Raw genomic sequence first — 115,343 nt, forward strand, 5'->3', positions numbered from 1 at the left:
GCAGGTGCTGTCTTGCCTCAGGACGCGGTGTTCGCGGTCACCCTGACACCTAGGCGATCGCGGCCTTGTACTGCATTTCCAGCAAGCTGTTGACTGTCTGCTCCAACAGCGGCAGGTCAAATGCGCGCGCAGGCAGGTGCATCGCCATCACCAGGCGTTCTTCCTGTATCCCGGTTTGCACCTGGCCATAGAAATTGGAGCGGCCGTTCGCAAGCCGCAATGCGGCTTCGAACTGGCGTAGCGGTTCAAACTGCAGGGGCGCGCTGGTGTAGACGAGCATTTCATACAACGGCAGGTCTGGGATATAACAAAATCCAAGCAGTTCCCCACTTTCCAGTTGCAGCTCCAGAATACTGTCGAACTCGAACGCCAGTTCGCCAAGACCCCTGGATACGCCAAACTCCCTGATCGTCTGCTGTATCCAATCCATTCCGGTTCAGCTCGTGGCTTCCTCTTCTCGAAGGATCGCAGCTTCCAGCACCGTCTGCGCCGCTTCCCGCAACTGGGTAAGGGCGCGCAGGCTCGGGTAAGCGCGGTCCGGCATGGTGCGCAGGATACCGATGACGCCTTGCAGCGTCACAATGGACGCCGATGCATTGTCCGCCAGCCCCAGGCGGTTCAGCATCTTTTCAAACTGCGCAGGCTGGCCGTTGCCGGATTCGATGATGTCCAGCAGCTCGTTGATCAATGCTTTTCCGTTGACACCGGGAACCGTGAAGCTTCCCGTCTTGGCAATGCCCTGCAGGTTTATCTCGAACTCTTCCACCATCATCAGAAAAGAGGAGGAAAGATGCATGCTCGACAGATTGTTCAGAATGTCGGCCCGGCGCGCCGTGTCTTCCGACCTTGCCTCAGCCCGCATCGCGGCGCCGAGGGAGCTCTTGGGAAGCGCGGCTCGTGATTACCGAGGTTGAATCGGAATTTCCGGAACTGGCCAAGGAGGTTCAGCGCGTGCTGCCGATTCACAAGATTGCCGAAATTTTTCAGCGGCTGGTCAGCGAGGAAATTTCGATACGCAATATTCGGGCTGTGATGGAAGCGCTGATCGAATGGGGCCAGAAGGAAAAGGATTCTGTCCTGCTGACCGAGTACGTGCGGGTTGCCTTGAAAAGGCACATCAGCCACAAGTATTCCAGTGGCCAGAATATTCTGCCGGCTTACCTGCTGGCGCCGTCCGTTGAGGACACGGTGCGCGGAGCGATCAGGCAGACGTCAGGGGGCTCGTATCTGGCGCTTGATCCGTCCGTATCACGCAGGCTCCTCGATAAAATCAAAGCCACGGTTGGCGATGTAACGATGGCAGCCTCGCGCCCGGTCTTGTTGACGTCCATGGATATAAGACGCTACATGCGCAAGATGATCGAGCAGGAGCTGTACGAGCTGCCGGTGCTCTCTTACCAGGAGCTAACGGCCGAGGTCAATATTCAGCCGCTGGCCAAGATCGAGCTATGACCGTGCAAGTCACTCCGCCTCGGCATGCTTCAATCATCATCGTCGTCGGAAGCATGCCAGTCCTCGTCATCATCGTCGCCCGGCAGGGAAGTGCTTTCATCATGCGCATGGTCGTCGTCAAACTCGGGGTGCCGGCCGGATTCGCTGTACCTGTCGCGTTTCAGCGCTTCGCGGGCTTCTTCGACGGTGGAATAGTCGCTGACAAGTGCGTGCGCGCCGCACAGTTGCATGAGGCTTTGGAATTGCTGGCTGGCTCCGACAACCATGACCTGCATCGGGGTGGGCCGGTTGACGAGGTCAAGTATGACTTTCAGCAGGCTGGCGCATGCATGCCCCGCTTGGCTCAGGTCGAGCACGAGGGCGTCGATCCTGGTATCTGACAGGATATTGATCCGCTCATGAATGTCGAGTGCAGCCGCATGATCGATCGCCTGGTGTGGACGCATCAGCAGAACGTCGTTGGATATTTCGGAGTAAATGGTCATGGCAGGGCGATGAATTGAGACGTTTCTATTGTAACTTGCGGTATCTGTTTGAAAGCATATCGTGAACGCTCTATTAGGTGATACAGACTTTGCGTTCGATGGCGAGCTCGAACAGGAAAGCGTGATCGAACTCAGGGTGCTGTACGGCGCCCAGATGGACAGCTGCCTCACGCTTGGGCCTGGCGAATATCTGCTTGGAAGCGGAGATGACTGCACGGTGATGCTGGCCGGGCAAAACGTAGCTGAGCGCCATGCCATCCTCCGCTTCGATGGCGCGACGGTACTGATCGCGCCTTGCGATGGCGTCGTGCGCAATGCATACGGCGATGAAATCGAGGCTGAGCAGGAGCTGGTATTGGGCCTTCCAGTCGAATTGGGCAGCGTAATCATTACGGTGGATCATGCGGATGCGCCCTGGCCTGATCCTGAGTCCGTCACGCCCGCGGGCCGCGCGCAGCGCGCCGTGACGGAAGGACAACCAGAGGAAGAAGAAGCCACAGATGCGTCGTCCGATCCGGAACCCGTCCATGTGGACTCTGAGGATGTCAAGGTAGCGGCGGAGATGCAAGCCTCCACGCACGAGGGCAGACAGTTCCGCAGGTGGATGCTCGCTGTCCTCCTTATCGCAGGCGTCGGCGGCCTTGGCGCTGTGGCCTGGCATAGCATTGGATCAAGGCAGGCGGTGAAGGCAATGCCGGCTGTGGTTGAGAACAAGGAACATGTCGAGCAGCCTCCCGCGGCAGCGGTGAAGACGCTTGCTGACTTCGGCGGTTCTGCAGTGACTCTGCAAAAGCTGGGATCTGGCTGGCAAGTGCTTGGCTATGTTGCGACCAATTCGGAGTACACGAGCCTGAGCAATGCCATGGCGGCCGCGGCGCCTGCCGTGGAAGTGAAAGTCGCTGTGGACGAGAATGTCCTGCGGGATGCCAGAGCGACGCTGGATGGAGAGGAGCTGAATGCCTATCTGAAGGTTGACAGTGCCAAGCATGGTGTTGTTGTTCTGTCAGGGGCTGCGAGCTCGGTCGAGGAAGTGGAACGAATCCGCGCCCTGGTCAAGGAAAGGGTGCCGGGGGTTCAGGAGGTGAAGGCAAATCTTCTGCTTCCGGAGCAATTGCGCGGCAAGCTCAAGGAACGGATTGCCGCGGCCGGCCTGTCCGAGCGTCTGCTTGTCAAACGCGAAGGCGATGAGCTCAGGCTGGCGGGAAAGTTGAGCATGGACGAGATACGGCGTTGGGAGGAAGTGATCCTGGCATTCAGCAAAGACTATGGCAACGTGTTGCCGGTGAGGGCGACGGTCGCCCGGTTCGTGCCCAAGCCGCCGGTAGGCGTGCAGATCATTGTGGGAGGTGCAATGCCTTACATCGTTACCGAGAATGGAGAACATGTGAATCAAGGGGGGAGTGTGGACGGACACACGCTGATGTCCATTAAGGAGGGTGAAGTCGTGTTCGAGGGTACGCAGCGCATCAGGATTGCGAGGTGAGCATGGGAGCGCCCGTCGTGATGCTGGATCTGGAGGAAAAGCTGTTGGCGGATCGCGATGGCAGGCTGCGTTCGACGCTGATTGCCGATCTGCTTGAGTTGCAACAGCGTTTGCATGGGGAGCTGAGGCAGATGAATAGCCGAAGCAGGTATCTGGAACTTCAGGGAGCGATACGGGCAGCGACAGCCGCAGTGCAGGTATTGCAGACCTTGAATGTGCCAGCGGTGAGCGGGCAGCCGGTTAAATCAAAAAACAGCAAGTAAGGAAGGATTGATATGGCACAACAGTATGTAACTCTGGGCGAAGTGGCGACAACGGCAAGGGAAGGAATTAGTTCTGCTGAGACCGTCTTGCGAACAGCGATGAATTCCATCAAGCAAGGCACTAGTATAGGCATCGGCGAGTTATTCGACCTGCAATATCAGATGTCTGCCTATACCATCAGCGCCAATACCTTCAGTTCGGTGCTGAAGGAATTTTCAGACACGATGAAAAGCGTGGTACAGAAGTCTACTTGATGGTTCGTTGCATGGATCGGCGGGACGCTGGGTAAGGGCGTCCCCGCTGGCCGCCGTTGTTGCGAATTCAGCAAAATTCCTCGGCCATCGCCTGTGCCACTGCCGTAATGACCGAGTCCCAGCAACCGCGGCTCGATTGACGATACAGGCGGGCACTGTCGTACCAGGGCGTATCCTGCCGGCCCGTCATCCAGCGCCATTCGGCTTGCCAGGGCAGCAGCAGCCAAAGTGGATGGCCGAGCGCGCCGGTCAGGTGCGCGATCGCGGTGTCTACCGATAGCACCAGATCGGTGTTGGCGATCAGGCCGGCGACGTCGGTGAAGTCGTTGATGTCGACTTCGGCCTTCATGACGCCTGGCATGCTCTGCAATGTGGTCCTGTCTTGCGGCAGCAATTCCGGCTGCAGGACGATGAGTTCAGCATGTGCTGTCAATGGCGCGAAGGCCGCCAGTGGCATGGAGCGCGTGGCGTTGCCGTTGTGCTGCGGCGAGCCGGAACAGACGATGCCGACACGCGGTCGCCTGCCTCGTGGTGCAAGGCGGGCTGCCCATTCCTGTACCCTTTCAGCGGGCGCCCGCAAATAAGCATGCGCAAGCGGGATGGCGGTGCGAGGGCCGAGAGCCAGCGGCATGCTCATCATCGAAATCTGGAAATCATGCGGGGGAAGCGGGTCGCCACGCACATGAATGCTTGCGATCGGTAATTGCCTGCACAAATTGAGCAGGAGAGCGGGCACCTCGAGCAAGACCTTGGCACCGCGTTCGGCGAGACAGGCGGCATAACGGCAGAACTGTATCGTGTCGCCGTAACCCTGCTCGCTCCAGAGCAGGATAATTTTTCCGGCAAGCGCTTCCTTGCCCGTCCAGCGCGGCGCCAGCAGATCGTGCGCTACGGGCAAGGTGTCACGTACCAGCCGGTGCTCATAGCCTTCCCATCCTTTCCAATCGCCCAGCATCAGCTTCAGCATGCCCTCCTTGGCGCGCAGTGTCGCCAGCTCGGATGGATACGCCTGTGCAAGCTTCATCGCTGCTTCTAAAAGTTCGAGCGCTTCCTGGTGCTTTCCCAGTGTTGCAAGTGTCGAGGCGCGATTGGCATGGGCAGGACGGTGCCCGGGGTCGATGTGGAGTGCTTGCTCAAAGCAGCGCATGGCTTGTTCGGGATCGTCCATCTGCACCAGCATGCATCCACGCGTCGTCCATGCGCCAGCATCGTTTGGCGCGATTTCCAATGCGCGCTTGCTCTCTGTAGACGCTTCCTCCAGTCGCCCGAGCCGATTCAGCGTGGTAGTGCGGTTGCAAATGACTTCCACGTTGTCGGGTTCCCTGGTGAGCGCTTCATCATGGCAGCGTAGTGCTTCAGCATAGTAGCCATGCTCGTGCAGCAGATTGGCCTTGCCGCTCCATGCATGCGTGAGGCCTGGATCCAATGAGAGCGCGGCTTCATAGGATTCCATCGCAAGCTTGAACTTTCCCAGCCGCCGCGCCAGGGTGCCACGGTCGAGCGCCATTGCAGCGCTCATATGGCCCGCTTCAGCCAGCCTGGAGAGAATGTCGAACGCTTCTTCAGCGCGCCCAAAGTCGGCATACATTCGCGCACGCAATGCTTGCATGTCGCGGCTTTCAGGGCGCAGACGGCATGCTTCTTCCAGCAATGCGCAGCCTTGCTGGCGGCAACCGGCGGCGGCCATCATCATGGCTCGCAGGTACAAGGCATAGGGATAAGCGGGATCGGTGTGGTGAACCCGGGCAAGCAAATCATGGCTTGCATCAAGCGCGCCTGCCGCGAACAGCTTTTCCGCCTCCTGTAGCGCCTCCATGGCGGGTGCGGCCGTCATGCGGCGCCCCGTTGCAGGTACAGCGTATCCGCTGAAAAACGCGCCAGTTCCTGATCCAGCCGGCAAAAGAGTTCTTCCCAGTTGCCCTGCCTGGCCTGGCGGAACAGGCGAGCAGTGGGATACCACGGGCTGCTGGTGCAGCTCCCGCTTTTCCAGCGCCATTCGCTGGCATAAGGCAGCAATATCCAGAGCGGCTTGCCCAGGGCGCCGGCCAGGTGCGCAATGGAGGTATCGACGCTGATCACCAGGTCCATGGCGCCCAGCAGGTCGGCGGTATCGGCGAAGTCGGTAAATCCGGCGGTGGGGTGCCGCACCGATGGATGGGACTGCAGCCAGGCCGCATCAGCCGGTTCCAGTGCATTCTGCAGGATGAACAGGTCGCCATGGCGTTGCATGCGTTCGAAGGCCGCCAGCGGCGCCGAGCGCTGCGGATTGCTGCTGTACGTGGGATTGCCTGAGCAGGCAATGCCTATCCTGAGGCCTGGGTAAGGCCTGTATGGCATCTCGAGCCTGGCCCGCAGGTAGGGCGTCTTGCCTGGTATGTCCTGCTCGCTCTGCAGCAAGAACTGCGGCAATGCCATCAGCGGTATCCGGTAGTCGCAGGCAGATAGTGGCTCGCCCTGTGTCAATACCCGGCAGCCGTCCAGGCAGGACAGCAACTGTTTCAGAGCGGGATACACCAGAAAGTGGACAACGCATCCCATGGAGGCCAGCCTGGGAATGAGCCGGCAGAATTGAATGACATCGCCGTAGCCTTGCTCCGCATGCACCAGCACATGTTTTCCCGCGAGGCTTTCCGCGCCCGACCAGAGGGGAATGCGTTCATCCGCCAGGCAGGGAGCCGGGTTGATGCTGCGATAGGCCTGGTAGTTGATCCAGCCGTTCGCATAGTCGCCGTTTTTCAACTGTGTCCATCCCAATGCGAATCGTAGCGTTTCATTACCAGGATGGTGCTGATAGACATGCGCCAGCCATGCAACGGCCTCCGCATCGCGGTCGAGCAGGCACAGGAGGTCAGCCTTCGTGTAGCTTGCTTCCAGGCATCCGATATCGAGAGCGCAGGCTTCCTCGGCGCTTTCCAGTGCGTCCTCGTAGCGACCCTGGGACTCGAGCGCGAGAGCGCGATGGCGCCAGGCTTCGGCGCTGTGGGCATCTAGCCTGATGGCGGCATTGCAGCTGGCCAGGGCTTCCGCCTGCCGCTGGGCGACCAGCAGCGCGGCTGCCCGTTGCAGCCAGATGGCGGCCGAGGAAGGCGCGAGGGAAACCGCCCTGTCGTGCGCGGCGATGGCGGCATCCAGCCGCTCGAGCTTGCACAAGCCGGCGCCAAGATTGCTCCAGGCCGTGGCATGGCACGGAGCCAATTCGGTTGCCCGCGCATGGCATGCGACGGCCTCCTCGAGGCGTCTCATTTTTCCCAGCGTGATGCCACGGTGGGTGAGCATGGAAGGGTCGTCCGGACACAAGGCCGCCGCCTGATCATGGCAGGCGAGGGCTTCCTCAAGCCGGCCCAGGGCATCGAGGGTCAGGGCTTTTCCTGACCATCCGGGCGCATCCGGCATCAGTTCGAGCGCCCGGTCGTGACAAGCCAGCGCCTCGTCCAGCCGCTTCATTGCATGCAGCAGGTTCGCCTGGGTTTGCCAGCCCCGTGCATGCGTGGGGGCCTGCGCCAGCGCATTCTGGCAAAAGTCGAGTGCCTGGGCATGCCGCTCCAGCTTTTCAAGGGCAATCGCGCAGTCGATCAGCATGTCAGGCGTAGCGCAACCCAGTGCGATGGCGCGCTGATAGGCAGCGGCAGCCTGTGCCGGCAGGCCAAGCTCCCATTCCACCCGTGCCAGGTGCACATGCAGGGGCCCATGGTCCGGTGCGGCTAGGCATGCCTGGCGCAATGTGCGGGCCGCGCCGCGCAGGTCGCCCTGTCTGGCCTGGACCAGGCCCAGCAGTTGCATTGCCGCCGCATTGCCCGGTTCGACAGTCAGCAGGGTGTGGAGCGTGGATGCGGCCGTATCGAATCGGCCATGTTCGGCATGGGTGCAGGCAGTGCGGAGAAGAGCGTCGATGTGGTTTGGCATGAGTGGATGGCGCAACGGCCTGGCTCGGTGGGATGTCTTGCAAGCCGCCGGGGATCGGCAGGCGGCAAGCATTAACTGACTGAGTTGGCCGGCTCGGCCATTTGTTCCAGGCCGTCGTCCATTTGCCGAAGCCAAAAAAAACGCCGCTGATTGCTGGCAGCGGCGTTTGATGCAGTTGCCAGCACCGGCTGGCGACACGGGAGGCGGGCAGCTTACTTGCCGGTGTCCTTCATGTTCTCGAACTTGTCGAATTCGACGTTATACAGTTCGCCATTGACCTTCTCCACCTTGCGGATATAAACGGTTTGCACGGCGTCCCGGGTTTGCGCGTCGATCGTCAGCGGACCGCGCGGGCTCGGAATCTTCATGCCCTTCAATACCGCCATGGCACGGTCGCCGTCGATCTTGCCGTTGAGCTTGCGCGCCACCTCGTAGATCGCATGCATGCCGTCATAAGCGGCAACCGCCATGAAGTTGGGGCGGCCGCCGTTGGGATTGGCTGCGGCGAAGTTTTTCAGGAAGGTCTTGTTCTCCGGGGAATCGTGGGCCGCCGAGTAGTGGAAGGACGTAATCACGCCCAGGGTGGCGTCGCCCATGGCCGGCAGCACATGGTCATCGGTCAGGTCGCCGGTGGCGATGACCCTGATGCCGGCTTCGGCCAGTCCGCGCTCGCGGTAGCTCTTCATGAAGGCCACGCCCTGTTCGCCCGCTGGAACGAAAACGAAGACCGCCTCCGGCTTGGCATCCTTGATGCGCTGGACGAAGGGCGCGAATTCCGGATTGCGCAGCGGTACGCGTATCGATTCGATCACCTGGCCGCCGCCGCCGAGCAGATTGGTCTTGAACGCGGTTTCGGCATCGATGCCGGGGCCGTAGTCGGCAACCAGCGTGACCACCCGCTTGATATTGTTCTTCACGGCCCAGGTCGCCATCGGGCCGGATATCTGCGGCAGCGTCATCGAGACGCGCGCGATGTAATTGGATTTGGTGGTGATGATGGAGGTGGCCGCATTCATCACGATCATCGGTTTCTTGGCCTGTTCTGCGATCGGTGCGACCGCCAGCGCTTCCGGTGTCAGACCAAAGCCGGCCAGTATGTCGACCTTGTCGCGCACCACCAGTTCCTGGGCCAGGCGCTTGGCGATTTCAGGCGAAGGGCCTGTCGTGTCCTTGATGACCAGTTCGATTTTCTTGCCGGCGACGGTATCGCCGTGCTGCTTCATGTAGGCCTTGATGCCGCCTTCCATCTGCTTGCCATAATCCGCGAACGGGCCGGAAAAGGCGGCGATCACGCCGACCTTGATGGTTTCCTGGGCCTGGGCGGCGAAGGCTGTCAGGCCGAACAGGCCCAGCGTCAGGGCGGATCGCACTACGGTACGCAATGTCATCTTGTCTCCTCAAAAAGTTTTTATGTTCTGCACGAAGCCTGTCTGCCAGCGCGCGGCGTGGTATCACGGCAGGCAATGCCGGTTCTGCCGGGCACATCAAGAATAACGGAAGGATTCTGGCTGTGAAGTTCGACCAGTAAACTTATGTGCGTTAAACGCACAATTTTCCCTTTCAAATGCGGACAACTGCATGCTGCTCATGATTTGACGGCGGCCGGAACTGCGTGATGAAGGGCGGCGCACGTCGCGGCAGCAGCCGTGTCATTCGATCGGCTCATAGGGCAAACCAACATAGTTTTCCGCAATCGTCGTGCGGCCTGCTTCGGAACCGGTGTAGTAGTCGAGTTCGGCGAGTTGCATGCGCTGGCTGAAGCCATCGTCGGAAAACCGATGCAGCACCGACGTCATCCACCAGGAAAACCGCTCGGCTTTCCAGATGCGACGCAGGCAGATCCCGGAATATTGCGCAACCAGATCGGTGCGTCCCTGCAGCAGCGTCTTGCGCAGGATGTGATAAAGCGCGTGGACATCGCTGGCAGCCAGGTTAAGACCCTTGGCCCCGGTTGGCGGCACGATGTGGGCGGCGTCGCCCACCAGGAACAGGCGGCCGAATTGCATCGGTTCGGCAACGAAGCTGCGCAGCGGGGCGATGCTTTTTTCAATCGACGGGCCGGTGACCAGGGCAGCCGCGGTTGCCTGCGGCAGGCGCGCCCTCAGTTCATCCCAGAAACGCTGGTCGGACCAGTCTTCGACCTTGTCGTCGAGGCTGCATTGCACGTAGTAACGGCTCAGCTGTTCGGAGCGCATGCTGCACAGTGCAAAGCCGCGTTCATGGTTGGCATAGATCAGTTCATGCGCCACCGGCGGCGTGCGTGACAGGACGCCCAGCCAGCCAAAGGGGTAGACACGTTCGAATGTGCGGATCCTGTCCGCAGGCGCGCTGCGGCGGGAAATGCCGTGGAAGCCGTCGCAGCCGGCGATGTAGTCGCAATGCAGTTCAATGGTCTGGCCGTCCCTGACGAAGGTGACGTACGGTTTGTCGGAATAAAAATCGTGCAGCGCAACGTCTTGCGCTTCATAGATCGATACGCCGCCGGCGGCGCGCCTGGCGTCCATCAGGTCGCGCGTCACCTCGGTCTGTCCGTAGACCGTTACAGTCTTGCCGCCGCTCAAGGCTTTCAGGTCGATTCTTTCCTGCCGCCCTGCAAAGGAAAACGCCACGCCTTCATGCACCTGTCCCTCGCGGTCCATGCGTGCGGCCACGCCGGCTTCGCGCAGCAGGTCGACGGTGCCCTGTTCCAGAACGCCGGCGCGTATCCGGCCGAGAACGTAGTCCGGCGACTTCGCTTCCAGGATCACGGTGTCAATCCCCTGCAGATGCAACAAGTGCCCGAGCAGCAGGCCGGACGGGCCGGCGCCGATGATGGCGACCTGCGTTTTCATGGTTGTCTCCTTCGGATGGCTGCTCAGGGCAGCATCTGCCATCATCGCTCCGCCAGGACAACGGTGGGAATGGACTTTTGCCGTTAAAATTTGCACTTTTCGCAGATTGCGGTTTCTTCCATGGCTCGTCCGCCTTCGCCTCCCGTGCCGCAACAAAGCGCGCCGGTGCCTGTGTTCAAGCTGTATGGCGAGCACGAGCACTGGCTGACGCCCGATATGGTGCACTGCGAAACCATCGCCGAGCGAAGCGTCTTGCACAATTGGCAGATTCGGCCGCACCAGCATCATGGGCTGTTCCAGATCGTGTACCTGAAAGCCGGGAAAGCGCGCATGCGGATCGACGATGATGAATTCGACATGCGCGCCGGCCATGTCGCGCTGGTGCCGCAGATGTGCATCCACGGCTTCCGGTTTGCGCCGAATGCGCAGGGCCACGTGCTGACCCTGGCGTATCCGCTGGTGGAGCGCCGCGGCGGCGACGCCGGCGCGGCGCTGCTGGCGCTGCGCCGGCCGCATCTGCACAGGCTGCCGGCCGCAGAGGAGGGCGCCGGCATGCATGCGCATTTCAGAGCGATCGACCGGGAGTACCGCAGCGTCGCGGTGCACCGCGAGTTGGTCCTGGAGTCACTGCTGGCGGTGCTGCTCGCCTGGCTGGCGCGGCAGATTGCGCCACCGGGCACGCAAGCCTTGCAGGCGACACGGGGCGTGCGCCATTTCTCCGGTTTTTGCCAACTCATCGAGACGGCGTATGCCGGGCAGCATCCGGTGGCCTGGTATGCCGGCCAGCTTGGCATCACGGCGGCGCACCTGAACGCCCTGTGCCGCAAGACGACCGGCCAGTCGGCGCTGGAACTGGTGCATGAACGCCTGGTGCTGGAAGCCAGGCGCAATCTGGTCTATACCTCGATGTCGGTAAGCCAGGTGTCCTACGCGCTCGGCTTTGCCGATCCGGCCTATTTCACCCGGTTCTTCAAGCGGCGCACCGGCTTGTCTCCCAAGGCATTTCGCGCCAGGGCGTCCGCTGCGCTTGCTACCTGACCGCGTCCTGGCTGCCGCTGTGGAGCGGATGCAACGAAATGACGCGCCGCTGCCCGGTCATCGTGCTTTCGTCATCTGGCAGGTGCAGTGTCCGCCCGCTTCCGGTCAAACTGATTGACCGTTCCTGGTTGCTTGCGCAGCATCCGGCAGTGGCGCCGCTGTCGGCGTCGCTTATCTGCCTGATGGGAGGAGCAATGCGATGACAGACAAGGAAATGGTGGCGGTCACGGGTATCGGCATCCTGTGTCCGATTGGCGTCACGGTGGCGGAAGTGGCCGCGTCCCTGAAAGGCCTGCGGTCGGGGATCCGGCGGATAGAGGCGCCGCCGCTGCAACGCGCCTATCCCGCAGGCGTGGTGGATCTTGAAACCGAGCCCTTCTTTTCGCGGCTCGACGCGGTTTATCTGGACCGCTGCCAGCAGCTCGCCGCCCTGGCCGGCCGGAATGCGCTGGCCGATGCCGGCCTGGAGCGGCTCGATGCCCTGGGTGCGCGGGCTGGCCTGTATTACGGCAACGTCAACGGCGGCAGCAGCCGGGCTCAGGCCGACTACCGGCAACTACTGTGCGACGGGCAGCAGGCAACCAACCCCTTTTCGATTATCGCCATCATGCACAACGGCGGCGCGGCTTACCTGTCGATTCGTCATGGCATTGCCGGGCCGGTGCATACCCATGGCGGCGCCTGCGCCGCATCCGGAGCGGCCATCGGCGAAGCGGCACGGGCGATCCGCGACGGCCATATCGATATCGCGCTGGCCGGCGGCGCCGAGGCACCATTGAGCGCTGCGATACTGGCTGGCTTCGAAGGCATGCGCGCACTGGCGCCAATGGATGCTGTCGACGTGGCGCAATCCTGCAAGCCGTTCAGCAGCGCGCGCAGCGGTCTGGTGCTCGGGGAGGGCGCCGCCTTTCTGGTGCTGGAATCGGCAACGCATGCCAGGCGGCGCGGAGCGCGCTGCCTGGCATGGCTGCAAGGCTATGGCATAGCGTCCGATTGCCACCACATGGCCGCGCCCCATGCGGCGGGCCAGGAGGCGGCCCTGCGCCAGGCGCTGTCGGATGCGGGTCTGGCGCCGTCGCAGGTGGATTACCTGAATGCGCATGCCACTGGCACCCGGGGAGGTGATGTTGTCGAGGCCAGCGCCATCCGGTCGGTATTCGGCGCGGGCAGTGCGTCGGTGCCCGTCAGTTCGACCAAGGCGCTGCATGGCCACCTGCTGGGTGCGGCCAGCGCGGTGGAAAGCGTGGTTGCCTTGCTGGCCATCACGGAGGGCATCCTGCCCGCAACCGCGTTTCTTGACCAGCCTGATCCGGCCTGCGCCTTGAACCATCTCACTAACAAATCTTTACACGGGCACGCCATCGATAGAGCAATGTCACTTTCATGCGGATTTGGCGGGACGAATGTCGCGCTGGTTTTTTCCAGGTACCCGGAAAAGCCCAATCAGTCCGCAAATGCGCCGGGTACTTAACATGACATAAAGGGAGTGAACAATATGGGTGCATTCGACTTCAAGTTTCCACCGCTGGATCAGCTTGCGCATCCGCATGTCGATTTTCGATTCGACACCAAAACAGCCAATACGCTGTGGGTCAGCATGAACAGCGAGCCGGAAGCCGGGCACCATTTTTCCTTGCCCCTGCTGCACGACTTGCGGGCGGTTGGCCAGGCCTTGCAGGCCGGCGCGTCGCACTGGGGCGGCGGCCATCTTGAAACGGTGAACTATGCCGTCATGCTGTCCGCGCATCCCGGGTATTTCAGCCTGGGCGGCGATTTGCGCCTGTTCCGGTCCTGCATCACGCGGGGCGACCGCGACGGGTTGCGCAACTATTCCCGGCTTTGCCTGGAAGTCATGCATGCATGGGGAGCGCGTGCCAATCCCGAACTGACCACGGTTTCCCTGGTTCAGGGGCGGGCGCTGGGCGGCGGCTTCGAGGCCGCGCTGGCAGCCGATTACCTGATCGCCGAAAAACAGAGCAGCTTTGGCTTTCCCGAAATTATGTTCGGACTCTTTCCCTGCACCGGGGCCATGAGCCTGCTGCTGCGCCGCGTTCCCGTCTGTCAGGCGCAGCGGATGATGACATCGGGGAAGGTGTACAGCGCGCAGGAGTTGCATCAGATGGGTCTGGTCGATGAGGTCTGTGCGCAGGGTGATGGCGTGGCCGCGGTGGAACGCTATATTGCCCGCCATGTCAGGCAGCGCGCCGCGCGGCTGTCGGTGCGGCGGGCGATGGAACGGATGTCGCCGCTCAACCTGGCGGAATTGCTGCAGGTGGTGGATGACTGGGTCGACCTTGCGCTGGCACTGACGCCTTCCGAACTGCGTGTGATGGATATGCTGATTCACATGCAGTACGGCGCCGCGGCGCCATGCCGGCAAGCCGCCGCGGGGCCGGGGCTTCAGTTGGCGGCGGACTGAACCACCCCGCGCAGCGCCTGCATGCTCTGCACGGTGACTTCGTCGATTTCGGTGATGAGCGCCATGCGGTCCCGTTCCAAGCCTGGCTGTTCCATCCGGCTCATGCGTGCGGCAAGCGCAGCCAGGCGCACCGCGCCGACGCTGACGGCAATGCCCTTGATCGCATGGGCCTTGTCGAGCATCGATGGCAAATCCTGCTCCTTCAGCGCGGCGGTCAGGTCATTCGACAGCGAGCGAATATCCATTAACGCGGTATTGACGACCCTGGCCACGAAATCGTCGTTGCTGTCCAGTTCCTTCAGATTGGCGATGACCGTATCGTCGAGCCAGTCCACCTGGCTTGTCTGCGCGCTGCTTGCGCCCGCGGCATCCGCGGAAAACTGCTGGCTGACAGCACGGCGGAGTGCCTCCAGGCTGATCGGCTTGTGCAGCACGCCCGCAGCGCCGCAATCGATCAGCCTGCGGGTAGTAGCACTGGTATTGTCAGCCGTCAGGATATAGGCGGGCGCCGGAGCCAGCTTGCCGAACCGATAGATCTGCAACGCAGTGGCGCCGTCGATATCGCCCATGTTGAAGTCCAGGAAGGCCAGATCGATTTTCGTGCTGCCTAAAAGGTGCACCGCCTCCTGCCCGCTCGACGCCGTGATCACATGATGGCCGTCACGCTCCAGGAGCGCGCAGGTCAGCATCAGGTTGGTGGCATTGTCATCGGCCAGCAGTATGCATTTGTTGTGGACGATGCTTTCCGGGCCGGGCCTGGGGATGCCGGTTTCGGCCGTGTCTGCCGTGTCCAGCCAGATAGCGAACTCGAACAGGCTGCCGCGGCCGGGCGTGCTGCTGACGTGGATATCGCCTCCCATGCGGCTGACGATATCGCGGGCGATGCTCATGCCCAGTCCGGTTCCGCCGTGTCTCCGGTTCACGCCACCGCAGGCCTGGAAAAAAGGTTCGAAAATCTTTTGATGCATGGCTGTATCGATACCTATGCCGGTGTCCTCACAACTGGACAGGATGTTGCAGGCGCCTGGGCGGCAGCCGAGGAGGGTGAACCTGATCTTCACCTCGCCCTCGTCGGTGAATTTGACGGCATTGCCGCCGATGTTCATCAGCGCCCGGCAGAGCATGGGCATATCGCCGATGAATAGCGCAGGCAGGTGTTGATCGACCGTAATATGCAGCGCAATCGATTTGGCAAGCGCAATCGGGCCCAGCGTGCAACGCAAGTGCGCCGCAACGTCGGCCATGGAAAATGGCTGATGCGCCAGCGGCAGGGCGTCTGCGCCGTATTTTGCCGAGTCGAGCAGATCGTTGATCTGGGCCAGCAGTTCGGCGGACAGGGCCAGCACGGTATCGGCCCGCCTGGCTACCTGCGGATCATCGCTTTCCTCCTGCATCAGCTGGGCGCACGAGACGATGCCGGTCAGCGGCGTGCGCAGCTCATGGCTGACCGTGGCCAGGAGCCGCGTCTTGGCCTGGCTTTCCGATTCCGCATGCTGGCGGGCGAAGTGCAGCCTGGTGATCAGGGCCTTGGCATACAGCGGGACGATCGCAAGAAACAGCAATACGGAAATGACGGCAACCGGATAGGAATGCCAGCTTGGATTGAGCCAGGCCATCACGCTGAACGCTCCGATCGAGGCCAGCTGACAGATATGCATCGCCGCTATGCCGATGCGAAAGCCGAAGCCCAGGATGGTGAACAGATAGAAGCAGGCAAAGATCTGGCCGATCTGATTCATCAGCATCAGGCCTGCCGACAGGAGAACCGGATCCATCACCGCCGTGAACGTGGCGACATGGCGTGGATCGCAGCGCGACGCCGATCGCGTTACATGAAGCAGGCCGAGGTTATACACCAGATGCAGGGCGAACACCGGAACGATCTGTGCTGGGCCGATACCGGGCGACGATGGTCCCCAGTGCCAGAGAAAGAGCAGCATCAGCAGGCAAACCGGCACGCCCAGCCGGGCACGCAGCCGGGCTTGGGTTCGAACATGTTCCGACAACTTGGTGTGCGATCTGGGCTGCATCTTTTCTCGACCTGATTCAACGGGCATCAACATTTGTGCAGTTCCGTGCGAAAGGTTCGCGCCTGCGTGGTGCAAGTCAGCGCCATTTCTTACTTATGCCGGCGGCCGCATTGCACTTGGCGACATTGCTTTCGGCCTCGGGTGAAATAGGTAGCCAAGTGCGGGTCATTAACGATGACAGCACAATCGACCGGTGTCGTTTCCACGCTGCTGTATCCACTGCCTTGCCTGATTGGAGAACTTTATAGTCATGAACGAACATATGATCGATGAAATTAAATCCATGCTGCAGGAACGCTTCGGCATTGATGTGAATGCGTCCGGCCCCGCATCGCGGATGCGCGACCTTGGCATCGATTCGCTGCACATGGTGGACCTGATGCTGGACATGGAGTCGGCGTTCGGCTTTCAATACGAAGCGCTGACGCTGCCCGCAAATCCCTCCCTCGAAGAAATCGCCGATGCGATTGCCGCCAACAGCGCCTCGGCACGCTAGCCTGACCGCGCTTTGCGGACCGTATTCTACGGTGGCCTGACCCCGGCAACGCATGCGGGGCGGGCCGCAAGTTTGTGCCCGCGCAGAGACCCTTCCTTTACCGTCGAAGCACAAAGGCCAACACCTTACGCATGTTCGTTTGTCGCATTCAATTGCTGTTGGAAGTACTGAAGTCCGGTGCAGGAACCGAGGTGACGACTGCGGGCACTTAGCTGCCTTCGTCAATCGTGGAGAGTGTTTTATGGATAAGAGTTCGCCTTCAAAGGAGATGTCGCTTGCTTCCCCGCTCAGCGCAGGGGCGCTGTATCAGTTCCTGTCATCGCAGCGCGCGGACCGGGGCCTGAAAATCAAGAATGCCTATACGGCGCCAGTGCTCAAGACCCGTGACAAGGCGGAGCCTCTCAGTGAAGAGCAACGCAAGGCATGGACCTTTTATTTGAAGGAAATACATCAGCGGCAGACAGGAACGGAAGAGGCCGAGAAGGCAAATGCGCAGATTGAAACTTTCTTGAAGTCGCATGCCGCCAGGGCGACTGCCGGAACGCTGCTGGGACCGGTAAAGGCGCTCATGGATGCCGAGCAGTCCTATATCCGGCAGGCGAGCAGCATCGTCAGGCGCTGGATGGCAAACGAGCACACGGTGCAGGAGATCGCCACCGCGACCGATGACAGGGAGGCGACCGCCGGGCAAATCACCCAGTATAAAAACGCCCTGACCTTTGCACGGCAGTTGCTGGCAAGATTTCCCGATTTTCAGCATGGGGAGATCGATGTTGAACTCGTCAGGGATAGAGCCTATTCCCTCGGGTCCGTGCTGAGCGACAACGATATGCAGCACCTGCAAAGGGCGCGCGTGGTCATCGCAAAACATGCCCAGCAGCTGGGCGACTACATCGGACCGGAAGTGGGGCTGCTGATCCAGTTGTGCATGAAGGCCAAAGGCGCTTCGGTCGAGCATTACAGGATGGATGCTGAAACGAAAACACTGTGTTCCAGCATCGCCACTGCCCTGCGCGCCCGCACGGACACGGATGAATATATTGTTCCGGTTTCTCCCAGGAATACAGCCAGGCGCACTGAACTGAAAGCGTCGGCGCCGTCCATCACGGGCTATTCAGCCGATACCTCTCACCTGGACAATGGCAGCCGCATGCCGGCGCCATCGTCGAGAACAGGTGGCGAAAAGTCTTTCAGGATGGCGGATGCGGACCCGGATTTGCCCACCAGCCCGGTTGCGACAAGCCGCTCGCTGCCACGCAGCCTTACCGATGGCGCGTCTGGCGCGGTGGTCATGGAGTTGAGGGGACAGCAAAGGGCGCAGCTGGGCCATTCGGCCACGGTGACCGAAGGCAGATCGCCGCCGCAAGTTGCTGACTTCAGCCCGTACCGGCAGCAGTCAAGGCAGCCATCGGGCCGCGGCAACGAGGAGGCTGTCTTGAAGGGAAAAACCGGCCATGCCAGAAATGCGAGCAATGCCGCGACGACCACGGACGAGCCGGAAAAAAAATCAAGGCAGGAAAAGCGCAAGCTGCGTCGCAGCATGCAATATGAGGCGCCGCAGCTTGAAGATGCTGGCCATGGTGGCAAGCACAGGTCTGCGGAGAAGGAAAAAACCAGTCAAGCCACGGAAAGGCTGGATCGGCCATTCAAGGAAAAAAGAAAGGCGCAGAAGGCGCAGCGCCTGTCGCAACCGGTGGGCATGGAAATGAAGGCACTGCAACAGCAATTGCCATTGAACCCGAAGACTCAGGAAAAGAAAGCTGCCGGCATGGACGTAACGCGCAACGCCATCTATGCCGCGCTACGCAACAATGCCTTCGACGAAAAATGGCACAAACTGCAGGGCAAACTGGGCGGCAAGCTGCAGGACGAGGGACGGGCGATAGTGAGGAAAATGCTGCCCTATTGGAACACTATCGACATGCAAAATCTTGATAAGCCCCTCTTCTCCAGCCTGGTGATTGCGAGCGGCATGTCGAGGAAAGACCGGGTTGCCCTGGTCGCCGTGCGGGATGCTCTGCTGGCCGATTCCCTGCAGGGCCCGCAGGCGCTTGCCGCTAACGTCTTTCCGGAGTTGCTGACGCTGTTGATCTATTCGGTCGATGCGCACCGCAACTTGCCCAAAGGGACAAGCTGATTGCGCATGCAGGCCACGTGACGCGGCCTGCATCGGCAACACCATTCTTCTAACCGCCCTTTGCCATAGGCACGGGAAGCACCCCGGGTGCATGCATCAGGCGCCCTTGCCGCCCCAGCTGTCCTTCAGGGTGGTGATCCGGTTGAACACCGGCTTGCCTGGCTGCGAGTCCACCCGGTCTGCCACGAAATAGCCGTGGCGTTCAAACTGGAAGCGCTGTTCCGGCAGCGCGCCTGCCAGGCCCGGTTCCAGATAGGCGCTGATCACGGACTTGGCCTGGGGATTGAGCGCCTGCTTGAAGTCCCTGCCGCCGGCGTCCGGCTGCGGCTCGGAGAACAGGCGGTCATAGAGCCGCACCTCGGCCTGCAGCGCATGTCCAACGCTGACCCAGTGGATATTGCCCTTGACCTTGTAGTTGGCCGAACCCTCGGTGCCGCTCTTGCTGTCCGGGTAGTAATTGCAATGCACCGCGATGACATTGCCTTCGGCATCCTTGTCGCAGCCAGTGCATTCGACCACATAGCCATAGCGCAGCCTGACCTTGTTGCCGGGGTAGAGGCGGAAGAAGCCCTTGCTGGGCGTTTCCATGAAGTCGTCGGCCTCGATCCACAGTTCCCTGCTGATCGGGAAGGTGCGCACGCCGCGCGACGGGTCGTGCGGATGCACCGGGGCGCTGCATTCCACGGTCTCGCTTTCCGGGAAGTTGTCGATGACCAGCCTGAGCGGATTGAGCACCGCTGTTGCGCGCGGCGCCTTGGGATCGAGGTCGTCGCGCAGCGCGCCTTCCAGGATGCTCATGTCGATCCAGCTGTCGGCCTTGGCCACGCCGATGCGCTCGCAGAACAGCTGCACCGCTTCCGGCGTATAGCCGCGGCGGCGGATGCCGACGATGGTGGGCATGCGCGGATCGTCCCAGCCGTCGACGATCTTTTCTTCCACCAGTTGCAGCAGCTTGCGCTTGCTGGTGATGGCATAAGTCAGGTTCAGTCGCGCGAATTCATACTGGTGCGGCAGCGGCCGCTGCAGGAAGCCGCCTTCGGCCAGGCGTTCCAGCACCCAGTCGTAGAACGGCCGGTGGTCCTGGAATTCCAGGGTGCACAGCGAATGGGTGATGTTTTCCAGCGCGTCCGAAATCGGGTGCGCGTAGTCGTACATCGGGTAGATGCACCAGGCGTCGCCGGTACGGTGATGATGGGCATAGCGGATGCGGTAGATCGCCGGATCGCGCATGTTCATGTTGGGCGAGGCCATGTCGATCTTGGCGCGCAGAATATGCTCGCCATCCTTGAACTCGCCGGCCTTCATGCGGCGGAACAGGTCCAGCGATTCCTCGGCCGGCCGGTTGCGGAACGGCGAATCCTTGCCCGGCTCGGAAAAGCTGCCGCGATTGGCGGCCATTTCCGCGGCGCTCTGGCTGTCGACGTAGGCATGGCCGGCGGTGATCAGGTATTCAGCCATCCGGTAGAGCATGGGGAAATAGTCGCTGGCGTAGTAGAGGTGCTCGCCGTCGTTCTGCTTCCAGTCGAAGCCCAGCCAGCGCACGCTGTCGATGATGGTGTCGACATATTCCTGTTCTTCCTTGGCCGGATTGGTGTCGTCGAAGCGCAGGTGGCAGCGGCCGGCATAGTCGCGCGCCAGGCCGAAGTTCAGGCAGATGGACTTTGCGTGGCCGATGTGCAGATAGCCGTTCGGCTCGGGCGGAAAGCGGGTGACGACCGCGGGCAGCGGCTGGCCCCGGACATCCGTGCGCCCGGCGTAGTGGCCGGCGGCATTGTCATTCTCGATGATGGCGCGCAGGAAGTTCGATGGCGCTGCGGCCGCGGTAGTGCTCTTTGGTTCGTTGCTCATGGAGTCGGATGAAAGACGTGCAAATTGTGGATGGCGGCATTTTACCGTAGCAACCCGTTCCGGCCCGGGCGGGAAGAGGGCGCTTCAGCGCGGCGCCGCAGCCTCGAAGCGCTGCCTGACGGCCTCCAGTCGCTGCCGGTTGGCGCCAAAATCCTTGCGACCCAGGCGGGAAGCGGACCGCATGTGGATCACCCCGGCCGGCGCGTCGAGCAGGAATTCGACATCGTCGACAAACTTGAGCATCCGGGTCTGGAACTGCGCATACAGGTAGCCTGGCTGCCGCTCCACCACGGTGACGCCCGGCATGGCGGCGACCACGTGTTCAAGGCGGGCAAACGCGGCATTGGCGTCGCCGCTGTAGCGCAGCGGCGCGATCAGGTGGTAGTCGGTGTGCTCATGGCGCCCGGCCTGGCTGGACACCGAATTCCAGGAGCGGGCCACCGGCGGCTTGAGCAGGCCGTCGCGTACGCCCAGGTCATCCGGGCGGCGGCCCGCCAGCAGATTCATCTGGCCGGCGACCAGGACGATCGCAGGCAGGCCGACCACGAAGACAGTGGCGATGACACCCAGGTTTTTCAGCATGCTGACTCCGGCGCAGGAAGGAGCGGTCGATCATAGCAGAGCAGGCCATGCGCTACATTTGCCGGAATAAATGGGCAAAGACCCGGCTGACCGCCAGGGTTTCGGACCGGCCGCGCAGCGACAGCCGCAGCCGGCCGGCCTCATCGCGCACCGCCGCCGTGACCTGGCCGATATTGACCACCGTGCCGCGATGGATCTGCCAGAACTGCGCCGGGTCGAGCTGGTCCAGCAGCTCGCGCAGCGACAGGCGGATCAGCGACTGGCTGTCGGCGGTGACCACGTTCACATACTTGTCGGTGGCCTCGAAATAGATCACGTCCGGCACCGGGATCATGCGAACCTGGTTGCCCACCGCGGCCCGGATCACGGTCAGCCGGGCGGCCGGCTGCGCGGCGACCGGCGGCGCCAGCGCGCGCAACTGCCGCAGCACCTGTTCCAGCGCCGCATCGCCCGTGGCTGGCGCGGCCAGGCGCGCCTGCAGCCGCGCCACGGTCCTGGCCAGGCGGGCGTCCGAGACCGGTTTCTGCACGTAGTCGGCGGCGGCCTGCTCGAAGGCCTGCAGCGCGTAGTCGTCATAGGCGGTAACGAATACGACCAGGGGGAAAGGGCGGCCATCGGGCCAGTCCTCGGCCAGCGCCTCGGCCGCCTGCAGGCCGGTCATGCCCGGCATGCGGATATCGAGAAACAGCAGGTCAGGCTGCAATGCCAGCGCCTTTTCCACCGCCTGCACGCCATTCTGCACGATGGCTTCGATGGCCAGTTCCGGCCACAGCCTCTGCAGGGTGTGGGCCAGGGCCTGGGCCAGCACGGGTTCGTCTTCTGCGATCAGGGCACGGAAAGCAGTCATCGTAGCGGCATCCTTATTTCGGCAATCGCGCCCTGCGGCAGGTTGGGCGTCAGGGTCAGGCTGGCGGCGTCGCCGTATAGCGCCGCCAGGCGTTCGCGCACATTGCGCAGCGCCAGGCCGTTGCCCGGCGCTGCTTGCGCTTCCAGGCCCATGCCGGTATCGCGCACGGTCAGCACCAGCAGATCGCCATGGCGGGCCGCGCCGACATCGATCCGGCCGCCTTCCATGCGCGGCTCCAGTCCGTGATGTATTGCATTTTCCACCAGCGGCTGCAGCAGCATCGGCGCGACATCGACGCCGGCCAGGTCGGCGGGCAGGTCCAGCGCATAAGCCAGGCGCTGGCCCATGCGCACCGACATCAGGCCCAGGTAGGCCTGCATCAGCCGGAATTCCTGGGCCAGCGTGGTGCTGGCGAGGCGGGAACTGCCCAGCGTGGCGCGCAGATATTCGATCAGCTGGTCCAGCAGCAGCTGGGCGCGCGGCGGATCGATGGCGATCAGGCCCTGCAGGTTGGCCAGGGTATTGAACAGCATATGCGGCTCGATCTGCGCCTGCAGCAGTTGCAGCTGCGCCTGCATGGCTTGCCGCTCGATGCCGGCCGCGCGCGCCTTCTCGGCTTCGGCCTGCGCCTCCAGGTAGGCAAGCCGGCCGCGATTCCAGAAGAACCAGGTGGCGGTCAGTCCGGCCAGCACCGAAAACAGCAGGATCTGCGCCGCGTGGCTGGAATGGATGGGCAGCACCGGATGATCGTGCATGCCCAGCAGCCAGGCCGCCAGCAGGCTGCCGCCCATCTGCGCCGCCGGCAGCGATACCAGGGTGAGTGCGGCAAACGGCAGGCCGGGCGGCTTGCCGTCGCCCCACAGCAGCAGCCGGCCGCCGTCGATGAACAGCCAGGCCAGCGTGCCGATGCAGAGCGAAAACACCAGGTTTTCCAGGAAGCTGCCGCCGCGGTGCAGCACATGGGTGATGACGACGGCGCACAGCAGATTGAATCCGATGACGATCAGCAGATGCAGCGGCAGGCGCTGGCGCCAGGTCTTCAGGGGCAGGGTCTGTTCCATGGTCTACACCAGATGAAAGGCATGCCACACCAGGTAGCCCAGGCGGCGCCCCGGCAGCAGCGTGAACAGGCCGGCAATCACCAGGCCGGCATAGGCGCCAGTGACGAAGCGGCGATGGCGGGCGACATCGCGGCCGCGGATCGACCGGACCGCCTGGAATAGCGAATAGAGCGTCATCAGCGAGAGCAGATGTATCCAGGAAAAGTGCCCATTGTGCCGGATGCCGAAGGATGCTAGTGCGGTAACCGCCATCAACAGCAGCCAAACCCTGCCGGAAACCCGGTGCAGCGGCGTGCCTTTCCTGAACAGGAACATTGCTGCGCCGACAATGACCGCGGCCAGCGCGGTAGCCAGATGGATCAGGATGACGGGCGTGAAGCTCATGGCAACTCTCCGTAAAAAGGGTATCGATGCACCCATTTTCCGGACGACGCCGGCGCCGGCACAGCGTCATGCGACGAAACGCCGCAGGCATGCCGCCAGTTGCCATGAGGAGCGACGAAGTGCGGCGAGATTCACCGCAGCGCGGTCAGACGACGCCCTTGTCCCGCAGCGCCGCGATGTCCGCCTCGCTGCGGCCCAGCAGCTGCGACAACACTTCGCCGGTATGCTGGCCCAATAGCGGCGGCGGCGCGTCATGCCGCGGCGGCGTGGCCGACATCTTCATCGGGCTCCTGACCAGGTTCACCTGGCCGGCGGTCGGATGCGGCAACGCCACCTTCATGCCGCGCGCCTGCACCTGCGGATTGTCGAACACTTCATCGAGCCGGTTGATCGGCCCGCACGGCACGCCGGCCTGTTCCAGCACGTCTATCCATTCCTGCTTGGTCTTTTGCCTGACCATGTCGGCCAGGAGCGGCACCAGCAGGTCGCGGTTGCGCACCCGTTCCGGGTTGGTGGAAAAGCGCGCATCCTCGGCCAAGTCGGGCCGGCCGCCGGCGGCGACGAACTTGCGGTACTGGCCGTCATTGCCCACCGCCACGATGATGTGGCCGTCGGCGGTGGCGAAGGTCTGATAAGGCACGATATTCGGATGGGCATTGCCCCAGCGCACCGGCGGATTGCCGCTGGACAGGAAATTGGTCGCCATGTTGGCCATCATCGCCACCTGCACATCCAGAAGCGCCATGTCGATCGCCTGGCCTTCGCCGGTGCGGTCGCGGTGGGTGAGGGCGGCCATCACCGCGATGGTGGCGTACATGCCGGTCATCAGGTCGGAGATCGCCACGCCGGCCTTTTGCGGACCGCCGCCGGGCAGGTCGTCGCGCTCGCCGGTGATGGACATGAAGCCGCCCATGCCCTGGATGATGAAGTCATAGCCCGGCCGGTGCGAATAAGGGCCGTCCTGGCCGAAGCCGGTCACGGAACAGAAGATCAGGTCGGGCTTGACGGCGCGCAGAGAGTCATAGTCCAGGCCGTATTTCTTCAGTTGCCCGACCTTGTAGTTTTCCAGCACTACGTCGCAGTGCCGCACCAGTTCGCGCACGATCTGCTGGCCTTCCGCGCTGGAAATATCCAGCGTGATGGAGCGCTTGCCGCGGTTGGCGGCGAGGTAATAAGCGGCTTCGGTGGTGTCGTTGCCTTCTTCATCTTTCAGGTAGGGCGGGCCCCAGGACCGGGTGTCGTCGCCGGCGCCGGGGCGTTCCACCTTGATCACGTCGGCGCCGAGGTCGGCCAGATTCTGGGCGCACCACGGACCGGCCAGCACGCGGGTCAGGTCCAGCACGCGGATATGGCCGAGCGCGGTCTTGTTGGGGGTTGGGGTCATGTTTTCTGTCTCCTGCGGGTTTCGGTGGTTGGGAGTGTAGGGCAAAGGGCGGGGAAGAGTCAGTAGCGCGTCCGGGCCAGGCCATTCCTGCCCACCCCGTATCCCGTATAATCAGCCGTTTGCAATATGCCGCCACTGCGCCCAGACCATGAACTCGTCCGATATACGCGATAAATTCCTCAAGTTTTTCGAATCCAAAGGCCACACCGTCGTCCGTTCGTCCAGCCTGGTTCCGGGCAACGACCCGACGCTCCTGTTCACCAACTCCGGCATGGTGCAGTTCAAGGATGTGTTCCTCGGCACCGACAAGCGCAATTACGTGCGGGCCGCCTCGGTGCAGCGCTGCCTGCGCGCCGGCGGCAAGCACAACGACCTGGAAAACGTCGGTTACACCGCGCGCCACCATACCTTCTTCGAGATGCTGGGCAACTGGTCCTTCGGCGACTACTTCAAGCGCGACGCGCTGGTCTGGGCCTGGGAACTGCTGACCACGGTCTACGGCCTGCCGCCGGAAAAGCTGTGGGCCACCGTCTATGAAACCGACGACGAAGCCTTCGACATCTGGGTCAATGTGATCGGCCTGCCGCCGGAGCGCGTGGTGCGCATCGGCGACAACAAGGGCGCGCCGTATGCGTCCGACAATTTCTGGCAGATGGCCGACACCGGCCCCTGCGGTCCGTGCTCGGAAATCTTCTACGACCACGGCCCGGACGTCTGGGGCGGCCCGCCGGGCAGCCCGGAGCAGGACGGCGACCGCTATATCGAGATCTGGAACAACGTGTTCATGCAGTTCGACCGCCAGATCGACGCCAACGGCGTGGCCACGCTGACGCCGCTGCCGGCGCCCTGCGTCGATACCGGCATGGGCCTGGAGCGCCTGGCCGCGGTGCTGCAGCATGTGCACAGCAACTACGAGATCGACCTGTTCTCCCGCCTGATCGCCGCCGCCGCCCGCGAAACCAATACCACTGATCTCGCCAACAACTCGCTGCGCGTGATCGCCGACCATATCCGCGCCTGCGCCTTCCTGATCGTCGACGGCGTGATCCCGTCCAGCGAAGGCCGCGGCTATGTGCTGCGCCGTATCATCCGCCGCGCGCTGCGCCATGGCCACAAGCTGGGCCAGACCAAGCCGTTCTTCCATCGTCTGGTGCCCGACCTGGTTCAGGAGATGGGCAATGCCTATCCGGAACTGAAGGAAGCCGCCGCCCGCGTCGAGCAGGCGCTGAAGGTCGAGGAAGAGCGTTTCGGCGAGACGCTGGAAAACGGCATGAAGATCCTGGAAGCGGCGCTGGCCAAAGACCCGGCCCACCTGGACGGCAAGACCGCCTTCACGCTGTACGACACCTACGGCTTCCCGCTGGACCTGACCGCCGACATCTGCCGCGAGCGCGACGTCACGCTCGACGAGGCAGGCTTCCAGGCCGCGATGGCGCACCAGAAGTCGACCGCGCGCGCGGCCGGCAAGTTCGAGATGGCGACCTCGGTCGAGTACAGCGGCCCGAAAACCCGCTTCGTCGGCTACGACACCCTGCAGCAGGAAGGCGAGGTGCTGGCGCTGTACGTCAATGGCGCGGCGGTCGACAAGGTCGAGGCTGGCCAGGAAGCCATCGTGGTGCTGGACAGCACGCCGTTCTACGCCGAATCCGGCGGCCAGGCCGGCGACATCGGCACCCTGGAATCCGAAGCCGGCGCGTTCCGGGTGCAGGACACGAAGAAGCTGCAGCCGGACGTGCACGGCCACCATGGCGTGCTGGAATCGGGCACGCTGGCGGTCGGCGATGTGCTCGACGCCAGGGTGGACGCGCGCCACCGCGCGCAGACCATGCGCAACCACTCGGCCACCCACCTGATGCACAAGGCGCTGCGCATGGTGCTGGGCGGCCATGTGTCGCAGAAGGGCTCGCTGGTCGACGCCGACAAGACCCGCTTCGACTTCAGCCACAATGCGCCGCTGACGCAGGACGAGATCCGCCGCGTCGAAGCCATCGTCAACCACGAGATCCTGGAAAACCACGCGACCGAAGCCAAGCACATGCCTTACGACGACGCCATTTCCCATGGCGCGATGGCGCTGTTCGGCGAAAAGTATGGCGACGAGGTGCGGGTGCTGGGCATAGGCTCGTCGCGCGAACTGTGCGGCGGCACCCACGTGACCCGCACCGGCGACATCGGCCTGTTCAAGATCGTCTCCGAAGGCGGCGTGGCCTCCGGCATCCGCCGCGTGGAAGCCGTCACCGGCGACAACGCGCTGGCGCTGGTGCAGAAGCTGTCGTCGCAGGTCAGCGAGGCGGCTGCCGCGCTGAAGGCGCAGCCGGACGAACTGGCAGCGCGCATCCAGCAGGTGCAGGACCAGGTGCGCACGCTGGAGCGCGAGCTCAATGCGATGAAGGCCAAGGCCGCGGCCAGCAAGGGCGACGAGCTGGTGGGCCAGGCGGTCGACATCAACGGCCTGAAGGTGCTGGCGGCCACGCTGGACGGCGCAGACGTCGCTGCGCTGCGCAGCACGATGGACAAATTGAAGGACAAGCTGAAGTCGGCCGCTATCGTGCTGGCGGCGGTCAATGACGGCAAGGTCAGCCTGATCGCCGGCGTGACGCCCGACGCCACCGGCAAGGTCAAGGCCGGCGAGCTGGTGAACTTCGTGGCCCAGCAGGTGGGTGGCAAGGGCGGCGGCCGGCCCGACATGGCGCAGGCCGGCGGCACCGACCCGAGCGGCCTGCCGCGCGCGCTGGAAGGCGTGGCCGGCTGGGTGCGCGAACGGGCATAAGCCTGTCACGCACAGGAAAAACGGGCGGCCTCGGCCGCCCGTTTTTTATTGCGAATGGCTTTTTGCAGGGCACACCGAGGGCTGGCTCCTGGCCGGCCCTCAGCTGAACGCTGCCACTTTCTCCTGGACAAACGGAATGTGGAGAGCGATGGCTTCGGGGTGCTCGAGAGCCGGCGCGAATTCTCCAACTTCGTAGATGCCATTCTTGAGGTGGGAGCGGCCTTCTGCGTCGTAATGCAGCCTGTCCTGTTCACACCAGTCCAGCACCTGCAGCAGCATCTTGCACTGGTGGACGAAGACATTGTGCCTGTTCTCGTGCATCGACTTGTGCGGGTTGTAGGGACAGGCCGACTGTATGATCGGGCAGCCGGTATCCAGTTCGCGGTCAACGTAATGTACGGTCGCGCCAATGAACCTGGAGCCCGAGCGCACCGTGTCGCCAAAGCCGTCGCGGCCCGGGCAGGCGGGCAGGATGGACGGATGCATATTGATCAGGCGCCCGCGGGCCTGCTCCAGAAAGGGGTCCCGGAAGAGGCGCTTGTAGAAGGAGACGAAGAGGTCGATGTCTTCATTCTCGAACTTGTCGGCCAATGCCTTGGAAAATTCCAGGCTGTCCTTGGTGGCGATCACGGATGACGGAATGCCGTACTGGCTCGCCACCTCCAACGCGCCGCATTCCCTGTCGGTGACGAGGCAGGCGATCCGTTGGCTGAAATAGGGAATCGGCAGCAGGCTGGACATCACGCTACCCATGGTGGACGAGATAATCGCGACACGAATCATGGCATCTTCTTCAGGAGGAGTGCATCGGGGATGCGCCTCATTCTTAAGGTAAAACGCCGTTGCCCTTCTGATATCGATCAGATGAAAGCCTTAATTTGCGCGGTGCGCCGAAACGTTGCGGTAGCCGGCTCCGTCGGCCCGGCCGCAACGCCAGGCATGAAGCGACAGGAACCGTTTCACATGGCGAACAAAGACCGGGCGCATGGCAGCTCACCGATATCCATGCCTGCCGGTCCCGCCCCGTTGAACAACGTTGTTCAACCCTTGAATGGCTGCGGCCTTCGCTGATATCTCACAGCGCCGCGATCAGTCCTTCCAGCTTCACGGCGTCGGCGCAGAACTGGCGTATGCCTTCGGCCAGCTTCTCGGTCGCCATCGCGTCCTCATTGAGCTGGAAGCGGAAGGATTTCTCATCCAGGCTGAGCTTTTGCAGGTCGCTGTCGCGGGCGGCGTCCGGGCTGAGCTTTCTGGCTACCGGCGCGGTGCCGTCGGCCAGCTTCTGCAGCAGTTCAGGGCTGATGGTCAGCAGGTCGCAGCCGGCCAGCTCGACGATCTGGGAGGTGTTGCGAAAGCTCGCGCCCATGACTTCGGTCTTGTGGCCGAACTTGCGGTAGTAGTTGTAGATGCGCTGCACCGACTGCACGCCGGGATCGTCGGCGCCGCCGTATTCCTGGCCGGTGGACTTCTTGTACCAGTCGTAGATGCGGCCGACGAAAGGCGAGATCAGCTGGGCGCCGGCATCGGCGCAGGCCACGGCCTGCGGCAGCGAGAACAGCAGCGTCATGTTGCAGCGGATGCCGTCGCGCTCCAGCGCCTCGGCGGCGCGGATGCCTTCCCAGGTCGAGGCAATCTTGATCAGCACCCGTTCGCGCGACACGCCGGCGGCTTCGTACAGCGCGATCAGCTCGCGGCCCTTGGCGATGGTGGCTTCGGTGTCGAACGAGAGGCGGGCGTCGACCTCGGTGGAGACGCGGCCCGGGATGATGTCGAGGATGCGCCGGCCGAACACCACGAGCAGCTGGTCGATGATATGGCCGGCTCCCTTGCCCTTGAAGTCGCGCGCGGCCTGTTCCAGCAGCGGACGGTATTCATCCTTCTGCACCGCCTTCAGGATCAGCGACGGGTTGGTGGTGGCGTCCTGCGGCGAATAGGCCTTGATGGACTGGAAGTCGCCCGTGTCGGCAACGATGGTGGTGTATTGCTTGAGCTGTTCGAGTTGGTTCATGGTTGGGTTCGCGGTGAAAAGGTAATCGTTTGTCCGGCCAGGAGGCACTAGTGTAATCCGAGGGCGGTCAGGGCGGTTCCGGCGCCTCGGTGTAGGAGTCGAACTGTATGTCGATGCGCTGCAGCGCCTTTTGCGCCGCCTCCATCCTGCGCCGGAAATCCGGCCCGCGGCGCAGCGCCAGGCCCACGGCGAGGATGTCGATCACCACCAGGTGCGCCAGGCGCGCCGTGATGGGGCGGTAGGGGTCGGTATCCACCGGCAGGTCGACCGGCAGCAGCACGGTGGCCAGTGTCGCCAGCGGCGTGCCGGACGGCGCGATCACGATCACGTCGGCGCCGGCTCGGCGCGCCAGCTGCACGCTGTGCAGGAGCGCCGTGCTGCCGCCGCGCTGCGAGATCGCCACCACCGCGTCGCCGGCTTCCAGGAGCGCCGCCGAGATCGCATGGATATGCGGATCGGAATAGGCGACCGTGGGCACGCCGGAACGGAAGAACTTGTGCTGGGCGTCGGCCGCCACCAGGCCGGAACTGCCCTGGCCGTAGAACTCGATCTTGGCCGCCGCCGCCAGAATGTCGATCGCGCGCTGCACCGCCTGCGGGTCCAGCGTGTTGCGCAGGTCGAGCAGGGTATTGACCGAGCGGCCGCAGATCTTGCTGACCAGGTCTTCGGCCAGGTCGTCCTGCAGCGGCGTCTCGTCGCGGCCGCTGGGCGCCAGCGCCAGGCCCTGGGCCAGCTTGAGCTTGAATTCATGCCAGCCGTCGCAGCCGACGGCGCGGCAGAAGCGCACCACGGTGGGCTCCGACACCTGGGCGGTGCGCGCCAGCGCGGTGATGTTTTCCGAGATGGTCAGCTGCGGATTGTCCAGCACCGCCATCGCCACCTTGCGCTCGGACTTCGACAACGCATCCATCTGGTTGCGGATGGCATCCAGCAGCATGGCCGCTCAGTCCTCCGGCAGCGCTTCTTCGCGCCACTGCAGGCCGTCGCGGCCAATCAGCGCGCTGGCCGCGCCCGGCCCCCAGGAGCCGGCGGTGTAGAACACCGGGTCGTTGTCTTCCTGGTCCCAGAAATGCAGGATGGGCTCGACCCATTCCCAGGCCGCTTCCAGCTCGTCGCTGCGCATGAAGAGCGTGAGCTGGCCGCGCAGCACGTCCATCAGCAGCCGCTCGTAGGCTTCCATGCGCGGCTTCTTGAAGGTTTCGCGGAAGTCCAGTTCCAGGTCGACCAGCTTTAAGCGCATGCCGTCGCCGGGCGTCTTGGCCATCAGGTTCAGGTTCAGGCCTTCGTCCGGCTGGAGACGGATCACCAGCGAGTTCGGCTGGAAGCTGCTGATGGGCTGGTTGAAGATGGAGTGCGGGATGGACTTGAAGCGCACCACGATCTCGGCCAGCGAGTCGGCCATGCGCTTGCCAGTGCGCAGGTAGAAGGGCACGCCGGACCAGCGCCAGGTGTCGATCTCGGCCTTGACCGCGACGAAGGTCTCGGTGCGGGAACCGGGATTGGCGTCCTGCTCCTTGCGGTAGCCGGGCACCGCCTCGCCCTGCACATGGCCGCTCTTGTACTGGCCGCGCACCACGTTCTGCACCAGGGTGTTGGGCGTGAAGCGGCGCAGCGCCCGCAGCACCTTGAGCTTTTCGTCGCGCACCGCGTCGGGCGTGCTGTCGACCGGCGGCTCCATCGCAACGATGCACAGCAGCTGCAGGAGGTGGTTCTGCAGCATGTCGCGCAGCGCGCCCGAGGTTTCGTAATAGCCCATGCGGTTGCCCACGCCGAGTTCCTCGGCGATGGTGATCTGCACGTCGGAAATCCATTCGCGCCGCCACAGCGGCTCGAACAGGATGTTGCCGAAGCGCAGCGCCAGCAGGTTCTGCACCGCTTCCTTGCCCAGGTAATGGTCGATGCGGAAGATCTGCGATTCGGCGAATACGCGGCCGACATCGGCATTGATCTGGCGCGCGCTTTCCAGGTCGCGGCCGAGCGGCTTTTCCAGCACCACGCGGGCATTCGGCGTGGCCAGGCCGGCGTCAGCCAGGTTCTCGCAGATGGCGGCGAACAGGCTGGGCGGCGTTGCCAGGTAATAGACGCGGGTCAGCTTCTCGTCGTCGCGCAGCGCTTCCTTCAGCGGGGCGTAGGTGCCGGCGTCGGTGGCGTCGAGGGAGACGTAATCGACCCGCTCGCAGAAGGCTTTCCAGGCGGCTTCGTCCAGCCGCTCCTTTTCGATGTGCGGCTTGGCCTGGCGCGTGATCTCCTCGAGGTATTGCTCGCGGCGCCATTCGTGGCGGCCAACCGCGATCACGCGGCCCGACGGCGGAAATCCCTTGCCGCGGCTTAAGGCGTAGAGGGCAGGGATCAGCTTGCGCATGGCGAGGTCGCCGCCGCCGCCGAACAGGACAAAATCGAAATCGCTCATTGCCATGGATCAGGCATCCGTAAGAGGTTGGGCCAGCAGCGCCTGGCGGGCGCGTGCGATCAGGCCGTTGGTGGAGGCGTCGTGCGCCCCGGCGTTGGGGGCGCCGCTCAGTTCATGCTGGATCGCCTTGGCCAGCACCTTGCCCAGTTCCACGCCCCACTGGTCGAAGCTGTTGACGCCCCAGATCACGCCCTGCACGAATACCTTGTGCTCGTACAGCGCGATCAGCGCGCCCAGGCTGGCCGGGGTCAGCGCGTCCAGCAGCAGGGTGTTGCTGGGCCGGTTGCCGGGGAAGGTGCGATGCGCCACCAGCGCCTCGATCCGGTCCGGGGCCATGCCCTGCGCCTGCAGTTCGGCGCGCACCTCGTCGCCGGTCTTGCCGCGCATCAGCGCCTCGCTCTGGGCGAAGCAGTTGGCCAGCAGCGCTTCCTGGTGGCCGGGCAGGGCATGCGACGGCTGCAGCGCGGCGATGAAGTCGACCGGCACCGGGTCGGTGCCCTGGTGCAGCATCTGGAAGTAGGCATGCTGGCCATTGGTGCCGGTGTCGCCCCAGATCACCGGGCAGGTGGCGACCGTCACCGGCGCGCCGTCCAGGTCCACGCCCTTGCCGTTGCTTTCCATTTCCAGCTGCTCCAGGTAGCCGGGGAAGCTGGCCAGGTCCTGGTGATAGGGCGCGACCGAGATCGAGGTGCTGCCCAGAAAGTTGCGGTTCCAGATGCCCACCAGCGCCAGGATGGCCGGCAGGTTGCGCTCCAGCGGGGCGCTGCGGAAGTGCTGGTCCATGCCGTGGGCGCCGGACAGGAATTCGCGGAAGCCATCGGCGCCAATGGCGATGGCCAGCGGCAGGCCGATCGCCGACCAGACCGAGTAGCGGCCGCCGACCCAGTCCCAGAAGCCGAACATGTTGGCCGGATCGATGCCGAATTCGGTAACCGCCTTGGTGTTCGTGGACACCGCGACGAAATGCTGCGCCAGGTGCTTTTCCTCGCCGTGCGTCAGGAACCAGGCGCGCGCCGACTGCGCATTCATCATGGTTTCCTGGGTGGTGAAGGTCTTGGAGGCGACGATGAACAGCGTGGTCTCGGGCTTGACGCGCGCCAGCAGCGCATCCAGGTCATGGCCGTCGACATTCGAGACGAAATGCATCGCAATGCGCGGGTGGCTGACGCTGCGCAGCGCCTGGCACGCCATTTTCGGGCCGAGATAGGAGCCGCCGATGCCGATATTGACGACATCCGTGATCTGCTCGCCGGTGTAGCCGGTCCAGGCGCCGGAACGCACCCGCTCGGCAAAATGTCCAAGCCGGTCCAGCACCTGGTGAACCTCGGCGGCCAGGTCCTGTCCATCGATCATCAGCTGTTCGCCACGCGGCGCGCGCAGCAGGGTATGCAGCACGGCGCGCTGTTCGGTGTGGTTGATCTTCTCGCCGCTGAACATTGCCTCCCGCCGAGCCTCGACGCCGCGCTCCCGCGCCAGGGTACACAGCAGGTCCATGGTGTCGCGCGACACCAGGTTCTTGGAATAGTCGAGAAAGATGCCGGCCGCCTGTTCCGAAAAGGACTGGAAACGGTGGCTGTCGGCGTTGAACAGGTCGCGCAGCCGCCAGTCGCGGGCGTCGGAAAAATGGCGCTGCAGGGCGGTCCAGGCGGGAGAGGAGCGCAGGTCGTTAGCGGACATGGGAAGGGATGAAAGATGAAATTCAGTCAAGTATATAGGAACTTTAGGTAATTTCACTACATGTTATCGCCCTGGCTGCGCAGGGTTCGAACAGGAGCATACCTTACGCTATGAGTCGCAGGAGCGCAAGCAGGAAAAACCATCGTTTTCATTGCGCCCGATCAAGCATGAGACCGGCTTGCCGGGGAAATTCCGGGCCCATACTTTGTAGTATAATTTCACGATTATTTTTAGCGAGGAACTTCCATGACGCTCAATCCTGTCGTCGCGTCCGTCACCGAACGCATCATCCTGCGCAGCCGGCCGTACCGCAGCGCCTACCTGACCCGGCTGGAGCTGGCGCGGCGCCAGGGCGTGCAGCGTGGCGCGCTCGGCTGTACCAATCTCGCCCACGGTTTCGCCGCCTTCCCGGCCAATGACAAGCTGGTGCTGAAGGAGCAGAAGAAGCCGTCGGTAGCCATCGTTTCCTCCTACAACGACATGCTCTCGGCGCACCAGCCTTTCGAGCATTTTCCGGCCAGGATCAAGGAAGCCGTGCGCCAGGTCGGCGGCGTGGCCCAGTTCGCCGGCGGCACGCCCGCCATGTGCGACGGCGTCACCCAGGGCCAGCCGGGCATGGAGCTGTCGCTGTTTTCCCGCGACACCATCGCCATGGCGACCGCAGTGGCGCTGTCGCACAACATGTTCGACGCCGCCGTCTACCTCGGCATCTGCGACAAGATCGTTCCGGGCCTGTTGATCGGCGCGCTGCATTATTCCCATCTGCCGGCGGTGTTCATCCCCGGCGGGCCGATGACCACCGGCATGGCCAATTCGGAAAAGGCGCGCATCCGCCAGCTGTATGCCCAGGGCAAGCTGTCGCGCGAGGAACTGCTGGAAGCCGAATCGCGCTCCTACCATTCGGCCGGCACCTGCACCTTCTACGGCACCGCCAACAGCAACCAGATGCTGATGGAAGTGATGGGCCTGCATCTGCCGGGCGCGGCCTTCATCACCCCCGGCACGCCGCTGCGCGACGCGCTGACCGCGGCCGCGGCCCAGCGCGCGGTGCAGATCACCGACCAGTCGGGCGAATATCTGCCGGTCGGCCATGTGGTCGACGAGAAGGCCATCGTCAATGCCATCGTCGCGCTGCTGACCACCGGCGGCTCGACCAATCACACCATGCACCTGGTGGCGATTGCCCGCGCGGCCGGCATCGTCATCGACTGGAACGACTTCAGCGAACTGTCGGGCGTGGTGCCGCTCCTGGCGCGCATCTATCCGAACGGCGAAGCCGACGTGAACCATTTCCACGCCGCCGGCGGCACCGGCTTCGTGATCCGCGAACTGCTGGACGCCGGCCTGCTGCACGAGGACGTGAAGACCATCCTCGGCCAGGGCCTGCGCAAGCATGCGGCCGAGCCGCTCCTGATCGACGGCAAGCTGACCTGGCGCGACGCGCCGGCGACAAGCGGCGACGAGAATGTGGTGCGGCCGGCCAGCGCGCCGTTCTCGGCCGATGGCGGCCTGCGCCTGATGTCGGGCAACCTGGGCCGCTCGGTGATCAAGGTGTCGGCGGTCAAGCCGCAGTACCGGGTGGTGAAGGCACCGGCCATCGTGTTCGATTCTCAGGAGCAGTTCCTGCATGACTTCAACGAGGGCAAGCTCGACCGCGACTTCGTGGCCGTGGTGCGCTTCCAGGGCCCACGCGCCAACGGCATGCCGGAACTGCATTCGTTGACGCCGGCGCTGGGCGTGCTGCAGGACGCCGGCCGCCATGTGGCGCTGGTCACCGACGGCCGCATGTCGGGCGCATCGGGCAAGGTGCCGGCCGCGATCCACGTGTCGCCGGAAGTGCTGGCCGGCGGTCCGCTGGGCAAGGTGCGCACCGGCGACATGATTCTGCTCGACGCGGAGCAGGGCGTGCTGCAGGCGCTGGTGCCGGAGGACGAATGGAAAGCGCGCATACGCGAATCAACCGACCTGGCCTCGAACGAGGTCGGCCATGGCCGCGAACTGTTTGCGATGTTCCGCAACGCCGTCACCACCGCCGAGGAAGGCGCGGCCACCTTTGGCCTGCCGCCCTTGATCAAGCAGGTGAACCCGGAAATCAACCAGCCGGGCGGCGAGAAGGAATCCAAGGAATTCAGCGACGAAGACACGCTGATCCGCTCGAGCGGCGGCGACGCGACAACCCAGAAGGAGATCGGCTAATGGCCAACCTGTCCGTGCTTGACATCATGCGCACCTCGGCGGTGATTCCCGTCATCGCCATCGACGACATCAACCATGCGGTGCCGCTGGCGCGCGCGCTCGTGGCCGGCGGCATCCGGGTGCTGGAAGTGACCCTGCGCACCGCCCATGGCCTGCCAGCCATCAGGGCGATGGCCGAGCAGGTGCCCGATGCCATCGTCGGCGTCGGCACGCTGACCCAGCCACGTGAATTCGCGGCGGCGCGCGACGCCGGCGCCGTGTTCGGCGTGTCGCCCGGCCTGACGCCGGCGCTGATCGAGGCTGCAAAATCCAGCGGTTTGCCGCTGTTGCCGGGCGTGATGACGCCATCCGAGGTGATGGCCGCACGCGAGGCCGGCTTTCGCCAACTGAAGCTGTTCCCGGCCATGCAGGCGGGCGGCGTCGGCATGCTCAATGCGCTGGCCGGACCGCTGGGCGACGTGATGTTCTGTCCCACCGGCGGCGTGTCGCAGGAGAATGCGCCGCAATTCCTGGCCTGCCGCAATGTCGCCTGCGTGGGCGGCTCCTGGCTCACGCCCAAGGAGGCGCTGGTCGCCGGCGACTGGGACCGCATCACCGCGCTGGCGCGGGCGGCCTCGGCGCTGCGCGGCTGAGCATTTCCCGGCGTGGCCGCTGCGGGCCGCGCCGGCCTCACCGCCTTGTCCGCAAAGGCGGTGATCGTCCTTTTGATTCTCCACCGATTCCGGTTTCATGCCGGACCGCTGAAAGCGGCGATTCGCTCGACAATTCTGTTGAGGCAGCCTCCGGGCTGAAATAGAATCCCCCTCGGCCGGCGCCTGCCGCTCCCGCCGTCTGCCTGCTTTGTGACCCAATTGCCCCGATTCCGTACGAAGCACCCTTGCGCCAGCCGGGAGGCCCATGCCGCTATCGCGTCGCACGTCCGCTTTGCCGCCGGTATCGGCGCGCATGGCATTGCTGTCGGTATTCCTGGCCGGCCTGTGCGCCACCGGAGCGCTTTTTTTCCTGGTAAGCCGGCTGGAAACGCGTCAGGAAGAGCTTCACTTTCGCGACCTTGCACAGCGTCGCTTCACCGCAATCCGCATCGGGACGGAAGGGGCGATGGCGGCCCTGCATGGTGTGAATCATCTGTTTGCCGCAGTGGATATGGTCAGCGCCGAACAGTTCAGGACCTATGCCCGGCCCCTGCTGAAGGCATATCCCTACCTCGTCGCGCTGGGGTTCCAGCGGATTATCCCGGCCCAGGAGCGGGCGGCGTATGAAGCGCGCATGCGTCTGCGCTTTCCCGGATTCGACATTACCGAACTGGCGCCGGATGGCAGCCTGGTTCGTGCCGGCGACCGCCCGACATACCGGGTCGTCGAATACATCGAGCCGCTGGCCGGGAATGAAGTGGTGCTTGGCATGGATTCGAGCTTCCTGGAAGTGCATAACCTAGCGGCGCGACGGGCTGCGCAGCTTGGCCTGCCGGCGGCGACGGCCCTGTTCGGACTGCCGCAGTACAAGGGAATGAGAAAAGGCTTCCTGGTGCTGTTGCCCGTCCATGCCGGGAAAGACGGCGGGGACGGCACTGCGCCGGTGCGCGTGGTCGGATACAACGCCGCCGTCTTTATCGCCGATGAACTGTTTGCGCGGATACTGGCCTCGACCACGGTGGCGGGCCGTTCAAGATTGACGGTGAGCGTGCATTCACTGGTTGCGGGACAGATGCAGGAGGAAGTTTTCCGCAGCGACCAACCGGCGTCGGATGTGTTCTGGCTTGAAGAGCATGTGGCCAGGCTGTTCGGCGCCCGGCCTCTGTTGCTGCATGAGGATATCGACATCGCCGGCAGCGCCTGGCGCCTCACGGCCATCGCTGCAGGAAAATTCCTGCCAGAGCATCATGCGGGTTCCCTCCTGGTGCTGTTGCTGGGCCTGGCCTCGACCCTGTCGGCCGCAGCCTATCTGCGGAAATTGAACCGGCGCACGCTGGACCTGGCGCATGCCAATGCGATGCTGAACCGGGACATCGTCGAGCGCCGCGACATCGCGCTGGCCCTGAGCCGCAGCGAGGATCGTTTCCGGCGCCTGGTGGAACTCTCGTCCGACTGGTACTGGGAACAGGACATCGCTTACCGTTTCCGCCTGCTGGCGGGGCGCAAGGTGAAGGAAACCCCGGCCATGCTGGCCAGGGTGATCGGCCGCACGCGCTGGGACGTGGCGCTGTCGGTTGATCCCGAGGAACTGGCCGCGCACCGGGCGCTGGTGGAGGCGCACCAGCCGTTCCAGAATTTCGAATACCTGCTGACGCTGACGCCCAATGAACAAGTCTGGCTGAGCGTCAATGGTGAGCCGGTGTTCGATGAGGATGGGCAGTTTGCCGGCTACCGCGGCACAGGCCGGGACATCAGCCAGCGCAAGCGCTCCGAGCAAGCCTTGCGCGAACTGACGGCGCACCGGGAGTCGATCAAGGAACAGGAGCGCAAGCGTATTGCCTTGGAAATCCATGATGAGCTGGGACAGACACTAATGGCCCTGCGGCTCGATGTTGCCAGCCTCTATGCTCGCGTCTGTGGGCATGCCCGGCTGGGCGAGCGTGTCGGGCTGGCGCTGTCGCATATCGATAGCAGCATCAGGGCGGTGCGCAACATCATCAATGACCTGCGTCCGCCGGTGCTGGACCTGGGCCTGGACGCGGCAATCGAATGGCTGGTCGGCCAGTTCCAGCGCCGCAGCGGCATCCATTGCCACCTGGCCTGGAACAGCGGCGCCGCCATCCTCGAAGAGCGCGTGGCGACTGCGCTGTTTCGCATTGTCCAGGAAGCCCTGGCCAATGTCGTGCGGCATGCAGATGCCAGCGAGGTCACGATTACCCTGGGCAGCAATGCCGGCGCGGTCAACATGACCATCGCCGACAACGGCAGGGGCGCGCAGCCGGAAGACTGTCGCCGCGCAGGCAACTTCGGCCTGGCTGGCATCAGCGAGCGGGTCGTGGCGCTGGGCGGCAAGTTCGATATCGTCAGCGCGCCGGGAATCGGCCTGACCCTGGTCATCTGCCTGCCGTTGTGAAGGGCTGCCTGGCGTGCTCGCCCCGTCCGCGTGTTATTAGCACAAGTGGCCAATCTCGCTGATAATGCCTGTTCGCCAACAACAACTTTTGTATGAACAACTTTTTGCTGGTCGTTCTTGCCCTGTTCCTGGTCGCATTGAACGGATTTTTCGTGGCCGCCGAATTCGGCCTGGTCAAGTTGCGGCAGACCCGCATCCGCGCCATCGCCAGGACCCATGGCTTGCGCGGCCGCATGCTGGCCAAGGTGCACGGCCAGCTCGATGCTTATCTTTCGGCCTGCCAGCTCGGCATCACGCTGGCTTCGCTGGGCCTGGGCTGGGTCGGCGAACCCGCCTTTGCCCGCCTGCTGGAGCCGCTGTTCGCGATGGCGGGCGTGACGTCGCCCGAAATCATCCATGGCGTGTCCTTCTTCTTCGCGTTCTTCCTGATTTCCTTCCTGCATATCGTGGTCGGCGAGCTGGCGCCCAAGTCGATGGCAATCCGTTACCCCGAGCGCATCGGCCTCTGGGCCGCAACGCCCCTGTACAGCTTCTACTGGACGATGTATCCGATCATCTGGGTGTTAAATGCCAGCGCGAACGGCGTGCTGCGCCTGGCTGGCCTGAATGCCTCCGGCGGCCACGATACGCATTATTCGGCGGAGGAGCTGAAGCTGATCCTGCGCAGCAGCCGCAACAGCAGCAAGTTCAGCGCCGACGAATGGAATGTGCTGGCGCAGACGCTGGACTTCGGCGACCTCGACGTGGCCGACCTGATGCGCCCCATCCATGAAATTGCCGCCTTGCACCGCGGCCTCTCGCTGGCGGAAAACCTGGCCACTGTTTATCGCACGCGCTATAGCCGCTATCCCTATTTTGCCGAGGACGGCATCGAAGTCCTGGGCGTGATTCATCTGAAGGACCTGTTCCTGGCGGAGCAGGACGGCCGCAAGATCACCGACCTGACGCCCTTCCTGCGGCCGGTGTCGCATGTGACGCCGCGCATGCCGGCGGTGGAACTGATGCGCCGCTTCCGCACCGGGGCGCCGCATTTCGCCGTGGTGGGCAAGAAGGGGCACAAGCCGCTCGGCTTCCTGACCCTGGACAACCTGCTGGGTGCGCTCGTGGGTGAAATCCGCGATGAGTTCCGCCAGAGCGACAACGACTGGACCCGGCTGGACGACGGCACCCTGATGGGCAAGGGCAGCCTGCCGATTTTCACGCTGGAGCGGGCGCTGGGTATCGACGTGGAAAACGAGGAGGTCGACCTGGAAGAGGCCGACTCGGTCGGCGGCCTGGTAATGGAAAAGCTGGGCGACATTCCGCGCGAGGGACAGAAGATCGCGTTCGCCCAGTTCGACGTGGTGGTGAAGAAAATGAACGGGCCGCGCATCGTGCTGCTGCGCATCTACCCGCGAAAAAACAGCGGGGAAGAGACCGGCGTCTGAAGGACGGCTGAAGGCCAAGCGCGTAAAATGCCGCTTTTCCCTTTTTGCCTTCACCATCATGACCCAGGACGAACAAAAGCAGGCGGTTGCCCGCGCAGCCATCGATTACGTGGAAGACGGCGCCATCATCGGCGTCGGCACCGGCTCCACCGCCAATTTCTTCATCGACGAACTGGGCAAGGTGCGTGACCGCATCCAGGGCGCGGTCGCGTCCTCGGAAGCCACGGCGGCCCGGCTGCGTTCGCATGGCATCCGCGTGTTCGATTTGAATGAGGTGGATTCCCTGCCGGTCTATATCGATGGCGCGGACGAGATCAACGCCCAGGGCGCGATGATCAAGGGCGGCGGCGCGGCATTGACGCGGGAGAAGATCGTTACCTCGGCGGCGGACAAGTTCATCTGCATCGCCGACGGCTCCAAGCTGGTCGACACCCTGGGCAAGTTCCCGCTGCCGGTGGAAGTGATCCCGATGTCGCATCGCGTCGTCAGCCGCAAGCTGGCAGCGCTGGGCGGCCAGCCGACGTTGCGCATGAAGGATGGCCAGCCGCTCGTCACCGACAACGGCTGCTACATCCTGGACGTGGCAGGCTTGCAGATCGGCAATCCGGCCCAGTTCGAAGCGACTGTCAACAATATCGTCGGCGTGGTGACGGTAGGCCTGTTTGCGCAGCGCTGCGCCGACGTTGCGCTGCTGGGCACCAGCGAAGGCGTCAAGAAGCTGGTGTTTTAAAAATGTTCCCACTGGCAAGCCGTGACTGTCCACAGGCCGTCACTGCTTGCGGAACTTACGCGGACGGCCGACCACGCATGTTTTGATTTGGAACACGCGTTTTGTTTGAAGGAAAAGCTAAGGTTGCATCTGGATCGGCTTGAATTTGTTTTTAATTTCATAACGAAAAGCCGGCGAGTATGATGAATGGCGTCTTTCCTTCAATCACTCTATGGCAGAGGCCGTGCGTAAAACCACCAAGCTGGTCATTTTCGGCGTTGAAGATTTTGCCGATATCGCCTACGAATATTTCACCTGGGATTCCGACTATGAAGTCGTGGCGTTCGCCGTCGACCGCGCCTACCTGGAACCGGGGGAATGCCGCAAGTTTGGCCTGCCAGTGGTCGCGTTCGAGGACCTCCGCGCTGCTTTTCCACCGGAGGACCATGCCTTCTTTGCCGCGGTCGTCTATGCCGATCTGAACCGGCTGCGGGAACGGATCTGTCAGCGGGCCAGGCAGCAGGGATACCGACTGGCCCGCTACGTCAGTTCGCGCGCCTTTGTATGGCGCAATGCGACGCTGGGAGAGCATTGCTTCATTTTCGAGAACAATTGCGTCCAGCCTTATGCCAGCATCGGCGATAACGTCGTGCTCTGGTGCGGCAACCAGATCAGTCACCATGCCCGCATCGGTCATCACTGCTTTCTGAGCGGCAGCGTCGCCGTGGGCGGATGGGCGAACGTTGGCGACCACTGCTTTGTCGGGCTCAATGCCACGCTGGCCAACAATACCGACCTGGGCGCACGCAGCTGGGTGTCGCATGGCGCGGTGCTTTCCGGCACGGTGCCGCCGGCTTCCTTCGTCAGCGCGGGCTCATCAGACATTGCCGCGCTGGACGATGCCAGGCTGGCGCTTGCACTGCAGCGGGCGAGCCAGGCCAGGAAGCGCCATGGCGCAGCAGCGATGGCGCCGGCAGTCGACGGGCTGGATCTACCGTGCGATTAAGCCCGGTTTCCCTGGAACGGCGCTTCCTTCCCCATGGCCCAGGCCGCCTATCCCGTCCTCTTTACGACGCTTTCACAGCAATACCGCGATGAAATCCCTTCTTGTCTACGGCTCCACATGGGGCAACACGAAAAAGGTGGTGCAGCGACTGCCGGAATGGCTTTCCTTCCCGATCGATATCGTCAATGTCAGCACCCTTACCGACGACAGGTTATTTGCCGATTATGATTTGCTGGTCTTTTTCACGTCGACCTCGGGAGACCAGGAATTGCAGGCGGATATGGAGTCTTTCTTTGTCGGATGCAGGCCTGATCTGAATGGCAAGTTCTACGCGGTATGTGAACTGGGCAATTATTTCGGCTATGACGATTTTGATTTTGGCGCGGAACGTATCCTGAGCCATTTATTGCGCCAGGCAGGCGGACAGGAACTGATTCCGCCTTTTTCGATGGATACCTTTCCTGGCAGAGACTGGAATAGCCTGGGTCGATGGTGCGGCCTGCTCAACGATGCGGTGCAAAAGCGCGATGCACGATATTGATGTCATTCGGGAACTGCGTCGTCGTATTGGACGCGATTTCAGTCATGAAATGGAAGGCGAGTCGGTTGTCGGTCTTTCGCTGGCATCGGACGATTGTATTTTCAGCGGCCTGATCCGCCACCACTCGGCGCAGGAAAAGAATGACATCCTGTTGCTGATAGCACGCCTCAAACAGCTGCGGACATTGAATCTGCGGCGGTGCATGCTGGGCACTATGCCGGATGAAATGGGTGAACTGGCATTGCTGAAGCATCTCGATCTGGGCTCCAACAGCCTGGGCGCCGTACCGGGCTGGATTGCGCGTATCGACGATCTGGAATACCTCAATCTCGGCGTGAACCGGCTTGCTGCCCTGCCGCCATTCTTGGGGAAATTCGACAATATCAGCACATTGCTGCTGCATAAGAACAGCCTGCCTGAATTTCCCGATGTATTCGCGGGGAAAAAGCATATCGGTTACCTGAATCTGTATTTCAACCGGATGCGTTTCATTCCCGACTTCATCTGGGATTTTTCAAGCATGCATACCTTCACCTGGGGCGTTTCCGCCATGAAGGAGTTGTCGCCCGACATCGCAAAATTACAGAACCTGCGCTACCTGACACTGGTGAACACCCGGATCAGCCATCTTCCCGACTGCTTCGGCGCGTTGGGGGCGCTGGAAGCCGTCCGGCTGCACAAAAACCAGCTAGGCGAATTGCCGGAGACGATAGGGAAGTTGCAGAACCTGCGGCAAATCACGCTATACATGAATCAGCTGACGCGCTTGCCGACCACGTTCGGCCGGCTGCACCAGCTGGAAAAATTAAATCTCGCCAATAACCGGTTCCAGACTTTTCCCGAACAACTGTCGAATCTACCCAGGCTTTCCTGGCTGGCCTATTTCGGTAATCCGGATCAGGCCGCGCAGCCGCCTTTTGCATTCCAGGGCACGTTTCTAGGGACGCGTCCGCTGAATACCCGCGACGGCGGCTGAACGCGCGATGTTTACGGCACCGTGATGGCCGCTTCCGGCGCCTCGGCGGAAATCAGGTCATAGGCATCCAGAAAGCGGCGGATATCGCTGACGGAATTGAACATCAATACATCCACGATGGAAAGCCAGGAAACGAATTCCGCGCCGAACTGGCGGTATCGGATCTCGTGGGATTTGATGAATTTGAGATCGATTCCCTGGCTGGCGAATTCCTCTTCCGAATAGAGATGCTGCCCGCCGATGGCATTGGTATAGCTGTCGGCGCCGAGCGCTTCGCAGATGGCCAGAATCTTTTCCTGTCCCTTCAGGGAATTGTCCTTTTTCACGCTGGAGGAAAGGATGAACCGCGTATGCAGGCCGAGATAGCGCGCAATGCTTTCCAGCTGATGCATCAGATAGAGATGGAGCCGCGGTTCGGGATAAGGCAACAGGGTTTCGAGCAGGGGCATTACCTGCTCGAAGTAAGGCGCCCGCGAATAGGCCTGGCGAAACGTTTTGAGCAGGGTCGGCTGGTTGTCGCCAATCACGATTTCATTGATGCGCTTGGAAGAACTGGCCTCGCTCAAATTCAGAGTGAACAGGTGGGCGTCATTGTTGAGCAGTATCCGGTTGCGATTGATCCAGCTGCGCTTGCGAAAGTTGACATCGTCAAAGACGACAAAAACATCGACATCCCGAATCATTTGAAAATACCCTATGTAAGGGAAAACATAGGGTTGCATGACGCTAACTCTCATTGGAGCAGGTTCCGCTGAAAAGGTGACAGGAATCGGAGCAACAGGAAAAGAACCTGGACAGGTTCTTTTGCCTTGAGTTTCTTGAATCAATTAAAAAACGCACAGGACGGCGTCGACCGTTACCGCTTCGCCCATTGCAGACTGGCACCTTCATTTGCGATGTTGAAATGCTGCCAGAAAGAAAATCGCTGATGTTGAGATAAATAAAGAAAAACCTGCAGGGTCATTAACCTTGATCAACCCGAGAATTCCATTCTGATGGAGGCGTGGCGATGACGGTTCGCGCGGCAAAAAAAAAGCCGCCCGGGCGGCGGCTCTGGATAAATACACGCGGCGCTTCAATCCGCGGGCGGCACATAACCCTGCGCCGCATCGGCGCCTTCGCCGAAGAAGTGCTTTTCCATCTGCGTGGCCAGGTATTTGCGGGCGCGGGTGTCGGCCAGGTTCAGGCGGTTTTCATTGACCAGCATGGTCTGGTGCTTGAGCCAGGCGGCCCAGGCTTCCTTGGATACGTTTTCCCAGAGCCGCTTGCCCAGTTCGCCGGGGTAGGGCGGGAAATCCAGGCCTTCGGCTTCCTTGTTGAGTTTGATGCAGTGGACCATGCGGGCCATAAGAATTCTCCAATTGGTTGATGCGGATAAGTGCGGCTGGATGCGCGCGTTTAAAGAGCATTAAAAAGTATAAGAGGGCATTCAAAGCGTCTTGATCAGCACGAGCGACTTGCGTTGCCAGTTGTACATGTGCTGCCGGTCTTCCGGCAAGTCGTCCACCGTGGCCGGCACGAAGCCGCGCTTGATGAACCAGTGAGCGGTGCGGGTGGTCAGCACGAACAGCTTCTTCACGCCAGCCGCCCGCGCCCGGTTCTCCATGTGCTTGAGCAGGCGTTCGCCATCGCCCTGTGCCTGCACTTCCGGGTTGACCGTCAGGCAAGCCATTTCGGCCATCTGTTCCTCGGGGAAAGGATAGAGCGCCGCGCAGCCGAAGATCACGCCGTCATGCTCGATCACCGAGAAATAATCGATCTCCCGCTCGATCAGCTCGCGTCCGCGCTTGACCAGGGTGCCGTCGGCTTCCAGCGGCTCGATCAGCTTCAGGATGCCGCCGACGTCGTCGATGCTGGCGTCGCGCAGGCTTTCCAGGTTTTGCGACGAGATCATGGTGCCGACGCCGTCGTGGGTGAACAGTTCCAGCAGCGCCGAGCCGTCGGTCGAGAACGAGACCACGTGGGCGCGGGGCACGCCGCCGGTGCAGGCCTGCATTGCGTGCTTCAGATAAAAGGCCGAATCCGGCGGCAGGGCGCCGCTGTCGATGATGGCGCGCGCCTGGTGGCTGGACAGTTCGTGGATCTCGGCCCCGGTCAGGTCGGTCATCATCGGGGTTTCGGTGATGAAGATGAGCTTGTCGGCGCGCAGCGCGATCGCCGCGGCGACCGCGACGTCTTCCATGGTCAGGTTGAAAATCTCGCCGGTCGGCGAAAAGCCCAGCGGCGACAGCAATACCAGGCCGCCGGCATTGAGAATCGGCTGGATGGTCTCATATGCGATCTTCCGGGACACGCCGGTCAGTTCGAGGTCGACGCCTTCGATGATGCCGATCGGGCGGGCGGTTACGAAGTTGCCGGAAATGATGCGGATGGCGGCATGCGCCATCGGCGTGTTGGGCAGGCCCTGGCTGAATGCGGCCTCGATGTCCAGCCGCAGTTCGCCGGCCGCCTCCTTGGCGCATTCCAGCGCCGCCGTGTCGGTGATGCGGATGCCCTTGTGGAAACGGGCCTCGACATTGCGCAAGGCCAGTTGCTCCTCGACCTGCGGCCGCGAGCCATGCACCACCACAATACGGATTCCAAGCGCATGCAGCAATGACAAGTCGTGGGCCAGCACCGGCAGCGCGCCGGCCTTGACCAGCTCGCCCGGAAAGGCAACCACGAATGTTTTACCGCGAAAGGCATGTATATATGGCGCGACTGAACGCAGCCAGGCAACGAACTGAACGGGATTTTCCATGAGCGGCATTATAATTCGGTCCGCTCAGTCTGCACCTGAACCTTTCCAAGAATCCATGCATAGAGAACCCCAGGCCCAGACGCCGCAAGCGCCGCAGCCGCTGCAGCCAAAGGAGAACGGCCGCCGGCAGCCACCCCTGCGCAATCCGCTTCCCGCGATTCATTTTCCCGAAGAACTGCCGGTCTCGGGCCGGCGCGACGAGATCACAGCCGCGCTGGCGGCGCACCAGGTCATCATCGTCAGCGGCGAAACCGGCTCCGGCAAGACCACCCAGTTGCCCAAGATCTGCCTGGCGCTCGGCCGCGGCGAGCGCGGCCTGATCGGCCACACCCAGCCGCGCCGCATCGCCGCTTCCTCGACCGCGCGCCGCATCGCGCAGGAACTGGGCTCGCCGCTGGGCGAGCATGTCGGCTTCAAGGTGCGCTTCAACGACAACCTGACCAAGGGCGCCTGGGTCAAGCTGATGACAGACGGCATCCTGCTGGCCGAAACCCAGACCGACCCGCTGCTGAAGCAGTACGACACCATCATCATCGACGAGGCGCACGAACGCAGCCTGAACATCGATTTCCTGCTGGGCTACCTGAAGCAGCTGCTGCCGCGCCGCCCGGACCTGAAGATCATCATCACCTCGGCCACCATCGATGCCGAGCGCTTCGCCCGCCATTTCGGCCGCAATGGCACGCCGGCGCCGGTGATCGAGGTGTCGGGCCGCATGTACCCGGTGGAGATCCGCTACCGGCCGGTGGAGCCGGGCGAGGGCGCGGCCAAGCCGGGCGCGGCGCCGACCGCGGCGCAGAAGGGCCGCGAGAAGCGCGACCTGATGGACGCGGTGGCCGATGCCGTCGATGAGCTGTGCGGCGTCGGTTCCGGCGACGTGCTGGTGTTCCTGCCGGGCGAGCGCGAGATCCGCGACGTGGCCGAGACCCTGCGCAAGCATCATCCGCCCCATGTCGAGATCCTGCCGCTGTTTGCGCGGCTGTCGGCGCAGGAGCAGGAGCGGGTGTTCAAGCCGACCAATGCGCGCCGCATCGTGCTGGCCACCAACGTCGCCGAAACCTCGCTGACGGTGCCGGGCATACGCTACGTGGTCGACGCCGGCACCGCGCGCGTGAAGCGCTACAGCTATCGCAACAAGGTCGAGCAGCTGCAGATCGAGCCGATCGCGCAGTCGGCCGCCAACCAGCGCGCCGGCCGCTGCGGCCGTGTCGCCGCGGGCGTGTGCATCCGGCTGTATGACGAGCAGGACTTCCTGCAGCGGCCGAAATTCACCGAGCCGGAAATCCTGCGTTCGTCGCTGGCCGCGGTCATCCTGCGCATGAAGTCGCTGAAGCTGGCCGACGTCGAAAGCTTCCCCTTCATCGAGCCGCCGCTGGGCCGCGCCATCGCCGACGGCTACCAGCTGCTGCAGGAACTGGGCGCGGTGGACGATGCGAATGTGCTGACGCCGCTGGGCCGGCAACTGGCCAAGCTGCCGCTGGACCCGCGGGTGGGCCGCATGATCCTGGCCAGCCGCGACCACGACTGCCTGAATGAGATGCTGATCATCGCTTCGGCGCTGTCGGTGCAGGACCCGCGCGACCGGCCGCTGGAAGCGCAGGCCGCGGCCGACCAGGCGCATCGCAAGTTTGCCGATGACAAGTCCGAGTTCCTGAGCTGGCTGAAGATCTGGAAGTGGTTCGAGGAAGCGATCGAGCACAAGAAGACCAACCGCCAGCTGCAGGACAACTGCCGCGCCAACTTCCTGTCGCAGATGCGCCTGCGTGAATGGCGCGATGTGCATACCCAGCTGCTGACCGTGGTGCGCGAGCAGGGCTGGCGCCTGAACGAGGCGCCGGCCACCTATGAGCAGCTGCATTCGGCGCTGCTGACGGGCCTGCTGGGCAATATCGGCTTCAAGTCGGAAGAGGACAACCTCTATCTCGGCGCGCGCGGCATCAAGTTCCATATCTGGCCCGGCTCCTACCTGCAGAAGAAGGCCGGGCGCTGGATGGTGGCGGCCGAACTGGTCGACACCACCCGGCTGTATGCCCGCACGATCGCGCAGATCCAGCCGGAATGGCTGGAGCGCATCGGCGGCCATCTGCTGAAGAAGTCATACGGCGAGCCGCGCTGGGAAAAGCGCGGCGCCCAGGTGGTGGCGTCCGAGCGCGCCACGCTGTACGGTCTGGTGGTCTACAGCCAGCGCCGCATCAGCTATGGCGCGATCAACCCGGCCGAGGCGCGCGAGATCTTCATCCGCGACGCGCTGGTGGGCGGCGACTTCGACACCCGCGCGCCCTTCCTGGCCCATAACCAGAAGCTGGTGCGGGAAATCGAGAACCTGGAACACAAGTCGCGCCGCCTCGACGTGCTGGTGGACGACGAACTGATCGCCGCGTTCTACGACGAGCTGGTCCCGGAAGACATCCATAACGGCGCCGCCTTCGAGAAGTGGTATCGCCAGGCCAGTGCCGATAATCCCAAGCTGCTCTACCTGAACCGCGAAGACCTGATGCGGCATGAAGCCGCCGGCGTCACCACCGAGCTGTTTCCGAAGGTAATGCGGGTGGCGGGCGTCGAGATGGGCTTGTCCTATCATTTCGAGCCGGGCGCCGCGCGCGATGGCGTGACGCTGACGGTGCCGCTGTTTGCGCTGAACCAGGTGTCGGCCGAGCGCGCGGAATGGCTGGTGCCGGGCATGCTGAAGGACAAGGCGCACCTGCTGCTGAAGTCGCTGCCGCAAAAGCTGCGCCGCCACTGCGTGCCGCTGCCCGACTATGCGGCAGGCTTCGTCGCCAGGGTGGAGGAGCGCAAGATCCATGGCCGCGGCAGCCTGCTGGATGCGCTGATTGCCGATGTGCGCGAGCAGACCGGCGTGATGATCCGGGTCGGCGACTTCAAGCTGGAAACCCTGCCGGCGCATCACTTCATGAATTTCAAGGTGATCGACGAGCATGGCCGCCAGCTCGACATGGGCCGCAACCTGGCAGCGCTGCAGGCCGAGTTCGGCGGCCAGGCGCGCGAGCAGTTCCAGAAGATCGCCGAGCAGACCGTGATCGCCGATGCGCCGGCGCCGGCGGCGGGCAAGGGCAGCGCCGGCAACAGCAAGGGCGGCAATGCGGAGGCTGCCGCCGCGCCGGGCGCCTATACCAACCTGACGACCTGGTCGTTCGGCGAATTGCCCGAGCTGCTGGAAATCCAGCAGGGCAGGCAGAAGCTGATCGGCTTCCCGGCGCTGGTGGACCGCGGCAGCCACTGCGACCTGGAAGTGTTCGACGACCCGGCGGAGGCGGCGCGCATCCACCGCAACGGCCTGCGCCGCCTGTTCGCCCTGCAGCTGAAGGAGCAGATCAAGTTCCTGGAAAAGAACATTCCCGGCCTGCAGCAGATGGGCATGCAGTACATGGCGCTGGGCTCGCAGGAGGAATTGCGCGACCAGATCATCGAGGCCGGCCTGGACCGCGCCTGCCTGCAGGAGCCGCTGCCGACGAATGCCGAGGAATTCAGCGCACGGCGCGACCAGGGCAAGGGCAGGCTCGGGCTCCTGGTCAACGAGATCGCCCGGCTGGCGGCGCAGGTGCTGGCGGAATTCCATGCGCTGCCCAAGAAGCTGCAGGGCGCGCGCGCGCATGCGCAGGCGGTGGCCGATATCCAGTCGCAGGTGCAGGCATTGGTCGGCAAGCGCTTCATCGTCGATACCGACTACGCGCAGCTGGCCCATTTCCCGCGCTACCTGAAGGCCATCGGCGTGCGGCTGGACAAGCTGCGCGCCGACCCGTCGCGCGATGCGAAACTGATGGCGGAATGGCAGCAGGCCGCCGCGCCGTGGCAGCGGACGCAGAAAGGGCAGGGCGCGCGCGACCCGAAAATGCAGGAATACCGCTGGCTGCTGGAAGAGCTGCGGGTGTCGCTGTTTGCGCAGGAACTGAAAACGCCGATGCCGGTGTCGGCCAAGCGGCTCCAGAAGGTATGGGAGGCGATGCAGCGCTAGTGCAGTGCCGGTTATCGACTGCTTGTGTCAGTTGTGCATTGCCTGCCAGCGGCATGCACGCCACACAGTGTCGTTTTATTGCTTACAGTTGCCCTTGTGCACGACTATTTTTGCGATAATCGCCGGCAACTATCTGGCCACTATCATGTTTATTCTTGCGAAAAACTTTCTCGCCCGCCTTTTCCTGATGCTCGTGGCGCCTTCCTACATTGCAAGCCAACCTGTTTCCGGCGCCGCCATGGTTTTTTCCCTCACCGATTATCTGATTGCCGCTCTGGTTCTGATCGCCCTGGCGGTCTGGTTCGAGCGCTGGTGGCGCAAGTAGGCCCGTTCCGCCGCGCTTGCGGGCCGCCTGCCTTCTGATGTAGCTCAATGAACAAGTTGTGCCTGATACTACATTTGAACGACATATTCAGAGTGTTGGTGGACGGAACATGAATGATTGCCTGAAACAGGTACTGCGCGCATCCCTCATCGTGCTTGGACTGGCCGTCATGGGCGGTTGCGGCACAAGCGGCATGCGGATGGCCGGCAATGCCGGCACGACGGACCAGACTGCCGGCGAAGCGGCCGCCCCCCCGGTCAACATGATCACGCCGCAGTTGCTGCGGGCTGAAAAGGACCGGCGCGACAAGGATGCAGGCGCCGACATCAGCCAGCTGCTTACCCCACCGGCGCCCTATACGATCGAAAGCGGCGACCAGATTTCCATCGTGGTCTGGGACCATCCCGAACTCGGCGGCGGCGCCCTGACCGCCAATGCCGCAAGCGTGGCAAGCGGCGGCTTCAATTCCACCATGCCGGTGACGCCGGCCAGCTTCGTGGTGAACCAGGAGGGGGCCATCCAGTATCCCCATGTCGGCATGTTGAAGATCGCCGGGCTGACCGAGCCGCAGGCGCGCGAACTGCTGACGACGCGCCTGGCCCATTACATCAACAAGCCGAGCGTCACGCTGACGGTGCAGTCCTACCGCAGCAAACGCATCTACGTGGACGGCGAGGTCAAGACGCCGGGCGTGCAGACGATCAATGACATACCGATGAGCCTGGTGGAGGCCATCAACCGGGCGGGCGGCTTCCAGCCCACCGCCGACCAGAGCCAGATTTCGCTGAACCGCAAGGGCGTGAGCTACCGCATCAATCTGCCGCAACTGGTCCAGCGCGGCGTCAATCCCGGCGACATCATGCTGGTCAACGGCGACGTGCTGCGGGTGCGGTCGCGCGACGAAAGCAAGGTCTTCGTATCGGGCGAAGTGGTCGGGCCGCGGGCGCTGCAAATGCATAACGGCCGGCTGTCATTGAGCGAAGCATTGGGCGAGTCGGGCGGCATCAACCCGCTGACCGGCGATGCCCGGCAGATCTATGTCGTGCGCAAGTCGACGGCCGAGGCCGTGGTCTACCAGCTCAGCGCCACCAGCTCCGGCGCGCTTGCGCTGGCGGAAGGCTTCGAGCTTGAGCCAAAAGACATCATCTACGTGGCCGCCACGCCATTGACAAACTGGTACCGCACGATCAGCCAGATATTCCCGGGAGGCATGCCGTCCGCGGCAGCCCTTATTCCGCCGAGATAAGCAATTGGCGTCCTGATTTCCCGAAATCATTTTTCGGGGTTATTGCAATGCCGCAGAAAATGAAATTTCTATTTATTGCGGTTGCCTGATTGTTTTTTCCGTCATTGTCGCTCGATGGCGTGGCTCTTCATGGCATCTGAAAACCAGCAGAACTGAAAAAGGATTCCTGCCGGTATTGCCGCCTCCCGTCGCTAGTTTCCCCTGATTAAAGCCGCAATACGATCTCGTTCAATTCGATGAGCAATGTCGCGGTTTTTTTCTTTCGTATTTCATTTTTCGCTCAAATATTTTTGTGCAGCGCAGCAAATTGAAAGTATCGCGGGGTTGATAATCGCCAAAATGTGGCCGAAATTTTGCGGGAAACTAGCTCTGCTGATAACTTTCTCGACCAGATTCAGCAAATTATTGCATTGCATAAATTTACGAGAAGAAATATGCATAACGAGAATCTTATTTGGTTAAGCAATGGGCGAGAAGTAGTCAGCCTTTATTCCGATTCGGATTCATTCCCTAAAAAGCTAATCGGATTGGGACTGTTTTACGGAATTATTTGCAAGAGCGCCGAGGCCTGGCCACGTCTTTCATACCGCGTCTTTCATTAGCAAGCAGTAAATCATGGATAACCAAGTCAATCTGCTTTTAGCGATGGCGATAGCGGCCGCGAGCAGCGTGTCAATCTGCGTTGCCGTGCTGCTTACCCAATCCTGGCATGCCCGGTTTTCGATGGATTCGGATTTGACCGGCATTCAGAAGTTCCATAAAAGGCCGGTGCCGCGTATCGGCGGCGTGGCCATGATCGCCGGCCTGCTGGCAGTACCCCTGTCGATCCATGTCTTCGGCAAGAACCTGGAGTTGCAGCAGTATGCTAGGCCGATGCTGTTCGCCATCCTGGCCGCAGCGCCGGCGTTCCTGGCCGGGCTTGCCGAGGATCTGACCAAGTCGGTGTCGGTGCGGGCGCGACTCATCGCCACGTTTTTCAGTGCGTTGCTGGGCGCCTGGCTGCTCGGCGCCGCGCTGAACCGGATGGACGTGGTCGGCCTCGATCTGCTGCTTCAATTCGCGCCGGTGTCGCTGGTGGTGACTGCCGTCGCCGTCGGCGGCCTGGCCAACTCGATCAACATCATCGATGGCTTCAACGGCGTTGCCAGCGGCGTCGGTACCGTGATCCTCGCCGGCATCGCCGTTCTGGCCTATGGCGCCGGCGATCAGGTCGTGATGCACCTGTGCCTGATCGGCGCCGGCGCCGCCATCGGACTGGCGCTGCTGAACTTCCCCACCGGGCGCCTGTTCATGGGAGACGGCGGCGCTTACCTGCTGGGCTTCTGGATTGGCGAGATGGCGGTATTGCTGGTGGTGCGCAATGCGCAGATCACGGCCTGGCAGTTGCTGGCCATCTGCGCCTATCCCGTCACCGAGGTCCTGTTCAGCATGTACCGGCGCCGGGTGATACGCAAGGTCGCGCCAGGCGCGCCGGACCGGCTGCATCTGCATACCCTGATCTACCGGCGCCTGATCTGCACCCGCCTGCCCGCATCGGCGCACCAACCATGGCGGCGCAATGCCGCCGTCGCCTGCCTGATCGTGCCCTGGTTGGTGCTGACCACCGCGGTCGCCGTGCGCTACGGACGCACCATCCCCGCGGCCTTCCTGATCACGCTGTTTCAGGTGTTCGTGTACCTCGCGGTCTATGGCCGGCTGGTGCGCGGGCATTGGTGCCTGCGGCCAATGGTGCTGCTCGGCTTCAGGCGGGTCAGCAAGGAAACGGTGGTCTGACCGGCGCCGGCCACGCGGGTCATGCAGGGAATGGGGCCATTCAACGTTGTCTGATGTGTAGCCAAAGTCTTTCGGGGGAGTCATGAGCAGTATCAAATCCATCGCACCAATTCACGCCGATCTCGAGTCGCCGATCTATGTCACGCAGCCCTACCTGCCGCCGCTGGCCGAGTTCATTCCCTATCTGACCAAGATCTGGAACAGCAGGGTGCTGACCAATGGCGGGCCGTTTCATCAGCAGCTGGAAAGCGCGCTGTGCGACTACCTCGGCGTGAAGCATGTCGCCCTGTTCTCCAACGGCACGCTGGGCCTGGTGACGGCGCTGCAGGCCCTGCGCATTACCGGCGAGGTGCTGACCACGCCGTACTCCTTCGTCGCGACCGCCCATTCGCTGCTGTGGAACGGCATCAAGCCGGTGTTCGTCGACATCGACCCCAACACCCTGAACATGGACCCGGCCCGGATCGAGGCGGCCATCACGCCGCATACCACGGCCATCATGCCGGTGCATTGCTACGGCCATCCCTGCAATGTCGAGGCGATCCAGAAGATCGCCGACAACTACAACCTCAAGGTGATCTACGATGCGGCCCACGCCTTCGGCGTCGAGGACGAAGGCGGCAGCATACTGCGGCATGGCGACCTGTCGGTGCTGAGCTTTCATGCCACCAAGGTCTTCAATACCTTCGAGGGCGGCGCCATCGTCTGCCCGGATGCCCGCACCAAGCAGCGCATCGACCATCTGAAGAACTTCGGCTTCGTCGACGAAGTCACGGTCGTGGCTTCCGGCATCAACGGCAAGATGAGCGAGATCAACGCCGCCTTCGGCATGCTGCAGCTGCAGCACATCGACGGCGCGATGGCGCGGCGCCGCCAGATCGACGCGCTGTATCGCGAGTACCTGGAAGGCGTCGAAGGCATACGCTGCGTGTGCGGCAGCGGCGAGGCGATGGCCAACTATTCCTACTTCCCGATACTGGTCGAGCCCGACTTTCCGCTCAGCCGCGACGGCCTCTACCAGCTGCTGCGCGAGAACAATATCTTCGCGCGACGCTACTTCTATCCGCTCATCAGCGAGTTCCCGATGTATCGCGGCCTGCCGTCGGCGCATCGGGACAACCTGCCGGTGGCAAGCGAGGCGGCGCGCAAGGTGCTGTGCCTGCCGATCTATCCGGCTCTGACCAATAACGAGGTGTTTGCCATCGTCGATGTCATTGCGCATGCCGGCCGCTGACGAGGCGCGGCCGCAGACGGCTGGCGGCCATCCGCCTGCAAGCGGAAGGCTGCAGCCGTCCATCGACACGCGGCTTTTGGCCAACACCAATCAATAACAGTGCAATGCATATGCATGAACTTTCCGAGAGCGCGAGCCAGACAGCCGAAGAAGTGGAGGCATTGCTGCGGCAGGAGTACGAAGAATCAGCGCCATCCTTCCTGTCTTCCATCGATCTTGCCGCCTATGCAAGAAAGATCACGGGCCATGCAAGAATCGCCGGGCTAAGGGCGGACGGCACCCTGATCGCCTTTCTCGCTTTCTATTGCAACGACCCGGAACGCCGGCTGGCCTACATGAGCATGCTGCTGGTGCGCAGCGACTATCGCGGCCGCGGCCTGGCCAGGCGGCTGGTGCAGCAGAGCCTGGACTACCTGACCCAGGCCGGCTTTCTTGTCTACCGGCTGGAGGTCGGCAAGGACAACCGGGAAGCGATCGCGCTCTACAGGGCGATGGGCTTCACCGAGAAGGGTGAAGTAGAGGGGGCCAGCCTGTACATGGAGCGCCGCCTGTCGCAGGACGACGCCGGACGCGAGGACGGGCTGGCGCAGCAGGCCGCATCGCTCAAGGCCAACGTGGTTGCCAACTACGGCGGGCAGATTTACATGACCGTGGCCAACCTTGCCATGGTGCCGCTCTACCTGCATTACATGGGCGCCGAAGCCTATGGGCTGGTCGGCTTCTTCGCGATGCTGCAGATGTGGTTCCAGTTGCTGGACCTGGGCCTGACGCCAACCATGTCGCGCGAGATGGCCCGCTTCCATGGCGGCGCCACCGACATCCTGAGCCTGCGCCGCCTGATGCGGGCCTTCGAGGGGATCTTCGTCGCCACCGCGCTGCTGGGTGCGGCAGCCATCATCATCGCGGCCGGCCCGATTTCGAGCCACTGGCTCAAGGCGCAGGACCTGCCGCTGTCCGAAGTGCGCCATGCCGTGATGCTCATGGCAATCATCATCGCGCTGCGCTGGATCAGCGGCCTGTACCGCAGCGCCATCATCGGGCTGGAACGGCAGATCTGGCTCAATGGCTTCAATGTCGCCATTGTCACCATGCGCGCCGTGCTGGTGCTGCCTGTCTTCCTCGTAGCGGGCAGCAGCCCGACGCACTTCTTCGGCTTCCAGCTTGCGGTGGCGATGTTCGAGACCGCCTGGCTGGTACGCCAAACCTACCGGCTGCTGCCCCTTGCGCGCCATGCCGGTGCGCTGCGCTGGGAGCTGGCGCCATTGCGCGGCGTGCTGGCCTTCTCGCTCAGCATCGCCTTCACTAGTTCGGTCTGGGTGCTCATCACCCAGACCGACAAGCTGGTGCTGTCGAGAATGCTGCCGCTGACCGAGTACGGCTACTTCACGCTGGCCGTGCTGGTCGCCGGCGGCGTCATGCTCATCAGCGGCCCGATCAGCACGGCGCTGCAGCCGAGGATGACCAGCATCCTGGCCACGGGCGACGCACGCGGCGTGGTTTTTCTCTATCGCAAGGCGACCCAGATCGTGGCGGTGCTGTGCATTCCGGCCGCGCTGCTGCTGGCCTTCTTCCCGCGGGAAGTGCTGTGGGCATGGACCGGGGACGCGACGGCCGCCGCGCATGCCGCGCCGGTCCTGTCGCTGTATGCGCTCGGCAACGGCGTGCTTGCGCTGAGCGCCATGCCTTACCTGCTGCAGTTTGCCGCCGGCAAGATGCGGCTGCATGTGATCGGCGGCGCCCTGATCACCGTGCTGCTGATCCCTGCGCTGATCTGGGGCACGAGCCGCTACGGCGCCACCGGCGCCGCCTATGCCTGGCTAGCCTCCAACCTGGCCTACCTGCTGCTGTGGGTGCCGCTGATACACCGGCGCTTCATGCCGGGCCAGCACATGCAATGGCTCTGCGCAGATATCTGCCTTATCGCCGCGCCGCCCATGCTTGCCGCTTACATGCTGCATGCGGCGGTGACGTTGCCGCAGGACCGGCTGATGCTGAGCCTGTCGCTGGCCGCGATCGGACTGCTGCTCATGGCGCTTGCGGCCGCCGCCTCGTCGTATGCCCGGGAAACCTGCGGCTTCCTGTGGCGGCGTCAATTGATGGGACTTGCCAGACAAGGATGAAGAGATGAACGGAACAGACATGACGCCCAAGGTTTCGGTATGCGTGGTGACCTACAACCAGGAGCGGTATATCGCGAAGTGCCTGCAGAGCATCGTGGACCAGGAGACCGACTTTCCCTTTGAAGTGATCGTCGGCGACGACGCCTCGACCGACGGCACCCGCGCCATCGTGCGCGACTTCGCCGAGCGCTATCCTGGCAAGGTCACCGCCGTCCTGCACGAGACCAACGTCGGCCCGACGCAGAACTACCTGAGCGTGCACAACCTGGCCAGGGGCGCCTATGTGGCCCACGTGGACGGCGACGACTATTGCCTGCCCGGCAAGCTCGCCAGGCTTGCTTCCCACCTGGACCAACAGCCGGATTGCCGCATTGCGTGGCACCGCATGATCATCCTGAACGAGCGCGGCCAGACCGCCGTCGGCATGCCGCTGGTGCCGGTCTCCAACTTCATCGCCTCGGAGCGGCTCACCGCGGCCGACCTGGCCAAGTATTACGGGCTGACCGGCTGCCATTCGGGCAGCATGTACCGCAGGGCGGCGCGCAAGATCTGGACGACGGACGACGAAATCCTCGACTACTTCCTCACGCTTTCCTTCTGCATCGACGGTGGCTACGCCTCGTATATCGACGAGCCCTATGGCGTCTACCGCTTCTTCTCCACCGATATCACGCTGACCAAGGTCAAGGGCGCGATGGCAGTGGGACTGGGCAAGCTGGGAATGATGAGGCAATTCCTTGCGTCGAACCCGGAACTGTCGAGGGCGTTCGCGGCGCAATGCCTGCTGGAGATCCTGATACGGGCCTATTTCGGCTATCCGCTCAAGCGCGAATACTGGAAGATGTTTCTCGCATGCCGCCGCATTCCCCTGCCTTCCGATCTCTGGCTGATCGGCCGCGTGTTCATGGCCAACCGCAATACCAGGCTGCGCGCCGCGTTCGAATCGCTGCCGCCGTCGCAAAGCGCGCTCGTGTAAAGCCATGCTGACCATTTCCTATCAACATCCCTACCGCGGCCTGGGCGGCAGCAGCGTCAACCTGCAGGCGGTGTTCGCCAGTCTGCTGTTTGCGCTGTTCATGCTGTGGATTCCGTGGGAAGAGCTGGTTGGAAAGGAGTTCGAGGACAAGCAGGTCTATATCAACAACTTCCTGTATCTCAAGTCCATCGTGGAGGACAAGGATCTTTCCGGCTTGCGCGACTTTTTCTTCAACGAGGTGCTGTGGGACGTGCTGGTCAGGGCCGCCATGGACAAGCTCGGCATCCCGATTGGTGTCATCCTGAACGCCGTCACTTTCCTGTGCCTGTTCTGTTTCGCGCGTTTCCTCGCAGTGCGCCATGGCGTGCTGTCCATCCTGCTGCTGGTCAACCCGCTGGTTGTCGACTTTGCCTTCTCGCAGCTGCGCATGGCCTTTGCCGTGTCGCTGGTCCTGCTGGCGCTATCGCTGCGCAGCCGCGTCGCCCTGTGCGCCACACTGGTGATGGCCTGCTTCATTCACACCGCCATGGTGCTGTTCATCGTGATGTACCTGGTCGCGGTCCAGGTCAGCCTGTGGGTCAGGAAACGCAATTTTCCGGTGTACACCCTTGCCTATATTGCGATGGCGGGAGGCGCGCTGATCGCATTGCTGATCGGGCCGCTGCGCGGCAGCCTGCTGTCCTCGGTGGGAGACCGGCGGGCCGAATACGAACTGGGCGCCGCCACGCTTTCCTATGCCTCCTTCTGGATCGGGCTGCTGGCGACCGTGCCGCTGCAGAAGGCCAGGTTCTATGCCTCGCGGTTCAACCTGCTGTCGGTGGCCTGCCTGGCGACATTCACCTTCGCCACCCTGATGGGCGTATTCGCGGCGCGCTTCATCTCGGCCCTGTTTCCGATGCTGATGTCCCTGATGCTCACCCTCGGGCGCCCGGTCCGCGAAGTGATGCTGCTGATGTATTTAGTGTATCTGGGCCTGCAATGGCATTACTGGTTCCTTTGAAAACCACAGCCGGCCGAGACTGAAAGCATGCCAATGAAAATAGTATTCCTGACGAGTTCATTGAGCGCCGGCGGCGCCGAGCGGGTTGCCACGATCCTGTGCAATGCGTGGGCGGCGCGCGGTGACAGCGTCAGCCTGATCCCCACCTATTCGGGCGGCGGCAAGCCGTTCTACCCGGTCGCCGAAGCGGTGGAAACGGCATTCCTGGCCGACCAGGCGGGGCAGAAGCGCGGACGCATGACCGGTTATCTGGCCCGGCTGCTGACGCTGCGCCGGATGATACGCAGCCGACAGCCCGATGTGGTCGTGTCGTTCCTGCCGAACGTGAACGTGGCCGCCATTCTGGCCATGGCGCACACCGGCATACCGCTGATCATCTGCGAGCGCAACGATCCGTCAAGCCGCTCGCCCCTCAATGGCTGGGAGCTGGCGTCCATGCTGACCTTCCGCTTCGCCAGCATGCTGACCGTGCAGACCGAGGCGGTGGCGGGCAAGGTCATGGCGCGCTATCCGGGGCTGGACAAGGTCAGGGTCGTTCCCAATCCGCTGCCGGACTGCGCGGCAGCGATGCCGGCGACGTCGGCGTCCGGGAAGAGCGGCCGCAGGGTACTGCTCAGCCTGGGCCGGCTGACCGCGCAAAAGGGCATCGACACCGTGATCAATGCATTCGCCCGGCTGGCGCCGCGTTTTCCCGATTGGGACCTGCACATCTATGGCGACGGGCCGTTGCGGGAATCGCTGGCCGCGCTGGCCGCCAGCCAGGGGCTGGCGCAGCGCATTGCCTTCATGGGGCTCACCAGCGAGCCGGGCAGGGTGATGGCCGCCGCCGATGCCTTCGTGATGGGATCGCGCCACGAAGGTTTCCCCAACGCGCTGCTGGAGGCAATGAGCGCGGGCCTGCCGTGCCTGGCCACCGACTGCCCGAGCGGGCCGCGCGAGATCAGCCGCGATGGCGCCGATGCGCTGCTGGCGCCCCTGAACGACGAGGAGGCATTCACCGACGCGCTGGCCCGCCTGATGGGCGACGCCTCGCTGCGCGCCACGCTGGGAAGCCGGGCCAGCGCGTCGATCCGCGAGCGCTACAGCCTGGACTCGGTGCTGGCGCGCTGGGATGCGCTGTTTGCCGAACTCATCCGCCGGCCGGAAGGCAATCCGGCGCCATCGCCGGTGCGGCCGGCGGGCCGGCCGATCAACAGGAGCTTCTGATGCAGAAACACCTTTCATGCCTTGCCTGCCAGGCGCCAGGGCGCCGCGCCGGCTTCAACGTCGGGAGCGCGCGATGAAAGTGGCGCTGATCGTGACCTCGCTCGGCGTCGGCGGCGCCGAGACGCAGGTGGCCAATCTGGCGGATCGCCTGGACGCAGCCGGCCACAGCGTACTGATCCTGTCGATGATCAACGACCTCGCGGTGTTGCCGAGAAGCCCTTCGGTGCGGGTCGAGCCGCTGCATGTGCGCAAGACGCCGCTCACCCTGGCCCTGGGTTATGGCCGCGCATGCCGGCTGCTGCGGCGCTTCCGGCCGGACGTGGTGCATAGCCACATGGTGCATGCCAACCTGTTTGCACGACTGCTGCGCCTGTGCGCGCCGATGCCGCGGCTCATCAGCACCGCGCACAACACCAACGAGGGCGGCGCGCTGCTGATGTGGGGCTACCGCGTCACGGACGGGCTGGCCCACCTGACCACCAATGTCAGCCAGGAAGCGGTGGACCGTTACATCGCGTGCGCGGCGGTGCCGGCCGGCAAGGTGATCGCGGTGCATAACGGCATCGACTGCGACCACTTCCGCTCCGAGCCCGCCCTGCGCGAGGCCACGCGCACCGCGCTTGATGTGCCGCCCGGCCATCAGGTGCTGCTGGCGGCGGGCCGCATCTGCGAGCAGAAGGATTACCCCAACCTGCTGCGCGCCTTCGCGCTCGTGCTTGCCCGGCGCACCGACTGCCTGCTCTGGATTGCCGGCGAGGGCGGCGACCAGGCCGCGGTCGAGCAGCTTGCGGTCGACCTCGGCATACGAGACGCGGTCCGCTTCCTCGGGCTGCGGCGCGATATGCATGCCTTGATGAATGCGGCCGATATCGTGGTCCTGTCCTCCGCCTACGAGGGCTTCCCGCTGGTGGTAGGCGAGGCAATGGCGTGCGAGCGCATCGTGGTGGCGACCGATGCGGGCGGCGTGCGGGAATGGCTCGGCCGCTCGGACCACGTGGTGCCCACGCGCGACAGCCCGGCACTGGCGGGCGCGCTGATGAATGCGCTGGGCATGGATGCGCAGAGCCGCGCGCTGCATGGCATCGCAGCCCGCGAACGGGTATTCAGGCGCTTTTCCCTGGATGCGGTCGTGGCCCGCTGGGAAGACATCTATCGCGGCAATGTCCAGCAGGGCGCCGCGGCGCAGTTATCGGGCTCGGGAGAGCCGGGCTGATGAGACTCGGAGTCGTTTTGAAAGGGCAGTCACCATGTGTGGAATAGTCGGTTACCTGGGCGGCGCGGCGGCAGCGGACGGGGAGGATGGCATCCTCAGGCGCATGACCGGCGCCATCAGCCACCGTGGGCCGGATAGCGCCGGGTACTGGTGCGACCTGGAGCAGTCGATCCGCCTGGGACACCGGCGCCTGGCCATTGTCGACCTGTCGCCGGCCGGCAGCCAGCCGATGGCATCGGGCAGCCGGCGTTACGTGATGGTGTTCAACGGTGAAATCTACAATCACCAGGTAATGCGGGCCATGCTGATGGCGACCGGCCGCGGCGGCGCATGGCGCGGCCACTCCGACACCGAGACGCTGCTTGCCGGCTTCGACGCCTGGGGCATACAGGGAACGCTGGAACGGGCGGTCGGCATGTTCGCGCTCGCAGTCTGGGACCGCGATACGGCCACGCTGACGCTGGCGCGCGACCGCATGGGCGAGAAGCCGCTTTATTACGGATGGCAGGGAAGCGGCGCGAATGCGGTATTCCTGTTCGGCTCGGAACTCAAGGCCTTGCACGCGCATCCCGCCTTCCAGAAACGGGTCGACCGCAATGCATTGGCGCTGCAACTGCGCCACAACTACATCCCGGCGCCGCATTCGATTTATGAAGGCATCAGCAAGCTGCCTGCCGGCTGCCTGCTCAGCCTGTCGCTGCGCAACAGGGAGCCGGTCCTGTCGCGTTACTGGCACGGCGACCTGATCGCGCAGGATGGCGCGCGCCATGCCTATGCCGGCAGCGCGGCAGACGCGGTCAAGGATCTGGAATGCCTGCTGATGGAGGCGGTGGGGCAGCAAATGGTGGCCGATGTGCCGCTCGGCGCTTTTCTTTCCGGCGGCATCGATTCCTCGCTGGTGGTTGCGCTGATGCAGGCGCAGTCTTCCAGGCCGGTGAAGACATTCACGATCGGCTTTGGCGAAACGCTGTTCAACGAGGCCGGCTACGCGCTTTCCGTGGCCCGGCATCTCGGCACCGATCACACCGAACTCTATATCAGCGGCGCCGAGGCGCTGGAGGTGATACCGGCGCTGCCAACCATCTACGACGAGCCGTTTTCCGACCCGTCGCAAATTCCGACCTATCTGGTCTCGCGGCTGGCCCGGCAGCATGTGACGGTTGCCCTGTCCGGCGACGGCGGCGATGAGCTGTTCTGCGGCTACGGCCGTTATCGTTCTGCCGTATCGCTGTGGCAGCGCCTGTCCGGGATGCCTGAGCCGATGCGCAAGCTGCTGGGCGGCGCCATGCAGATGGTGCCAGCGGCAGCATGGCAGATGCTGCAGCGTGCGGCGGCCCATGCCGGACACGGGAAGGACGATGCGACTGGCCTGGAACACAAGGCCGGCAAGGCGGCCGCCATGCTGGCGGACGGATCGCTGCGCAATGTCTACCGCCTGCTTGTGAGTCATTGGCATGAGCCGGCCTGCGTGCTGCTTGACAGCGGCGCCACGCCGGACCTGTTCGCGCATGCGCGGGTCGACCATGGGCTGGACCCGATGCAGCAGCTCATGCTGCTGGATGCGCAGACCTATCTGCCCGACGACATTCTGGTCAAGGTGGACCGCGCCGCCATGGCGGCGTCGCTGGAAACCCGTGCGCCGTTCCTGGATCACCGGGTCGTCGAGTTTGCGTGGCGGCTGCCGCAGCAAATGAAGGTGCGCGACGGGCGCGGCAAGTGGGCGCTGCGGCAAGTGCTGGCGCAGCATGTTCCGCTAACCCTGATCGACAGGCCGAAAATGGGCTTCGGCGTGCCGATCGGCGCCTGGCTCAGAGGGCCGCTGCGCGATTGGGCCGAGTCCCTGCTGGATGCCAGCCGCCTGCGCCGCGAAGGCTATTTCGACGCAGCGCCGCTGAGGCGGAGATGGGAGGAGCACCTGTCAGGAAAGCGCAACTGGCAATACCACCTGTGGGATGTGCTGATGTTCCAGTCATGGCTGGCGCACAACCATGGGCTGGCCGTGTCAGCGCCGGCAGTGCCTGCAGGCGCGTGGGAGGAAGCCTGATGAATGCGGCCGGGAGGCTGTCCGGAGCGCTGGCGCAGTCGTTGCTGCGCCAGGCCGGGCCTGGCGAATTTTTTTGTTAGAAAGCGTGTCATGTCCTTACAACTATCAGACCGAAAAATAGGCGCGATGCAGCCCTACCTGTTTCCCTACCTCGGCTATTTTCAGCTCATCGCTGCCGTGGACGAATTTGTGCTGGGCGACGATCTGCAATACGTCAAGGAATCATGGATCAACAGGAACCGGGTGCTCATCAACCGCCAGGAAAAGATGATTACCTTCCCGCTGAGGAAGAGCGGGCACCTGTCCCGCATCAACGAAAAATACTTTGCAGACGACTTTCCCAGGCAAAGGTCGGCACTGCTCAAGCAATTGCGCAATGCCTATGCGAATGCACCGTGCTTCGCGGAGGTTTTTCCATTGATGCAGGAGCTGATCGAGCATGACGAGACGAACATGGCCAGGTATGCCGAACATGCGATCCGGGGCATCTGCGACTACCTTGGCATCGCCACTGTCATCCGGCTTTCTTCTTCACTCGAACTGGGGGGCTTCTCCGACCGGCAGGACAGGGTGATCGCCACCGTGCGCCGGCTCGGGGGCGACACCTACCTCAATCCAATAGGCGGCGTGGCGCTGTACGATGCGGGCTATTTCGCCCAGCATGGCATCGGGCTGCGTTTCCACAGAATGGACCCGATCGTCTACCGGCAGTTCGACAACCCGTTCGTGCCGTCGCTCTCCATCATCGATGTGCTGATGTTCAACCCGAAGCCGGAACTGGCGCGCCTGCTGCAGTGCTACCGCGTGGAGAACCATGCCGGCGAGTGCGACCGCCGGTATGCCTAGCGGACTGCCGACACCACCCCGACCAACACTCACCAGGGCGGAAAGCCATCATGTGCGGAATAAGCGGATTCCTCAGCAGCGACAACAGCCATGACTTCGACAGCAGCGTCCATGACATGGCGCAGGCGCTGCTGCATCGCGGGCCGGATGGCGGCGGCGTATGGAGCGATGCAGCCAGGGGCGTGGCGCTGGGACACCGCCGGCTCGCCATCGTGGACCTGTCGCCGGCCGGCAGGCAGCCCATGCATTCGGCCTGCGGCCGCTATGTGATGGCCTTCAACGGCGAAATCTACAACCACCAGGAGCTGCGCAGGCAGCTCAACGAGTCATGGCGCGGCCATTCCGATACCGAGACGCTGCTGGCTGCGTTCTCGCACTGGGGAATCGAGGCCACCCTGCAGCGCACTGTGGGCATGTTTGCCATTGCCCTGTGGGACCGCATGGAAAGGCGGCTCTACCTGATGCGCGATCGCATGGGGGAAAAGCCGCTGTACTACGGCTGGGGCCGCAACGTGTTCTTTTTCGGGTCGGAACTCAAGGCGCTGCGCCAGCATCCGGGCTTCAGCAACGAGATCGACCGGGATGCGCTGTGCCTCTATTTCAGGCAAAACTACATTCCCGCGCCGCGCAGCATTTACCGCAACATCTGCAAGCTTGAACCAGGCTGCATGCTGAGCCTGACGCTGGCCGACGCCACGACGGCCCCACCGTCGCCGTTGTCTGCGCCGGCCGCCTTCCGCGGGCTCAAGCTGCATCGCTGGTGGTCGCTGCACGACGTGGCGCAGGCCGGACAGCGCAACCCGATCCGCGATGAAGTCGAGGCGCTGGAACGCCTCGAATCCCTGTTGCACAAGTCGATCGCCATGCAGTCGGTAGCCGACGTGCCGCTCGGCGCCTTCCTGTCCGGCGGCGTGGACTCCTCGCTGATCGTTGCGTTGATGCAGGCAAACTCGGCCAAGCCGGTGCATACCTACACGATCGGGTTCAACGAGGCCGCCTACGACGAGGCCGGCTATGCGCGCGCCATTGCCAGCCACCTCGGCACGCGCCACACCGAGCTGTACATCTCCGCGCTGGATGGACTGGACGTGATACCGCGGCTGCCCGCCCTGTTCGATGAGCCGTTTTCCGATGTGTCGCAGATACCCACCTACCTGGTGGCGCAGCAGGCGCGGCAGCATGTAACGGTGGCCCTGTCCGGCGACGCCGGGGACGAGCTGTTTGCCGGCTACAACCGGCACCTGCGCACCCAGCATGTCTGGAACCTGGTGGCCAAGGTGCCCGCCGGATGCAGGCAGCTGTTCTCGCGCTGCCTGAAGCGCTCGTCCGCATCGCCCGCCGCGCGTGCGCTCGGACAGGGCATGAGCCATCTGATCCCGATGAACTGGCACGCCGCGCTCTATGCCGACAAGCTCCTCAAGCTGGCCGACCGCATCGACGGCGCACGCGATTGCGACGACCTGTATTTCAACCTGGTGTCGGAATGGAAGCATCCGGATGCGCTGGTGCTCGGAGGGCATGAGCCATTGACCCTGTTGCGGCAGAGGGACGCCTGGCCGCAGCTCGCCACTTTCGAGGACCGGATGATGTATCTGGACTCGATGACCTATCTGCCCGATGACATCCTGGTCAAGGTGGACCGGGCCGCGATGGCGACCTCGCTGGAGACCCGGGTGCCGTTTCTCGACCATCGCATTGTCGAGCTTGCCTGGCGCATGCCGGTTGGCATGAAGATCGACCGCGGCCAGGGCAAGCAGGCGCTGCGAAAGATACTGGACAAGCATGTGCCGCGCCACCTGATCGAACGGCCCAAGCAGGGCTTCTCGGTGCCGGTCGGCAGCTGGCTCAAGGGGCCGCTGCGTGAGTGGGCCGAACACCTGCTGAACCGCGGACGGCTGCAGCAGGAAGGCTACCTGAATGCCAATGAAATCGAGTCGCGCTGGCAGGAGCACCTGTCGGGGCGTCGCAACTGGGAGCACAGCCTGTGGAGCGTGCTGATGTTCCAGTCCTGGCTGGAGCACCAGGCGGTACCGCAGCCGGTGCTCGCCTGGCAGGCATCCGGCTGAGCGGCGTGCATCCCCGCTGGCACTGTGCGGTGTTTGCCGTGCAAGGCCCTGCGCTGCTGCCACGAATGAAGAGGAGAGAGCAATGGAGATCGTATCAGCGAGTGATCTTGCCGCGGAAGGGCTGGCCTTGCCTGGCAGCGCGCTGTCATCCCAAGGCCAGCCCGGCGCGCCGGACCGACTGCGCATCGCCGTGGTCGCCAATACGACCTGGTATATCCATAACTTCCGGCGCAACCTGATGCTGCATCTGAAGGACATGGGCCATGAGGTAGTCGCCGTCGGGCCCGAGGACCGCTATGCCGGCTTGTTCAGGCAGGAGGGCATTGCACATATCAGCGTGCCGTTTCATGGCGCCGGCAAGAATCCGGTCAGGGAACTTGGCACGCTCCTGCGCCTGCGTCGCATTTTCCGCGAACACCGTATCGATGTCGTACTCAGCTACACCCCGAAGGGCAACATCTACTCGGCATTTGCGCTGGCCGGCCGCGATGGCAGGCTGGTAGTCAATGTGTCCGGACTGGGCCGCGCATTCTCGCGTGAAGGCTTGCTCGCCCGGACCGTGCAACGCCTCTATCAGCAGGCGTTCAGGCGGGCCGAGTGGGTCTTTTTCCAGAACGATGAAGACCGGTCGACATTCATCGGCAAGCGTATCGTTAGCCATGCCAAGTCGTCGCGCCTGCCTGGTTCGGGCGTGGACCTGCGGCGTTTCAGCGTGTCGGATCAAGCTGTTGATGCAACCCGCGACACCAACAGCGTGATATTTCTGTTCGTGGCGCGGCTGCTGTGGGACAAGGGCATCGGCGAGTATGTCGAGGCAGCCCGGCTGGTGAAGCAGCGCTACCCGGGGGCGCAGTTCCGGGTGCTGGGCAGCATAGACCGTGGCGGCGCCGGCGCCGTGCCGGAAGACACGCTGCGGTCATGGATCGCCATGGGGCTCATCGACTATCTTGGCGCCTGCGACGACGTGCGGCCGCATCTGGCGGCCGCCGATTGCGTGGTGCTGCCATCCTTTTACCGTGAAGGCGTGCCGCGCTCACTGCTGGAAGCGGCGGCGATGAGCCGGCCGGTCATCACCACTGACGCGATCGGCTGTCGCGATACGGTGGACGACCAGTTGAGTGGCCTGCTGTGCAAGCCCAGGGACAGTGCCGACCTGGCGGAAAAGATAGGTCGATTCATGGCGATGCCGCCAGCCGAGCGGGTGTTGATGGGCCGGCGGGCAAGGCAGAAGATGGAACGCGACTTCGACGAGCGGATCGTGATCGACGCCTACAGCGCACTACTCCATGTTCCGCAGGCCACGGCAGCGCAGCAGGCCGGCGCCGCGCCCGCGGCCAGCGCATGAAGCAAGCGTTACCAGGGCGGCATGCCGGACTGGACCGTTTTCTCGCGCGTTGCCGCCGCCGACTCTTCTGCCGCGCAGGCTCCTGGCGTCAGTCTGCGTCGGAGGAAATGCTGACCACATGATCGAGCCTGTTGAAGCCGGTGCTGGCTTCCCATGTGTTGGCGTTGGCCAGCTGGATCGCATACTCCGGACGGCTGCTCAGCGTTGGCATCGGATCGGGCAGGTTCAGTAGCACGGCATAGTTACCCTTCGCCATGCCGGCCGGCAGCGTGATGTTCTGGTTCACCGTGTACGACTGGCCAGCCAGCCAGAGGCGCGGATCGACATTGATCTTGCTGCGCACCAGCGCGCCGGTGCTGGTATTGCGCAGCACCACTTCCACGTTGCGGCCGTTGAACGGGGCAGCCCAGCCATCGTTGCGCACGGTGAAGTTCACGGCGAAGGTGCCGCCCGGCTTGGCGCTGGCGGCGTAGCTGCCATTGGTGAGCACCAGGCGATAGCCCAGCTTCTGCTGGATCTGGCCGAAGCAGCCCTGGTTGCGCCAGCTGTTGATCACGTCAGGATGGAAGTCCAGGTTGATGAAAGACCAGTGGAACATGGCCAGTTCCTTGAGCGCGGTCGGGCAGTCGGTGCGCGGCGAGTTGAGCTTGGAGGTCTCGCCGCCCATGGGCAGGTAGTTGGTCTCGGCCTGCAGGTAGGGATACTCGGTGGTCTGGTTGGCATAGGTGCCCCAGTCGTCCGAGGTCGCCAGGAAGCTGTCGTTGTGATGGGCGCGGCGCGCCTTGGCGGAGCCGTTGAAGGCCTCGCTGGCGGTCAGCGCGGTGCCGCCGTCGAAGCGGGTCTTCAGGCGCGGGAAGCGGATCTGCACGAAGCGTTCGGCCGGGGTGGTCTGCAGCTGCTTGTTGGCGATCGCGGCACGGTCGGTGATGTTCTGCGACGACATGCTTTGGATGCGGCCGTAGTGCTGGCTGTTGGCGGCTTCGCCCCAGCTGCCGATGAAGCCGGACTGGACGACGGCGATCACGTCCTTGTTACGCGACAGGTACGGCGCGAGCTGGTCCATGTGGCCGTACAGCTGGGACAGGGCCGGATCGACGCCGTTGTCGGACATGTTGTAGGTAAAGCGCAGCACGGTCTTGACGCCGCCGGTGCGCATGTTGTCCATCTGCGCCTGGAAGGCGTCGAGGGCGGACTGGGCGATCGGGGAGCTGACGTAGGAATCGAGGCGGAAGTAGCAGAACACCAGCGAGTTGCCGTTGGCGCGGATGCCGGCGAAGGTGCTGGGGCTTTGCGGCGTGTTGCACGAGATCGGGGTGTAGAAGCCGCGTTCCGGGTTGACGATGTTGGCCGTGCTGGCGGTGTAGGTCCTGTAGATGAGGCGCTCTTGCGCATGGCCTGGGCTCAGGTAGAGCGCCATCAGCATCAGCCAGCAGGTTCTGGTCATGTAAGGTCTCCATGGCTATTGGCGGGCGGACGGCCTGCCTGCCGGGCTTGACTTGCAGGGGCAGCGCGCACATCAACGACGATTATGACCTTGTTTTGCGCCGATATCGACAGGCTCGAATACAAAAACGCGGGACGCAAAAAGGCCAGGCTGCATCAGCCTGGCCTTGGAATGGCAACCATGACGGATGCCGCGCGAAGCGGCACCCGGCAAGCGCGTTTAAGGAGCGACGCTGACCGTATGGTTGAGGTTGTTGAAGCCGGTGCTGGCTTCCCAGGTGTTGGTGTTGGCCAGCTGGATCGCATACTCCGGACGGCTGCTCAGCGCAGGCATCGGATCGGGCAGGTTCAGCAGCACGGCATAGTTACCCTTTGCCATGTCGGCCGGCAGCGTGATGTTCTGGTTCACCGTGTACGACTGGCCAGCCAGCCAGAGGCGCGGATCGACATTGATCTTGCTGCGCACCAGTGCGCCGGTGCTGGTATTGCGCAGCACCACTTCCACGTTGCGGCCGTTGAACGGGGCAGCCCAGCCATCGTTGCGCACGGTGAAGTTCACGGCGAAGGTGCCGCCCGGCTTGGCGCTGGCGGCGTAGCTGCCATTGGTGAGCACCAGGCGATAGCCCAGCTTCTGCTGGATCTGGCCGAAGCAGCCCTGGTTGCGCCAGCTGTTGATCACGTCAGGATGGAAGTCCAGGTTGATGAAAGACCAGTGGAACATGGCCAGTTCCTTGAGCGCGGTCGGGCAGTCGGTGCGCGGCGAGTTGAGCTTGGAGGTCTCGCCGCCCATGGGCAGGTAGTTGGTCTCGGCCTGCAGGTAGGGATACTCGGTGGTCTGGTTGGCATAGGTGCCCCAGTCGTCCGAGGTCGCCAGGAAGCTGTCGTTGTGATGGGCGTGGCGTGCCTTGGCGGAGCCGTTGAAAGCCTCGCTGGCGGTCAGCGCGGTGCCGCCGTCGAAGCGGGTCTTCAGGCGCGGGAAGCGGATCTGCACGAAGCGTTCGGCCGGAGTGGTCTGCAGCTGCTTGTTGGCGATCGCGGCACGGTCGGTGATGTTCTGCGACGACATGCTCTGGATCTGGCCGTAGTGCTGGCTGTTGGCGGCTTCGCCCCAGCTGCCGATGAAGCCGGACTGGACGACGGCGATCACGTCCTTGTTACGCGACAGGTACGGCGCGAGCTGGTCCATGTGGCCGTACAGCTGGGACAGGGCCGGATCGACGCCGTTGTCGGACATGTTGTAGGTAAAGCGCAGCACGGTCTTGACGCCGCCGGTGCGCATGTTGTCCATCTGCGCCTGGAAGGCGTCGAGGGCGGACTGGGCGATCGGGGAGTTGACGTAGGAATCGAGGCGGAAGTAGCAGAACACCAGCGAGTTGCCGTTGGCGCGGATGCCGGCGAAGGTGCTGGGGCTTTGCGGCGTGTTGCACGAGATCGGGGTGTAGAAGCCACGTTCCGGATTGACGATGTTGGCCGTGCTGGCGGTGTAATTCACCGACGACATGCTGCCGGTCGAGGTCGACGTATCGGTCGGCGTCGGGCTGGTCGTGGTCGTCGTCGGGCTGGTCGTGGTGGTCGTCGGGCTGGTCGTGGTGGTCGTCGGACTAGTCGTGGTCGTCGGACTGGTCGTGGTCGGGCTGGTCGCGGTTGTGGTCGATGCCAGCGTCTGGGTGTAGACGGCCGATGTGGCGGCCGGCGGCGTGGTCTGCGTCAGCAGGGCCACGCGGGACGGCGAACCGAGGTCGGCGCGGTTGATGCTGACCTTGGCCAGGCCATTGCTCGACGTGTAGGGAACGCGTTTGATTTCACTCCACTTCCACTCGCCATTGGTGCCCGAGTAACGGTAGAGGATGCCGTTCTCCATGAAGAACTCGGCGCCCAGGCCGTATTCTTGCGCGCCGAAGCCGGTCCAGCGGTTGTAGTCGGTGTCGAGGTAGATGCGGACGTGGGTCGGCGTACCCGAATAAGGAATCTGGTAATACACATTCGTGGCGTCGCTGCTCATTGTCGGAACGGGAGCGGCGGCCGCAGATGCGCCATAAGCAAGCAAGTAGCCTGCCGAAAGCAATAAAGTTGCGGGTCGGAGCGCAAATATGGGATTTATTTTCATGTTGATGATTAAAGTGTTCAAAACGAATTTAACGGGTAAAAGCGTCCCCATGCTTCCGGGGCAGGAAGCTGAAAAAATTCGCATATCTATAAAAGTGCTGGGCGAGCGCCGTCCTGGGTGTCTTAAAGGGACACCTGTAAATTCCATGATCCGGAAAAATGGACGTCAAGACGCGCATCCATTAAGGATTGCCCGCTTAACTTAAAGCGAAGGCCTCCAGCGAGAACCAAAAAGCTGTGCCGCAAACTGCACGTTATCATTCACTTTGAAAGTGTCATTACTCCTTTCCATGAAATGCATTTTTCGCACTGCGTTCAGGGCAGATGCCAAAATGCAGGCTGGCGCTCATATCAATAACACCGATTCAGTGGCGTTTCGTTTTTCCGTTCGGGCCATTTCGCCGCGGTTTAAACGGCTTGATAAACAAGCGTGTCTTGCTTATTGCCGTTTCAAGCATGTTGCCTGAAGATTAAACTACGCTGGCAAATTTATTTCCCGATGGAAAATTTTGTGGAACGGACGAATCCTAACGCAGTATTTCTGCCTAGATCAAGACAAAATTTCAGAAATTTTTGTGGTAAACACGTTTTTTTTGGGGAACTTTTTAACAGATTTAACGATGTTGAAACCTTTGTTAAAGGTTGTTCTTTTCCCGGATGGTTCAAAAATTTTTCCCATCCGCAATAAATTAAGGAAATCATCGTTAAAAGTGGAATATGCATAAGCCTCACGGGAAAAAGAGAACAAACTCAACAATAAGCAGGGTAAAGTCCGCTTTAACTGAAAGTATAAAAAACACGTTAACCTAGGCACTGAAACAGGCATCTTTTTTTTCATGAATTGCGTAAAAAAACTTCTCCATGGGAAATAAAGTTGACCGACGTTAATGCCTGTCTGCAAATGTCTTGCAGCGCCGGCAAAGCACGGAGGCGGTGCTGGTGCTGATGTACGTCAATGAATCGCGGGCATCACAGGGTTAAATTGAGGCATTCCTATTAAACAGGCAACAGGTTGTCGACTAGTGAATTGTCTGGAGAAAAGGAAGTGCATGATTGAAATGCATTTCTTGTATTAGCCGTTTCTTTTGCCGGACTTGCATAAAAAGGAGCAGGAACTCTGAGCCGGAAATGGAAATTCCTGGCGGGGAGGTCAGCTTTTACTGAATAACCGATTTCTTTCGTCACTTGTAAACATGTCCAATCCCATCCTTTTTCATGAAATGCCGGCCGAGAACGCGTCGCCGCTGTTGCCAGTGGTCCATAGCGCCGACGACAACCGGATCGACCTCGGCGAGCACCTGCAGACCCTGTTCGAGGCGCGCTGGCTGATGGTGCTGGTGATGCTCGTGGCACTGCTGGGCGCGGCGCTCTACCGGGTCGTCGTCAAGCCGGTGTATGAAGCCAACATGATGATTCATGTCGAAGAGGAAAGTGACAAGGAGCCCAAGACGACCTTCGGCGAAATGGGATCGATGTTCAATCTCAAGACCACGCCCAACGCCGAAATCGAGCTGGTCCGCTCGAGGCTGGTGGTGTCGCGCGCGCTTGACCGGCTGGATCAGTACGTGCAGGTCAGCCCGGTCTATCTGCCGCTGCTGGGCCAGTGGCTGGCCAAACAGAAGCAGACGGTGATTCCGTCCGGCTACGGCGGTTATGCCTGGGGCGGAGAAAGCCTGGACGTGGCTTCCTTCACGGTGCCCGACGGGCTGCTGAACCGCGAGTTCACGCTCACGGCCACGGGCGGCGGCAGGTACACGCTGGAAGACAAGGAAGGCACGATGCATGCCGAAGGCGTCAGCGGCAAGCCGCTGCAGGTAACGACGGCGCAGGGCGGGCTTGAGCTGGTGGTCAAAAGCCTGCAGGCCGACCCTGGCGTGCGTTTCGAATTGAAGCACCTGTCGCGGCTGGCCCTGATCGAACAGGTGCAGAAGAACATGGAGGTCAAGGAACTGGGCAAGCAGTCGGCCGTGATACGGGTGGCGCTGCAGGGCGACGACCCGCGCTGGATCCATGCAGTCCTGGAAAAGATCGGCGAGGAATACATCATCCAGAACGCCGCCCGCAAGACGCAGGAGGCGAACAAGGCCCTGGCCTTCCTGAACAAGCAGCTGCCGGAGCTGAAGGTCCAGCTCGAGGAGTCAGAAAGCCGGTATAACCAGTTCCGCAACAGCAAGGGCACGGTCGATCTGGGCGAGGAAGCGAAGTCCGACCTGCAGCAGATGGTAGCGGCAAAGGCAAGGAAAGCCGACCTGGAACAGAAACGCAATGAACTGCTGGTGCGCTTCACCGAAAACCATCCGGTGCTGATCGGCATCGACACCCAGCTGCGTGAAGTCAATGCCGAGATCCGTAACCTGAATGCCCATATCAAGTCGCTGCCGCTGCTGGAGCAGGAATTGCTGAAGCTCTCGCGCGACCTGAAGATCAATACCGATCTCTATACGTCGCTGCTCAACACGGCCCGCCAGCTGCGGCTGGTCACCGTGTCCGCCACCAGCAATGTGCGGCTGGTCGACATGCCGATGCTGCCGGAGCGGCCGATTTCAGCCGGCTGGCAAAAGATCTTCGGCATCGGCATTCTGGCCGGCCTGATGGCGGGCATAGGCGCAGCCGTGGTCAGAAAATCGATGCGCCGCGGCGTCGAAGACCCGCTGGAGATCGAGCAGATGGTGAACCTGCCGGTCTATGCCAGCATCCCGCTGAGCGAGGCGCAGAAGCAGCTGCAGACGCGGCGCGGCGCGCGCGCGCAGCAGGTGCCGCTGCTGGCGCGGGAAGCGCCGCATGACGAGGCCATGGAAGGGCTGCGCAAGTTCCGCGCCGTGATGCAGTACCTGTCCTCGCGCAACAAGAACAACATCTCGCTGCTGCTGAGTCCCACCGCGGGCAATGGCAAGTCCTTTGTGTCGGCCAACCTGGCGACGCTGCTGGGGCTGGGCAACAAGCGCGTGCTGCTGATCGATGCCGACCTGAGGAATGGCGACCTGCACCGCTATTTCCATGTCGCGCAGGAGGGCGGCCTCACCGAGGCATTGTCGGGCGTGGAAAACATCGAGAAGCTGATTCATTGCGAGGTGGCGCCGAACGTGGACCTGATCACCTCCGGCGCCTTGCCGCGCGAATCGGAACTGCTGCTCACGCCGGCGCTGCCGTCGCTGCTGCGCATGCTGGCGCCGCGTTACGACATGGTGCTGATCAATGGCGCGCCCTTGCTGGAAGTGTCGGATTCGCTGGCCGTGGGCGTGCATGCGGGCGCGGTCTATGTGGTCGCCCGCGCAGGCATTTCCACCATCCGCGACATCGGCGAGACGGTGCGGCAGCTGCGGCAGGCAGGACTGACGGCAAGGGGCTGCGTGTTCAACGGCGCAAAGTCGCGCTCGCAGCGCTATGCCTACCAGTACAAGTACGCCTACGGCAAGAACTGGAATGTGCAGTACCTCTCCGGCTCGCGGCGCAGCAATGCCGCGCTGACCACCCATACCGGCTAGAAGCGACATCGCGGCGGGGATGGCCAGGCCATGGCCCGCTGCATGAACGATTCCGCGATGAATCTGCCCGAGCCCCATTCCAGCGCCGCCACGCCACGCGTGCCGGACTACAAGCCGCGCAACCGCCTGGACCCGAAATGGCGTCCGGGCACCAGCGTGCGATCGAAGATGGCGCTGCGCGCATCGGCCGAGGTGGTCGACGATCCGTGGATGTACAGCCAGCGTTCGCTGCGGGAGCACCGGCGCCTGATGCCGGCGCAACGCATCGTGCTGTGGCTGTTGCTGGCAACCGGCATAACGGCGGCAGGCCTTGTCGGCCTGGGCATGAGCGGCGCAGACGAGGGGCAGCAATGGTCCGCGTCGGCGGCGCATGCCGGCGGACAGGAAGGCGCAGGCCCGCCAGCGTTGCGTGCGCCGTCTCGGCCCGCGGCAATCCTTGCCGACGCGCCGCAGGCCAGCCCGCCCGTCAGGGACACCGCCACCAGGCCTGTCGCCACGGCTTCCGTGCATGAGGACACCGGTAGCGGGCGCGTCGGGCCGGCGACGGCTGGCGGGCTCACACCTGCCGGGCCTGTCACGCATGCCGGCATGCGGCTGGCGCCGGCACTGTCCGTGACGCCCGTGCTGGCGGAACAGGCGCCGGCAGCGATGGCGCCGCAGGTACAGGCGAACCTGCTGCCATCAGCCGCGCCGTCGGGTGACGACGATGCGCGCCGCGCCCGACGGCCGCAGGCAGAAGCGAAGAACGTGGAATGCAGGCAAGCGCAGCAGGCCATGCAGCTTTGCGGCATCGCCGATCCCGCAAGCCGCTGACGCACCGTTGACGCACATCCGGCGCCGGGCTGCCTGCCTGCCGGCGCCGTCCGTACGGATCAAGCCACCGCTTACGACCACAGCTCGACCCGCAACTCGCCTATCGATCCGACCGTTCCCCCTGGGAGCGTTTTCGCCGTTCACCCGCACCAGCGACACCACCAGCTTGTCCAGTTCCGCCGGATCGAGGCTGGCCAGGATCGTGGCGGCGGGGCAGGTCAGCGTGGCCGAGCCGTAATGCATGGCCGCCGCCAGTTCGAAGGCGCCCAGGGTGCCGAGGAAGAGCCGTTGGCGAACGCGGCGGCGTTGCCGTCGGGCAGGTTCAGGTACACGTTGAAGTAATAGCCGCCGGCCTGGCCGGCAGGCGTGAGCATGATGTTGTCGGCCACTGGCGCAAACTGCCCCAGCGGCGGCCTGGCCAGCATGGCGCCGGTTTGCGCCTGCACCAGCTTGAGCGGCGAGGACTGGGCCTGCTGCGGCAGTGCGGTCGGCACGCTATTGCTGGAATAGCTGGCGCCGAGCCAGCCTGGCATGTAGGCCCGATAGCGTGACAGGCCGGGGTTGCAGGCATAGGTGAATGCGCCGGATAAAGGTACGTTATTAAACCTACTGCAATGGCGCTGTCGGCAGCCATGTTGCGGACGCGAACTTCTGACGTGAATCAGTGCATTGCGACAATCTGCGGCGCGTGCGCTGCAGGCGCCGCGCCGCTGGAATGCGCGCGATGCACAGGCGGCAGGCAGTCGACTGCGCAGGCGCGGCGCGGCGCGGCGCCGCGCCGGGCTTGCCGCTGACTGCTTCAGGATTCATAACAGTTAAAAAGCGAACCTTTTGGCAACAAAATTCCGGTCGAGTCTGGCCTCGTTTGATATTTATCAGAATGCACCCTCCATGCCTCAGGCTTTATTGACGGTGTTGGAACAAATGTTCATTGATATCCGAAAGAATGCGTCGTTTTCAGGCGTGGGAATGCGACTTCATTTCTATTCGGCTGATCTTCAGCAAGCGGCTCCGCACCTGAACGCGGCGCCCTTGATCGATGACGATCGTTTCCGGCACTGTTGGCAAAGCCGTTCACTTGTGTTGATTCACTTGCGTTGACTTTCCTTGCATGCAACCGGGAGCAAAGGCATCCGCCGTCCTGATGCCCTGGTTTCCTGCGCCGACCAATCCCTATCAATCTATATCGATGTGAACGACCCGATGCCCGACCATGTATGGATCATCCGCCGCCTTGCCCGCGATGTAATGGCGCGCCGCCGGGAAAGCGGCTGGAAATCGCTGCTCGCCAGCATCGTGCGTAGCGCGCGCGTGCTGGCGTTCGTCGACGCACATCAACAATTCCTGGCGCTGGATGTGAGCCGCAATTACCTCGCCGCCGACTGGAACACCAATCTGTTCCACCACCTCAGCCAGCGCGCCTACCTGATCGAGGGCCTGTCGATGCGCAAGCGCATTGCGTATCTGCACAGCCACTATGCGTTCGAGGACCAGACCTTTGGCGATGCCTACAAGCGCAAGGTCTATCTCGAAGACGGACTGACGCTGTGGGAAAAACGGCAGGGCGGGGTCCACACGGCGATCACGCTGAGCCTGTCGCCGCGCTGGGCGCCCGAGGGCGAGCTGAGCGTGTGCCTGCTGGTCAACGGCACCCGGCTGCATTGCCTGAGCTTCAACTGGATCGCGGGCGGCACGGTGGGCATGGGCTCGCAGGTGCTGCCCTTCGTCGGCCGCAATCAGGGTGCGTCGTCCCAGGCCCAGCCTGCGCTGGCGAGCTTCGATGCCTGCTTTCCCAACAACTCGCCCAGCTTCTTCTGCTTTTCCGCGCTGCAGGGCCTGGCCCAGGCGCTGGGAATGACCAGCGTGGTGGGCATCAAGGGCAGGGCGAATATCTGCTTCGACCATGGCGCGGCAAGAAGCTTCATCAACGCCTATGACAAGTTCTGGGCCCGCCTGAACGGCCAGGAGATCGCCGAGCATGCCTATCTGATCAGCCTGCCGTTTTATCAGAAGCCGCTGGTCGATGTCGCCGCCAAGCACCGCAAGCGGGCTGCGATGCGGCGCTCTTATTGGGAAAACATCAGCATGTCCGCCCACAGGACGCTGCAACCCTATCTGCTTGCCAGCGACATTGTCAGCCTGGCAGCCTGACTGCCCGGCTGGCACGGCCCCGGGATGGTGAACAAATCGCAAGGATTGGCCACCATGAAAGGATGGCGCCTCGCCCTGATGCCAGGGCAGCCATTCTTTGCATAGCGGCTGATCATGAAAACAACGACACGATATCAACACAGGGCTCTCTCCGAAGCCAGGCGGGCTGGCCTGGTGGCGGCGCTCTGCGCGATGCTGGCCGGGTGCGGCAATCAGGCTGCGGACAGCGCCGGCACGGCGCCAGGCGCGCATGCCGTGGCTTATATGCTGTTTCCCCTGGCATTGAGCGCAACCCTGCCCGGTAGCGGCGGCAGCGCTGGCACGCCGGACGCAGCGCAAGGGCCGGCGCAGCCCGGAAGGCGCGCCGTCCAGGTGGGCGACATGGCGCCAGGCGCTGCCGGTTCCCCCGTGCCCGGCGCGGAGGCGCCGGTGGTGCGCGGCATCAACCAGACGGAACAGATCATTGGGTCCTACCGCCTTGCCAGCGGTGAAAGGCGGGCCTTCCTCTGGACCGCCAGCCATGGCATGCGCGACCTGAACGATCTCGTCAGGCACAAGCCTTTGGACCTGACGCTGTCGGATGCGCTGGCCATTTCCGATGCCGGCGCCATCGTCGTCAAGGGCAATGCCGGCCTGTTCCTGCTGCGGCCGCTGTCCAGGGCGTCGGGCGCGGCCGCGATGCCGTCGGGCGATTAAGTCAAGTACGATGCGCGCCGGCCGCAGGGCGCGACGCTTCCCACATCAGGCGGCCTCCCGCTCGCCATCCTCGAAGGCGATGCGCGCCTGTTCGCGCACCTGCCTGCGGCGCAGCTCCCACAATTCGCGCAGCCGGTCGGGGCGCAGTTCACGCTCGTCCGCTTCCGACACGAAACCAACCTCGCCATTGCCCACGGCCTCGGTGCGGGAAAAGCTCCACTCGCGGCAGAACTCCGGCTTGATCGCGCCGGCATGCTTGGTTGGCATCGCGCACAGCAGCTGCATGCCGAGGTTCTCGCGCAGGAACTTCAGCACGTCGCGCGCCCGCACCTCGTCCATCTTCGAGAACGATTCGTCATTGACCAAAAGGCGCAGGCTGGGGCCTTTCTCGAAATGCTTCAGCTTGTTGGTGACCACTGCCGCATGGATGATGTAGGCCGGCGTCTCCAGCTGGCCGCCGGAGCCGGTGCCCCATTCTGACAGCCTGACCTGCGAGCCGGTGTCGGACTCCTTGTAGATTTCATAGCGGCGGTAATTGCGGAAGTCGGCCACCCGCTGCAGTTCGCGCAGCGCATGCTCTTCATCGTCCGACAGCAGCAGGCCCAGCAGCCGGTCGCGGACCTCGCGCTGTTCGCCGGTGAGCTGCGGATCATCGAACAGGCTGGCGGTCTCCTCGCCATCCGACAGCGCCGCGGTGGCGCGGAAGAAGTCGTAGTAGGCCTTGTACTCGGGCACCCATTCCGACCAATCGATGCGGAAGCGGTCGGTGCCAAAGCGCAGCTTCTCCAGCTCCATGTTCAGCGTGCGCAGCGTATGCACTCCGGCGTCGACGCCATTCCTGATCTCGTAGCAGAACTGCTTGGTGAAGACATCGTTGAACGACAGCTCGGCGGTGCGCAGCTGTTCCAGGTTGCGCACCAGGCCGATGTCCTTCTGGCGCAGCAGCTGGGCGCGGGTCTGGTCGCGCAGCGTGATCATCTGCGCATACAGCGGGCCGAAGTCGCCGTCGCGGCTGTCCAGCCCGGAATGGGCCTCGAACTGCTCGTCGGCGCGGGCATGGGCATGATAGGCGCCGAGCGCGGCGCGCACGTCGCTGTAGAGCTGCCAGGCCCGTTCCCGCTGGCGCGCCACATCCTCCTGCGCATCGGCCTGGCCCTTGCGGCCCCGCTCGACCTGCGCCGCGACCTGGTCTTCCAGCGCCACCAGCGACAGGCTGGCATTGACCGCGCACAGTGCGCGCAGCCGGCCGCGGTCGGCTTCCACCGCCTGTTCCCGTTCGGCGCCGCCGGCGGCAATCCGCGCCAGCGCCGCCTGCTGCTGCTGCAATGCCCGTTCATGGCCGCCGATCTGCTTGTTGCAGGCAGCCTTCTTCTGCTCGATCAGCGCGATTTCCTCGCCCAGCGCCTCGGCCTCGTCCTGCAGCTTGCCGGCCGCGGCCAGGTCGAGCCGGCCGAGGTCGGCGCGCGCCGCATCGAGTTCGCGCACCGCATGTTCAACGTCCGCGCGGGCGGCGAAGGAGGGCCGCTGCAGCTGGGCAAGCAAGGCCAGCGCGCCCTGCAGCTCGCGCAGCATGGCCCGCAGCGCCTGCAGTTCCTCCTCGGCGGCCGCATGCTCCTCTTCGGCCCGCGCCCTGGCCTGGCGCCGCGATTCCTGGCCCAGCACCAGCTGCTCGGCGTCGGAGACGAACATGGTGCGCGCGCCGCTGCCCTTTCCATCCTGGGTCAGGCCGCGCGGCGCATGGCGCAGCGCATCCACATCGGCCACCTTCACTACCGGGCCGTACTGCTCATGCAGATAGGCATGCGCAACCGGATGCTCGGCGCGCAGCTCGTGCACGATGGAGTCGGCCGGGGTGCGCTCGGTCTTCAGGTTCTTCAGGCACAGGCTGCCCTGGATCACCGACAGCCGCAGCTTCTTCTGGCGCACGAAGGTGATCGCGCGCGCCTCCCATTCCTGGTCCACGACCAGGTTGAAGCGGGCGCCGCCGAGATAGCCCTCGATGGCCGGCTGCCATTGCGGCGACAGCGGTTCGACCAGGTCGCACAGCACCTGCGCCCGCGCGGCCGGCAGTTCGCTGCGCAATTCCTTCAATGCATGGCGCACATGGGCCGGATAATCGGCGCCGCCTTCGGCCAGGTTGGCGCGGCGCGACTGCGCGTCGCGCTCGCGCCGCAGGGCTTCAGCTTCGCTGCCACGCAACTGCGCCATCTGCGCATGCAGCGCCGCCACGAAGCTGTGGTCGGCGCCGGCCAGCGCCGCGAACAGCTGTTCCAGCGCGGCCTCGATGCCATCGAGCTCCTGCGCCAGCAGCAGCGACTGCAGCACGTCGGCCTCGGGCAGCGCGGCCAGGCGGTTCACGGCCTCCAGTGGCGCGGCCAGGCCGCGCGCATCGGCCGTGGCCAAGGCGTCGCTTACTGCCTGCGCCGCGCGCGACAGCTCGGCCTGCTGCGCCGGTATCTGCATGCCGGCCACCGTCCGCGCCGCCGTTTCCAGGCGACGCGCGGCATCGGCGTTCTGGCGCAGCGCCGACAGGGCAGTGCGCACCCGGCCGTTCAGTTCATCGATCTGACCCTGGATGCGGCGCTGCTGCTCCACCGCCGGTATGCCCATCATCTGCGCATGCACCTGGGTTAGGCTGCGGCCGCGCGCGCTGCGCTCCTGCTCCAGCCTGGAGAGGGTGTCGTTGTCCTGCGCGATCGAGGCTTCCAGGCCGGCGATGGCGGCATTGGCACGTTCGATCTGACGCTGGTCGTCGCGCAGCGCCAGCGACGAGGCCAGCAACTGGGCAAGCGCCGCCGCCTCATGCGCGCCGGCGGCCGCGGACGCGGCCGTGCCCAGCCGTTCCAGGCGTTCCACGTTGGCCGACAGCCGCTCGCCTTCGCGCCGCAGCTCGTTGACCTGCCGCATCAGGCGGCTGGTCTGCGCGATGCGCTGCGCCAGCAGGCCGGCGTCGAGTTCCAGGATCTGGCGCCGCACCAGTTCATCGACGCTGCCGATGGGCTTGTGCGCAATCGACTGGCTCCAGGCGCGGGCCGCGCTTTCGGCTTCGGCAAAGGACACCGCCTTCTGGCCGCGAAAGCGGCCGTACAGCTGGCACAGGTACTCGCGCTTGCTGTCGCGAAAACTCGTCACGCCGCGAAAGCGCGAAGACAGATGCGCCTCGATGCGCTCGGCCGGCACTACCAGCAGCGCGCCGTCGCCGCCCTCATCACGGGCGGTCAGGTCTTCCAGCCGCAGCGCCGCATCGTCGATGATCAGCAGTGCCAGCCGCTCGGCCACCGCCTGGCGCCTGCCGCCGCTGCCGTCGACCCGGGCCGAGGCCGCCACCAGCGCGGTGAACTCGCGGCCTTCCTCGCCCTCGCTCGGGCGAAACACCGCGCCGACATAGCCATGCGCGCCGTCGGGGCGGGCAAACAGGTTGTCCTCGGCGCCGACGATATACGACCACAGCGTGCGCTTGGTCTTGCCATTGCGCGCCGACTGGGTGGTTTCATCCTGGCCCGGGTTGTAGTTGAAGATGTTCTGGTAGACCGCGGTCATCACGGTCTGCAGCGCGTCCAGCATGGTCGACTTGCCGGAACCGGTCGGGCCGGTCAGCAGGGTCATGTCGCCCATCGCATATTCCTGGCTGCGCAGCGCGCCCCAGTTCACCAGGATCAGCCGGTCCAGTTTCATTGCGGGTTTCCTTCTTCCTCGGCGGCGTCAAGGATCGGCTCTTCCGATTCCAGCGCGCGCGCCAACATGTCGTCGCTGATGATGCCCAGGATGGTGGGGCGGATCGCGATCAGCGCTTCCTCGTCTTCCATCACGAACAGCGGCGCCAAGCGGATCAGCCGGTGCCGCTTCAGCTCGCCCAGCAAACGCTGGCGCTCCACCGCGCCGGCCGGCAGCGGCCGCTTCAGCTGGGTCTGCAGGGTGGCGGCCAGCTCCTCGAAGCGGGCCAGCACTTCGCCGTCGTCGGTCAAGCGGCCGCCGGCGTCGGCCAGGCCCTGCTGGTACAGAAAGCGCAGCGCCAGCGCGGCCGCCACGAAGTCCGGCGAGAGCCGGGCGCGCAGGCCCGGCATCGCGTCGGCGTCGCTGCCATCGGCAATGCCGGGAATGTCGGCGCCGGGCGCATACAGCCGGAAGAAGGCATTCTGCGCATCATGCACCAGGGTGAAGCCGGCCAGGCCGAAGTATTCGGCCAGCGGCGCCTCGATGCGGCGCATGTCGTCGTACAGCCGCTGCTCGACGCCGTCCTCGTCGCGCACCATGATGCCGGCGGCGAACATGCGTCCGACGATGTCGCGGAAACGCTCCAAAGGCACATTGTGCGGCGCCAGTTGCGCCATCAGCACGTCGGTCAGGCTCATGGCTGCTTCTCCGGTTCGTTCAGTCGATCAGGTTCATCCAGTGCGATGCGGTAATCCGCGCCGCTGTAGTAGTCGTTTTCCATGCGCGCCGCCAGCCGGGTCGCGGTCATGCCGTGGCCGCGGCCGCTGCGGATGGCTTCGACCAGCTGCATGTTGGCCAGCAGGTCGGCCGTGCTGGAGGCAGGCAGCTGCGACAGCCTGATCGGTTCGCGCCGCGCCGCCAGCGCCGCGCCGACCTGGCGCAGCACGTCCTCATTGGGCAGGGCGAAGGCATCGGCCTCGGCGCGCTGCATCGCGGCCGCCAGCCGGGCGTCGCGGCTGACCCGGGGCTGGGCGGTGACGGCCAGCGCGCGTCGCCGCTGCGACGGCCCGCGCAGACGGAAGGCCGACGGGTCCAGGAGACGCACCTCGGCCGGCGCCATCGCCTGGCCCAGCCGCAGCAGCAGCGCCTGCTGCCCCTCACCGGCATCGGCCACGCGGCTGATGGCGTCGCCCCAGGCACGGCGGCCGCGGCCACCGTTAAGCAGCAAGGCCTGCTGCACGATGGCGGCGGCGCGCTGCATGTACACGCTCATTGCCTTGATCAGTTCCGGATGCCGGCTGTTGCAGGCCGCTTCCACCATGTCCTCGATGCGAAACAGCATCCAGTCCAGGGTCGAGCCGCCGCTGCGCTCCTGCATCGCCCAGCGGGCCACGTCGTTGAGCCGGTTTTCCAGCATGTCGCGGCGCGCCGGCTCCAGCGCATGCAGCTGCACGATCGCTTCCCGTATCGCCTGGCGGTGCCGTTCCACGCTGTCGGCGGTGAGCTGCTTCTTGAATTCCTTCTCGAAGCGGTCGAGAAAGTCCATGAAGCCTTCCCATGGCGTCTGCGACGCTTCCAGCATCAGCCGGCGCACCAGTTCCTGGAAATAATCCACGCCCTCGGACAGGTCGCTGATGACTTTCTCAGCATAGTCCCAGGCGTCGACGAGGTCGTGCGCATCGAGGTTGCGCAGGGTGGCGTCGAGCGCATTGCGGCAGCTGCGCACATTGCGCTGCCGGGTGCGGCTGCTGCGCCGCTCGACCGACCAGAAGGCTTCGGCGAACAGCTTGCCGGCGCGGGTGAGGCGATAGGCGGTGACAAGGCCGGCGCGGTCGGGAAAGGCTTCCACCCAGCCGTCGCGCTGCAGCGCGCGCACCACCGCGGCCGCGCCCTGCACATCGTCGGCATGCTCGGGAATCAACGCAGGCTCGGCGTCGTTCTCCTCCTCGGGCGCCGGCAGCCGGCGCGCCTCGCGCACCACCGGCAGCAGCAGGTCGCGCAAGCCGTCGCGGGAGAGGTTTTGCGCGTAGTCGGCGCTCGGGCCATGCAGCCGCTCGTACAGGGCACGTACGCAGGCGACGATGACTTCACGGTGCTTGCCGGACAAGGGGCGGAAAAAGTGGCGTCGTTCAGTTTCAAAAAACACAAATGTTGCAGTCAAAAATCAGCAGCGTGCAACTATAAGGGCAAGTGCCGACGCGGCGCTACTGGTTTTTCCACCGGTGTGACCGTGCCGCCGCAGTTGGCTGTCAAGGGGGCCGTGCCCTGGTTTTCCGGCGCTGCATGGCCTTGCGTTGCGTGTGTTGGCCCTGTCTTCCTGTTTGTGGTGCAGCAATCAACGTGAGGAAAGCGGCCTGCTTCAGGCAACGCCCTTTTGCGCCCGGTACAAAGCTGCGGACAGTTTCATCAAGCGGCGCTGCTGCCCCCCGCAGGCCCCGACCAACCCGTATAAAGGATGTCATGCATGGATTCCACCATTCCAGCCCATCGTGTTCACCCCGATATCGTTCCCGTCGACTTTCCCACGACCAGCACGGTCACAACGACCACCACCACGCTCACTGCCGTGACGACGGCCGGTGGCATCGCGCCGCAGCCGGCATTGCGCGCCGCACCCGCGCAGGCCGACAGGCTGCTCGGCATGGCCGATGGCATGCGGACCCGGCCGAATGCGCAGCTGATCGAAAAATATGTGGACGACCTGCTGCAGGCCTTCGATCGCGGCGAGACCGACGCCGACACCATCATGCGGGCAGCGCTGGTGGTCAGAAATGTCGTTGCCCGGGATGTCCGGCATGCACTGCCGGCGATGTATGGGGCGGCGCGGGCCATGAAGAAGGAGCAGTTGCTGATGTATGCATGCAATGCCGGCATGAACTGGCATCACGGCAACAACGCCCTGTGTTTCGCCGCCCAGATGGGCCATGCGAATGTGGTCAAGGACTTGTGCGCGCTGGGCGTGCCGCTGGAGAGCAGCAATCCGGAAAACCGGCGCACGCCACTGATCATCGCGGCCAGGGAAGGCCATGACAAAGTGGTCGACATCCTGATTGCCCATGGCGCCTCCACCGCGGCGACCGACATCGATGGCATGAATGCGCTGGCGCATGCCAGGCAGTGGCTCGCGCGAGGCAGCATGCTGTTCAACACCAGCCTGCACGATCCGGAACTGGGGATGAACTGGGCGCGTTGCATGCGGCTGCTGGAGCCAGCCGGCATGGCCGATTCCTGAAAGGCTGCGTCATTGCCGGGCAGTGCGGGGTAGGGCGCGCATGGCGCGCGCAGGCCGCTGCCACCGCCCCGCGCAGCGAGCCGGACCGCGCCGGATGGTCAGCGCGGTGGCTGCGCCGGCTCGCGCACGGCTTCCCGCGCCTGCTCGATGATGCGTTCCAGTTCATCCTGCGCAGGTGCCGTTGGCACTGGCGTATCTGCATCCGGTGCGGCCTCCGGCACGGCCAACGGGTTTCTTTCCTGGCCCTGCGCCTGCTCAGGAGCCGGCTGCGCCATTTGCGTCGACAAGCCGGCAAAGCGCGCATTGACGTCCACCAGTCGGCCGTTCTGCACCTGCCGGAAAAAGTCGCCCACCAAGTACAGCGCATTGTGCGCGCCCTGGCCCCAGTAGCTGCTGCGCATGGTGACGCGGGCGTCGTTGAAGCCCACCCATGCGCCCGACACCAGCTTCGGATGCATCAGCATGAACCAGCCGTCGGTATTGTTCTGCGTGGTGCCGGTCTTGCCGGCCACGTCGGCGGTGATGCCGAACTGCGAGCGGATTGCCGTGCCGGTGCCCTGGTTGACGGCGGCGCGCAGCATGTCCACCAGTTCCTGCGCCACCCGCGCCGGCAGCGCGCGCTGCTCTATGCCTTCGAACTCGGCCAGCACCTTGCCATGGCGGTCGGCGATGCGGGTCACCACCACCGGCTGACGATAGTCGCCGCCGTTGGCGATGGCGCCATAGGCAGTGGCCATTTCCAGCATGGTGACCGGGCTGCTGCCCAGCGCCAGCGCCGGCACCGCTTCCAGCCGGCTCTGGTTGACGCCCATGCGCGTCGCCAGGTCCACCACCCGCTTCGGCCCCACTTCCTGCATCACCTGGGCCGTGATGGTGTTCTTGGAGTACATCAGGCCCTGGCGCATCGTCATCGGCTGGTTGCTGGGCGGGTTCAGATCGCTGGGCCGCCACACCGCGCCGCCGCCCAGCGGGATCTCCACCGCGCGATCGATGAACTCGGTCTCTGGCGTCAGGCCCTGCTCAAGCGCCGCGCCATAGACGAAGGGCTTGAAGGTCGACCCCGGCTGGCGCTGGGCGCGCGCCACATGGTCGTACTGGTCGGTCTGGAAATCGCGGCTGCCGACCCAGGCCCGCACTTCGCCGCTGGCCGGGTCCATCGCGATGAAGCCAGCCTGCAGCCGGGTCTTGTCCTCGCGCAGCTTGCTCATGAAGGCCTTGTCGGCGCGCAGCCTGGCCAGCGTATCGGCTTCAGCCTCGCCGCCTTCGACCGCGTTGCGGTAGGCGCCGGACTCGCGCACGAAGGCGTTCACCACCTCGTCGCGGCTGCTCCAGAAATAGCCGAACGGCGCGACCCGCGACCGCATGCCGGCATAGGCCGACATCGATGAGGACAGCAGGCGCGGCGAGGCCACGCCCCATTCCACGTCGGCCACCGCCTGCAGGCCGGACAACTGGCGCGCCACCGCCTGGCTGGCAGCCGCCTGCAGCCGGCTGTCTATCGTGGTGCTCACCACCAGGCCGTCGAGGTAGATGTTGTAGTCGTTGTTGTCGGCCCATTCGATGAGCCAGCGCCGCACATATTCGGCGAAATGCGGCGCCGGACCCATCTCTTCATCCTGGCGCTCGAAGTCCAGCCGTATCGGCCGCTTCTTCATGCTGGCAAGGTTGGCCTCGCTCAGGTGGCCGGCCTTGTGCATCTGCGCCAGCACCACGTTGCGGCGCTTCTGCGCCCGCTCCGGATTGGTCACCGGGTTGTAATAGCTGGTGCCCTTCAACATGCCGATCAGGGTGGCGCTTTCCAGCACATTGAGCTTCGCGGCGGACTTGTCGAAATAGGTGCGCGCCGCCATCTCGATGCCGAAGGCGTTGTAGAGGAAGGGCACGGTGTTGAGATAGGTTTCCAGGATCTCGTCCTTGGTATAGGCATGCTCGATCTTCAGCGCCGTGATCACTTCCTTGATCTTGCGGGTGATCGAGCGGCTGCGGCCTATCTCTTCCGGGTACAGGTTGCGCGCCAGCTGCTGCGTCAGCGTCGATCCGCCCTGGGTATCGCCGGTGAGGGTATGCGCCATGCTGGCCGCGGTGCGCCTGAAGTCGATGCCGTGGTGTTCATAGAAGCGGCGATCCTCGGTGGCGATCAGCGCCTTGACCACGTTAGGCGAGATTTTTGCCAGCGGCACCCATTCCCGGTTGCTGCGGCGGAAGGTGGCGATGCGCTTGCCGTCGATCGACATCAGCACGCTGGGCTGGTCGGCCTTGGCCTTGCGGATATCGCTGATGCCGGGGGTGAAGGGGATCAGCAGCAGGGTGTAGAGAGACAGCAGCACGACAACGATTGCGGCCGACGCGCCCAGCGCCTTGGCTGCGGACTTTGCGCGCCCGGCAGGGCTGACGCCAGGCGCGATTGCGCCATTGAAATAGCCGGCGATGCGGCGTGCCAGCCGCCGTGCGGCTTCCATCCGCTTCGCGGCTGGTGTGTGGTGTTCCAAGAATTGCTCCCTGCGTGGTTCGGTGGCGCTACGCGCGAAAACGGCGATGATACCCGAGTGACGTCATGCCCTTGCGCAGTGAGCCGGAACCATCGGGCCCGATTGCAATCCAAACAAGCCCACAATACTGCCGACTTCGGAGTTCTCATGAAGATACTGATGGTGCTTACCTCGCATGACCAGCTCGGGGACACTGGCAAGAAAACCGGCTTCTGGCTGGAAGAGTTTGCCGCGCCGTACTACGTATTCAAGGATGCCGGCGCCGACATCACGCTGGCCTCGCCCAAGGGCGGCCAGCCGCCGCTGGACCCGAAGAGCGACGAGCCCGACGCCCAGACCGACGCCACCCGCCGCTTCAAGGGCGACGAGCAGTCGCAGCGGGCGCTGGCCTCGACCGTGCCGCTATCCGGCGTGAAAGTGGAAGACTATGACGCGGTGTTCTATCCCGGCGGCCACGGGCCGCTGTGGGACCTGGCGCAGGATGCCGATTCCATCCGCGTGATCGAAACCATGCACAAGGCGGGCAAGCAGGTGGCGCTGGTATGCCACGCGCCCGGGGCGCTGCGCAACGTGCGCGGCGCGGACGGCAAGCCGCTGGTGGCTGGCAAGAAGGTGACCGGCTTCACCAACAGCGAGGAAGAGGCGGTGCAGCTGACCAATGTGGTGCCCTTCCTGGTGGAAGATGCGATGAAGCAAAGCGGCGCGAATTACAGCCGCGGGCCGGACTGGCAGTCCTACGTGGTGAGCGATGGGAACCTGATCACGGGGCAGAATCCGGCGTCGTCGGAAGAGGCCGCGCGGGAATTGCTGGGACGGTTGAAAGGATAGGACGCGGAGGGCTGTTAATGGCTCTCGCACGTCTTTGGAAAGAGGATTGCAAGCGCTTTTCAGAAACGGTTTGAATAACCATGTCGTACAGCGCCGTTATCGAAACTTGAAAGAGGCTGGAAGTGGGCTTGGTTATCGGTCGTGTTGCGACTCCCCCGCATGATTGGTAACCTCTTTTCCAGCCCACCTTGCATCCGGTCCGGAGTGGCAAGTCGCAGATGTGTGCTGAGGTGCATAGCAGGCTATAGCAAGCTGCGCTGGGTTTTTACTGAACTTGCGAAAAGATCTGGTCGACCATGCCATTCCTTCACTGCGCTGATTTGGGAACGTAAGGTTTTACATTTATCCAAGTGGGCCAGTATCTCTTCGTTGGAAAGACTGCTTGCATCCCCTCCAGGCAATTCATCCAGGAACTGTTGTACTCGCACTTGTAGTTGTTCCGTGGTCAATAAATTTCCGCCCGAGATTGTTTCAAGGGCCTGATCGTTCATAGCAATCTTGTTTTCTTCCATGATGTACTCCGGTGTAATAGTTGTCGGGGCGGCCAGTTGGCACATCAACCGCAGCGTCAGGACGGCATATGCGTGCCTGGCTAAATTTACGTATCAAAAACTCCTTGATGGTTCAGCAGCAAGATTTTCTTCCTGCTGCTTTTCGCATTGAACGACACCATCCTTATTTCTCCCAGAGAGGCTAAAACGATGCTCCAATCCAAAGGCTACGGCGCCACCAGCGCCGACGATGCGCTGCACCACCTCGACTTCCAGCGGCGCGACCCCGGTCCGCATGATGTGCAGATCCAGATCCAGTATTGCGGCGTCTGCCACTCCGACCTGCATACCGTGCGCAATGAATGGGGCAATACCGTCTACCCGGTGGTGCCGGGCCATGAAATCGTCGGCCGCGTGGTCGCGGTCGGCAACCACGTGACGCGCCACAAGGTCGACGACATCGTCGGCGTCGGCTGCATGGTCGACTCCTGCCAGCGCTGCGACGCCTGCGGCATCGGGCTGGAACAGTATTGCGAGAACGGCTTCGTCGGCACCTACAACGGCGAGGAAATGCATACCGGCGGCATGACCTACGGCGGCTATTCCGACAGCATCGTGGTGCATGAAAAATTCGTGCTGCGGGTGCCCGACAAGCTCGACCCGGCGGCCGCCGCGCCGCTGCTGTGCGCCGGCATCACCACCTACTCGCCGCTGCGCCACTGGAAGGTGGGGCCAGGGCAGAAGGTGGGCGTGGTTGGCCTGGGCGGCCTGGGCCATATGGGCATCAAGCTGGCGCATGCAATGGGCGCCCAGGTGGTGCTGTTTACCACCTCGCCCAACAAGCGCGAGGACGGCCTGCGCCTGGGCGCCGATGAAGTGGTGGTGTCGAAGGATGCCGAGGCGATGGCCCGGCACGAGAACAGCTTCGACTTCATCTTGAACACCGTGGCCGCGCCGCACAGCCTGGATGCCTTCCTGGTGCTGTTGAAGCGCGAGGGCACCATGACCCTGGTCGGCGCGCCGGCCACGCCCCATCCGTCGCCGCAGGTGTTCAACCTGATCATGAAGCGCCGCCACCTGGCCGGCTCGCTGATCGGCGGCATCGCGGAAACGCAGGAAATGCTGGACTTCTGCGCCGAGCACGGCATCGTGTCGGACATCGAGATGATACGGATGGACCAGATCAACGAAGCCTATGAGCGCATGCTGAAAAGCGACGTGAAGTACCGCTTCGTGATCGACATGGCCACGCTGGACTGAAAACGTGGGAACGTAAAAACGCCCGGCGGCCTGCGCCGTCCGGGCGTTCCGGGAAGGCGTGCCCGCCTTCCCGGCCTGCTGATTTCCTTCCCCTTACTCCGCGTTGCCGGCCAGCTCGGCCTGGTCGGCATCTTTCTCCGCCGGCACCGGATGGCCGTCGAAGCCATAGCGCGCCGACTTGGTGGCCGCGTGGATCTGCTCGATCGGAAACTTCGGCGTGCGGTCGGCATACAGCAGGCCGTTGGCTTCCTGGAAAGTATCGGTGAACTGGGTATAGCAGAAGCCCGAGAACATCACCGTGGTGTTGACCACTTCCAGCAGCTTGCGGTACTTGGTGGCGAACTGCTTCTGCTCGTTGGCGACCGAATAGCCCCAGGTGTTGCCCTCGTTCTGCTGCGGCTTTACGAAGGCGATGCCGCCGAACTCGGTCAGCATGATGGGCTGGCCGCGGTGCGGATAGCCGTCCAGCGTCAGGATGCGACCGCCAGGGCGCCTGCGGTCGAACAGTTCCTGGGTCTTGTCGGAGTAACGCGCCTTGATCTTTTCCGGGTCGGCGTCGTAATCGTGGATGCCGATGATGTCGGTGGCCGCCGCTTCCCAGCCGTCGTTGCCGATCACGGGCCGGGTGGTGTCGAGCGTGCGGGTCAGGTGGTACAGCGCCTCCACCGCATTGCGATGCGACTGGGTCGACATCAGGTTGGGCACGCCCCATGATTCATTGAACGGCACCCACACCACGATGCACGGGTGGCTGTAGTCGCGCTCGATCACCTCGGTCCATTCATGCACCATGCGGGTGATGGCCTTGGCGGTGAAGCGATAGGCCGAGGGCATTTCCTCCCATACCATCAGGCCCAGCTTGTCGGCCCAGTACAGGTAGCGCGGATCCTCGATCTTCTGGTGCTTGCGCACGCCGTTGAAGCCCATTTCCTTGGCCAGCTCCACATCGCGCTTTAAGGCATCGTCATTCGGCGCGGTCATCAGGGTGTCGTCCCAGTAGCCCTGGTCCAGCACCAGACGCAGGTGATAGGGACGGCCGTTGAGCATGAAGCGGTCGCGCGAGATCGCCACCGAGCGCATCGCGGTGTAGGAAGTCACTTCATCCAGCACCTGGCCATCGCGGCGCAGCGTGATGCGGGCGTCTAGCAGGGTGGGGCGCTCGGGGCTCCACAGCAGCTCGTTGCGCGAATCGTCGATGCCGGGGTCGGACAGGCCGATCTTGCGGTGCGCCTCGTTGCCAATCACCTTGTAGAGGTCATAGGCCAGCACCTTCTCGCCGTGCCGGATCTCGACTTCCACCGACAGGTTGTCCTCCGGGTCGCCATGCACGAACACGGCGCAGCCGATCTCGAAGCCTTCGAAGTGCGGCGTCCATTGCAGTTTCTGGATATAGGTCTTGGGCACCCGTTCTATCCATACCGTCTGCCAGATGCCGGTGGTGCGCGGATACCAGATCGAATGGGCTTCGAGCTGCCAGTCCTGCTTGCCGCGCGGCTTGGCCAGGTCATGCGGATCGTCTTCCGCATGGACGGTGACGGTCTGCTTGCCGGACCCGTTCAGCGCGCTGGTGATGTCGGCGGAAAACGGCGAATGGCCGCCTTCATGGATTGCGACCCGGTGGCCATTGACCCAGACCGTGGCCTTGTAGTCGACCGCGCCGAAATGCAGAAGCACCCGGTCGTCGCCCGGCATGCAGTCGAACTCGCGCTGGTACCAGCAGGCCAGGTGGAAGCCGCGGTCGCCTATGCCGCTGGTCTGCGACTCGGGCGGATAGGGCACCAGGATTTCACTGTTCCACTGCACCGGCCGCATCGGCAGGTCGTAGCGCTGCTCATTGTCGAAGGTGAATTGCCACTTGCCGTTCAGCGAGGTCCAGTTTGGCCGCACCAGTTGCGGTCGCGGATATGCATCAGCCATGTCTTTCCTTTCCATCAGTCGAATAAGGGCTGCGGCTGGCTGTCGCCATTCTGGCTTGCCGGCGCCGGCAGCAACACGCCTGCCAGTTGCAGCAGGCGGTCCTGGTTGTAGCGGGTGGTGACGGCTTCGGCGATGCTGGCAGCCTGGCCGCGTTTGCACATGGCCACGCAGGCGCCGCCGAAGCCGGCGCCGGTCAGGCGGGCGCCATACACGCCGTCCTCGGTGCGCAGCATGTCGCACAGCGTATCGAGCGCTGGCACCGATACTTCATAGTCGTCGCGCAGGCTGGCATGGGACGCGTCCATCAGCCGGCCGAAAGTCGGGCCATCGACCCCTTCGGCGATCGCCGCCAGCACCCGGGCGTTTTCCGTGACTACATGGCGGGCGCGCTTCTGCAGCGTCGACGGCAGCTGGCCCAGCACCTCCACGTCGGTGACATCGCGCAGCATCGGCACGCCCAACAGGCGCGCCGCCTCGCGGCATTCGGCGAAGCGCTCGTTGTACTTGGAGCCGGCCAGGGTGCGCGCCACGCCGGAATCGATCACGATCAGCTCGGTGTCGGCTGGCATCGGCAGGATCTTGCGGTCCAGCGTGCGGGTATCCAGGAACAGCATGTGGCCGGTGTCAGCCAGGCTGGAAGCCATCTGGTCCATGATGCCGCACTGCACGCCCGCATAGCGGATCTCGGCGGCCTGGGCATACTGGGCGATCTGCACATCGTCCAGTTCCAGGCCCAGGATGCGCCGCAGCGCGCGCAGCACCGCCACTTCAAGCGCGGCCGACGACGACAGGCCCGAGCCCATCGGCACGTCGGAATGCACCTTCATCGACAGCGGAGGCACCTTTACGCCATGGTCGCGCAGGATGTGCACGCAGCCAGCGACATAGCGGGCGTAGCCATCCGGCAGCTCGCCGTCGACTTCGAATTCGGCATGCTCGTCGAGGTTGCTCGAATAGACATGGAAGCGGCCGTCGGGGCTGGGCGCGGCCTGCACGTGGGTGCGCTGCGGTATCGCCACCGGCAGCACGAAGCCGTCGTTGTAGTCGGTGTGCTCGCCCAGCAGGTTGACCCGTCCCGGCGCCGAAACCTGGACGCCGCCTTCGGCAAAGAATCTCGCTGTCTCACTCATGATGCCTCCGTCTGCAGGGGTAAGGCGCGCTGGCGGCCGGCATGTTCCACGGTGGGCCAGTCGGGGTCCAAGGTCAGGTTCTCCAGGCCGTCGTCATGAATCAGGAAGGTGTCTTCCAGCTTGATGCCGGGCAGGCTGGGATTGAAGGCCACCGCCATCTTCGCCGCCAGCGGCGCATCGGTGGCGGGCGTGGCCACCAGCTCGCGCGACAGGTAGCCGCAGATGCCGCCTTGATGATGGCGCCGGATGCCGTCGGAAAAGCCATGCTGGCAATAGGCCTGCTCCAGCGTCGCATACACATCCGACAGCGGGACGCCGGGACGGCAGGCCGCGAGCCCCGCCGCTTCGATCTCCAGCAGCGCCGGGAAGTCGGGCTGGTCCGGCGCGCCGGCGAAATGCACGAAGCGGGTCAGGTTGGCATACAGCCCGTAGCCGCGGGCGCAGAACACCAGCATGGCGCGCCGCCCCAAGGTTTCGCGGCTGGGCGTGGCATGGCGGTAGATGGGCAGCCGACGTTCATTGGCCACCAGCGTCAGCGTCGGGTGCAGGCCGCGCGCCCACATCGCTTCGGCGCCGGCGCCTGCCAGGGCAAACTCGGTCCAGTCGGGCCGCGCCGCCTGCATGACTTCCGTCATTGCCTGCGCCGCCAGCAAGCCGACTTCGCGGTAACGCGCGATCTCGCTGTCAAGCAGGCAATAGCGCTGGCGCAGCATGTCCTGTCCCAGCGCCTGCTCGCCGGCCGTGGGCCGGTCCGACAGCACCGTACCGCCGGCGGCCAGTTCGGCGCACAACGCGCGCCTGGCCTGCGGCTCGGCCCAGGGCGCGACATGCCACTCATAGCAGCCGGCCGGCACTTCCTCGTCCTGCAGCCGCTGCGCCTCGATCTCGTCGGTCAGAACATAGGCATGGTCTGGCGTGACCGCGATCTCGGCCACGCCGGTTTCGGCCGCCAGCAGCACCGTGTTGGAGCCGCCGGCGGTGGCCCAGGCGAACCAGTCGGTGCCGCGCAGGCGCAGCATGGCCGCGCCGCTTTGCCGCAGCCAGCCACGCATGGTGGCCAGTTTTTCCTGTATTTCCTTACTGCGTTCTTGCATCGATGCTCCCTGCGTCAATCTAGCGAAACCTGGACCTGCTGCAGCTCGCGCGCTTTTTCCTCCGGCAGCACGTCCATGGCGAACATGCCGGCGCCGAGTTCGGTGCCGGCCAGGTACTTCAGCCGGTCGCGGGTGCGATAGGGCGGCGAGAACGTCGCGTGCAGCATGCTTTCCGGATGCGGCTTGCCATCGGTCGGCGCCTGGTACCAGGCCATGAGGTAAGGAAAGGGCCGCTGCCACAGGCCGTCGTATTTCAGCAGCACGGTCTTGAGCGCCCGCGCGAGATCGGCCCGCTGCGCTTCCGACAGATCGCTGAAGTAAGCCACCGGTTCAATCGTGCTGACCCAGACTTCATACGGATAGCGGGCGCAGGCCGGCACGAAGGCCACCGCATGCTGGCCCTGGTAGACCATGTTGTCGCCGGCGGCCATGTGCTTTTGCACCATGTCCGCCAGCAGCGCCCGGCCGTGCTTCGCGTGGAATTCTTCCTGCATGGCCTGCATCCGCGCCGGCACCGGCGGCACGAAGGGGTAGGCATAGATCTGACCATGCGGATGATGCAGCGTCACGCCCACTTCCGCGCCCCGGTTCTCGAACGGCAGCACGTACCGGATATCGCCACGCGCCGCGGCCCGGCTGGTGCGGTCGCCCCAGACCTGTAGCAGAAGCTCGATCTGCGGCAGCGGCAGCGCGCCCAGCGAGGCCTTGGGGTCGGTGGTGAACACCACCACCTCGCACAGCCCGTTGCCGGGCGCGGTGTCGACCAGCGCGGAAGGCGGGTCATGGGCTTCGGGCGAGAGCGACGGGAAGCGGTTTTCAAACACCGCGATCGCATAGTCGCCGGCCGGCAGCTCGGTCGGATTGGCCGGATCGACGCAGACCGCGAGCGGGTTGTATTCGGGTGGCGGCAGGAAGGTGCGGCCCTGCCGGTAGGCCGCATAGGTAATCCACTCGCCGCGCATCGGATGCCAGCGCAGATGGGGGTTGGCATGCAGCGGATCGGGAAAGGGGCTGGGCACCGGGCCATCGAGCCGCACCGGACCGCCGCAGCCATACAGTGTCATGGCGCGGCCATCCGGCTTGGTCAGGTCCAGCGTGTATTGCGGGCTGGCGGGGGTGGGCGGGGGTGGTTGATGTTGGTCTTGCTCCAATGTTGTCTCCAGTCACCTGATCACGGGTTTGATCGTGTTCCTGGAAAAGGATTCAAAAAAGAGTGGCTTATTTGCGAGGGGGGAGGGCAGGGGTAAGTTGTTGCCGTGGCTTTTGACGTGCGCGCAGCGACAGTTGCCGTTGCCGTTGCCTTTGTCGTTGCCGTTCCCGTTGTAGTGGCTTTTGAAGTGGCCGTTGCAGTGAAGTCCCGTTGAGCGCGCCGTGTCAGCGGTGCCCGGAGCGGGAAAAGGTGCGGCGTCTGTCTGAGCCAAGCGCAGCTTGGCGAGTTTAGCCGCGCCCCGCTCCGGGTACCGCTGGCACGGGCACCCCGCGCAGCGGGGCGCGATCATCGGGTCGCCTTTTTTGGTTACTTTTTTGGCGAAGCAAAAAAGTAACCCGGCCGCCGGGACGGACTCCCGGCTTGTCTCCACGGCAGTGCAATCGAATTGCGTCACCCGGCAAGGCACGGGCAGCACTGTCGGTGTTGTCTTTGACGTGTTTTCGGTTGAGAACCCAGCGACAACGTCAAAAGCAACTGCTGCTTCGCAGTGACGTCTTTAAAGCTGGTGAAGCAACACGACCTCACTATCGTCATGACCAGGCCGGGTGTTCGCCCCGGCGGGCGACCTACTTTTTTTGCTTCGCCAAAAAAAGTAGGCAAAAAAAGGCGACCCGGTGATCGCGCCCTCGCTGCGCGAGGGTCCCCGTGCCGTCGATGCATGGAGCGGGGCGCGGCTAAACTCGCCAAGCTGCGCTTGACTCAGACAGACGCCGCACCTTTTCCCGCTCCATGCACCGACGTCACGGCGCGCTCAACGGGACTTAAAAGCAACTACAACGGCAACTTCAAAAGCCACTACAACCGCAACCGCAACCGCAACCGCAACCGCAACCGCAACTGTCGCTGCGCGTACGTCAAAAGCAACGGCAACTTCTTCTTGGCCGCCAGCACGGCAGCTACCGTACCCCCTTACTCGTAAGCCGCAGCATCCCTCACATATCGTTGAATCGCGCCTTCCAGCGTCGGCAGCAGTAACCCCCGCTCCGACGACAGCGCAGTTGCGCTCCTGGCGCCGCCATCCACCCGCACCAGCCGCGAGGCATCCACCCCTGCCTCACTGGCGGCGCGGGCAGCAAGCTCGTGCCAGGAGATCACGCCCTGGTTGGCCAGGTGCCAGACGCCGGCGGCGCGGTCGACCAGCAGGTCCAGCGTTGCATGCACCAGGTCAGGCACATAGGTCGGCGATACCATCACCTCGTCGCTGGCCTCGACATGCCGGCCTTCCTTCAGCGCGCGCAAGGTCATGTGCACGAAGTTGTACTGGTCCCAGGGCCCGAAGAAGGCGCTCGTTCGCACCACCAGCGCCTCGGGAAAGGCTTCCTGCACCAGGCGCTCCGCAACCGCCTTGCTGCGGCCGTAGACGCCGGTCGGGCAGACCGCGTCGCTTTCGACGTAGGCGCGGCCCAGGCGGCCGTCGAAGACCAGGTCGGACGAGAAGGCGACGTAGGGAATGTCGAAGCGGGCGCAGGCGCGGGCCAGCATGCCGGCGCCGTGGGCGTTCTCGCGGAAGCAGCGCTCTTCCTCGCGCTCGGCCTGGTCGACCCGCACGTAACCCGCCGCGTTGATCACGGCCCACGGACGCACCCGCTCCAGCGCGGCTTCGATCGAGTCCGCATCGGTGATGTCCATGTCGCTGCGCGAGAGCAGGATGTGCGGCAGGCCACGGTGATTGCAGACCCGCGCAAAGGCCCGGCCCAGCGTGCCGGTGGCGCCGACGATGGCGATCACGCGCGGCCGGTGCACCAGGGCCGGCGACGCCGGCTCGCGCTGCGGCGGCTGATAGTAGCGGTCGTGCCGGTGCCACCATCCCGCATGGTCCAGCACCGGATGGCTGAAGTCGCCGGTGGTGGCCAGCGCGCCTGCGGCGAGCGCCAGCGCGGTCGGGCGCGGCGGGTCGCAGCGCACGTCGAATACGCCGGGCTCGTAAAAGCCATTGCGCTGGGTCAGCAGCGAATTCCAGTCGACGCAGCCGAACAGGGACCAGACCGTGACCGCCCGCAGGTCGACGCCTTCCTCGCGCAGCGTGCAGGCGGCGTCCCATACTTCCTTCAGCCAGCGCAGCTGCTCGTCGCGGGTGTTGCCGTGATGGACCTCGGTAATGGCCACCGGCAGCCGGTAGCGTTCCCAGACCTCGCGCAGACGTGCCAGCGGCCCGGTCGGCCGGCCTTCGAAGTCGATGCGCACCGCCTCCACGTCGGCATAACGCTCGCGCAGGTTGCCGCTGTGGTGATGTGCCGGAAACAGCTCCAGGCGCTCGTCGAGATAGCGTTCGCTGGTCAGGTAATGGTTGATGCCGACGATGTCTGGCGGGCAGGGCTGCTCGACGAAGAAGGCCAGTTCATCGGCGCCGATGCCATGGTCGAGAAAGCGCCGGTACCAGGCATGCGTGCGGTCGATGCGGCCGCACAGCAGGTCGAAGCTCAGCCAGCGCCGCTCGTTTTCATAGTCGGCCTGGTATTGCAGTGCCGGCGTGGCGAACACCTTGCCCATGTCCTCGGTCTGCACCAGCTGGGCGGACGGGTTGATGCGGCGTATCGCCTGCATGGCCAGCACCACCGCGCGGCACTGGTAGACCAGGGTGCGCAGGAAGCAGGCTTCGTCGGTGCCATGCGGATACCAGTGGCCGTACAGGCCGGAGAAGCGCGCCGTGGTCAACGGCTCGTTGACGGGCGTGTACTTGTCTATCCATGGATAGCGCTCGGCCACCCGCGCCGCATGCTGCGCCACCATTTCCGGGAAAGCGGGATCGGCCAGGCTGGTATAGCGCGGGCCGCTGCCGTGATGCACCAGGCCGGCGATGGGACTGATGCCCAGTTCGCGCAACTTGGCAAGGCGCTCGTCGTGCCAGCGCCAGTCGCATTGGTCGGGCGATTCCGGCGCGATGGTTTCCCAGAGCACGGGGTAACGCAGCGTACGGATGCCCAGCGCGGCTACCTGTTCCAGGTCGCTTTCACGGTCCCAGTGGCCGGTCTCCCTGGCCTGGTCGCGCACGGTGTCATGGACCCTCGCCACCGTGCATTCAATGCCGCCCCATACTTCAGGCAGCGCTCGTCGGCGTGCATTCTTGCTGACCATCGTCATACTGTGTCCTTAACAACGGGAGCAGCGGGCGGGCCGTCCTGCCGGCCAGCCCGCACTCGATTGACATGCGTGATGCGAGGCTTATTCGCTCAGGCCCAGCGCCCGCTTCTTCGGACGCATGGCCTCCACTGCCTTGGCTGCTTTCCTGCCAGCCAGGAAGGCATGGTCGGAATTGTAGTATTCCCATTCGCTGTAACGGCCTGCCAGGACGATGTCGTGCTGCGCCATCCAGCGCCGGATCAGTTCCACGTTGCGCGAGCGTGCATGGTCGTACAGCACATAGGCATAGGGCATGTCGACCAGGCTGGAAGTGATCAGCTTGTCGTCCGGCTGCAGCAGGCCGACCTTCACCAGGTCGTCCATGCAACGCTGCACCAGCGCATCGCCATCGACCGGCAGCGGCTTGTGCTCGGAGTAAGAGATCTCGCACGTCAGTCCGAAGCCGCCCGGCGGATTGCAATGCGGGCTCGCATTGCCCTGCACGAAGATGCGATGGAAGATGCTGTCCTCGGGGTAATAGATCCAGTGCTTGTCCGTGATGTTTTCACGGGCGATGCCCAGGTTCACGCAACGGATGGAAATATGACGCAGTCCCTGCGCAGCCTGATGCACTTCGGCCGGCGCGTTGGCGCCGATCACCTTGACCAGCTCCGGCAGCGGCATCGTGCTCACCAGCTGCTCGTAATGGAAGCGCCGGCCGTCGGCCAGGGCCACCATTTTTTCCTGCGGTATCAGTTCGACGACCTTGGCGCTGGTTTCCACCGTGCCCTTGATATGAGGCAGGAAGCCCTTCATCAGCGCTTCGAAGCCGCCTTTCAACGGATAGCCGAAACGGGCGTTCGGTCCCATCGGCTTGGCCACCGGCTCCAGCGCGCCCTCGATGATTTCATTCAGGTCGGGCAGCGGCACGCGGCCGCCAAGCCAGGAGGTTTCCATCTCGGTCAGCGGCACGGTCCAGAGCTTGCGGTTATACGGGATGGCGAAGTGCCTGGCGATGCCCGCGCCCCATACCTTGTAAATGAATTCCTCGAAGTTGCGCGGCGCCTGAGCCTGCAGCGCCACCGCGCTGGCGGTAGGCGAGGCCGCGGCTGCCGGCAGCACCGCGCCGTCGGCGCAGCAGTCGTCGAGGTCCTTCACGTCGCCGGAAGCCACCTTGCAGTTGGCGGCGCTGGACGTGGTGTCGGGCTGGCGGGTGCTGCCATAGCGGGCTTCGATGGCGCCGGTGATGCATTCGGCGATCACCTTGGGCGGCAGCCCATACAGCGCGCCCTGGAATGGGTAGCGGGTATGCACGCCCTTGCTGTATACCCAGGCTTCGCGGTTCTGCCAGTGCAGGTTGTCGCCCAGCAGCGTGCGGTACAGCTCCAGCACATAGGGATCGTTGGAGAACATGATGTGGCCGGCGTAATCGAAGGTGAAGCCCTCGTCCTCGATCGAACGGCACCAACCGCCGACGGTTTCGTTACGCTCCAGCAGCAGCGTGTCCTGGTCCAGGTGGTAGGCCGCCGACAGGCCGGTCGGGCCGCCGCCGATCACGACCGTCTCATAGCTGCGGGTCGGCTGGTGGCTGTAGAGCTGGTTCACGTTGCGCGAGGTGGCCGGGACGGCGCTTTCCGCGGCGGCTGCGCGCTCGCGGGCGGACTGTTCCAGCGCGCTCATCAGGTCGCGCATGGTCAGCGCGGTGCTGTCCCAGGAAGTGCGGGTAAGCTTGTCGCGCATCTTCTGGATCATTTCCTCGCGCTCTTCCATCGAGATCAGCAGCGCAGCCTCGCAGGCGGCGATGAATTCTTCGGGCGTGTGCGCAATTGCCACCACGTCGCTGTGCAGGTCGACCACGTCGCGCACCGGAGTGCTGACGATGGGCAGTTCGGCCGCCATGTATTCCAGCGACTTGGTCGGGCTGATGAACTTGGTCGATTCATTCATCGCAAACGGCATCAGGCAGACATCCCAGCCGGCCAGCAGCTGCGGCAGCGCTTCATACGGCTGTTGACCGAGGTAGTGGATGTTGTCGTGGCGCGGCAGCGTGGCCGGGTCGATCTTGACCACCGGTCCCACCAGCACGATCTGCCATTGCGGATGCGCCTGCGCCACACGGCCGATCAGTTCCGTATCGAAGCGCTCGTCGATCACGCCATAAAAGCCCAGGCGCGGGCCGGGGATGTCGCGATGGGCCGGATGGGCATTGGCGCGGTCCAGCGCCTGCGCGAAGTGCCTGACGTCCACGCTGCTGGGAAAGCAGTGCACATTCGGATGCCGGTCCTTCTTGGCGTTGTACAGGCTGGGGCCGCCGGTGAAGACGATCTCGGCCCGCTTCAACAGCGAATTCTCGCGCTGCAGCAGCTGGCGCGGCGGATTCTTGAAGGCAGCCAGTTCATCCATGCAATCGTAGACCACCAGGCGCGGCGGCAATTCCTGCAGCAGAGGCAAGGCCATCGGCGTATAGAACCAGACGATGTATTCCTCGCCGTCGCGCACCAGTTCGCGCACCATCTTTTTCAGGTAGGGCAGGTGGTCATCGTGGAAGCCTGGCATGTCCACGGGTGTGTGCGGCTTGCAGACGGTGATGTTGGGAAGGGGGCTAGTGGATTCGATGCCGCTTTCGCCCTGTCGGAAAACCGGTTCTTCAAAGAAGCAGATCTTGTAGTGCTGAGCCAGTCGTGACAACAGGTGCTGGGGACGCTGATAGACAAAATCCCAGCGAAGGTGGGAAAACACTAGTATGGTCGGCATGCTATCTCCTGGTTGGCACGTGCTGCGCTTGATGACACGCAATGCGTCGCCTGGCGTCATCGCCTGTAGCGGACGCAGTGACTTGGAGCGCCAAAGCAGGAGGCTGGTCTGTGACAAGCCGTTCCATCAGGGGCGGAAACGGTCACGCTGATATCTGGTCGGGCAAGCCGACCGGCGTATGAACCGGCTCGCATTGCAACGGTATTCGTCACCGAAGATTACTAGAATGTTAATTTTGTCACTATCGGACATCGCCTTATGCCTTTGTAGGAATGCAGGAGGTTCCCCTATGAAAATGCATCCGTCCAGTCAACGCCGGGCAAGCGCGCCGCGCGCCGCCAGCGCCAGGCCGAAGCTGACATACACCAGGGCAAGCGACGACGCTGAAAGATGTTTTTCATAGCCGGGCTGCAGCCGGTAAGGCGTTAACTTGTAGTCGGTGAAGCAGGCCATCGCCGCCACGCCGAGGCCGCCGCCCATCCTGGCCGGCAAGGACTGCCTCGGCCTTTCACACAGCTTTTCATAAACGACGGCCCACAAGGTCGCCGATGCATGGTGGATCGCATAGCCGGTGGCGGTATAGCGCAGGCTGGCTTCGTGATGGTGTGCGGTAAGGTCGCCCCATAGCCAGCGGCTGATCACATTGATCGGCCCCAGGGTCGAGCCTGTTTCCTTGCGGCCGGCAATGGACAGCGCCGCCGCTGACGCCACGCTGCCGATGGCGCCCGAGATCAGGCCGTCATTGCACGCCTGTTGCCATGTCTTCGTGCTGTCTTTCATCAAACTGTTACCCATGAACTCGCCGTTCATGCAAGAGTCGTACTGGCATGCGGTGGGATGGAAGAAATGGCGTTCGGTTCCCGCTATCGCACGGTTGGCCGACGCTGGAAATCAAGGGGAATCATCTGCCGCATTCAAAGGAGAACGCTTGATCATATTGCTTACCGGCGCCAGCGGTTTCATCGGTCGCCATCTCGTCGATGCGCTGCTGGCGCAGGGTCATGAGGTGATCGTCACGTCGCGCAAGCCAGGCCATGCCGCCCGGCCCGGCTTGCGCGAGGTGGAGGCGGACTTTTCCCGCGACATCGAGCCGGCGGCCTGGCTGCCGCGGCTGCTCGGCATCGACGTCGTGATCAATGCGGTGGGCATCCTGCGCGAAAGCCCGGGCCAGCGTTTCGAGCTGCTGCACGAGCGCGCGCCGTGCGCGCTGTTTGCCGCCTGCGCCGAGGCCGGCGTCAGGCTGGTGATACAGCTATCGGCGCTGGGCGCGGACCAGCATGCGACCAGCCGCTATCACCTGAGCAAGAAGGCGGCTGACGATTGCCTGCGCAGGCTGGGCCTGCCGGCGGTCATCCTGCAGCCTTCGCTGGTGTACGGCGCAGACGGCGCCAGCGCGACCCTGTTCTCCACCCTGGCCAGCCTGCCGCTGGTGGTGCTGCCCGGTGGCGGCCACCAGGGCGTGCAGCCGGTGCATGTCGACGACCTGTGCGCGCTGGTGCTGGCCGTGCTGGCGGCGCCGCCAGCATCGGTGCGCACCATCACCGTGGCCGGCGCGCAGCCCGTCACGCTGCGCGCCATGCTGGCCGGCTTTCGTGCCGCCATGGGCCTGGGGCGGCTGCACGTGCTGCCGCTGCCGATGCCGCTGGCCCGCATGGCCGCGTCGGCCGGCACGCTGCTGCCCGGCAGCCTGCTGGATGCGGACACCCTCGCCATGCTGGAGCGCGGCAATACTGGGGAAGTGGCCGACATGACCGCCGTGCTGGGCCATGCGCCGCGCCCGCTATCGTCGTTCATCACCCCGGCCGAAGCGCCCGCGGTGCGGCTGCGTGCCCAGCTCAACTGGCTGCTGCCGGTGCTGCGCTGGTCGATCGCGCTGGTGTGGATCGTCACCGGCATCGTCTCGCTGGGCCTGTATCCGGTGCAGGAAAGCTATGCGCTGCTGGCCCGCACCGGCATCACCGGGGCGCTGGCGCCGCTGATGCTGTATGGCGCGGCGCTGATGGACCTGGCCTTCGGCATCGGCACGCTGGCGCTGAAGCGGCGGCGCTGGCTGTGGCTGCTGCAGCTCGCGCTGATCCTGTTCTACACCATCGTGATCAGCTTTCGCCTTCCCGAATTCTGGCTGCACCCCTACGGCCCGCTGCTGAAGAACCTGCCGATGCTGGCCGCCATCTGGCTGCTTTACGAACTGGAGAAATGAAATGGAATATGTCGTCGTGAAGTGGCTGCACATCCTGTCGTCCACCTTCCTGTTCGGCACCGGCATCGGTTCTGCCTTCTACATGCTGTTGACCAGCCTGTCGCGGGACGTGCGGGCCACGGCGGTGGTAGTGCGCCACGTGGTGCTGGCGGACTGGCTCTTCACCACGCCCACCATCATCATTCAGCCGCTGACGGGCTTTTACCTGATACACCTGGCGGGCTATCCGCTGACCAGCCGCTGGATCATGTGGACCATCGCGCTGTACCTGCTGGCCGGCGCCTGCTGGCTGCCAGTGGTCTGGCTGCAGATCAGGATGCGCGGCTTCGCCCAGGACGCGGTGAAGGCAGGCACCGAGCTGCCGCCGATCTACTGGCGCTACCTGCGCTACTGGGTGCTGCTGGGCATACTGGCCTTCCTGGCGCTGGTGGTGGTGTTCTATCTGATGGTGGCCAAGCCGGCCTAGGAGCGGCAGTCTTTACAAGCAAGCCTGCCGGCTGATTAAATGCACGGCATCGCGGCCGCCGCGCCGCTTCTTGCTGCCACTTCATGAACACTGCACCTTCGTCGCGAAGCGACGGCATCAGCGATGCCGAATGGCGGGTCCGGGTCGATCTCGCCGCCTGCTACCGCCTGTGCGCGCTGCGGCAATGGGACGACATCATCTACACCCATATCTCGGCCACGGTGCCCAGCGAGCCGGGCCATTACCTGATCAATCCCTTCGGCGAGCGCTTCGATGAAATCCGCGCCTCCGGCCTGGTCAAGATCGACCTGCAGGGACGCATCCTCGGCGACGCCACGCGCCGGGTGAACGTGACCGGCTTTGCGATCCATGGCGCGGTGCATGCGGCGCGTGCCGACGCCATGTGCGTGATGCACCTGCATCATGCCAACGGCATCGCGGTGGGCATGCAGGAGCAGGGCTTGCTGCCGCTGTCGCAGCATGCGCTGCGCTTCTACGAACAGGTTGGCTATCACGACTATGAAGGCCTGGCGCTGTCGGCGCAGGAGCAGGGAAGGCTGGTGCAGCGCCTGGGCGGCTTTCCGGCGCTGTTCCTGCGCAACCATGGCACCCTGGTGTGCGGCCGTACCGTGGCCGAAGCCTTCGTGCTGATGGATACGCTGGACAAGGCCTGCGCCTACCAGCTGAAGGGCCAGTCCGGCGGCGTCAGGCTGGTGCAGCCCTCGCCCGAGGTGTGCCGCAAGACCTGGCGCGAACTGGTCGGCGACGGCGCCCCGGAAGGCGCGCTGGAATGGCCGGCGCTGCTGCGCCTGCTGAACGACATTGATCCCACTTACCAGCAATGAGGAAAACAGCCATGCCCACCATTAACGTGCAGATGTTTGAAGGCCGCAGCGTGGAACAGAAACGCGCTTTCGTGCAGGCGGTGACGGAAGCGACCTGCAAAAGCCTGGGCTGCGCGCCCGGCAGCGTGGACATCATCATCCAGGATGTCAGCCGCGATAACTGGGCAACCGGCGGCAGGCTCTGGAGCGAGCCGGCGCCGGAAGCGTGACAACCTCTGCCTGGCCGCCGCTACCATGGCGGCCAGGCAGATGACAGCGGTCGTCAGTTGCAGGAATAAGCCGCGGCCAGCTTGGCGCGCGACGTGGCGATGCCGGAGCTTGCCGGTTCATCGACGGTCAGCGTGTTGTCGGTGAACTTGCAGCCGTACTTCGGATCGGCCACCACCGAGGCGGTCAACACGTCATCGCCCTGCGGCTTGGCGCCGCCGCTTTCCCAGGTCACCATGTCCTGGAATGCCTTCACCTGCTCATTGACGGTGAAGTCGCAGTGCGCCACGCCACGGATGGCCCGCTGCACCAGCATCCCCGATGTGCCCTGGGCATCCGCGCGCTTCTTGAAGATCTGCTCCATGCTGAACGGCACATACATGTCGCCCAGCGTGTGGATGGTCACGACGGGGATGTTGAAGCGGGCATTGGTCTTGGGCACCCAGCGCAGGCCGTCGCTACGCAAGCGGTTCGCATCGGGCGTTGCCTGCACGCGGTAGATCGTGTTGTTGAAGGCGGTTTCCTCCGCCGACAGCGCCGGTGAATTGTCCAGCTGATAGACGAAGTCCTTGGTCGACACCACATCGTCGTTCAGGATGCCCAGCATCTTGCCGTCCCGTCCGAACGTGCCCCAGACCGTATCGGTGTAGGGGCCGGCGAAGCCAACATCGAACATCGGGCGCTGGCCGCCGGTCAGGTTCTGCACGATGGTCTTGAGCTTGTCGCCCTGCGCCGTGGTGGCGCTGGGGAAGGTTGTGAACAGGGCGCTCTTGACCGTGGGCTGCAGGGTTGCCCAGTTCGTCACCGGCCAGCTGGTGGCAGGCACGCCGGCAAGCTGCATCGCGGCTGCCTGGTAGGCGGCGAAGAAGTCATACAGCTCGGTGTCGCCGAGCACGCCGCACATCGGCACTGCGCCGTTGTAGCTGACCTTGTGGTTGGCGTACGCCAGTGCCTCTTCGTCGATCGCCGCGGCAGTCACATGGCCGCCCATGGAGACGCCGGTGATATAGATCTTGCTGGGCGCTGCCAGCGGGCGGCTGTTGGCGGCGGCGATCTTGTTGAATGCCAGCGCCAGCGCATTGGTGTCTTCCACCCCGGCCCGGACATCATAGTAGTTTCTGGAATAGCTCGATGCGGCCCAGGCATAGCCCTGCTCGATCAGATAGCGGCGGATGCCCGGATTGCTGACGGTCAGGGCGGCGCCGGTGCCGGCATAGCCGTGGGCATACATGACCAGCTTGCCATTCCAGTTCTTGGGCACTTCGATGCGGTAGCCTGCGCCTTCCAGCGTGCCCGACCAGCGGTCCGTCTCGGGCGCGCCGGCCAGCGCGGTGAAGGGCAGGCTGGCTTCGGAAACGGCGAAGGTGCGGGTGTCCTGGGGACGTTGTGCTTCCGGGGTGGGATCGCTGGAGCCGCCGCCGCAGGCAGACAGGACAAGCGTGAGCGCGGCAAGGCCCAGCGCGGAACGTACTGGTTGTTTCATTAAAACAGTCTCCGTAGTTATTGAAATCATTTTTGAATGTCTGCCGGAAAGCGGCATGTTCTGCAGTGCAAAACATCGTTTCAAATTCGGCCATCAAATGTTAAGACGGCAGGAAAAGCTTGTAAAGAAGAAATCGGAGGAGTTTGTTTTTCGCAACGCCGGCGTGCCCGCGCCGGCTGGCGGGGGAGCGTTTTTCGCCTTGGCTGGAAAGGCGATAGCGGGTGCGCTCCCGTGCTTGCGGGAGCGGACGTGGCAAGGGCAGGGAGGGAACTGAAATGACGATGACAGGGGCTGGGCTGCAACGCTACATTGCAGCCCAGCCCCTGCCGTTGGGTCGCCGCGCCGGGCGGCGCAGGGTTATTGCGGCGTCTCGGTCGACAACTCCAGCCGCGCCTCGCCTATCCGGATGACTTCGCCGCCAGGCGCGCTGTTGCCGCTGACGCGGACAAAGGACAACGTGATGTTGCGCGGGTCGGCTGCCACCAGTGCGCTCAGTTCCTGGCTCAGCGCAAATGTCAGCGTGACAGTACCGGGTTCGCTGCCGCCGGCATCCTGGCGCATGTGTACCCGGTGCTCGGCCGCGGAGATCTCAAATGGCCCGATGCTGCCGATACGGTAGGCGGTGGCGCTGCCGACATCGGTGCTGGACGGCAGGTTCAGGTACAGGTGATAGAAATAGCCGCCCATGTCACCGCCGCCGTTAATGCGCACGCTGTCCAGCACCACCAGCGCCGAGCGGTAGGGACCGGCTGCCTGCGGCGCGGCGGCTGCGAGGGTGCGTTGCAACAGGTCGGCGCTGGTCTGATCGAGCTTCAGCTGCACGCTGATCGAGTTCTCATTCAGCGGTATGCGCAGCACGCCGCCCACCGACAGCCGGTTGCCGCTGATCTGGCGGCTTGCGGAAGCGGCGAGATCGGCGACGGCGGGCCGCGTCAGCAGCCGCGGCGCGGCGCCGCTGGGGCGCGGGCCGAGCTGCGCCAGTTGCAGCGCCATGTCGTCCTGCCGCAACGAGGCAAGCATGAAGCCTCCCTCGCCGGCCTGGGCGGTCTGCGCCGCAGGCAGGGACGTGGGCATGGTCTCGCTCTGGTAGTAGTACGACAGCTGGCTGCGCGTATCGATCGTGCGGCTGCGCTGCATCGTCAGCCGGTTGGCATAGGTGAAGGTGCCGGCCCAGTAAGTGCTGGTGGCGGACGGCGTGGTGCGCCCGCCGCCGGCCTGCTGCCATGCCGACCAGAGACGATCGATGTTGGCGTGGTGCAGCCAGAAGATCGGATCGGTCGGCGACTGCATGGTCGCCATGGTGTTGCCGATGATGTTATGCACCGGATTATGCGGCTGGTCCTCCAGCAGCACCTCGAAGGGATTGCTCAGCCCGCGCTGCATGTTGGTGACCGTGCCGGCAAACGGCGCCAGGCTCAGCGCGTCGATCACGTTGGTGTTCTGGCGTGACAGGTAGAGTGAATTGAACGGCGACGGATTGGTGAATTCGCCCGGCATCTCGGGCGTGGTGTAGTAATCCCAGTAAGGCAGCACCAGCGACTTGTTGCCCGATACCGCGCGCAGCTGCTGCTCGAGGTAGTACAGGTAGCCGCGGTGCCATGCGAGGAAGTACGCGATGCCATGCGGGCAGAAATTGACATGGACATTGGTCCAGTACGCCCAGCTGCGCTTGTCGCTGGCATTGGTGTTTTCACGCATGCGCGCAATGCCGTCGACCAGCGAGCCATAGTCGCGGGTGTTGCGGAAGGTGTTCCAGTCGAGCCTGCGGGAAGCGCTGGTCTGCGCCAGCAGGTGCTGGCCAGGCAAGGCGGTAGCCAGCAGTGCAGACGCGCCCTTGAGGAAGTCGCGGCGGGTAAATACGCTCCTGTGCATGGTCTGTCTCCGGTGAATCACCAGACCATGGTATTGACGTTCGTCCATGCTCCCTTGAGAAACCTCAATGATGGCCGCATACATGTGCCGTCGAGGAAGGGAAAGCGCCAGCAGCGCATGAGGAACCCGCGGCGTCGGCCGGGCCTAGTTCACGCTTGCGCGTGCGCGCGCGCGGCGGTCCGTGGCGGACCTGCGGTCGAAGCCTGGTTGCAGCATCTGCAGTTCCGGGCTGAGTGGTATCGCCGCGGTGACGGTCACGCCCTGGTCAGGCGCGGCGGTGATGGTGAGCTTGCCGCCGAGCGAGCCAATGCGCTCGCGCATGCCGCGCAGGCCAAAGGCTTCGGGCTTGTCCTGCTTGCCGAGCTGGCCGATGCCATCGTCGGAGATGCGCATCAGCAGGCTTTCCTCGGTGGTGTAGAGCTGCACGTCGACATGGCTGGCATGCGCATGGCGGCTCACATTGGTCAGCGACTCCTGCAGCGTGCGAAACAGCGCGGTGGCGCAGGCATCCGGCAGCGCGATGTCCTTGCCGTCGGAGAGCAGGGTGCAGGCAATTCCAGTCTTGCGCTGGAATTCCCGGGTCTGCCACTCCACTGCCGCATGCAGGCCGAGGTCCAGCACGGCCGGACGCAGATCGTTGATGATGGCGCGCATGCTCTGCATCAGCGTGGTCATGCTGCGCAACATGCCATCAAGCTGGGCGGCTGCCTGCGGCACATGCGACATCTGGCCCTGAAGTATCGAGACATCGATCTTCAGCGCCAGCAGTTGCTGGCCCAGCTCGTCATGAATCTCACGTGCGATGCGCTTGCGCTCTTCCTCGCGCACCGATTCCTGGTGCTCGGCCAGTTCGCGCATCGATACCGCAGAGGCGCGCAACGCCGACTCGGTTGCCTTGTGCTGCGTGATGTTCTCGTGCACCACCAGGATATTGCGCCTGTCGCTGCCGCCCATGGTGCTTACCGTAGCGCGGCACCAGAAGAACTCGTTGGCGCCGCGGCAGATGTATTCCATGGAAAACATCGGCGTTTCCCCCGTGGCCACCGAGCGTATGCCGGCTGCGATGCGCGCCGCTTCGGCAACGCCCTGCGCGGCCGATGAAGCGCACACATCGAGGTAATTGCTGCCGGTGCAGTCCAGGCCGCTGAATTCAATGAGCGGCTGGTTGACCATCAGGATCTTGCCGTCGTGGTCGAGCAGGAACACATGCGACGGTTGTACGGCGCCAGTACGGCTTTCGGCGACGTGGTCCGGAAGGGGCGCCGCCGCGATGGCGGTCGCTTCGGCAGGCTTGTGGCCGAGCCCGGCCAGCGCAGCGCCGCCCGAATCGAGATAGATCGCAAAGGCGCCGGCCACCTTGCGTTTGGCGTCGCGCAGCGGCGCCGCGCTGACCATCAGCCGCCTGGTGGAGCCATCCTGGGCCACGATGTCGACCGGATCCATGTTGCGCCCGGCGCCGCGGCGCAGCGCCATGAAGAGCGCGCGGTTCTCGGGCCGCATTTCCAGGTCCGGCCGCCGCCACTCGCGCTGCTGGGTCAGGTCTTCGGTCCACAGGCGCTGGGCGGCCGCATTCACGAGCACCGGCTGGCCGTCCCGGTCGACCATGCAGAACGGGTAGGGCAGGGTTTGCAGCGCCTGGTGCAGCAGGCCGTCATGGTGGTCCGCCGCGCCAGCGCCGTTCCTGCGGCCGCGCCAGGACAGGACGAGCAATGCGCCCAGCAGGCCGGACAGCAACGCAAGGGCCACGATATCGGCATAAAACCGCGCCTGCAGGCCGGCATCATCGCGGCCGACCTCCGACTTCACTTCGGCTGCCAGGGAAGCGATGCGCGCTGCCTGTCCCTGAGGTGCGTCCTGCAAGCCGTCGCGTAATTGTGCGACACGGTCCTGCAGCGCGGGATAGCCTGCCAGATCGTCGTTCAGGGCAGCCAGCGCGGCGTTGGCCTGCTCACGATGCTGCAATTCCGTGGCCGGAACATGCAGGCTGATGTCGACCAGGTGGCCAAGTGCATTTTCCAATGCCGGCTTGGCTGCGGATATCATGGAGAGCGTTCGCGCGGTATCCCAGCCGACAAACCCCGCCATGACGATGAACGCCACCGCAACGCAGGTTCTGATGAGTCTTGAAGCGCCTCTGTCATCCATCTCCGGTCCCAAGGCAGTCGCCGGAGCGACTGATGGCTTGCGGCGAAAATCGTGTCGGCATGTTACGACACCTGATGCCTGATTGTCATGGCCGTCCTGGCCCTATGCCTTGGGCCTCTTCAATAAAAGCCGGTTTATATAGCCATCGATTTTGGCTGCCTGCAGACCGGCCGCCGGCGCATAGTCATACATGTAGACCGGAAGCAGGGAATACTGGATCTGCAGCAGCAGCCGTGGCTTGTCGCTCGGAAGCAAGCCCTTGTGCACGCCGTGGGTATCGACAGCGAAGAACGTGCCGGCGGGGCCGGTGACCCTGACCGTCTTCTGCGGGCCATAGCGCGCGGCGATTTCCTCGTCTGCATAGGGCGCCAGACGCACGGTGCAACGCTCGCGGTGGCTGCCGCTGACATACACATGAGGGCCGGCGCCTTCGTCGACATCGGTCAGGTAGGCAAACACCTTGATGAAGCGCCAGTCGTCGCAGTCGCGGTGAAAGCCCTGCAATCCGGTGCCGGTGCCTTCCCGCGGGTAAGACCAGCGCAGGCCGATGGCGGAAATCGTCGGCTTGCAGCCGATGTACTGCGCAGCGAGCCGGATCAGCGGCGCGCTGTTGGCCAGTTCGAGCAAGTGCGGGCAGCCAAGTACGTCGGCCAGGCTGTATTCCGCCATGCGCACCTCCGGCGGCGGCGCATCGGCCAAAAACAGCGGCGCCGGGCGGCCGTGCGGCGACAGCGGCCGGTTGCGCAGATAGGCATGGATGTCGTCGATCTGCGCACGGTCGAGCAGCCTGGGCAGCATCGCCAGGCCATCGGCGCGCAAGGCCTGCAGGCTGTCAGTGTCGTCCCTGCCAACCGCATTGTCGAAACGCGGCATGCCGTGCCTGATGCGCAGGTAGCCAGCCACTCCGGTAGCGACCGCTCGCCGAAGCCGCCGTGGCGTCACGGCGCGCTGTGCGTAATACATCAGGCTCTGCCATGGCCTGAAGGTGCGTCCCGGCATCAATTGCACGTAGTCCATAAATCTTCCTTTAAAGGAGAAACGTGGATGACATCGAAGTGCTGGAGAAAAGTTGTTCTTTCGAAAATCTTACTGTGTTTCCTGGTGTAAAAGTTAATACTGAATAACTTTTAACAAAAGCAACTTTCCATGAGGAAATGCAAGAGTTTAAGGGAATCGATACCTTCGCGCTGCCGTGGCAGGGACTCTCGTTTCCGCTGGCTATAATTTTTCCCATTTCATGCCGGCGATAAACGCTCCAGACAATGACATTTCTTCCCGTACGCTCAACAACCATCGTCCTGGCAATCGGAGCGCTCGGCGCACTGAGCGGCTGTAGTTCCTTCCTGCAGCAGGGCGCCGGCGCGGTGGCCGGCGTGGGAGGCGCCGCCGTCGCGGCCAGCGTCACTTCCGATGCCGCCGTGGCCACTGGCATAGGCGTGGGCGTGCAGTCGCTTGCGCAGGCCGGGGTGCAACGCGCCCAGAAGGCAGTGCATACCACCTTGCAGGACCAGATTGCGGCTGTCGCAGGCGGCCTGGCGGTAGGCGAGGTGGGCAATTGGGAAGTGGTGCATCCGGTCCCGATCGAGCCGGCCAGCCGCGGTGAGGTGACGGTTAGCCGCACCGTGGGCGCGCGTTCACTGGATTGCCGTGAAATCGTGTTTTCCGTGGAGAACGGACCGCGCGCGGAAAACAGCAAGGGCTTTTACGTGGCCATGATCTGCCGCGACGGCGCCCGCTGGAAATGGGCGTCGGCGGAGCCTGCCACCGAACGCTGGGGATCGCTGCAATGAGAACGCTGCGGCTGGCCGCCAGGGCCATCATGGCTACGGCGGCGCTGGGCTTGTCGGCCTGCTCCACGGTGGGCGGCCTCGCCGGCACGGTGGCCGGCGTCGCCACCGGTTCCTTCACCAGCAATCCGGCCATCGGCATAGCGGTGTCGGTCAGCGTCAAGGCGGCTACCGACGCCGGCATGAAGAATCTGCTGCGCTCCCTGCAGCAGGATGAGCAGGACGAGATCGCCGCGCTGGCCGGCACGATGCGGGAAGGCGAGGTGCGGCCATGGCAGGTGCGGCATAAAATTCCTTATGGAAATAACCAGGGCGACATGCAGGTCACCCGCTCCATCATTACACCCCTGGCCAGTTGCAAGGAAGTCATGTTCACCGTGAACGACGCCAAGGCAGCGCGCGACTCCGACGGCGCGGCGCGGCCCTGGTTTGCAGCCCATGTCTGCCTGCAGGAGAACGGCTGGAAATGGGCGAGTGCCGAACCGGCAGTGGAACGCTGGGGCGCCTTGCATTAAAGTGGCGCGCTTGCCGTATCGGAAATCAGGAATACGGCCACAATAAAAAAGGAAGAGACATGCCCCTGCAATCCTCCGCCAGCGGCGCCGCGACGCCGACTGTCCGTTCCCTGTGGGCAATGCTGGCTGCGCTATGCATGGCTTTCATGCTGAGCCAGGCCTATCGCACCGCCGCCGCGATGATGGCCAGCCGCCTGCAGGCCGAGTTTTCCCTGTCGCCCCAGCAACTTGGCAGCTATGCCGGCGCCTTTCATTTTGCGTTCGGCGCAATGCAGTTGTTCATGGGCCTGGGCATCGACCTGCACGGCGTGCGCAAGACCGTGCTGACCTCGTTCCCGGTGGCCATCGTCGGCGCGCTGCTATCGGCTTTCGCGCACAGCTACGCCATGCTGGTGCTGGGCCAGGTGCTGATCGGCGTCGGCTGCGCGGCCGCCTTCCTGGTCTGCACCGTCTTCATCACCCGTCATTTCCCGCAGGAGCGCTTCGCTTCCGTGTCGGGAATGGTGTTGGGCATAGGCGGAGGCGGCATGCTGCTGACCGCCACGCCGCTGGCCTGGGTCGTGCAGGAAGCGTCCTGGCGGGCCGGCTTCATGATGCTGGCCGGCCTGTCTGTGCTGGCCTGGCTGGTGATCTTCATCCGGGTCCGCGAGCCGGCGCAAGGCCAGGAACGGCGGCATGAATCCCTGGCGGCAGCGCTGCGCGGGCTGGGCGCCTTGCTGCTGCTGCCGCATACGCTGGGCATCATGGCCTTGGGCGCCGTCACCTATGCGGCCTTCATGGCGCTGCGCGGATTGTGGCTGGGGCCGCTGTTGATCGGGCGCTATGGCTACACCCTGGTGCAGAGCGGCAATGTGGCCCTGCTGGTATCGGTCGTGTCGCTGTTCGGCCCGCCGCTGTTCGGACGCTTCGGTCCGCAGGGCGCGGGACGGCGCCGCTGCATTATTGCCTTCACGCTGGCCCTGATCGCGCTGTTCGCGGTCATGGCGATGGCGCCGAACAGCGCGGTGGTGGTGGGCTGCTCGGTGCTGGTGGGCTTTCTGTCCGGCTTCGTCGTGCTGCAGTACGCCGATGTGCGCGCCTCCTATCCGGTGGCGCAGATCGGCCGCGCGATGGCGCTACTGAACATGGCCATGTTCCTCGGCGTGGCCCTGGTGCAATGGCTCAGCGGCGTGGTGGCGTCCGCCGCGCCGGCCTGGCATGCCGATCCGCACTCGGCCGCGCTGACGCTGATCGCCGCGATGCTGACGGCCGGCGTCCTGGCCTTCGCGCTGCTGCCGGCGCCGCGCGCCGGCCAGGATGTCATTCGATAAACAACTGTATTGTTTAGCCGACGTTCGACCAGCCGCTCGGAAAGTTCGCTTTACAGAAGTTGCCTCATGGATATAATCGGATGGGTCAGTCCTGCCAACCGAGGCCTCCATCATGCATTCCGTCCAGCCTGTCATCATCCGGCCCCGCGTCATCGTGGTGGACGTCAGCGCCCAGTGCGCCGACGCCGCCCTGCTCGACGCCGCCGGCGGCGCGATCTATGGCGCCTACCATTACGATGCGGCAGCGCCATTTACCGATGGCAATGGCACGCTGTGCTACCAGGTTTACCCATTGGCGATCACGCCGCTGCGGCAGACGCCCGGTTTTTCCGCGGAACGCGCGCTGGGCGACAAGAACCCCCGTACCGGCATGCCGCTGGCGCTTGCCTACCTCGATACCATCGCCGAGCGTTTCGGGCCGCCGCAGGAGTTCCCGGCAGTCACCGTTGCTGACCCAGCCGATTACCGGCAAGCCTATGCGGACATCCTCAACGATTGTCAGCGTGGCGCATTCAACTGCCTGCCGCTCTGGGCCATCCAGGCCAGGCAGCACAAGACCCTGCGCGTACGCCAGAAGCAGTCGGCAGCCGGGAAAATGGCGCCGGAAAGTTTCCTGGTCGACTACATCGCCGCCGACGGTTCGCGCGGCTGCTTCGGCATCGACATGCGCAACCACGTCGACAGGTCATTGCCCCGTCCGGCTTGCGCTTCGGGCTGGAGCACGCCGGCGGAAATCCTGCAGGCAGTGGAAAAGCAGTTCTCGCGCTGCGCCGACATCCGGCGCGAGGACTACCAGGCATTCGAAGTGCCGGTGCATGGACGACTGCTGCGGGAAAGTTTTTTCTGGGCCGAGGATATCGGCCAGGACGAGGTGCTGCACGTGCGCGGCAATGCGGCGGGCGCCTGCTTTACGGTGTTCTACCTGAACCA

General features: G+C 63.8%; 90 protein-coding genes (1 of these 90 only partly in view). 49 read left to right on the plus strand and 41 right to left on the minus strand.

From position 1 onward, the window contains the following. Positions 1-49 precede the first annotated feature (49 nt). Together ABC383_RS18895 and ABC383_RS18900 are read right to left on the minus strand one after the other, a co-directional pair. Positions 50-430: a type III secretion system chaperone family protein gene (locus ABC383_RS18895; RefSeq protein ID WP_413015949.1), complete on the minus strand. Its 381-nt coding sequence runs from the start codon at positions 428-430 to the stop codon at positions 50-52. Between the two features lie 6 nt (positions 431-436). Beyond that, positions 437-772 carry a TyeA family type III secretion system gatekeeper subunit gene (locus tag ABC383_RS18900; RefSeq protein WP_413015951.1) on the minus strand — a complete coding sequence of 112 codons (336 nt, stop codon included), beginning with the start codon at positions 770-772 and terminating at the stop codon, positions 437-439. A gap of 125 nt (positions 773-897) precedes the next feature. Between ABC383_RS18900 and ABC383_RS18905 the strand changes: the two genes are divergently transcribed. Continuing rightward, positions 898-1,452 carry an FHIPEP family type III secretion protein gene (locus ABC383_RS18905; RefSeq protein ID WP_413015953.1) on the plus strand — a complete coding sequence of 185 codons (555 nt, stop codon included), beginning with the start codon at positions 898-900 and terminating at the stop codon, positions 1,450-1,452. Between the two features lie 29 nt (positions 1,453-1,481). Here ABC383_RS18905 and ABC383_RS18910 read toward each other — a convergent pair whose 3' ends face one another. Then, the gene (locus tag ABC383_RS18910) at positions 1,482-1,937 is read right to left on the minus strand and encodes an STAS domain-containing protein (RefSeq protein WP_413015955.1); all 456 of its coding nucleotides are present in this window, start codon (positions 1,935-1,937) and stop codon (positions 1,482-1,484) included. 61 nt (positions 1,938-1,998) lie between these two features. Between ABC383_RS18910 and sctD the strand changes: the two genes are divergently transcribed. From sctD to ABC383_RS18925, 3 genes are read left to right on the plus strand one after another with little or no spacing between them, the layout of a single operon-like run. Then, complete coding sequence (gene sctD, locus ABC383_RS18915; RefSeq protein WP_413015957.1) at positions 1,999-3,420, plus strand: type III secretion system inner membrane ring subunit SctD; 1,422 nt, start codon at positions 1,999-2,001, stop codon at positions 3,418-3,420. 17 nt (positions 3,421-3,437) lie between these two features. Next, positions 3,438-3,683: a hypothetical protein gene (locus ABC383_RS18920; RefSeq protein ID WP_413015959.1), complete on the plus strand. Its 246-nt coding sequence runs from the start codon at positions 3,438-3,440 to the stop codon at positions 3,681-3,683. Positions 3,684-3,695: 12 nt separating this feature from the next. Beyond that, positions 3,696-3,938, plus strand: coding sequence for an EscF/YscF/HrpA family type III secretion system needle major subunit (locus ABC383_RS18925; RefSeq protein WP_413015961.1), 243 nt, complete (start codon positions 3,696-3,698; stop codon positions 3,936-3,938). 67 nt (positions 3,939-4,005) lie between these two features. On the opposite strand, the gene ABC383_RS18930 is transcribed toward ABC383_RS18925, so the two are convergent. The 4 genes from ABC383_RS18930 to pobA all read right to left on the minus strand — a co-directional run bounded on the left by ABC383_RS18930 (position 4,006) and on the right by pobA (position 10,672). Continuing rightward, positions 4,006-5,772, minus strand: coding sequence for a tetratricopeptide repeat protein (locus ABC383_RS18930; protein WP_413015963.1), 1,767 nt, complete (start codon positions 5,770-5,772; stop codon positions 4,006-4,008). Then, the gene (locus tag ABC383_RS18935) at positions 5,769-7,841 is read right to left on the minus strand and encodes a tetratricopeptide repeat protein (RefSeq protein WP_413015965.1); all 2,073 of its coding nucleotides are present in this window, start codon (positions 7,839-7,841) and stop codon (positions 5,769-5,771) included. The genes ABC383_RS18930 and ABC383_RS18935 overlap by 4 nt, the downstream gene beginning before the upstream one ends. Positions 7,842-8,053: 212 nt before the next feature. Next, positions 8,054-9,229, minus strand: a complete 1,176-nt coding sequence (locus tag ABC383_RS18940) for an ABC transporter substrate-binding protein (protein ID WP_413015967.1) — start codon at positions 9,227-9,229, stop codon at positions 8,054-8,056. A gap of 261 nt (positions 9,230-9,490) precedes the next feature. Beyond that, positions 9,491-10,672 carry a 4-hydroxybenzoate 3-monooxygenase gene (pobA, locus tag ABC383_RS18945; RefSeq protein WP_413015968.1) on the minus strand — a complete coding sequence of 394 codons (1,182 nt, stop codon included), beginning with the start codon at positions 10,670-10,672 and terminating at the stop codon, positions 9,491-9,493. Positions 10,673-10,792: 120 nt separating this feature from the next. On the opposite strand from pobA, the gene ABC383_RS18950 reads away from it, so the two are divergent. From ABC383_RS18950 to ABC383_RS18960, 3 genes are all read left to right on the plus strand, one after another. After that, complete coding sequence (locus ABC383_RS18950; protein ID WP_413015970.1) at positions 10,793-11,710, plus strand: helix-turn-helix domain-containing protein; 918 nt, start codon at positions 10,793-10,795, stop codon at positions 11,708-11,710. A 199-nt stretch (positions 11,711-11,909) separates the two neighbouring features. Beyond that, positions 11,910-13,181 (plus strand): beta-ketoacyl-[acyl-carrier-protein] synthase family protein, encoded by a 1,272-nt coding sequence (locus ABC383_RS18955; RefSeq protein WP_413015971.1) that lies wholly within the window; start codon positions 11,910-11,912, stop codon positions 13,179-13,181. A gap of 24 nt (positions 13,182-13,205) precedes the next feature. Further along, positions 13,206-14,129, plus strand: a complete 924-nt coding sequence (locus ABC383_RS18960; RefSeq protein WP_413015973.1) for a crotonase/enoyl-CoA hydratase family protein — start codon at positions 13,206-13,208, stop codon at positions 14,127-14,129. Here the strand turns inward: ABC383_RS18960 and ABC383_RS18965 are convergent. Beyond that, positions 14,111-16,159: an ATP-binding protein gene (locus ABC383_RS18965; protein WP_413015975.1), complete on the minus strand. Its 2,049-nt coding sequence runs from the start codon at positions 16,157-16,159 to the stop codon at positions 14,111-14,113. The two genes, ABC383_RS18960 and ABC383_RS18965, sit on opposite strands and share 19 nt — an antisense overlap. Before the next feature lie 250 nt (positions 16,160-16,409). Here ABC383_RS18965 and ABC383_RS18970 point away from each other — a divergent pair, with 250 nt between their 5' ends. Both ABC383_RS18970 and ABC383_RS18975 read left to right on the plus strand, forming a co-directional pair. Continuing rightward, positions 16,410-16,655, plus strand: coding sequence for an acyl carrier protein (locus tag ABC383_RS18970; protein ID WP_413015977.1), 246 nt, complete (start codon positions 16,410-16,412; stop codon positions 16,653-16,655). A gap of 241 nt (positions 16,656-16,896) precedes the next feature. After that, the gene (locus tag ABC383_RS18975; protein ID WP_413015979.1) at positions 16,897-18,792 is read left to right on the plus strand and encodes a hypothetical protein; all 1,896 of its coding nucleotides are present in this window, start codon (positions 16,897-16,899) and stop codon (positions 18,790-18,792) included. A 96-nt stretch (positions 18,793-18,888) separates the two neighbouring features. Here the strand turns inward: ABC383_RS18975 and ABC383_RS18980 are convergent, their stop codons facing one another. From ABC383_RS18980 to ABC383_RS19005, 6 genes are all read right to left on the minus strand, one after another. After that, on the minus strand, positions 18,889-20,640 hold the full coding sequence (locus ABC383_RS18980; protein WP_413015980.1) for a glutamine--tRNA ligase/YqeY domain fusion protein: 1,752 nt from the start codon (positions 20,638-20,640) through the stop codon (positions 18,889-18,891). A gap of 84 nt (positions 20,641-20,724) precedes the next feature. Next, the gene (locus ABC383_RS18985) at positions 20,725-21,222 is read right to left on the minus strand and encodes a DUF1499 domain-containing protein (protein ID WP_413015982.1); all 498 of its coding nucleotides are present in this window, start codon (positions 21,220-21,222) and stop codon (positions 20,725-20,727) included. 52 nt (positions 21,223-21,274) lie between these two features. Continuing rightward, positions 21,275-22,069, minus strand: a complete 795-nt coding sequence (locus ABC383_RS18990) for a LytR/AlgR family response regulator transcription factor (protein WP_413015984.1) — start codon at positions 22,067-22,069, stop codon at positions 21,275-21,277. Continuing rightward, positions 22,066-23,130, minus strand: coding sequence for a sensor histidine kinase (locus ABC383_RS18995; RefSeq protein ID WP_413015985.1), 1,065 nt, complete (start codon positions 23,128-23,130; stop codon positions 22,066-22,068). Before ABC383_RS18995 ends, ABC383_RS18990 begins: the two co-directional genes overlap by 4 nt. Positions 23,131-23,133: 3 nt before the next feature. Further along, positions 23,134-23,514 (minus strand): DUF2306 domain-containing protein, encoded by a 381-nt coding sequence (locus tag ABC383_RS19000; protein ID WP_413015987.1) that lies wholly within the window; start codon positions 23,512-23,514, stop codon positions 23,134-23,136. Positions 23,515-23,659: 145 nt separating this feature from the next. Next, positions 23,660-24,898, minus strand: coding sequence for a CaiB/BaiF CoA transferase family protein (locus tag ABC383_RS19005; RefSeq protein WP_413015989.1), 1,239 nt, complete (start codon positions 24,896-24,898; stop codon positions 23,660-23,662). Between the two features lie 148 nt (positions 24,899-25,046). Between ABC383_RS19005 and alaS the strand changes: the two genes are divergently transcribed. Next, positions 25,047-27,668: an alanine--tRNA ligase gene (alaS, locus tag ABC383_RS19010; protein WP_413015991.1), complete on the plus strand. Its 2,622-nt coding sequence runs from the start codon at positions 25,047-25,049 to the stop codon at positions 27,666-27,668. A 99-nt stretch (positions 27,669-27,767) separates the two neighbouring features. On the opposite strand, the gene ABC383_RS19015 is transcribed toward alaS, so the two are convergent. From ABC383_RS19015 to pgi, 5 genes are all read right to left on the minus strand, one after another. Next, positions 27,768-28,451, minus strand: a complete 684-nt coding sequence (locus ABC383_RS19015) for a formyltransferase family protein (protein ID WP_413015993.1) — start codon at positions 28,449-28,451, stop codon at positions 27,768-27,770. Positions 28,452-28,743: 292 nt separating this feature from the next. Next, positions 28,744-29,676 carry a transaldolase gene (gene tal, locus ABC383_RS19020; RefSeq protein ID WP_413015995.1) on the minus strand — a complete coding sequence of 311 codons (933 nt, stop codon included), beginning with the start codon at positions 29,674-29,676 and terminating at the stop codon, positions 28,744-28,746. Between the two features lie 67 nt (positions 29,677-29,743). After that, the gene (locus tag ABC383_RS19025; RefSeq protein WP_413015997.1) at positions 29,744-30,613 is read right to left on the minus strand and encodes an SIS domain-containing protein; all 870 of its coding nucleotides are present in this window, start codon (positions 30,611-30,613) and stop codon (positions 29,744-29,746) included. 6 nt (positions 30,614-30,619) lie between these two features. Further along, entirely contained in the window at positions 30,620-32,092 is a 1,473-nt protein-coding gene (gene zwf / locus ABC383_RS19030) for a glucose-6-phosphate dehydrogenase (protein WP_413015999.1), read from the minus strand. Between the two features lie 3 nt (positions 32,093-32,095). Then, positions 32,096-33,763 carry a glucose-6-phosphate isomerase gene (pgi, locus tag ABC383_RS19035; protein ID WP_413016001.1) on the minus strand — a complete coding sequence of 556 codons (1,668 nt, stop codon included), beginning with the start codon at positions 33,761-33,763 and terminating at the stop codon, positions 32,096-32,098. A 246-nt stretch (positions 33,764-34,009) separates the two neighbouring features. On the opposite strand from pgi, the gene edd reads away from it, so the two are divergent. The 8 genes from edd (at position 34,010) to ABC383_RS19075 (ending at position 43,663) form a co-directional block, all read left to right on the plus strand. Further along, positions 34,010-35,959: a phosphogluconate dehydratase gene (edd, locus tag ABC383_RS19040; protein ID WP_413016003.1), complete on the plus strand. Its 1,950-nt coding sequence runs from the start codon at positions 34,010-34,012 to the stop codon at positions 35,957-35,959. After that, positions 35,959-36,591 (plus strand): bifunctional 4-hydroxy-2-oxoglutarate aldolase/2-dehydro-3-deoxy-phosphogluconate aldolase, encoded by a 633-nt coding sequence (gene eda / locus ABC383_RS19045; RefSeq protein WP_413016005.1) that lies wholly within the window; start codon positions 35,959-35,961, stop codon positions 36,589-36,591. The genes edd and eda overlap by 1 nt, the downstream gene beginning before the upstream one ends. 265 nt (positions 36,592-36,856) lie before the next feature. Next, a complete protein-coding gene (locus tag ABC383_RS19050) occupies positions 36,857-39,004 on the plus strand; it encodes a sensor histidine kinase (protein ID WP_413016006.1) in 2,148 nt (715 codons plus the stop codon). A gap of 92 nt (positions 39,005-39,096) precedes the next feature. Beyond that, a complete protein-coding gene (locus ABC383_RS19055; RefSeq protein WP_413016008.1) occupies positions 39,097-40,431 on the plus strand; it encodes a hemolysin family protein in 1,335 nt (444 codons plus the stop codon). A 58-nt stretch (positions 40,432-40,489) separates the two neighbouring features. Beyond that, positions 40,490-41,161 (plus strand): ribose-5-phosphate isomerase RpiA, encoded by a 672-nt coding sequence (rpiA, locus tag ABC383_RS19060; protein ID WP_413016010.1) that lies wholly within the window; start codon positions 40,490-40,492, stop codon positions 41,159-41,161. 223 nt (positions 41,162-41,384) lie between these two features. Beyond that, on the plus strand, positions 41,385-42,146 hold the full coding sequence (locus tag ABC383_RS19065) for an acetyltransferase (protein WP_413016012.1): 762 nt from the start codon (positions 41,385-41,387) through the stop codon (positions 42,144-42,146). 88 nt (positions 42,147-42,234) lie between these two features. Further along, positions 42,235-42,687 carry a flavodoxin family protein gene (locus ABC383_RS19070; protein WP_413016014.1) on the plus strand — a complete coding sequence of 151 codons (453 nt, stop codon included), beginning with the start codon at positions 42,235-42,237 and terminating at the stop codon, positions 42,685-42,687. Continuing rightward, positions 42,674-43,663, plus strand: a complete 990-nt coding sequence (locus ABC383_RS19075) for a leucine-rich repeat domain-containing protein (protein WP_413016016.1) — start codon at positions 42,674-42,676, stop codon at positions 43,661-43,663. Before ABC383_RS19070 ends, ABC383_RS19075 begins: the two co-directional genes overlap by 14 nt. Before the next feature lie 11 nt (positions 43,664-43,674). Here ABC383_RS19075 and ABC383_RS19080 read toward each other — a convergent pair whose 3' ends face one another. The 3 genes from ABC383_RS19080 to argA form a co-directional block, all read right to left on the minus strand. Next, positions 43,675-44,400 (minus strand): WbqC family protein, encoded by a 726-nt coding sequence (locus ABC383_RS19080; protein ID WP_413016431.1) that lies wholly within the window; start codon positions 44,398-44,400, stop codon positions 43,675-43,677. A 338-nt stretch (positions 44,401-44,738) separates the two neighbouring features. After that, positions 44,739-45,011, minus strand: a complete 273-nt coding sequence (locus tag ABC383_RS19085) for an oxidative damage protection protein (protein ID WP_413016018.1) — start codon at positions 45,009-45,011, stop codon at positions 44,739-44,741. A gap of 81 nt (positions 45,012-45,092) precedes the next feature. Then, positions 45,093-46,403, minus strand: a complete 1,311-nt coding sequence (argA, locus tag ABC383_RS19090; RefSeq protein WP_194712686.1) for an amino-acid N-acetyltransferase — start codon at positions 46,401-46,403, stop codon at positions 45,093-45,095. 55 nt (positions 46,404-46,458) lie between these two features. On the opposite strand from argA, the gene hrpA reads away from it, so the two are divergent. From hrpA to ABC383_RS19160, 14 genes are all read left to right on the plus strand, one after another. Continuing rightward, on the plus strand, positions 46,459-50,376 hold the full coding sequence (gene hrpA, locus ABC383_RS19095) for an ATP-dependent RNA helicase HrpA (protein ID WP_413016020.1): 3,918 nt from the start codon (positions 46,459-46,461) through the stop codon (positions 50,374-50,376). 145 nt (positions 50,377-50,521) lie between these two features. Next, complete coding sequence (locus ABC383_RS19100) at positions 50,522-50,701, plus strand: hypothetical protein (protein ID WP_413016022.1); 180 nt, start codon at positions 50,522-50,524, stop codon at positions 50,699-50,701. Between the two features lie 109 nt (positions 50,702-50,810). Next, a complete protein-coding gene (locus tag ABC383_RS19105; RefSeq protein WP_413016023.1) occupies positions 50,811-51,947 on the plus strand; it encodes a polysaccharide biosynthesis/export family protein in 1,137 nt (378 codons plus the stop codon). A 615-nt stretch (positions 51,948-52,562) separates the two neighbouring features. Next, the gene (locus ABC383_RS19110) at positions 52,563-53,720 is read left to right on the plus strand and encodes an MraY family glycosyltransferase (RefSeq protein ID WP_413016025.1); all 1,158 of its coding nucleotides are present in this window, start codon (positions 52,563-52,565) and stop codon (positions 53,718-53,720) included. Positions 53,721-53,802: 82 nt separating this feature from the next. After that, positions 53,803-54,954, plus strand: a complete 1,152-nt coding sequence (locus ABC383_RS19115; RefSeq protein WP_413016027.1) for a DegT/DnrJ/EryC1/StrS family aminotransferase — start codon at positions 53,803-53,805, stop codon at positions 54,952-54,954. A gap of 110 nt (positions 54,955-55,064) precedes the next feature. Next, positions 55,065-57,074 carry a GNAT family N-acetyltransferase gene (locus ABC383_RS19120; RefSeq protein WP_413016029.1) on the plus strand — a complete coding sequence of 670 codons (2,010 nt, stop codon included), beginning with the start codon at positions 55,065-55,067 and terminating at the stop codon, positions 57,072-57,074. Positions 57,075-57,078: 4 nt separating this feature from the next. Continuing rightward, a complete protein-coding gene (locus ABC383_RS19125; RefSeq protein WP_413016031.1) occupies positions 57,079-58,050 on the plus strand; it encodes a glycosyltransferase family 2 protein in 972 nt (323 codons plus the stop codon). Positions 58,051-58,054: 4 nt separating this feature from the next. Further along, a complete protein-coding gene (locus tag ABC383_RS19130) occupies positions 58,055-59,050 on the plus strand; it encodes a hypothetical protein (RefSeq protein ID WP_413016033.1) in 996 nt (331 codons plus the stop codon). Between the two features lie 33 nt (positions 59,051-59,083). Beyond that, on the plus strand, positions 59,084-60,256 hold the full coding sequence (locus ABC383_RS19135) for a glycosyltransferase family 4 protein (RefSeq protein ID WP_413016035.1): 1,173 nt from the start codon (positions 59,084-59,086) through the stop codon (positions 60,254-60,256). A 16-nt stretch (positions 60,257-60,272) separates the two neighbouring features. Beyond that, positions 60,273-61,469, plus strand: a complete 1,197-nt coding sequence (locus ABC383_RS19140) for a glycosyltransferase (protein ID WP_413016036.1) — start codon at positions 60,273-60,275, stop codon at positions 61,467-61,469. A 34-nt stretch (positions 61,470-61,503) separates the two neighbouring features. Beyond that, positions 61,504-63,513: an asparagine synthase (glutamine-hydrolyzing) gene (gene asnB / locus ABC383_RS19145; protein WP_413016038.1), complete on the plus strand. Its 2,010-nt coding sequence runs from the start codon at positions 61,504-61,506 to the stop codon at positions 63,511-63,513. 90 nt (positions 63,514-63,603) lie between these two features. Beyond that, positions 63,604-64,359: a WbqC family protein gene (locus ABC383_RS19150; RefSeq protein WP_413016040.1), complete on the plus strand. Its 756-nt coding sequence runs from the start codon at positions 63,604-63,606 to the stop codon at positions 64,357-64,359. Positions 64,360-64,409: 50 nt separating this feature from the next. Then, positions 64,410-66,425, plus strand: a complete 2,016-nt coding sequence (gene asnB, locus ABC383_RS19155) for an asparagine synthase (glutamine-hydrolyzing) (RefSeq protein ID WP_413016042.1) — start codon at positions 64,410-64,412, stop codon at positions 66,423-66,425. A gap of 82 nt (positions 66,426-66,507) precedes the next feature. Beyond that, positions 66,508-67,770: a glycosyltransferase family 4 protein gene (locus ABC383_RS19160; protein ID WP_413016044.1), complete on the plus strand. Its 1,263-nt coding sequence runs from the start codon at positions 66,508-66,510 to the stop codon at positions 67,768-67,770. Positions 67,771-67,858: 88 nt separating this feature from the next. On the opposite strand, the gene ABC383_RS19165 is transcribed toward ABC383_RS19160, so the two are convergent. Together ABC383_RS19165 and ABC383_RS19170 are read right to left on the minus strand one after the other, a co-directional pair. Then, complete coding sequence (locus ABC383_RS19165) at positions 67,859-69,214, minus strand: DUF4832 domain-containing protein (protein ID WP_413016046.1); 1,356 nt, start codon at positions 69,212-69,214, stop codon at positions 67,859-67,861. Positions 69,215-69,433: 219 nt separating this feature from the next. Beyond that, positions 69,434-71,215: a DUF4832 domain-containing protein gene (locus ABC383_RS19170; RefSeq protein WP_413016047.1), complete on the minus strand. Its 1,782-nt coding sequence runs from the start codon at positions 71,213-71,215 to the stop codon at positions 69,434-69,436. 88 nt (positions 71,216-71,303) lie between these two features. Between ABC383_RS19170 and ABC383_RS19175 the strand changes: the two genes are divergently transcribed. The 3 genes from ABC383_RS19175 (at position 71,304) to ABC383_RS19185 (ending at position 75,617) form a co-directional block, all read left to right on the plus strand. Beyond that, the gene (locus ABC383_RS19175) at positions 71,304-71,525 is read left to right on the plus strand and encodes a hypothetical protein (RefSeq protein WP_413016049.1); all 222 of its coding nucleotides are present in this window, start codon (positions 71,304-71,306) and stop codon (positions 71,523-71,525) included. A 987-nt stretch (positions 71,526-72,512) separates the two neighbouring features. Continuing rightward, the gene (locus tag ABC383_RS19180) at positions 72,513-74,804 is read left to right on the plus strand and encodes a GNVR domain-containing protein (RefSeq protein WP_413016051.1); all 2,292 of its coding nucleotides are present in this window, start codon (positions 72,513-72,515) and stop codon (positions 74,802-74,804) included. A gap of 42 nt (positions 74,805-74,846) precedes the next feature. Next, entirely contained in the window at positions 74,847-75,617 is a 771-nt protein-coding gene (locus tag ABC383_RS19185; RefSeq protein ID WP_413016052.1) for a hypothetical protein, read from the plus strand. A 218-nt stretch (positions 75,618-75,835) separates the two neighbouring features. Here ABC383_RS19185 and ABC383_RS19190 read toward each other — a convergent pair whose 3' ends face one another. Next, a complete protein-coding gene (locus ABC383_RS19190; protein ID WP_413016054.1) occupies positions 75,836-76,150 on the minus strand; it encodes a hypothetical protein in 315 nt (104 codons plus the stop codon). Positions 76,151-76,820: 670 nt separating this feature from the next. Here ABC383_RS19190 and ABC383_RS19195 point away from each other — a divergent pair. Next, positions 76,821-77,768 carry a DUF535 family protein gene (locus tag ABC383_RS19195; protein WP_413016055.1) on the plus strand — a complete coding sequence of 316 codons (948 nt, stop codon included), beginning with the start codon at positions 76,821-76,823 and terminating at the stop codon, positions 77,766-77,768. 114 nt (positions 77,769-77,882) lie between these two features. Then, positions 77,883-78,464: a hypothetical protein gene (locus ABC383_RS19200; RefSeq protein WP_413016057.1), complete on the plus strand. Its 582-nt coding sequence runs from the start codon at positions 77,883-77,885 to the stop codon at positions 78,462-78,464. A gap of 45 nt (positions 78,465-78,509) precedes the next feature. On the opposite strand, the gene ABC383_RS19205 is transcribed toward ABC383_RS19200, so the two are convergent. The 3 genes from ABC383_RS19205 to ABC383_RS19215 are packed head-to-tail and all read right to left on the minus strand — an operon-like array spanning position 78,510 to position 84,264. Continuing rightward, positions 78,510-82,139, minus strand: coding sequence for an ATP-binding protein (locus ABC383_RS19205; RefSeq protein ID WP_413016059.1), 3,630 nt, complete (start codon positions 82,137-82,139; stop codon positions 78,510-78,512). Continuing rightward, positions 82,136-82,816: a DUF4194 domain-containing protein gene (locus tag ABC383_RS19210; RefSeq protein WP_413016060.1), complete on the minus strand. Its 681-nt coding sequence runs from the start codon at positions 82,814-82,816 to the stop codon at positions 82,136-82,138. The genes ABC383_RS19205 and ABC383_RS19210 overlap by 4 nt, the downstream gene beginning before the upstream one ends. After that, positions 82,813-84,264 carry a Wadjet anti-phage system protein JetA family protein gene (locus ABC383_RS19215; RefSeq protein ID WP_413016062.1) on the minus strand — a complete coding sequence of 484 codons (1,452 nt, stop codon included), beginning with the start codon at positions 84,262-84,264 and terminating at the stop codon, positions 82,813-82,815. Before ABC383_RS19215 ends, ABC383_RS19210 begins: the two co-directional genes overlap by 4 nt. 318 nt (positions 84,265-84,582) lie before the next feature. Between ABC383_RS19215 and ABC383_RS19220 the strand changes: the two genes are divergently transcribed. Beyond that, positions 84,583-85,350 carry an ankyrin repeat domain-containing protein gene (locus ABC383_RS19220; protein ID WP_413016064.1) on the plus strand — a complete coding sequence of 256 codons (768 nt, stop codon included), beginning with the start codon at positions 84,583-84,585 and terminating at the stop codon, positions 85,348-85,350. A gap of 98 nt (positions 85,351-85,448) precedes the next feature. On the opposite strand, the gene ABC383_RS19225 is transcribed toward ABC383_RS19220, so the two are convergent. Further along, complete coding sequence (locus tag ABC383_RS19225; RefSeq protein WP_413016433.1) at positions 85,449-87,809, minus strand: penicillin-binding protein 1A; 2,361 nt, start codon at positions 87,807-87,809, stop codon at positions 85,449-85,451. Positions 87,810-87,986: 177 nt separating this feature from the next. Between ABC383_RS19225 and ABC383_RS19230 the strand changes: the two genes are divergently transcribed. Next, positions 87,987-88,667, plus strand: a complete 681-nt coding sequence (locus ABC383_RS19230; RefSeq protein ID WP_413016066.1) for a type 1 glutamine amidotransferase domain-containing protein — start codon at positions 87,987-87,989, stop codon at positions 88,665-88,667. 242 nt (positions 88,668-88,909) lie between these two features. Here the strand turns inward: ABC383_RS19230 and ABC383_RS19235 are convergent, their stop codons facing one another. Then, positions 88,910-89,179 carry a hypothetical protein gene (locus tag ABC383_RS19235; protein WP_413016068.1) on the minus strand — a complete coding sequence of 90 codons (270 nt, stop codon included), beginning with the start codon at positions 89,177-89,179 and terminating at the stop codon, positions 88,910-88,912. Positions 89,180-89,368: 189 nt separating this feature from the next. On the opposite strand from ABC383_RS19235, the gene ABC383_RS19240 reads away from it, so the two are divergent. Further along, complete coding sequence (locus ABC383_RS19240) at positions 89,369-90,418, plus strand: NAD(P)-dependent alcohol dehydrogenase (protein ID WP_413016069.1); 1,050 nt, start codon at positions 89,369-89,371, stop codon at positions 90,416-90,418. Positions 90,419-90,511: 93 nt separating this feature from the next. On the opposite strand, the gene ABC383_RS19245 is transcribed toward ABC383_RS19240, so the two are convergent. Genes ABC383_RS19245 through galT form a run of 4 tightly spaced genes read right to left on the minus strand, consistent with a single transcriptional unit; the run spans position 90,512 to position 95,710 of the window. Then, the gene (locus tag ABC383_RS19245) at positions 90,512-92,335 is read right to left on the minus strand and encodes a glycoside hydrolase family 2 protein (protein WP_413016071.1); all 1,824 of its coding nucleotides are present in this window, start codon (positions 92,333-92,335) and stop codon (positions 90,512-90,514) included. Between the two features lie 14 nt (positions 92,336-92,349). Next, complete coding sequence (gene galK, locus ABC383_RS19250) at positions 92,350-93,465, minus strand: galactokinase (protein ID WP_413016073.1); 1,116 nt, start codon at positions 93,463-93,465, stop codon at positions 92,350-92,352. Beyond that, complete coding sequence (locus ABC383_RS19255; protein WP_413016075.1) at positions 93,462-94,559, minus strand: M24 family metallopeptidase; 1,098 nt, start codon at positions 94,557-94,559, stop codon at positions 93,462-93,464. Before ABC383_RS19255 ends, galK begins: the two co-directional genes overlap by 4 nt. A gap of 14 nt (positions 94,560-94,573) precedes the next feature. Next, on the minus strand, positions 94,574-95,710 hold the full coding sequence (gene galT / locus ABC383_RS19260) for a galactose-1-phosphate uridylyltransferase (RefSeq protein WP_413016076.1): 1,137 nt from the start codon (positions 95,708-95,710) through the stop codon (positions 94,574-94,576). Positions 95,711-96,427: 717 nt separating this feature from the next. Between galT and ABC383_RS19265 the strand changes: the two genes are divergently transcribed. Beyond that, entirely contained in the window at positions 96,428-96,688 is a 261-nt protein-coding gene (locus tag ABC383_RS19265; RefSeq protein ID WP_413016077.1) for a hypothetical protein, read from the plus strand. On the opposite strand, the gene ABC383_RS19270 is transcribed toward ABC383_RS19265, so the two are convergent. The 3 genes from ABC383_RS19270 to ABC383_RS19280 all read right to left on the minus strand — a co-directional run bounded on the left by ABC383_RS19270 (position 96,679) and on the right by ABC383_RS19280 (position 102,378). Continuing rightward, entirely contained in the window at positions 96,679-98,850 is a 2,172-nt protein-coding gene (locus tag ABC383_RS19270) for a family 1 glycosylhydrolase (protein ID WP_413016079.1), read from the minus strand. The two genes, ABC383_RS19265 and ABC383_RS19270, sit on opposite strands and share 10 nt — an antisense overlap. Positions 98,851-98,931: 81 nt before the next feature. Continuing rightward, the gene (locus ABC383_RS19275; protein WP_413016081.1) at positions 98,932-101,583 is read right to left on the minus strand and encodes an FAD-dependent oxidoreductase; all 2,652 of its coding nucleotides are present in this window, start codon (positions 101,581-101,583) and stop codon (positions 98,932-98,934) included. Positions 101,584-101,892: 309 nt separating this feature from the next. Continuing rightward, positions 101,893-102,378, minus strand: coding sequence for a hypothetical protein (locus ABC383_RS19280; protein WP_413016082.1), 486 nt, complete (start codon positions 102,376-102,378; stop codon positions 101,893-101,895). A 133-nt stretch (positions 102,379-102,511) separates the two neighbouring features. Between ABC383_RS19280 and ABC383_RS19285 the strand changes: the two genes are divergently transcribed. The 4 genes from ABC383_RS19285 (at position 102,512) to ABC383_RS19300 (ending at position 105,303) form a co-directional block, all read left to right on the plus strand. Beyond that, complete coding sequence (locus tag ABC383_RS19285; protein WP_413016083.1) at positions 102,512-103,783, plus strand: NAD(P)H-binding protein; 1,272 nt, start codon at positions 102,512-102,514, stop codon at positions 103,781-103,783. Position 103,784: 1 nt separating this feature from the next. Next, complete coding sequence (locus ABC383_RS19290) at positions 103,785-104,249, plus strand: DUF2269 family protein (protein ID WP_413016085.1); 465 nt, start codon at positions 103,785-103,787, stop codon at positions 104,247-104,249. A gap of 83 nt (positions 104,250-104,332) precedes the next feature. Beyond that, positions 104,333-105,094: a class II aldolase/adducin family protein gene (locus tag ABC383_RS19295; protein ID WP_413016087.1), complete on the plus strand. Its 762-nt coding sequence runs from the start codon at positions 104,333-104,335 to the stop codon at positions 105,092-105,094. 11 nt (positions 105,095-105,105) lie between these two features. Then, the gene (locus tag ABC383_RS19300; RefSeq protein ID WP_413016089.1) at positions 105,106-105,303 is read left to right on the plus strand and encodes a 4-oxalocrotonate tautomerase; all 198 of its coding nucleotides are present in this window, start codon (positions 105,106-105,108) and stop codon (positions 105,301-105,303) included. A gap of 53 nt (positions 105,304-105,356) precedes the next feature. Here ABC383_RS19300 and ABC383_RS19305 read toward each other — a convergent pair whose 3' ends face one another. The 4 genes from ABC383_RS19305 to ABC383_RS19320 all read right to left on the minus strand — a co-directional run bounded on the left by ABC383_RS19305 (position 105,357) and on the right by ABC383_RS19320 (position 111,818). Beyond that, a complete protein-coding gene (locus tag ABC383_RS19305) occupies positions 105,357-106,784 on the minus strand; it encodes an alpha/beta hydrolase family protein (protein WP_413016091.1) in 1,428 nt (475 codons plus the stop codon). Positions 106,785-107,141: 357 nt separating this feature from the next. After that, complete coding sequence (locus ABC383_RS19310; RefSeq protein WP_413016093.1) at positions 107,142-108,656, minus strand: tyrosinase family protein; 1,515 nt, start codon at positions 108,654-108,656, stop codon at positions 107,142-107,144. A 144-nt stretch (positions 108,657-108,800) separates the two neighbouring features. Then, positions 108,801-110,675 (minus strand): PAS domain-containing sensor histidine kinase, encoded by a 1,875-nt coding sequence (locus ABC383_RS19315; protein ID WP_413016094.1) that lies wholly within the window; start codon positions 110,673-110,675, stop codon positions 108,801-108,803. A 228-nt stretch (positions 110,676-110,903) separates the two neighbouring features. Then, on the minus strand, positions 110,904-111,818 hold the full coding sequence (locus ABC383_RS19320; RefSeq protein ID WP_413016096.1) for a phytanoyl-CoA dioxygenase family protein: 915 nt from the start codon (positions 111,816-111,818) through the stop codon (positions 110,904-110,906). 245 nt (positions 111,819-112,063) lie between these two features. Between ABC383_RS19320 and ABC383_RS19325 the strand changes: the two genes are divergently transcribed. From ABC383_RS19325 to ABC383_RS19340, 4 genes are all read left to right on the plus strand, one after another. Further along, positions 112,064-112,591 carry a hypothetical protein gene (locus ABC383_RS19325; protein WP_413016098.1) on the plus strand — a complete coding sequence of 176 codons (528 nt, stop codon included), beginning with the start codon at positions 112,064-112,066 and terminating at the stop codon, positions 112,589-112,591. Next, the gene (locus ABC383_RS19330; protein WP_413016100.1) at positions 112,588-113,103 is read left to right on the plus strand and encodes a hypothetical protein; all 516 of its coding nucleotides are present in this window, start codon (positions 112,588-112,590) and stop codon (positions 113,101-113,103) included. Before ABC383_RS19325 ends, ABC383_RS19330 begins: the two co-directional genes overlap by 4 nt. Before the next feature lie 59 nt (positions 113,104-113,162). Beyond that, a complete protein-coding gene (locus ABC383_RS19335) occupies positions 113,163-114,413 on the plus strand; it encodes an MFS transporter (RefSeq protein WP_413016101.1) in 1,251 nt (416 codons plus the stop codon). A 112-nt stretch (positions 114,414-114,525) separates the two neighbouring features. Further along, positions 114,526-115,343 carry the 5' portion of a hypothetical protein gene (locus ABC383_RS19340; protein ID WP_413016103.1) on the plus strand. The gene runs 229 nt beyond the window's last position, so 818 of the gene's 1,047 nt are visible here — the first part of the coding sequence; it begins with the start codon at positions 114,526-114,528; the stop codon falls past the right edge of the window.

This window comes from Noviherbaspirillum phoenicis, assembly GCF_047237965.1.
GTDB lineage: Bacteria > Pseudomonadota > Gammaproteobacteria > Burkholderiales > Burkholderiaceae_D > Noviherbaspirillum_A.

What these genes read in the sequence shown, in the direction of transcription:
- ABC383_RS18965 (WP_413015975.1), bottom strand. Translation starts at nt 16,159, where the DNA reads ATGCAGCCCAGATCGCACACCAAGTTGTCGGAACATGTTCGAACCCAA.
- ABC383_RS19110 (WP_413016025.1), top strand. Translation starts at nt 52,563, where the DNA reads ATGGATAACCAAGTCAATCTGCTTTTAGCGATGGCGATAGCGGCCGCG.
- ABC383_RS18995 (WP_413015985.1), bottom strand. Translation starts at nt 23,130, where the DNA reads ATGGAACAGACCCTGCCCCTGAAGACCTGGCGCCAGCGCCTGCCGCTG.
- ABC383_RS18940 (WP_413015967.1), bottom strand. Translation starts at nt 9,229, where the DNA reads ATGACATTGCGTACCGTAGTGCGATCCGCCCTGACGCTGGGCCTGTTC.
- eda (WP_413016005.1), top strand. Translation starts at nt 35,959, where the DNA reads ATGGCCAACCTGTCCGTGCTTGACATCATGCGCACCTCGGCGGTGATT.
- ABC383_RS18975 (WP_413015979.1), top strand. Translation starts at nt 16,897, where the DNA reads ATGGATAAGAGTTCGCCTTCAAAGGAGATGTCGCTTGCTTCCCCGCTC.
- ABC383_RS19320 (WP_413016096.1), bottom strand. Translation starts at nt 111,818, where the DNA reads ATGGACTACGTGCAATTGATGCCGGGACGCACCTTCAGGCCATGGCAG.
- pgi (WP_413016001.1), bottom strand. Translation starts at nt 33,763, where the DNA reads ATGTCCGCTAACGACCTGCGCTCCTCTCCCGCCTGGACCGCCCTGCAG.
- ABC383_RS18895 (WP_413015949.1), bottom strand. Translation starts at nt 430, where the DNA reads ATGGATTGGATACAGCAGACGATCAGGGAGTTTGGCGTATCCAGGGGT.
- ABC383_RS19130 (WP_413016033.1), top strand. Translation starts at nt 58,055, where the DNA reads ATGCTGACCATTTCCTATCAACATCCCTACCGCGGCCTGGGCGGCAGC.
- ABC383_RS19235 (WP_413016068.1), bottom strand. Translation starts at nt 89,179, where the DNA reads ATGGAAGAAAACAAGATTGCTATGAACGATCAGGCCCTTGAAACAATC.
- ABC383_RS19265 (WP_413016077.1), top strand. Translation starts at nt 96,428, where the DNA reads ATGGAGCGGGGCGCGGCTAAACTCGCCAAGCTGCGCTTGACTCAGACA.
- galK (WP_413016073.1), bottom strand. Translation starts at nt 93,465, where the DNA reads ATGAGTGAGACAGCGAGATTCTTTGCCGAAGGCGGCGTCCAGGTTTCG.
- ABC383_RS19225 (WP_413016433.1), bottom strand. Translation starts at nt 87,809, where the DNA reads ATGGAAGCCGCACGGCGGCTGGCACGCCGCATCGCCGGCTATTTCAAT.
- ABC383_RS19185 (WP_413016052.1), top strand. Translation starts at nt 74,847, where the DNA reads ATGAACGATTCCGCGATGAATCTGCCCGAGCCCCATTCCAGCGCCGCC.
- ABC383_RS18910 (WP_413015955.1), bottom strand. Translation starts at nt 1,937, where the DNA reads ATGACCATTTACTCCGAAATATCCAACGACGTTCTGCTGATGCGTCCA.
- ABC383_RS18955 (WP_413015971.1), top strand. Translation starts at nt 11,910, where the DNA reads ATGACAGACAAGGAAATGGTGGCGGTCACGGGTATCGGCATCCTGTGT.
- ABC383_RS18990 (WP_413015984.1), bottom strand. Translation starts at nt 22,069, where the DNA reads ATGACTGCTTTCCGTGCCCTGATCGCAGAAGACGAACCCGTGCTGGCC.
- ABC383_RS19105 (WP_413016023.1), top strand. Translation starts at nt 50,811, where the DNA reads ATGAATGATTGCCTGAAACAGGTACTGCGCGCATCCCTCATCGTGCTT.
- ABC383_RS19000 (WP_413015987.1), bottom strand. Translation starts at nt 23,514, where the DNA reads ATGAGCTTCACGCCCGTCATCCTGATCCATCTGGCTACCGCGCTGGCC.
- ABC383_RS19005 (WP_413015989.1), bottom strand. Translation starts at nt 24,898, where the DNA reads ATGACCCCAACCCCCAACAAGACCGCGCTCGGCCATATCCGCGTGCTG.
- ABC383_RS19335 (WP_413016101.1), top strand. Translation starts at nt 113,163, where the DNA reads ATGCCCCTGCAATCCTCCGCCAGCGGCGCCGCGACGCCGACTGTCCGT.
- asnB (WP_413016038.1), top strand. Translation starts at nt 61,504, where the DNA reads ATGTGTGGAATAGTCGGTTACCTGGGCGGCGCGGCGGCAGCGGACGGG.
- ABC383_RS19055 (WP_413016008.1), top strand. Translation starts at nt 39,097, where the DNA reads ATGAACAACTTTTTGCTGGTCGTTCTTGCCCTGTTCCTGGTCGCATTG.
- ABC383_RS19290 (WP_413016085.1), top strand. Translation starts at nt 103,785, where the DNA reads ATGGAATATGTCGTCGTGAAGTGGCTGCACATCCTGTCGTCCACCTTC.
- ABC383_RS19135 (WP_413016035.1), top strand. Translation starts at nt 59,084, where the DNA reads ATGAAAATAGTATTCCTGACGAGTTCATTGAGCGCCGGCGGCGCCGAG.
- ABC383_RS18985 (WP_413015982.1), bottom strand. Translation starts at nt 21,222, where the DNA reads ATGCTGAAAAACCTGGGTGTCATCGCCACTGTCTTCGTGGTCGGCCTG.
- ABC383_RS19200 (WP_413016057.1), top strand. Translation starts at nt 77,883, where the DNA reads ATGAAAACAACGACACGATATCAACACAGGGCTCTCTCCGAAGCCAGG.
- ABC383_RS19280 (WP_413016082.1), bottom strand. Translation starts at nt 102,378, where the DNA reads ATGGGTAACAGTTTGATGAAAGACAGCACGAAGACATGGCAACAGGCG.
- alaS (WP_413015991.1), top strand. Translation starts at nt 25,047, where the DNA reads ATGAACTCGTCCGATATACGCGATAAATTCCTCAAGTTTTTCGAATCC.
- ABC383_RS18980 (WP_413015980.1), bottom strand. Translation starts at nt 20,640, where the DNA reads ATGAGCAACGAACCAAAGAGCACTACCGCGGCCGCAGCGCCATCGAAC.
- ABC383_RS19190 (WP_413016054.1), bottom strand. Translation starts at nt 76,150, where the DNA reads ATGCCAGGCTGGCTCGGCGCCAGCTATTCCAGCAATAGCGTGCCGACC.
- ABC383_RS19050 (WP_413016006.1), top strand. Translation starts at nt 36,857, where the DNA reads ATGCCGCTATCGCGTCGCACGTCCGCTTTGCCGCCGGTATCGGCGCGC.
- ABC383_RS19245 (WP_413016071.1), bottom strand. Translation starts at nt 92,335, where the DNA reads ATGGCTGATGCATATCCGCGACCGCAACTGGTGCGGCCAAACTGGACC.
- ABC383_RS18930 (WP_413015963.1), bottom strand. Translation starts at nt 5,772, where the DNA reads ATGACGGCCGCACCCGCCATGGAGGCGCTACAGGAGGCGGAAAAGCTG.
- ABC383_RS19295 (WP_413016087.1), top strand. Translation starts at nt 104,333, where the DNA reads ATGAACACTGCACCTTCGTCGCGAAGCGACGGCATCAGCGATGCCGAA.
- pobA (WP_413015968.1), bottom strand. Translation starts at nt 10,672, where the DNA reads ATGAAAACGCAGGTCGCCATCATCGGCGCCGGCCCGTCCGGCCTGCTG.
- ABC383_RS19275 (WP_413016081.1), bottom strand. Translation starts at nt 101,583, where the DNA reads ATGCCGACCATACTAGTGTTTTCCCACCTTCGCTGGGATTTTGTCTAT.
- ABC383_RS19085 (WP_413016018.1), bottom strand. Translation starts at nt 45,011, where the DNA reads ATGGCCCGCATGGTCCACTGCATCAAACTCAACAAGGAAGCCGAAGGC.
- ABC383_RS18970 (WP_413015977.1), top strand. Translation starts at nt 16,410, where the DNA reads ATGAACGAACATATGATCGATGAAATTAAATCCATGCTGCAGGAACGC.
- edd (WP_413016003.1), top strand. Translation starts at nt 34,010, where the DNA reads ATGACGCTCAATCCTGTCGTCGCGTCCGTCACCGAACGCATCATCCTG.
- ABC383_RS19220 (WP_413016064.1), top strand. Translation starts at nt 84,583, where the DNA reads ATGGATTCCACCATTCCAGCCCATCGTGTTCACCCCGATATCGTTCCC.
- ABC383_RS19240 (WP_413016069.1), top strand. Translation starts at nt 89,369, where the DNA reads ATGCTCCAATCCAAAGGCTACGGCGCCACCAGCGCCGACGATGCGCTG.
- zwf (WP_413015999.1), bottom strand. Translation starts at nt 32,092, where the DNA reads ATGGCAATGAGCGATTTCGATTTTGTCCTGTTCGGCGGCGGCGGCGAC.
- ABC383_RS19205 (WP_413016059.1), bottom strand. Translation starts at nt 82,139, where the DNA reads ATGAAACTGGACCGGCTGATCCTGGTGAACTGGGGCGCGCTGCGCAGC.
- ABC383_RS19125 (WP_413016031.1), top strand. Translation starts at nt 57,079, where the DNA reads ATGAACGGAACAGACATGACGCCCAAGGTTTCGGTATGCGTGGTGACC.
- ABC383_RS19230 (WP_413016066.1), top strand. Translation starts at nt 87,987, where the DNA reads ATGAAGATACTGATGGTGCTTACCTCGCATGACCAGCTCGGGGACACT.
- ABC383_RS19140 (WP_413016036.1), top strand. Translation starts at nt 60,273, where the DNA reads ATGCCTTGCCTGCCAGGCGCCAGGGCGCCGCGCCGGCTTCAACGTCGG.
- ABC383_RS19195 (WP_413016055.1), top strand. Translation starts at nt 76,821, where the DNA reads ATGCCCGACCATGTATGGATCATCCGCCGCCTTGCCCGCGATGTAATG.
- ABC383_RS18960 (WP_413015973.1), top strand. Translation starts at nt 13,206, where the DNA reads ATGGGTGCATTCGACTTCAAGTTTCCACCGCTGGATCAGCTTGCGCAT.
- ABC383_RS19150 (WP_413016040.1), top strand. Translation starts at nt 63,604, where the DNA reads ATGTCCTTACAACTATCAGACCGAAAAATAGGCGCGATGCAGCCCTAC.
- rpiA (WP_413016010.1), top strand. Translation starts at nt 40,490, where the DNA reads ATGACCCAGGACGAACAAAAGCAGGCGGTTGCCCGCGCAGCCATCGAT.
- ABC383_RS19180 (WP_413016051.1), top strand. Translation starts at nt 72,513, where the DNA reads ATGTCCAATCCCATCCTTTTTCATGAAATGCCGGCCGAGAACGCGTCG.
- ABC383_RS19310 (WP_413016093.1), bottom strand. Translation starts at nt 108,656, where the DNA reads ATGCACAGGAGCGTATTTACCCGCCGCGACTTCCTCAAGGGCGCGTCT.
- ABC383_RS19025 (WP_413015997.1), bottom strand. Translation starts at nt 30,613, where the DNA reads ATGCTGCTGGATGCCATCCGCAACCAGATGGATGCGTTGTCGAAGTCC.
- ABC383_RS18935 (WP_413015965.1), bottom strand. Translation starts at nt 7,841, where the DNA reads ATGCCAAACCACATCGACGCTCTTCTCCGCACTGCCTGCACCCATGCC.
- ABC383_RS19325 (WP_413016098.1), top strand. Translation starts at nt 112,064, where the DNA reads ATGACATTTCTTCCCGTACGCTCAACAACCATCGTCCTGGCAATCGGA.
- ABC383_RS19160 (WP_413016044.1), top strand. Translation starts at nt 66,508, where the DNA reads ATGGAGATCGTATCAGCGAGTGATCTTGCCGCGGAAGGGCTGGCCTTG.
- hrpA (WP_413016020.1), top strand. Translation starts at nt 46,459, where the DNA reads ATGCATAGAGAACCCCAGGCCCAGACGCCGCAAGCGCCGCAGCCGCTG.
- ABC383_RS19305 (WP_413016091.1), bottom strand. Translation starts at nt 106,784, where the DNA reads ATGAAACAACCAGTACGTTCCGCGCTGGGCCTTGCCGCGCTCACGCTT.
- ABC383_RS19270 (WP_413016079.1), bottom strand. Translation starts at nt 98,850, where the DNA reads ATGACGATGGTCAGCAAGAATGCACGCCGACGAGCGCTGCCTGAAGTA.
- ABC383_RS19015 (WP_413015993.1), bottom strand. Translation starts at nt 28,451, where the DNA reads ATGATTCGTGTCGCGATTATCTCGTCCACCATGGGTAGCGTGATGTCC.
- ABC383_RS19170 (WP_413016047.1), bottom strand. Translation starts at nt 71,215, where the DNA reads ATGAGCAGCGACGCCACGAATGTGTATTACCAGATTCCTTATTCGGGT.
- ABC383_RS18950 (WP_413015970.1), top strand. Translation starts at nt 10,793, where the DNA reads ATGGCTCGTCCGCCTTCGCCTCCCGTGCCGCAACAAAGCGCGCCGGTG.
- argA (WP_194712686.1), bottom strand. Translation starts at nt 46,403, where the DNA reads ATGGAAAATCCCGTTCAGTTCGTTGCCTGGCTGCGTTCAGTCGCGCCA.
- ABC383_RS19210 (WP_413016060.1), bottom strand. Translation starts at nt 82,816, where the DNA reads ATGAGCCTGACCGACGTGCTGATGGCGCAACTGGCGCCGCACAATGTG.
- tal (WP_413015995.1), bottom strand. Translation starts at nt 29,676, where the DNA reads ATGAACCAACTCGAACAGCTCAAGCAATACACCACCATCGTTGCCGAC.
- ABC383_RS19080 (WP_413016431.1), bottom strand. Translation starts at nt 44,400, where the DNA reads ATGAGAGTTAGCGTCATGCAACCCTATGTTTTCCCTTACATAGGGTAT.
- ABC383_RS19070 (WP_413016014.1), top strand. Translation starts at nt 42,235, where the DNA reads ATGAAATCCCTTCTTGTCTACGGCTCCACATGGGGCAACACGAAAAAG.
- ABC383_RS19175 (WP_413016049.1), top strand. Translation starts at nt 71,304, where the DNA reads ATGGGATTTATTTTCATGTTGATGATTAAAGTGTTCAAAACGAATTTA.
- ABC383_RS19300 (WP_413016089.1), top strand. Translation starts at nt 105,106, where the DNA reads ATGCCCACCATTAACGTGCAGATGTTTGAAGGCCGCAGCGTGGAACAG.
- ABC383_RS18925 (WP_413015961.1), top strand. Translation starts at nt 3,696, where the DNA reads ATGGCACAACAGTATGTAACTCTGGGCGAAGTGGCGACAACGGCAAGG.
- asnB (WP_413016042.1), top strand. Translation starts at nt 64,410, where the DNA reads ATGTGCGGAATAAGCGGATTCCTCAGCAGCGACAACAGCCATGACTTC.
- ABC383_RS19255 (WP_413016075.1), bottom strand. Translation starts at nt 94,559, where the DNA reads ATGCAAGAACGCAGTAAGGAAATACAGGAAAAACTGGCCACCATGCGT.
- ABC383_RS18900 (WP_413015951.1), bottom strand. Translation starts at nt 772, where the DNA reads ATGATGGTGGAAGAGTTCGAGATAAACCTGCAGGGCATTGCCAAGACG.
- ABC383_RS19075 (WP_413016016.1), top strand. Translation starts at nt 42,674, where the DNA reads ATGCACGATATTGATGTCATTCGGGAACTGCGTCGTCGTATTGGACGC.
- ABC383_RS19165 (WP_413016046.1), bottom strand. Translation starts at nt 69,214, where the DNA reads ATGACCAGAACCTGCTGGCTGATGCTGATGGCGCTCTACCTGAGCCCA.
- ABC383_RS19120 (WP_413016029.1), top strand. Translation starts at nt 55,065, where the DNA reads ATGCATGAACTTTCCGAGAGCGCGAGCCAGACAGCCGAAGAAGTGGAG.
- ABC383_RS19115 (WP_413016027.1), top strand. Translation starts at nt 53,803, where the DNA reads ATGAGCAGTATCAAATCCATCGCACCAATTCACGCCGATCTCGAGTCG.
- ABC383_RS19330 (WP_413016100.1), top strand. Translation starts at nt 112,588, where the DNA reads ATGAGAACGCTGCGGCTGGCCGCCAGGGCCATCATGGCTACGGCGGCG.
- ABC383_RS19100 (WP_413016022.1), top strand. Translation starts at nt 50,522, where the DNA reads ATGTTTATTCTTGCGAAAAACTTTCTCGCCCGCCTTTTCCTGATGCTC.